At 65.9% G+C, this 115,343-nt stretch carries 101 protein-coding genes, 1 tRNA gene and 1 other RNA gene (2 of these 103 only partly in view); 72 read left to right on the forward strand and 31 right to left on the reverse strand.

What is annotated here, in order from left to right; genetic code table 11:
• The 6 genes from BSQ44_RS13005 to gyrA all read left to right on the forward strand — a co-directional run.
• Positions 1–679, forward strand: partial view of a PIG-L deacetylase family protein gene (locus BSQ44_RS13005; protein WP_072604794.1) — the 3' portion only. Its footprint begins 59 nt before the window's first position; only the last 679 of its 738 coding nucleotides appear in the window; its start codon lies off the left edge, out of view; its stop codon occupies positions 677–679.
• Positions 676–1,347, forward strand: coding sequence for a 4-carboxy-4-hydroxy-2-oxoadipate aldolase/oxaloacetate decarboxylase (locus tag BSQ44_RS13010; protein ID WP_072604796.1), 672 nt, complete (start codon positions 676–678; stop codon positions 1,345–1,347). Before BSQ44_RS13005 ends, BSQ44_RS13010 begins: the two co-directional genes overlap by 4 nt.
• Complete coding sequence (locus BSQ44_RS13015; RefSeq protein WP_072604798.1) at positions 1,340–2,398, forward strand: 4-oxalomesaconate tautomerase; 1,059 nt, start codon at positions 1,340–1,342, stop codon at positions 2,396–2,398. Before BSQ44_RS13010 ends, BSQ44_RS13015 begins: the two co-directional genes overlap by 8 nt.
• 13 nt (positions 2,399–2,411) lie before the next feature.
• On the forward strand, positions 2,412–3,302 hold the full coding sequence (locus BSQ44_RS13020) for an NAD(P)-dependent oxidoreductase (RefSeq protein WP_072604800.1): 891 nt from the start codon (positions 2,412–2,414) through the stop codon (positions 3,300–3,302).
• Positions 3,299–4,264 (forward strand): fumarylacetoacetate hydrolase family protein, encoded by a 966-nt coding sequence (locus BSQ44_RS13025; protein ID WP_072604802.1) that lies wholly within the window; start codon positions 3,299–3,301, stop codon positions 4,262–4,264. The genes BSQ44_RS13020 and BSQ44_RS13025 overlap by 4 nt, the downstream gene beginning before the upstream one ends.
• Before the next feature lie 160 nt (positions 4,265–4,424).
• The gene (gene gyrA / locus BSQ44_RS13030) at positions 4,425–7,211 is read left to right on the forward strand and encodes a DNA gyrase subunit A (protein ID WP_072604804.1); all 2,787 of its coding nucleotides are present in this window, start codon (positions 4,425–4,427) and stop codon (positions 7,209–7,211) included.
• An 80-nt stretch (positions 7,212–7,291) separates the two neighbouring features.
• Here the strand turns inward: gyrA and BSQ44_RS27210 are convergent, their stop codons facing one another.
• Positions 7,292–7,432, reverse strand: a complete 141-nt coding sequence (locus BSQ44_RS27210; RefSeq protein ID WP_169858327.1) for a hypothetical protein — start codon at positions 7,430–7,432, stop codon at positions 7,292–7,294.
• A gap of 181 nt (positions 7,433–7,613) precedes the next feature.
• Between BSQ44_RS27210 and coaD the strand changes: the two genes are divergently transcribed.
• Genes coaD through queA form a run of 5 tightly spaced genes read left to right on the forward strand, consistent with a single transcriptional unit; the run spans position 7,614 to position 10,759 of the window.
• On the forward strand, positions 7,614–8,114 hold the full coding sequence (coaD, locus tag BSQ44_RS13035) for a pantetheine-phosphate adenylyltransferase (RefSeq protein ID WP_072604806.1): 501 nt from the start codon (positions 7,614–7,616) through the stop codon (positions 8,112–8,114).
• 22 nt (positions 8,115–8,136) lie between these two features.
• Complete coding sequence (locus BSQ44_RS13040) at positions 8,137–8,712, forward strand: peptidylprolyl isomerase (RefSeq protein ID WP_072604808.1); 576 nt, start codon at positions 8,137–8,139, stop codon at positions 8,710–8,712.
• A gap of 48 nt (positions 8,713–8,760) precedes the next feature.
• The gene (locus BSQ44_RS13045; RefSeq protein ID WP_072604810.1) at positions 8,761–9,273 is read left to right on the forward strand and encodes a peptidylprolyl isomerase; all 513 of its coding nucleotides are present in this window, start codon (positions 8,761–8,763) and stop codon (positions 9,271–9,273) included.
• On the forward strand, positions 9,273–9,671 hold the full coding sequence (locus tag BSQ44_RS13050) for a hypothetical protein (RefSeq protein WP_072604812.1): 399 nt from the start codon (positions 9,273–9,275) through the stop codon (positions 9,669–9,671). Before BSQ44_RS13045 ends, BSQ44_RS13050 begins: the two co-directional genes overlap by 1 nt.
• A complete protein-coding gene (queA, locus tag BSQ44_RS13055) occupies positions 9,668–10,759 on the forward strand; it encodes a tRNA preQ1(34) S-adenosylmethionine ribosyltransferase-isomerase QueA (protein WP_072604814.1) in 1,092 nt (363 codons plus the stop codon). The genes BSQ44_RS13050 and queA overlap by 4 nt, the downstream gene beginning before the upstream one ends.
• Here queA and BSQ44_RS13060 read toward each other — a convergent pair.
• Positions 10,747–11,142, reverse strand: a complete 396-nt coding sequence (locus BSQ44_RS13060; RefSeq protein ID WP_072604816.1) for a GFA family protein — start codon at positions 11,140–11,142, stop codon at positions 10,747–10,749. The two genes, queA and BSQ44_RS13060, sit on opposite strands and share 13 nt — an antisense overlap.
• 121 nt (positions 11,143–11,263) lie before the next feature.
• Between BSQ44_RS13060 and tgt the strand changes: the two genes are divergently transcribed.
• The gene (gene tgt, locus BSQ44_RS13065) at positions 11,264–12,394 is read left to right on the forward strand and encodes a tRNA guanosine(34) transglycosylase Tgt (protein WP_072604818.1); all 1,131 of its coding nucleotides are present in this window, start codon (positions 11,264–11,266) and stop codon (positions 12,392–12,394) included.
• 23 nt (positions 12,395–12,417) lie between these two features.
• Here tgt and BSQ44_RS13070 read toward each other — a convergent pair whose 3' ends face one another.
• Entirely contained in the window at positions 12,418–12,837 is a 420-nt protein-coding gene (locus BSQ44_RS13070; protein WP_072604820.1) for a DUF4864 domain-containing protein, read from the reverse strand.
• A 238-nt stretch (positions 12,838–13,075) separates the two neighbouring features.
• On the opposite strand from BSQ44_RS13070, the gene BSQ44_RS13075 reads away from it, so the two are divergent.
• The 5 genes from BSQ44_RS13075 to BSQ44_RS13095 all read left to right on the forward strand — a co-directional run bounded on the left by BSQ44_RS13075 (position 13,076) and on the right by BSQ44_RS13095 (position 17,504).
• Positions 13,076–14,491, forward strand: coding sequence for a circularly permuted type 2 ATP-grasp protein (locus BSQ44_RS13075; RefSeq protein WP_072604823.1), 1,416 nt, complete (start codon positions 13,076–13,078; stop codon positions 14,489–14,491).
• 41 nt (positions 14,492–14,532) lie between these two features.
• Positions 14,533–14,916 (forward strand): four helix bundle protein, encoded by a 384-nt coding sequence (locus BSQ44_RS13080; protein ID WP_072604825.1) that lies wholly within the window; start codon positions 14,533–14,535, stop codon positions 14,914–14,916.
• 64 nt (positions 14,917–14,980) lie between these two features.
• On the forward strand, positions 14,981–15,922 hold the full coding sequence (locus tag BSQ44_RS13085; protein ID WP_072604827.1) for an alpha-E domain-containing protein: 942 nt from the start codon (positions 14,981–14,983) through the stop codon (positions 15,920–15,922).
• A 22-nt stretch (positions 15,923–15,944) separates the two neighbouring features.
• Positions 15,945–16,739, forward strand: coding sequence for a transglutaminase family protein (locus tag BSQ44_RS13090; RefSeq protein WP_072604829.1), 795 nt, complete (start codon positions 15,945–15,947; stop codon positions 16,737–16,739).
• A 33-nt stretch (positions 16,740–16,772) separates the two neighbouring features.
• Entirely contained in the window at positions 16,773–17,504 is a 732-nt protein-coding gene (locus tag BSQ44_RS13095; RefSeq protein WP_072604830.1) for a proteasome-type protease, read from the forward strand.
• On the opposite strand, the gene hpaR is transcribed toward BSQ44_RS13095, so the two are convergent.
• Positions 17,499–17,975, reverse strand: a complete 477-nt coding sequence (gene hpaR, locus BSQ44_RS13100; RefSeq protein ID WP_072604833.1) for a homoprotocatechuate degradation operon regulator HpaR — start codon at positions 17,973–17,975, stop codon at positions 17,499–17,501. The two genes, BSQ44_RS13095 and hpaR, sit on opposite strands and share 6 nt — an antisense overlap.
• Before the next feature lie 144 nt (positions 17,976–18,119).
• Here hpaR and BSQ44_RS13105 point away from each other — a divergent pair, with 144 nt between their 5' ends.
• The 15 genes from BSQ44_RS13105 to BSQ44_RS13175 all read left to right on the forward strand — a co-directional run bounded on the left by BSQ44_RS13105 (position 18,120) and on the right by BSQ44_RS13175 (position 34,439).
• Positions 18,120–19,532: a pyridoxal phosphate-dependent decarboxylase family protein gene (locus tag BSQ44_RS13105; protein ID WP_072604835.1), complete on the forward strand. Its 1,413-nt coding sequence runs from the start codon at positions 18,120–18,122 to the stop codon at positions 19,530–19,532.
• Between the two features lie 82 nt (positions 19,533–19,614).
• Positions 19,615–20,385, forward strand: coding sequence for a DeoR/GlpR family DNA-binding transcription regulator (locus tag BSQ44_RS13110; RefSeq protein WP_072604838.1), 771 nt, complete (start codon positions 19,615–19,617; stop codon positions 20,383–20,385).
• Positions 20,386–20,467: 82 nt separating this feature from the next.
• Positions 20,468–22,027 (forward strand): glycerol-3-phosphate dehydrogenase, encoded by a 1,560-nt coding sequence (glpD, locus tag BSQ44_RS13115; RefSeq protein ID WP_378216481.1) that lies wholly within the window; start codon positions 20,468–20,470, stop codon positions 22,025–22,027.
• A gap of 25 nt (positions 22,028–22,052) precedes the next feature.
• Positions 22,053–23,135, forward strand: coding sequence for an ABC transporter ATP-binding protein (locus tag BSQ44_RS13120; protein ID WP_072604842.1), 1,083 nt, complete (start codon positions 22,053–22,055; stop codon positions 23,133–23,135).
• 12 nt (positions 23,136–23,147) lie between these two features.
• Positions 23,148–24,239, forward strand: a complete 1,092-nt coding sequence (locus BSQ44_RS13125) for an ABC transporter ATP-binding protein (RefSeq protein ID WP_072604844.1) — start codon at positions 23,148–23,150, stop codon at positions 24,237–24,239.
• Positions 24,236–25,102 (forward strand): carbohydrate ABC transporter permease, encoded by an 867-nt coding sequence (locus tag BSQ44_RS13130; protein ID WP_072604847.1) that lies wholly within the window; start codon positions 24,236–24,238, stop codon positions 25,100–25,102. The genes BSQ44_RS13125 and BSQ44_RS13130 overlap by 4 nt, the downstream gene beginning before the upstream one ends.
• A 115-nt stretch (positions 25,103–25,217) precedes the next feature.
• The gene (locus tag BSQ44_RS13135) at positions 25,218–26,036 is read left to right on the forward strand and encodes a carbohydrate ABC transporter permease (RefSeq protein WP_072608041.1); all 819 of its coding nucleotides are present in this window, start codon (positions 25,218–25,220) and stop codon (positions 26,034–26,036) included.
• A complete protein-coding gene (locus BSQ44_RS13140) occupies positions 26,036–26,317 on the forward strand; it encodes a DUF2160 domain-containing protein (protein WP_072604850.1) in 282 nt (93 codons plus the stop codon). The genes BSQ44_RS13135 and BSQ44_RS13140 overlap by 1 nt, the downstream gene beginning before the upstream one ends.
• Positions 26,318–26,393: 76 nt before the next feature.
• On the forward strand, positions 26,394–28,115 hold the full coding sequence (locus tag BSQ44_RS13145) for an ABC transporter substrate-binding protein (protein ID WP_072604852.1): 1,722 nt from the start codon (positions 26,394–26,396) through the stop codon (positions 28,113–28,115).
• A gap of 76 nt (positions 28,116–28,191) precedes the next feature.
• Positions 28,192–29,685 carry a glycerol kinase GlpK gene (gene glpK / locus BSQ44_RS13150; RefSeq protein WP_072604855.1) on the forward strand — a complete coding sequence of 498 codons (1,494 nt, stop codon included), beginning with the start codon at positions 28,192–28,194 and terminating at the stop codon, positions 29,683–29,685.
• A gap of 92 nt (positions 29,686–29,777) precedes the next feature.
• The gene (locus BSQ44_RS13155; protein WP_072604857.1) at positions 29,778–30,740 is read left to right on the forward strand and encodes an aspartate carbamoyltransferase catalytic subunit; all 963 of its coding nucleotides are present in this window, start codon (positions 29,778–29,780) and stop codon (positions 30,738–30,740) included.
• A complete protein-coding gene (locus BSQ44_RS13160) occupies positions 30,737–32,041 on the forward strand; it encodes a dihydroorotase (RefSeq protein ID WP_072604860.1) in 1,305 nt (434 codons plus the stop codon). Before BSQ44_RS13155 ends, BSQ44_RS13160 begins: the two co-directional genes overlap by 4 nt.
• 26 nt (positions 32,042–32,067) lie before the next feature.
• Positions 32,068–32,682, forward strand: coding sequence for a glycerol-3-phosphate 1-O-acyltransferase PlsY (plsY, locus tag BSQ44_RS13165; RefSeq protein ID WP_072604862.1), 615 nt, complete (start codon positions 32,068–32,070; stop codon positions 32,680–32,682).
• Positions 32,679–33,818 carry a DNA-processing protein DprA gene (dprA, locus tag BSQ44_RS13170; RefSeq protein WP_072604864.1) on the forward strand — a complete coding sequence of 380 codons (1,140 nt, stop codon included), beginning with the start codon at positions 32,679–32,681 and terminating at the stop codon, positions 33,816–33,818. Before plsY ends, dprA begins: the two co-directional genes overlap by 4 nt.
• 147 nt (positions 33,819–33,965) lie before the next feature.
• Complete coding sequence (locus BSQ44_RS13175) at positions 33,966–34,439, forward strand: BA14K family protein (RefSeq protein ID WP_072604866.1); 474 nt, start codon at positions 33,966–33,968, stop codon at positions 34,437–34,439.
• Positions 34,440–34,512: 73 nt separating this feature from the next.
• On the opposite strand, the gene BSQ44_RS13180 is transcribed toward BSQ44_RS13175, so the two are convergent.
• On the reverse strand, positions 34,513–35,559 hold the full coding sequence (locus BSQ44_RS13180; RefSeq protein WP_072604868.1) for a glutamine synthetase beta-grasp domain-containing protein: 1,047 nt from the start codon (positions 35,557–35,559) through the stop codon (positions 34,513–34,515).
• A 475-nt stretch (positions 35,560–36,034) separates the two neighbouring features.
• Here BSQ44_RS13180 and BSQ44_RS13185 point away from each other — a divergent pair, with 475 nt between their 5' ends.
• Positions 36,035–36,226 carry a DUF2735 domain-containing protein gene (locus tag BSQ44_RS13185; protein WP_072604871.1) on the forward strand — a complete coding sequence of 64 codons (192 nt, stop codon included), beginning with the start codon at positions 36,035–36,037 and terminating at the stop codon, positions 36,224–36,226.
• 133 nt (positions 36,227–36,359) lie between these two features.
• On the opposite strand, the gene BSQ44_RS13190 is transcribed toward BSQ44_RS13185, so the two are convergent.
• The gene (locus tag BSQ44_RS13190) at positions 36,360–37,136 is read right to left on the reverse strand and encodes a GGDEF domain-containing protein (protein ID WP_072604873.1); all 777 of its coding nucleotides are present in this window, start codon (positions 37,134–37,136) and stop codon (positions 36,360–36,362) included.
• Positions 37,137–37,340: 204 nt separating this feature from the next.
• Positions 37,341–37,787, reverse strand: a complete 447-nt coding sequence (locus BSQ44_RS13195; protein ID WP_072604876.1) for a MarR family winged helix-turn-helix transcriptional regulator — start codon at positions 37,785–37,787, stop codon at positions 37,341–37,343.
• 145 nt (positions 37,788–37,932) lie between these two features.
• Here BSQ44_RS13195 and BSQ44_RS13200 point away from each other — a divergent pair, with 145 nt between their 5' ends.
• The 8 genes from BSQ44_RS13200 to BSQ44_RS13240 all read left to right on the forward strand — a co-directional run bounded on the left by BSQ44_RS13200 (position 37,933) and on the right by BSQ44_RS13240 (position 49,238).
• The gene (locus BSQ44_RS13200; RefSeq protein ID WP_210187877.1) at positions 37,933–39,057 is read left to right on the forward strand and encodes a substrate-binding domain-containing protein; all 1,125 of its coding nucleotides are present in this window, start codon (positions 37,933–37,935) and stop codon (positions 39,055–39,057) included.
• Positions 39,058–39,224: 167 nt separating this feature from the next.
• A complete protein-coding gene (locus BSQ44_RS13205; protein WP_072604878.1) occupies positions 39,225–40,829 on the forward strand; it encodes a flotillin family protein in 1,605 nt (534 codons plus the stop codon).
• A 61-nt stretch (positions 40,830–40,890) separates the two neighbouring features.
• Entirely contained in the window at positions 40,891–42,129 is a 1,239-nt protein-coding gene (locus BSQ44_RS13210; RefSeq protein WP_072604880.1) for an urea ABC transporter substrate-binding protein, read from the forward strand.
• 98 nt (positions 42,130–42,227) lie between these two features.
• Positions 42,228–43,094: an ABC transporter permease subunit gene (locus BSQ44_RS13215; RefSeq protein ID WP_072608043.1), complete on the forward strand. Its 867-nt coding sequence runs from the start codon at positions 42,228–42,230 to the stop codon at positions 43,092–43,094.
• Positions 43,095–44,126, forward strand: coding sequence for a branched-chain amino acid ABC transporter permease (locus tag BSQ44_RS13220; RefSeq protein ID WP_072604882.1), 1,032 nt, complete (start codon positions 43,095–43,097; stop codon positions 44,124–44,126).
• Positions 44,119–44,835: an ABC transporter ATP-binding protein gene (locus BSQ44_RS13225; protein ID WP_072604884.1), complete on the forward strand. Its 717-nt coding sequence runs from the start codon at positions 44,119–44,121 to the stop codon at positions 44,833–44,835. The genes BSQ44_RS13220 and BSQ44_RS13225 overlap by 8 nt, the downstream gene beginning before the upstream one ends.
• Entirely contained in the window at positions 44,835–47,372 is a 2,538-nt protein-coding gene (locus BSQ44_RS27515; RefSeq protein WP_235633235.1) for an amidase, read from the forward strand. The genes BSQ44_RS13225 and BSQ44_RS27515 overlap by 1 nt, the downstream gene beginning before the upstream one ends.
• Before the next feature lie 81 nt (positions 47,373–47,453).
• Positions 47,454–49,238, forward strand: a complete 1,785-nt coding sequence (locus BSQ44_RS13240) for an AMP-binding protein (RefSeq protein ID WP_083534994.1) — start codon at positions 47,454–47,456, stop codon at positions 49,236–49,238.
• 52 nt (positions 49,239–49,290) lie between these two features.
• Here BSQ44_RS13240 and BSQ44_RS13245 read toward each other — a convergent pair.
• Positions 49,291–49,366 (reverse strand) — tRNA-Lys (locus BSQ44_RS13245).
• A 102-nt stretch (positions 49,367–49,468) separates the two neighbouring features.
• On the reverse strand, positions 49,469–50,389 hold the full coding sequence (locus BSQ44_RS13250) for a PhzF family phenazine biosynthesis protein (RefSeq protein WP_072604886.1): 921 nt from the start codon (positions 50,387–50,389) through the stop codon (positions 49,469–49,471).
• Between the two features lie 169 nt (positions 50,390–50,558).
• Here BSQ44_RS13250 and BSQ44_RS13255 point away from each other — a divergent pair, with 169 nt between their 5' ends.
• From BSQ44_RS13255 to BSQ44_RS13265, 3 genes are read left to right on the forward strand one after another with little or no spacing between them, the layout of a single operon-like run.
• Entirely contained in the window at positions 50,559–51,869 is a 1,311-nt protein-coding gene (locus tag BSQ44_RS13255; protein ID WP_072604889.1) for an efflux RND transporter periplasmic adaptor subunit, read from the forward strand.
• Positions 51,869–52,570: an ABC transporter ATP-binding protein gene (locus BSQ44_RS13260; protein ID WP_072604892.1), complete on the forward strand. Its 702-nt coding sequence runs from the start codon at positions 51,869–51,871 to the stop codon at positions 52,568–52,570. The genes BSQ44_RS13255 and BSQ44_RS13260 overlap by 1 nt, the downstream gene beginning before the upstream one ends.
• Positions 52,570–53,778 carry an ABC transporter permease gene (locus tag BSQ44_RS13265; RefSeq protein ID WP_072604894.1) on the forward strand — a complete coding sequence of 403 codons (1,209 nt, stop codon included), beginning with the start codon at positions 52,570–52,572 and terminating at the stop codon, positions 53,776–53,778. The genes BSQ44_RS13260 and BSQ44_RS13265 overlap by 1 nt, the downstream gene beginning before the upstream one ends.
• A gap of 2 nt (positions 53,779–53,780) precedes the next feature.
• On the opposite strand, the gene aztB is transcribed toward BSQ44_RS13265, so the two are convergent.
• The 3 genes from aztB to BSQ44_RS13280 form a co-directional block, all read right to left on the reverse strand.
• On the reverse strand, positions 53,781–54,644 hold the full coding sequence (aztB, locus tag BSQ44_RS13270; protein ID WP_072604897.1) for a zinc ABC transporter permease AztB: 864 nt from the start codon (positions 54,642–54,644) through the stop codon (positions 53,781–53,783).
• An 8-nt stretch (positions 54,645–54,652) separates the two neighbouring features.
• Positions 54,653–55,477 carry a zinc ABC transporter ATP-binding protein AztA gene (gene aztA / locus BSQ44_RS13275; RefSeq protein WP_072604900.1) on the reverse strand — a complete coding sequence of 275 codons (825 nt, stop codon included), beginning with the start codon at positions 55,475–55,477 and terminating at the stop codon, positions 54,653–54,655.
• A 110-nt stretch (positions 55,478–55,587) separates the two neighbouring features.
• The gene (locus tag BSQ44_RS13280; protein ID WP_072604902.1) at positions 55,588–56,919 is read right to left on the reverse strand and encodes a DNA polymerase IV; all 1,332 of its coding nucleotides are present in this window, start codon (positions 56,917–56,919) and stop codon (positions 55,588–55,590) included.
• 66 nt (positions 56,920–56,985) lie between these two features.
• Here BSQ44_RS13280 and BSQ44_RS13285 point away from each other — a divergent pair, with 66 nt between their 5' ends.
• Entirely contained in the window at positions 56,986–57,579 is a 594-nt protein-coding gene (locus BSQ44_RS13285; RefSeq protein WP_072604905.1) for a GNAT family N-acetyltransferase, read from the forward strand.
• A 15-nt stretch (positions 57,580–57,594) separates the two neighbouring features.
• On the opposite strand, the gene BSQ44_RS13290 is transcribed toward BSQ44_RS13285, so the two are convergent.
• From BSQ44_RS13290 to BSQ44_RS13300, 3 genes are read right to left on the reverse strand one after another with little or no spacing between them, the layout of a single operon-like run.
• Positions 57,595–58,248: a hypothetical protein gene (locus tag BSQ44_RS13290; RefSeq protein ID WP_072604907.1), complete on the reverse strand. Its 654-nt coding sequence runs from the start codon at positions 58,246–58,248 to the stop codon at positions 57,595–57,597.
• Between the two features lie 55 nt (positions 58,249–58,303).
• Positions 58,304–58,984 (reverse strand): DsbA family oxidoreductase, encoded by a 681-nt coding sequence (locus BSQ44_RS13295; RefSeq protein WP_072604909.1) that lies wholly within the window; start codon positions 58,982–58,984, stop codon positions 58,304–58,306.
• A 25-nt stretch (positions 58,985–59,009) separates the two neighbouring features.
• A complete protein-coding gene (locus BSQ44_RS13300; RefSeq protein WP_072604911.1) occupies positions 59,010–60,815 on the reverse strand; it encodes an extracellular solute-binding protein in 1,806 nt (601 codons plus the stop codon).
• 248 nt (positions 60,816–61,063) lie between these two features.
• On the opposite strand from BSQ44_RS13300, the gene BSQ44_RS13305 reads away from it, so the two are divergent.
• Complete coding sequence (locus tag BSQ44_RS13305) at positions 61,064–61,702, forward strand: invasion associated locus B family protein (protein ID WP_072604914.1); 639 nt, start codon at positions 61,064–61,066, stop codon at positions 61,700–61,702.
• Positions 61,703–61,729: 27 nt separating this feature from the next.
• Here the strand turns inward: BSQ44_RS13305 and BSQ44_RS13310 are convergent, their stop codons facing one another.
• The 5 genes from BSQ44_RS13310 to erpA all read right to left on the reverse strand — a co-directional run bounded on the left by BSQ44_RS13310 (position 61,730) and on the right by erpA (position 75,928).
• Positions 61,730–63,448, reverse strand: coding sequence for an adenylate/guanylate cyclase domain-containing protein (locus BSQ44_RS13310; RefSeq protein ID WP_072604916.1), 1,719 nt, complete (start codon positions 63,446–63,448; stop codon positions 61,730–61,732).
• A 121-nt stretch (positions 63,449–63,569) separates the two neighbouring features.
• On the reverse strand, positions 63,570–69,962 hold the full coding sequence (locus BSQ44_RS27805; protein ID WP_072604918.1) for a PKD domain-containing protein: 6,393 nt from the start codon (positions 69,960–69,962) through the stop codon (positions 63,570–63,572).
• Positions 69,959–72,838 (reverse strand): PKD domain-containing protein, encoded by a 2,880-nt coding sequence (locus BSQ44_RS13320; protein WP_072604921.1) that lies wholly within the window; start codon positions 72,836–72,838, stop codon positions 69,959–69,961. Before BSQ44_RS13320 ends, BSQ44_RS27805 begins: the two co-directional genes overlap by 4 nt.
• A complete protein-coding gene (locus BSQ44_RS13325) occupies positions 72,835–75,240 on the reverse strand; it encodes a FecR domain-containing protein (RefSeq protein WP_072604923.1) in 2,406 nt (801 codons plus the stop codon). Before BSQ44_RS13325 ends, BSQ44_RS13320 begins: the two co-directional genes overlap by 4 nt.
• Positions 75,241–75,577: 337 nt before the next feature.
• Entirely contained in the window at positions 75,578–75,928 is a 351-nt protein-coding gene (erpA, locus tag BSQ44_RS13330) for an iron-sulfur cluster insertion protein ErpA (RefSeq protein WP_072604926.1), read from the reverse strand.
• A gap of 69 nt (positions 75,929–75,997) precedes the next feature.
• Between erpA and BSQ44_RS13335 the strand changes: the two genes are divergently transcribed.
• The 10 genes from BSQ44_RS13335 (at position 75,998) to tatC (ending at position 88,081) form a co-directional block, all read left to right on the forward strand.
• On the forward strand, positions 75,998–77,218 hold the full coding sequence (locus BSQ44_RS13335) for a deoxyguanosinetriphosphate triphosphohydrolase (protein ID WP_072604928.1): 1,221 nt from the start codon (positions 75,998–76,000) through the stop codon (positions 77,216–77,218).
• Between the two features lie 55 nt (positions 77,219–77,273).
• Positions 77,274–79,031, forward strand: coding sequence for an arginine--tRNA ligase (gene argS / locus BSQ44_RS13340; protein WP_072604930.1), 1,758 nt, complete (start codon positions 77,274–77,276; stop codon positions 79,029–79,031).
• Between the two features lie 102 nt (positions 79,032–79,133).
• The gene (locus BSQ44_RS13345; protein ID WP_072604932.1) at positions 79,134–82,310 is read left to right on the forward strand and encodes an SPOR domain-containing protein; all 3,177 of its coding nucleotides are present in this window, start codon (positions 79,134–79,136) and stop codon (positions 82,308–82,310) included.
• 142 nt (positions 82,311–82,452) lie between these two features.
• On the forward strand, positions 82,453–83,472 hold the full coding sequence (gene nagZ, locus BSQ44_RS13350; RefSeq protein ID WP_072604934.1) for a beta-N-acetylhexosaminidase: 1,020 nt from the start codon (positions 82,453–82,455) through the stop codon (positions 83,470–83,472).
• Between the two features lie 54 nt (positions 83,473–83,526).
• On the forward strand, positions 83,527–84,324 hold the full coding sequence (locus BSQ44_RS13355; protein WP_072608046.1) for a segregation and condensation protein A: 798 nt from the start codon (positions 83,527–83,529) through the stop codon (positions 84,322–84,324).
• On the forward strand, positions 84,317–85,069 hold the full coding sequence (gene scpB / locus BSQ44_RS13360) for an SMC-Scp complex subunit ScpB (RefSeq protein WP_072604936.1): 753 nt from the start codon (positions 84,317–84,319) through the stop codon (positions 85,067–85,069). The genes BSQ44_RS13355 and scpB overlap by 8 nt, the downstream gene beginning before the upstream one ends.
• A gap of 57 nt (positions 85,070–85,126) precedes the next feature.
• Positions 85,127–86,254: an ABC transporter ATP-binding protein gene (locus BSQ44_RS13365; RefSeq protein WP_072608047.1), complete on the forward strand. Its 1,128-nt coding sequence runs from the start codon at positions 85,127–85,129 to the stop codon at positions 86,252–86,254.
• Between the two features lie 35 nt (positions 86,255–86,289).
• Positions 86,290–86,511, forward strand: a complete 222-nt coding sequence (locus BSQ44_RS13370; RefSeq protein ID WP_072604939.1) for a twin-arginine translocase TatA/TatE family subunit — start codon at positions 86,290–86,292, stop codon at positions 86,509–86,511.
• A gap of 95 nt (positions 86,512–86,606) precedes the next feature.
• Positions 86,607–87,251, forward strand: coding sequence for a Sec-independent protein translocase protein TatB (gene tatB / locus BSQ44_RS13375; protein WP_335622596.1), 645 nt, complete (start codon positions 86,607–86,609; stop codon positions 87,249–87,251).
• Positions 87,248–88,081, forward strand: coding sequence for a twin-arginine translocase subunit TatC (gene tatC, locus BSQ44_RS13380; RefSeq protein WP_072604943.1), 834 nt, complete (start codon positions 87,248–87,250; stop codon positions 88,079–88,081). Before tatB ends, tatC begins: the two co-directional genes overlap by 4 nt.
• Positions 88,082–88,357: 276 nt before the next feature.
• Here tatC and BSQ44_RS13385 read toward each other — a convergent pair whose 3' ends face one another.
• Positions 88,358–89,605, reverse strand: a complete 1,248-nt coding sequence (locus BSQ44_RS13385; protein WP_072604946.1) for an MFS transporter — start codon at positions 89,603–89,605, stop codon at positions 88,358–88,360.
• A gap of 109 nt (positions 89,606–89,714) precedes the next feature.
• Here BSQ44_RS13385 and BSQ44_RS13390 point away from each other — a divergent pair, with 109 nt between their 5' ends.
• The 5 genes from BSQ44_RS13390 (at position 89,715) to BSQ44_RS13410 (ending at position 94,724) form a co-directional block, all read left to right on the forward strand.
• The gene (locus BSQ44_RS13390; RefSeq protein WP_072604948.1) at positions 89,715–90,557 is read left to right on the forward strand and encodes an AraC family transcriptional regulator; all 843 of its coding nucleotides are present in this window, start codon (positions 89,715–89,717) and stop codon (positions 90,555–90,557) included.
• A gap of 54 nt (positions 90,558–90,611) precedes the next feature.
• Positions 90,612–93,110 carry a heavy metal translocating P-type ATPase gene (locus BSQ44_RS13395; RefSeq protein WP_072604951.1) on the forward strand — a complete coding sequence of 833 codons (2,499 nt, stop codon included), beginning with the start codon at positions 90,612–90,614 and terminating at the stop codon, positions 93,108–93,110.
• A gap of 19 nt (positions 93,111–93,129) precedes the next feature.
• The gene (gene cueR, locus BSQ44_RS13400) at positions 93,130–93,552 is read left to right on the forward strand and encodes a Cu(I)-responsive transcriptional regulator (protein ID WP_072604954.1); all 423 of its coding nucleotides are present in this window, start codon (positions 93,130–93,132) and stop codon (positions 93,550–93,552) included.
• A 120-nt stretch (positions 93,553–93,672) separates the two neighbouring features.
• The gene (locus BSQ44_RS13405; RefSeq protein ID WP_072604956.1) at positions 93,673–94,431 is read left to right on the forward strand and encodes an AzlC family ABC transporter permease; all 759 of its coding nucleotides are present in this window, start codon (positions 93,673–93,675) and stop codon (positions 94,429–94,431) included.
• A complete protein-coding gene (locus BSQ44_RS13410; protein WP_072604958.1) occupies positions 94,428–94,724 on the forward strand; it encodes an AzlD family protein in 297 nt (98 codons plus the stop codon). The genes BSQ44_RS13405 and BSQ44_RS13410 overlap by 4 nt, the downstream gene beginning before the upstream one ends.
• Positions 94,725–94,734: 10 nt before the next feature.
• On the opposite strand, the gene BSQ44_RS13415 is transcribed toward BSQ44_RS13410, so the two are convergent.
• Together BSQ44_RS13415 and BSQ44_RS13420 are read right to left on the reverse strand one after the other, a co-directional pair.
• A complete protein-coding gene (locus BSQ44_RS13415; protein ID WP_072604960.1) occupies positions 94,735–95,601 on the reverse strand; it encodes an HpcH/HpaI aldolase/citrate lyase family protein in 867 nt (288 codons plus the stop codon).
• Between the two features lie 4 nt (positions 95,602–95,605).
• Positions 95,606–96,058: a MaoC family dehydratase gene (locus tag BSQ44_RS13420; protein ID WP_072604962.1), complete on the reverse strand. Its 453-nt coding sequence runs from the start codon at positions 96,056–96,058 to the stop codon at positions 95,606–95,608.
• A gap of 148 nt (positions 96,059–96,206) precedes the next feature.
• Here BSQ44_RS13420 and BSQ44_RS13425 point away from each other — a divergent pair, with 148 nt between their 5' ends.
• The gene (locus BSQ44_RS13425) at positions 96,207–97,349 is read left to right on the forward strand and encodes a DUF2336 domain-containing protein (RefSeq protein ID WP_072604964.1); all 1,143 of its coding nucleotides are present in this window, start codon (positions 96,207–96,209) and stop codon (positions 97,347–97,349) included.
• Positions 97,350–97,416: 67 nt separating this feature from the next.
• On the opposite strand, the gene BSQ44_RS13430 is transcribed toward BSQ44_RS13425, so the two are convergent.
• Entirely contained in the window at positions 97,417–97,683 is a 267-nt protein-coding gene (locus BSQ44_RS13430) for a GlsB/YeaQ/YmgE family stress response membrane protein (RefSeq protein WP_072604966.1), read from the reverse strand.
• 212 nt (positions 97,684–97,895) lie between these two features.
• Here BSQ44_RS13430 and BSQ44_RS13435 point away from each other — a divergent pair, with 212 nt between their 5' ends.
• Complete coding sequence (locus BSQ44_RS13435; RefSeq protein WP_072604968.1) at positions 97,896–98,771, forward strand: dienelactone hydrolase family protein; 876 nt, start codon at positions 97,896–97,898, stop codon at positions 98,769–98,771.
• A 14-nt stretch (positions 98,772–98,785) separates the two neighbouring features.
• Here BSQ44_RS13435 and BSQ44_RS13440 read toward each other — a convergent pair whose 3' ends face one another.
• The 3 genes from BSQ44_RS13440 to BSQ44_RS13450 form a co-directional block, all read right to left on the reverse strand.
• Positions 98,786–98,986 carry a hypothetical protein gene (locus BSQ44_RS13440; protein ID WP_072604970.1) on the reverse strand — a complete coding sequence of 67 codons (201 nt, stop codon included), beginning with the start codon at positions 98,984–98,986 and terminating at the stop codon, positions 98,786–98,788.
• A 131-nt stretch (positions 98,987–99,117) separates the two neighbouring features.
• Positions 99,118–100,749: a chloride channel protein gene (locus BSQ44_RS13445; RefSeq protein WP_072604972.1), complete on the reverse strand. Its 1,632-nt coding sequence runs from the start codon at positions 100,747–100,749 to the stop codon at positions 99,118–99,120.
• A gap of 24 nt (positions 100,750–100,773) precedes the next feature.
• Positions 100,774–101,259, reverse strand: a complete 486-nt coding sequence (locus BSQ44_RS13450) for a thioesterase family protein (RefSeq protein WP_072604974.1) — start codon at positions 101,257–101,259, stop codon at positions 100,774–100,776.
• 123 nt (positions 101,260–101,382) lie between these two features.
• On the opposite strand from BSQ44_RS13450, the gene BSQ44_RS13455 reads away from it, so the two are divergent.
• The 6 genes from BSQ44_RS13455 (at position 101,383) to BSQ44_RS13475 (ending at position 111,874) form a co-directional block, all read left to right on the forward strand.
• On the forward strand, positions 101,383–102,792 hold the full coding sequence (locus tag BSQ44_RS13455) for an FAD-binding oxidoreductase (protein WP_072604976.1): 1,410 nt from the start codon (positions 101,383–101,385) through the stop codon (positions 102,790–102,792).
• A 246-nt stretch (positions 102,793–103,038) separates the two neighbouring features.
• Positions 103,039–104,880 (forward strand): methyl-accepting chemotaxis protein, encoded by a 1,842-nt coding sequence (locus tag BSQ44_RS27810; protein WP_072604979.1) that lies wholly within the window; start codon positions 103,039–103,041, stop codon positions 104,878–104,880.
• Between the two features lie 218 nt (positions 104,881–105,098).
• Positions 105,099–106,556 (forward strand): cytochrome ubiquinol oxidase subunit I, encoded by a 1,458-nt coding sequence (locus BSQ44_RS13465; protein ID WP_072604981.1) that lies wholly within the window; start codon positions 105,099–105,101, stop codon positions 106,554–106,556.
• A 5-nt stretch (positions 106,557–106,561) separates the two neighbouring features.
• On the forward strand, positions 106,562–107,587 hold the full coding sequence (cydB, locus tag BSQ44_RS13470) for a cytochrome d ubiquinol oxidase subunit II (protein ID WP_072608048.1): 1,026 nt from the start codon (positions 106,562–106,564) through the stop codon (positions 107,585–107,587).
• Positions 107,584–107,730 carry a DUF2474 domain-containing protein gene (locus BSQ44_RS26585; RefSeq protein ID WP_114579966.1) on the forward strand — a complete coding sequence of 49 codons (147 nt, stop codon included), beginning with the start codon at positions 107,584–107,586 and terminating at the stop codon, positions 107,728–107,730. The genes cydB and BSQ44_RS26585 overlap by 4 nt, the downstream gene beginning before the upstream one ends.
• Before the next feature lie 199 nt (positions 107,731–107,929).
• Positions 107,930–111,874, forward strand: coding sequence for an AsmA family protein (locus BSQ44_RS13475; RefSeq protein ID WP_114579967.1), 3,945 nt, complete (start codon positions 107,930–107,932; stop codon positions 111,872–111,874).
• Positions 111,875–111,899: 25 nt separating this feature from the next.
• Here the strand turns inward: BSQ44_RS13475 and BSQ44_RS13480 are convergent, their stop codons facing one another.
• From BSQ44_RS13480 to ssrA, 4 genes are all read right to left on the reverse strand, one after another.
• Positions 111,900–112,130: a ribbon-helix-helix domain-containing protein gene (locus tag BSQ44_RS13480; RefSeq protein WP_072604986.1), complete on the reverse strand. Its 231-nt coding sequence runs from the start codon at positions 112,128–112,130 to the stop codon at positions 111,900–111,902.
• Entirely contained in the window at positions 112,127–112,315 is a 189-nt protein-coding gene (locus BSQ44_RS13485; protein WP_072604988.1) for a DUF4169 family protein, read from the reverse strand. Before BSQ44_RS13485 ends, BSQ44_RS13480 begins: the two co-directional genes overlap by 4 nt.
• 3 nt (positions 112,316–112,318) lie before the next feature.
• The gene (locus BSQ44_RS13490; protein ID WP_072604990.1) at positions 112,319–112,873 is read right to left on the reverse strand and encodes an SspB family protein; all 555 of its coding nucleotides are present in this window, start codon (positions 112,871–112,873) and stop codon (positions 112,319–112,321) included.
• Between the two features lie 135 nt (positions 112,874–113,008).
• Positions 113,009–113,372, reverse strand: a transfer-messenger RNA (tmRNA) gene (gene ssrA / locus BSQ44_RS13495).
• Between the two features lie 124 nt (positions 113,373–113,496).
• On the opposite strand from ssrA, the gene BSQ44_RS13500 reads away from it, so the two are divergent.
• The 3 genes in view from BSQ44_RS13500 to BSQ44_RS13510 are tightly spaced (at most 14 nt apart) and all read left to right on the forward strand, a layout consistent with a single transcriptional unit that may run on beyond the window.
• Entirely contained in the window at positions 113,497–114,291 is a 795-nt protein-coding gene (locus tag BSQ44_RS13500) for a thymidylate synthase (protein ID WP_072604992.1), read from the forward strand.
• A gap of 14 nt (positions 114,292–114,305) precedes the next feature.
• The gene (locus tag BSQ44_RS13505; RefSeq protein ID WP_378216510.1) at positions 114,306–115,316 is read left to right on the forward strand and encodes a DUF4424 domain-containing protein; all 1,011 of its coding nucleotides are present in this window, start codon (positions 114,306–114,308) and stop codon (positions 115,314–115,316) included.
• A gap of 7 nt (positions 115,317–115,323) precedes the next feature.
• Positions 115,324–115,343 carry the beginning of a dihydrofolate reductase gene (locus BSQ44_RS13510; RefSeq protein WP_072608050.1) on the forward strand. It continues 499 nt past the right edge of the window, so only the first 20 of its 519 coding nucleotides appear in the window; the start codon lies at positions 115,324–115,326; the stop codon falls past the right edge of the window.

Here is a 115,343-nt window from a genome sequence, read left to right on the forward strand (position 1 = left end):
GGGCGGCGCCATCGCGCTCCACGCCGGAGAGGGGATGGACGTGACGGTGGTCTGCCTCTCCTACGGCGAGCGCGGCGAGAGCGCCAAGCTCTGGCGCCAAGACGGCATGACGCTCGACCGGGTCAAGAGCGAGCGCCGGAAGGAGGCGGAAAACGCTGCGAAGGCGCTCGGCGTGGCCGACGTCCAGTTCTGGGACCTGGGCGACTATCCGATCGAACTTTCGCAGGCGTCTTTGTTCCGGCTGTCGGACCTGTTCCGAAAAATCCGCCCGAGCTTCATGCTGACGCACTCCCGAGAGGACCCCTACAATCGCGACCATCCGCTGGTCAGCCAGTTCGCGCAGGAGGCGCGCATCGTGGCGCAGGCGCACGGGCACGAGCCGGACGTGAAGGTGATCGGCGCCCCGCCGGTCATGCTGTTCGAGCCGCACCAGCCCGAACAATGCCGCTGGATGCCGAACACGCTGCTCGACATCACGCCGGTGTGGGACAAGAAGCTCGCGGCGATCAAGTGCATGGCCGGCCAGGAGCATCTTTGGGAATATTATACCCGCGTCGCCCTGCAGCGCGGCGCGCAGGCGGCCCGCAACTCCGACAAGAAGATAACCTACGGCGAGGCCTACGAGGCGGTGTTCCCGCACGTGCTAGAGACGCTGGTGCCGACGGAGGGGAGGGGATGAGCGTCGTTGTTCAGAACATCGAAAGAGCCGCCGGCGAGACCATCGACGGTCTCGGCGAATGCGGCGTCGCCACGGTGCACGAGGCCATGGGCCGCAAGGGCCTGATGCGCGCCTTCATGCGGCCGATCTATTCCGGTGCCCGTATTGCCGGTTCTGCGGTGACGGTGTCGATCGCGCCGGGCGACAACTGGATGATCCACGTCGCAGTGGAGCAGTGCCGGGACGGCGACATCCTCGTGGTCGCGCCGACCAGTCTGTGCGAGGACGGCTATTTCGGCGAACTGCTGGCGCGCTCGCTGATGTACCGCAAGGTGAGGGGCCTTATCATCGAGGCAGGCGTGCGCGACGTGCGCGACCTGACCGAAATCGGCTTCCCGGTCTGGTCGAAAGCGGTCTTCGCACAAGGCACGGTCAAGGAGACGCTGGGGTCGGTCAACGTTCCGGTCGTCTGTGCCGGTGCGGCGGTCAATCCCGGCGACATCATCGTGGCCGACGACGACGGCGTCTGCGTCGTTCCGCAGGCGGAAGCCGAGACGGCGCTGACGGCGAGCCGGGCCCGCGAAGCCAAGGAGGCCGAGACGCGCAAGCGGCTGATGGCGGGCGAACTCGGGCTCGACATCTACGGCATGCGCGACAAGCTCGCGGCAAAGGGGCTGAAATATGTCTGATGGCGTGCGCTGCATGTGGATGCGCGGCGGCACCTCGAAGGGCGGCTATTTCCTTGCAGACGACCTGCCGTCCGACACCGCGGCACGCGACGCCTTTCTGCTCGGCGTCATGGGCTCGCCCGACCCGCGCCAGATCGACGGCATGGGCGGGGCCGACCCGCTGACTTCCAAGGTCGCGGTGGTACGGAAGTCTGCTCGCGACGGCGTGGATGTCGACTACCTCTTCCTGCAGGTCTTCGTCGACAAGCCGATCGTCACCGACGCGCAGAACTGTGGCAACATCCTCGCGGGCGTCGGCCCCTTCGCGATCGAGCGCGGGCTGGTCAAAGCGCGCGATGGCGAGACGCCCGTGCGCATCTTCATGGAAAACACCGGCCAGATCGCCGTCGCGACCGTTTCGACGCCAGGCGGAATGGTGAGCTATAAGGGCGATGCGCGCATCGACGGCGTGCCGGGTACGAGCGCGGCGGTACCAATCGAGTTCGAGGACACGGCCGGCTCCTCCTGCGGCGCGCTGCTGCCCACCGGCAACGCTGTCGACGTGATCGACGGCGTCGAAGTGACGATGATCGACAACGGCATGCCCTGCGTGGTCATGCGTGCTGCCGACATGGGCATTTCGGGAGACGAGACCCCAAAGGAACTCGAAGGCAACGCGGAGCTTCGGGCGAAGCTCGAGGCGATCCGGCTCAAGGCCGGGCCGCTAATGAACCTGGGCGACGTCGAGAAGAAATCCGTGCCTAAGATGACCATGGTCGCGCCCGCGAAGAACGGCGGCGCGATCTCGACGCGCACCTTCATCCCGCATTCCTGCCACTCCTCGATAGGCGTGCTCGGCGCCGTCAGTGTCGCAACGGCCTGCCTCCTGCCGGGATCGCCCGCGGCGGAAATCGCGTCCGTGGGCGAAGGCGATCGCCGCTCCCTCTCCATCGAGCATCCGACCGGCGAGATGACAGTCGTGGCGACACTTGGCGCCGACGGGGCGGTGAAGAGCGCCGCGATCCTGCGCACCGCGCGCAAACTCTTCGACGGAACCGTGTTCGCGGACTGAACGGGGCCAGCCAATGCACATCGGGTTCATCGGTTTCGGGGAAGCGGCGCGCGCCTTCCAGGAAAGTCTGGCCGCCACCAGGGAGGATCACTCCTTCTCGGCCTATGACGTTCTTCTCGACCGTGAAGGCCCGGACGGCGCTTGCGCCCGTGCCATGCGGGAGCGCGACGTCGCGGCGGCGACCGCCTCTGGCGGCATGCCCGGCGCCGACTGGATCGTCAGCGCCGTCACCGCCGACCAGAGCCTGGAGGCGGCGAAGACGGCCTGCAAATGGCTGCGCGCCGGCCAGACGTTCTTCGACATCAACTCCGTCTCGCCAGACCGCAAGCGCGAGACCTCCGCGAAGGTGAATGCCACGGGCGCCGCCTATGTCGACATGGCGGTGATGGCGCCGGTGCATCCGAAGGGCCATCGCACGAAGGTGCTCCTTGCCGGCCCCGTGGCAGCCGAAACTGCCGAGCGGCTGAGCGCCCTGGGCTTCTCCTTTGAGAGCGTCGGGCCGGAGCCGGGATCGGCCACCGCTATCAAGATGGTGCGCAGCCTGTTCGTGAAGGGGCTGGAGGCGATCACCGTCGAGGCGCTGCTCGCCGCGCAGGCCTCCGGGTGCCTGGATTACATCATGGGCTCACTGTCGGGGTCTTATCCCGGCCTCGGCTGGCCGGACTTCGCGCGCTACGAGTTCGAGCGCACGCTGAAGCACGGCAAACGACGCGCCGCCGAGATGCGCGAAAGCGCCGCCACCTTGCGCGCGCTCGGGCTGCATGGCGACCTTGCCGATGCCATCGCCGAAGTGCAGGAAAAGATGGGAGGGCTCGCGGCTGAGCCAAACTTCTCGGGCGGGCTTGCGGATCTGTCGTCTCTCGTCCAGGCGAGACAGGGACGTTGCGAAAGAGGACGCGGATGAAACTTACCACTCTTCCGAACGGTACGCCCGACGGTCGCCTGCACATCGTCAGTCGCGACCACCGGCGCTGCCAGCCCGCGCGGTCCGTCACGACGCTGCAGGCCGCGCTGGAGGACTGGGACGCGCTCGAGCCTCTGCTCTCGGCGGAATACGAGGCCGTGAACGCCGGCGCCGGCGAACCCTTCGATCCCGCAGGAACACTGGCCCCGCTGCCGCGCGCCTGGCAGTGGCTCGACGGCTCGGCCTTCAAGAGCCACGGTCGCCTGATGCAGAAGGTGTTCAAGCTGCCGCCGGTCGATACCGGCGGGCGGCCGCTGATGTACCAAGGTGTAAGCGACCGCTTCTATGGTCCTGCAGACGATATCCGCCTCCCTTCGGAGGAGGACGGCATCGACTTCGAAGGCGAGTTCGGGATCATCACGGATGCCGTACCGATGGGCGCATCCGCCGCCGATGCACGCACGCACATCAAGCTCCTCGTCCAGATCAACGACTGGAGCCTGCGCAAAGTGGCGCCGATCGAGATGAAGACCGGCTTCGGCTGGATCCAGGCGAAACCGGCGAGTTCGATGGCGCCGGTGGCGGTGACGCCGGACGAACTTGGTCGATACTGGCGCGATGCGCGGGCCGACCTGACGCTCGATGTGCATTGGAACGGAGACCGCTTCGGCGCCGCCAACGGCTATGCGATGGGTGTGGGGTTCGACGAACTCGTGGCGCACGCCGCCTACTCGCGCGATCTCGTCGCCGGGACCGTGGTCGGTTCCGGTACCGTTTCCAACGAGAACTTCCGCGAGGTCGGTTCTTCATGCATTGCGGAGCGCCGCGGCATCGAAACGATCGACCTCGGCGAGCCGAAGACAGGCTTCATGCGCTTTGGCGATCGGGTCCGGATGGAGTCGAGACATCCGGACGGGACCCCGCTCTTCGGAGCGATCGACCAGAAAGTGGTGAGGGCCTGACCGCAGCGGGATCCGCTACCGGTTAGGGCATTATCCTAACCTCGGCATCACCATGTATTTCTGCACAGCATAGGCGCAGGCGACATCCCTGCGCGTTTGGAAAAACCGGGCCGCCGTCCTATATAACGCCCAGTGATTCCATTGACGATCGTGATCCAGTTTGGCTGAGCTTACACCCCCACGCGGGTCCGATGGCGGACCCAATGGCATAGAGCCGATTTCCATCATCGAGGAGATGCAGCGCTCCTATCTCGACTACGCCATGAGCGTGATCGTGAGCCGGGCGCTGCCGGACGTGCGCGACGGGCTGAAGCCAGTGCACCGGCGTATTCTCTACGCCGCGCACGAGAGCGGCTATCACTGGAACCGCAAGCACGTGAAGTCGGCGCGCCCGGTCTCAGACGTGATGGGTAAATACCATCCGCACGGCGACGCCTCGATCTACGACGCCCTCGTACGCATGGCGCAGGACTGGTCCATGCGCCTGCCGCTCATCGACGGGCAGGGCAATTTCGGCTCCATCGACGGCGATCCACCCGCGGCCATGCGCTACACCGAGGCGCGGCTGACCAAGGCGGCGCACGAGATCCTGGAGGACATCGACAAGGACACCGTCGATTTCCAGGACAACTACGACGGTTCCTCCTCCGAACCGAAGGTGCTGCCGGCGCGCTTCCCCAACCTGCTCGTCAACGGCTCGGGCGGCATCGCGGTCGGCATGGCGACCAACATCCCGCCGCACAATCTCGGCGAGGTCTGCGACGCGGCGATCGCCGTGGTCGACAATCCCGCCATCGACCTGCCGGCGCTGATGGAGATCATACCGGGACCGGATTTCCCGACCGGCGGCATCATCCTCGGCCGCGCGGGCATCTACAGCGCCTACCAGACCGGTCGCGGTTCCATCCTGATGCGCGGCAAGGTCGACATCGAACAGATCCGCGGCGGCGACCGCGAGGCGATCATCATCACCGAGGTGCCCTACCAGGTGAACAAGGCCACGATGATCGAGAAGATGGCAGAACTCGTGCGCGACAAGCGCATAGAGGGCATCTCCGACATCCGCGACGAGAGCGACCGCCAGGGTTACCGCGTCGTCATCGAACTGAAGCGGGACGCCAATGCCGAGGTCGTGCTGAACCAACTCTACCGCTACACGCCGCTGCAGACCTCGTTCGGCGCCAACATGGTCGCGCTGAACGGCGGCAAGCCGGAGCTGATGAACCTCGTCGATATCCTGAAGGCCTTCGTGTACTTCCGGGAAGACGTGGTCAGCCGGCGCACGAAGTACCTCCTGCGGAAGGCCCGCGAACGCGCCCACGTACTCGTCGGCCTTGCGATCGCGGTTGCCAACATCGACGAGGTGATCAAGCTCATTCGCGCGGCCCCCGATCCGCAGACGGCGCGCGAGCAATTGATGGAGCGGCGCTGGCCGGCTCACGACGTCGAGGCGCTGATCCGCCTGATCGACGATCCGCGCCACCGCATCAACGAGGACGGGACCTACAATCTGTCTGAGGAGCAGGCCCGTGCCATCCTCGAATTGCGTCTGCAGCGCCTGACCGCGCTTGGCCGCGACGAGATTGCCGACGAGCTGAACAAGATCGGCGAGGAGATCCGCGACTACCTCGACATCCTCGGCTCGCGCGCCCGCATCCAGCAGATCGTCAAGGACGAACTTACGGCCGTGCGCGACGAGTTCGGCACGCCTCGCCGCACCGAAATCGCTGATGGCGGCGCCGACATGGAGGACGAGGACCTCATCCAGCGCGAGGACATGGTCGTCACCGTCAGCCATTCCGGCTACATCAAGCGCGTCCCGCTGTCGCTCTACCGGGCCCAGCGGCGCGGCGGCAAAGGCCGCTCGGGCATGTCGACCAAAGACGAGGATTTCGTCACGCGGCTGTTCGTCGCCAACACGCACACACCGGTTCTCTTCTTCTCCTCGCGCGGCATCGTCTACAAGGAGAAGGTCTGGCGCCTGCCCATCGGGAATCCGCAGTCGCGCGGTAAGGCCCTGATCAACATGCTGCCGCTGGAAAAGGGCGAGCGCATCACCACCATCATGCCGCTGCCTGAGGATGAGGAGAGCTGGGGCGAGCTGGACGTCATGTTCGCCACCACGCGCGGCACCGTCCGACGCAACAAGCTGTCCGACTTCATCCAGGTGAACCGCAACGGCAAGATCGCCATGAAGCTGGAAGAGGGCGACGAGATCCTCGGCGTGGAGACCTGCACCGAGAACGACGACGTCCTGCTGACGGCCGATTCCGGTCAGTGCATTCGTTTTGCCGTCGACGACGTGCGCGTCTTCGCCGGGCGCAGTTCGGTCGGCGTGCGCGGCATCGCTATGGGCGAGAACGACCGGGCGATATCGATGACCATTCTCGAACACGTCGAGGCCACCGCTCCTCAACGTGCAGCTTACCTGAAGCGGGCGGCCCAAGAGCGTCGCGCGGCCACGGGCGAGGATGAGGAGATCGTCCTGACCAATGAGGATGTCGTCGAGGAAGCGGATCTCTCGGACGAGCTGTACGAAAAACTCAAGGCGCACGAGCAGTTCGTGCTGACCGTCACCGAATACGGCTACGGCAAGCGCTCGTCGTCCTACGACTTCCGCGTCATCGGCCGCGGCGGCAAGGGCATCCGTGCGACGGACGTATCCAAGGTGGGCGAGATCGGCCGGCTGGTGGCGGCGTTCCCTGTCTCCGACGGCGACCAGCTCATGATGGTCTCGAACGGAGGCCAAGTTATCCGGGTGCCGGTCACCGGCATCCGCTTCGCCAGCCGCGCGACCAAGGGCGTGACCATCTTCAGCACGGCCGAGGGCGAACGCGTCGTGTCGGTGGAACGCATTTCCGAGCCGCAATCGGAAGAGGAGGCGGAGGTCGTGGCGTCCGAGACGCCGGCACCTACCGAGCCTCCTTCCTCGACCGACCAACAGTAGTCACCGGTCCTGGACGACAAAACGGCCGCCCGTCTTCCGGGCGGCCGTTTGACTAATTGAACTCTGACTGGAACCTGAACTTACCGGCGCAGCCCGTCGAAAGGGTTCTTGCGCGTGACGCGAACTTCCTGTTTCTGCCGCTGTGCTTCCTCGTAGAAGCCGAAAGCCGTTGCTATCAGCATGGCGACCATCATGGCGGTTGCAAGCATCGTTATCAACATGGCGTCAATCTCCTTGCAGTTCGTAACGGACAGAAGCCGGATCGGTTTCAGGCGTCTGTGAATTTCCTGGCACAGGCCCCTTGAACCGAAGCTGAGATGCCCATTCATCTGGCATTCATGTGAGCCCCTGCGACGGCCGCGCGAGATTGCGTTCCGCCCGCTGGCGGACTAGAAGCCCGCCATGACAAAGCGCGTCGCAATCTATGCCGGTTCCTTCGATCCGCTCACCAACGGCCACCTCGACGTCCTGAAAGGCGCGCTCGCCGTCGCGGACGAGATCATCGTCGCCATCGGCATCCAGCCGGGCAAGACGCCGGTCTTTTCCTTCGAGGAACGGGTCGCGCTGATCGAGGCCGTGGCGAAGAGCGAAATGCCGGAAGCCGAGAACCGGCTGCGTGTGCAGGCCTTCAAAGGCCTGCTGGTAGACGCGGCGCGCGAACACGGCGCCTCCATCATGATCCGCGGCCTGCGTGACGGCACCGATCTCGACTACGAAATGCAGATGGCGGGCATGAACGAGACGATGGCGCCGGACCTGCAGACCGTCTTTATCCCGGCCAGTCCCTCGGTTCGCACGATTACCGCCACACTCGTGCGCCAGATCGCAGCCATGGGCGGCGAGATCGGTTCCTTCGTGCCGAAGGTGGTCGCGCCCGCACTCGCCGCTAAGTTCAAGTCCTGATCAACGAATAGGGAGTTACTCCATGCTGCTTTCCAGGCTGGCTTCGGCCGCTGTCCTTTCGGCAGGTCTCGTCTTCGGCGCCGTCGCGGCGGAACCGGAAAACACGATGATCCTCGAACTCGAGGACGGCAACGTCGTCATCGCACTTCGCCCTGACCTCGCGCCGGAGCACGTCGAGCGCATCAAGCAGCTCGTGCGGGACGGCGAGTACGACAACGTCGCATTCCACCGGGTGATCGAAGGCTTCATGGCGCAGACCGGCGACGTGCAGTTCGGCGACATGGAGAACGGCTTCAACGCGCGGCGCGCCGGCACCGGCGGTTCCAGCCTGCCGGACCTGCCGGCGGAGTTCTCCTCGGAGCATTTCGTGCGCGGCACGGTCGGCATGGCGCGCGCGCAGGATCCGGATTCGGCGAACTCGCAGTTCTTCATCATGTTCGCGCCCGCGCCCAACCTCGACAATGCCTACACGATCGTCGGCGAGGTCGAGGAAGGCATGGAAAATGTGGACAAGATCAAGAAGGGGGATCCCGCGCTGAACGGCGTGGTATCCGCGCCCGACCGCATCATCGACGCCCGCATCGCGGCTGACCAGTAGGGCGGCCGGCAACGGTCGCGTAGAAGCATCATCGAAAGGAACATTGGAATGGCGGACATCAAAGATCCGGAAAACACGATCCTGATGGAGACGACCAAGGGGAACGTCACCATCGAACTCTTCCCGGACCTCGCCCCCGGCCATGTCGGCCGGATCAAGGAACTCGCGCGCGAAGGCGCCTATGACGGCGTGGTCTTCCACCGCGTCATCGACGGCTTCATGGCGCAGACCGGCGACGTCAAGTTCGGCAAGTCGGGCGGATCGTCGTTCAATCCCGGCCGCGCCGGCATGGGCGGCTCGGACAAGCCGGACCTGAAGGCCGAGTTTTCCAACATGAACCATGCGCGCGGTACCTGCTCGATGGCTCGTTCGCAGAACCCGAACTCAGCCAACTCGCAGTTCTTCATCTGCTTCGAGGACGCCGGCTTCCTGAACCGGCAGTACACGGTCTGGGGCCAGGTGATCGAGGGCATGGAGAACGTCGACAAGATCAAGCGCGGCGAGCCCGTGCAGGATCCCGACAAGATCGTTTCCATGAAGGTCGCCGCGGACGTGAAGTGATGCGCGGGACGGCGATCGCAATTCTGGCGGGACTGCTTGCGGGGGCGACCTCGCCGGCACTCGCGACCGGAGAGATCGTCTGTTCCGCCGAAGACGTGTCGGTCGACCTGCTGGTCGGCCGCCTCGACGTTCTTTCGGTCCTGCGCGCCGTCGTCACGATCGGCGACGACATCTGGACGACGGAGCCGGATGTGTTTCCCGGCACGCCAATCACCGTGGGACAGGCCTTCGAGGCCGACGGCATGCTGCTCGTCGACCTCACGGACGACGCCGTCAACGAGGTTCTGGGCCGCCTTCGTGCCTTCTCCGCCACGGAAGGAGACAGTTCTGCCACCGGTGGCGTCTTCACCTTCAAGGGCGAGGGCGCCTTCGTCGTCGACTGCTCCGAACGGGGATGAAGGTAAATCTCTTCGATTTCGAGTTGCCCGACGAGCGCATCGCGCTGCGTCCGGCCGAGCCGCGCGACGCGGCGCGGCTGCTTTTGGTGCGACCGGGCGAAGGCCTGAGCGACGGGGTCGTCAGGGACCTGCCGGCGCTGCTGCGGCCGGAGGACGCGCTGGTCTTCAACGACACGAAAGTCATTCCCGCGCAGCTGCGGGGATTGAGACGCCGTGGCCAAGCGGTGGCGCAGGTCGATGCGACCCTGCACATGCGCGTGGCGCCGGACCGCTGGAAGGCGTTCCTCAGGCCGGGCAAGCGCGTGGCGGCGGGCGACCGCATTAGTTTCGGCCACGGCGGCAATGCCTGCCTGGCCGGCTCGCTCGACGCGACCGTGATCGAGAAAGGCGAGGCGGGCGAAGCGCTGCTCGCCTTCGACATTACCGGCCCCGTGCTCGATGAGGCGCTCCATACCGTGGGGCACATCCCGCTGCCGCCCTACATCGCCTCGAAACGCCCGGACGACGAGCGCGACCGGACGGACTATCAGACGATCTATGCGCGCGAGGAGGGAGCGGTCGCCGCACCCACTGCGGGCCTGCACTTCACGCCGGCGCTCTTCGGCGAGCTCGATGCACGCGGCGTGGAACGGCATTTTGTGACGCTGCACGTCGGCGCCGGTACCTTCCTCCCGGTGAAGGCGGAGGATACGGCCGATCACCGCATGCATGCCGAGATCGGTCATGTCAGCGCGGAGACGGCCGACGCGCTGAATGCCGTGCGCGCGCGCGGCGGTCGGGTCGTCTGCGTCGGCACCACATCGCTCAGGCTCCTGGAAAGTGCCGCCGGCGAGGACGGTCGGTTGTCGGCCTGGTCAGGCGCGACCGACATCTTCATCACGCCGGGCTACCGCTTCCGCGCGGTCGACGGACTGATGACCAACTTCCACCTTCCGCGCTCGACCCTCTTCATGCTCGTCTCGGCCCTTTCCGGCCTGGAGACGATGCGCGAGGCCTACCGCCACGCGATCAACACCGGCTACCGGTTCTATTCGTACGGCGATGCGAGCCTGTTGTGGCGCGCCGAAGGCGGCCTTCAGGACCAGTAGTCTCCCACGCAGCGACCGTCGCGAGGCAGGTCTTCGAAGCTGACGAGCCCGTCGAAATGATCGATCGGAATGGCGGCAACGGTATCGGGCTCGGCCAGGCGTACGTTGACGGCCATGCGCCGCCTGCCATCTTTCTCCAACCTGTTTCCGCGCCACCAGGCGACGCAGCCGCAGTCCGGGCAGAAATGGAAGCTCAGGCCCCTGTCTTTGCCGCGCGAATAGGCACGCGAGTCGCCGGATGTGGTGATTTCCTCGCCTTCGTAACCGTAGATCCACAGCGTGCCATATCGCCGGCAGATCGTGCAGTTGCAGGCAGTAGCTCCGTCGGGCTGGCCGCCGAAGCTCCAGCGGAGACGGCCGCAATGGCACGAACCTTCAAGCATTGCATCCGCCTCACCGTTTCGAAGATCACTCGACGGTAGAGACGCGATGGCGCCGGTACAAGATAAGCCCGCGTCACTCCTGCCAGTTGCCTTGCCTCTGCTCGGGGGATAGGGGCGTGCCATGAGCGATCAATTCACCTTCCGCCTGCTCGCCACAGACGGCGACGCCCGCCGCGGCGAGATTTCCATGCCGCGCGGCACGATCCGCACGCCGGCCTTCATGCCGGTCGGCACCGGCGGCACCGTCAAGGCCATGTACATGGACCAGGTGCGGGAACTGGGCGCGGACATCATCCTGGGCAACACCTACCACCTGATGCTGCGGCCCGGCGCCGAGCGCATGGCGCGGCTCGGAGGGCTGCACGAATTCGCCCGCTGGCCCTGGCCGATTCTCACCGATTCCGGCGGCTTCCAGGTCATGTCGCTGGCGCAGCTGCGAAAGCTCACCGAGAAAGGCGTCACCTTCAAATCCCACATCGACGGCGTCGCCTACGAGATGACTCCGGAGCGCTCCATCGAGATCCAGGGCCTGCTCGACTCCGACATCCAGATGCAGCTCGACGAATGCGTGGCGTTGCCCGCCGAGCCGGCCGAGATCGAGCGTGCCATGGAGCTTTCGCTGCGCTGGGCCGAACGCTGCAAGACGGCCTTCGGCGACCAGCCGGGAAAGGCCATGTTCGGCATCGTTCAGGGCGGCGATATTGCAGCGCTTCGAGTTCGCTCGGCCGAGGCGCTGAAGGCGATGGACCTGAAGGGCTACGCGGTAGGGGGCCTGGCGGTCGGCGAGCCGCAATCCGTGATGCTGGAGATGCTCGAGGCGACGTGCCCGGTACTTCCGGCTGAAAAGCCGCGCTACCTGATGGGCGTCGGGACGCCGGACGACATCGTCAAATCGGTCATGCGCGGCATCGACATGTTCGACTGCGTGATGCCCACGCGCGCCGGCCGCCACGGCCTCGCCTACACCCGCCACGGCAAGATCAACCTGAAGAATGCCCGCCATGCCGAGGACCCGCGTCCGCTGGACGAGGAGAGCGCCTGCCCCGCCGCGCGCGATTACTCGCGCGCCTATCTGCACCACCTGGTGAAGTCTGGCGAGAACCTCGCCGGCATGCTGCTCACCTGGAACAACCTGTCCTACTACCAGGACCTGATGCAGGGCATCCGCGACGCGATCGAGGCGGGGCGCATGGCCGATTTCGCGACGGAGACCGCCGAGCAGTGGGCGAGGGGCGATTTGCCGCCGGTCTGATCGACCGGCCATCGTCCCCGCAGCTACGTGCTGAGCGCGTTCGACGCCCGCAGGCTGCAGCCTGTGATGCGCCACAGGCCGTCGGGCTGGAGCTCAAGCGTATAAACTGCCTCGTAGTTCTTGCCGTCGGGACCGACCAGCAGCACCTGCTGGATCACCGAGGTCGGGCTCATCTGTTCCGATTTGCCGAAGGCGTAGCTCTGCGGCCGCCGCACGGGCATGTAGGCGCCTTCGACCATGGACATGAAGCTCTGCACGGTGGGAAACATTCGCGTGATGTTGGGCGCCGCGAAGGCATAGGCGCCGCTCTCGTCGTCCGCCAGGAAGGCCTTGAGCTGGCCGTCGATGGCACCCCGCGCTCCGGCGATCTCGGCTTCGCCGGCTGCTGCGGGAACGCCGGCCATGGACACCAGAAATACGAGGGCTGTTAGGACTCTCCACATGTCGCATTCTCCTTCGTGGTCGATCTCGCGGATGCGCTGGCGGATGCAGGCACGATACCAGATACGGAAAAAATCGCTTCGCGGTTTCGCCTGCCTGCCACTTCCTCAACCCTACGGGCAGGCTGCCGCAAATTTCGGCACTGGTCGCAAAATCGGCTAAGTGGAACCTCTTGCGGGGGATTGCGCTTGATTTCCTTGGACAAAGCCTTTGAAATGGCTGTCACAGGGGAGTTGCCGCGTGGTTGCGTTCGACGAGATGCGGCCGGACGGAGCGGATGTCCGCGAACCGTACCGGCGTTATGAGGGTTGGCTGAGCGCACAGGATGCCGCTCGCCTTACGGAAAAGATGACCGACGCGGAACGGGTCTTCCGCAGGACGGGCATCACGTTCAACGTGTATGGCGACAACGAAGCGGCCGAGCGGCTCATCCCGTTCGACATCGTGCCGCGCATCATCGCCGGCCGTGAGTGGCGGCGCCTCACGCAAGGCATCGAGCAGCGCGTGATGGCGCTGAACGCCTTCCTGGACGACATCTATCACCGGCAGGAGATCCTTCGCGCCGGCCGTATCCCGCGCGAACTGATCGCCGGCAACGAGGCCTTCCTGCCGGAGATGATCGGCATGAAGCCTCCGGGCGGGGTCTATACGCACATCATCGGCGTCGACATCGTGCGTACCGGAGAGGACGAGTTCTTCGTTCTCGAGGACAACGCGCGCACCCCCTCCGGCGTGTCCTACATGCTGGAGAACCGCGAGACGATGATGCAGCTCTTCCCGGAGCTTTTCCAGTCGGTCAAGGTCCGCCCGGTCGAGAACTACCCGCAACTTCTGCGCCAGTCGCTGGGGCGCGTGCGGCCGAACGGCTGCACCAAGGAGACGCCGCGCGTCGCCGTGCTGACGCCTGGAATCTACAACTCGGCCTATTTCGAGCACGCCTTCCTCGCCGATCAGATGGGCGTGGAACTGGTGGAGGGTTCCGACCTGCGCGTCATCGACGGCTGCGTCGCCATGCGCACCACCGAGGGCTACAAGGAGATCGACGTTCTCTACCGGCGGGTCGACGACGATTTCCTCGACCCGCTGACCTTCCGCTCCGATTCGGCTCTCGGCATCGCCGGCATCATGGACGTCTACCGGGCCGGCAACATCACGATCGCCAACGCGCCGGGCACCGGCATCGCCGACGACAAGGCGATCTACTCCTACATGCCCGAGATCATCGAGTTCTACACCGGCCGGCGCGCCATCCTCGGCAACATCCCGACCTGGCGCTGCTCGGAGGACGACAGCCTGAAATACGTGCTGGAACACCTGCACGAACTCGTGGTCAAGGAAGTCCACGGCTCGGGCGGGTACGGCATGCTCGTCGGTCCCGCCGCCTCCAAGAAGGAGCGGGAGACTTTCGCCGCCAAGCTCAAGGCGCGCCCCGGAAACTACATCGCCCAGCCGACTCTGTCGCTCTCCACCTGCCCGATCCTCACCGAAGCCGGCCTCTCGCCGCGCCACGTCGACCTCAGGCCCTTCGTGCTCGTCTCCGATAAGGTCCAGATCGTCCCCGGCGGCCTGACGCGGGTGGCGCTGAAACAGGGATCCCTCGTGGTGAACTCATCGCAGGGCGGGGGAACGAAGGATACCTGGGTGCTGGATGACTGAGAAAGCGAGTAGGGAGTAGCGAATAGCGAATAGCGGAAAAGATGCAGGAAGAACGCCGATCGATAAGTTCCTACCGAGATCTGGTTGTTTGGAATGCGGCTGTCGATCTGGCGGTAAACTGCTACGACATAACCACGCGCTTTCCTGCTCACGAGCTATACGGAATGACCTCACAAATAAGGCGATCGTCTACTTCGATAGCAGCAAATATTGCGGAAGGGCACGGACGAGAAAGCACTGGAGCATTCATACAGTTTCTGCGCATTGCTCAGGGCTCTCTGAAAGAACTGGAAACTCACATGGTGATTTCGGGCCGGGTCGGTCTGATCGGCCAACAAGAAATGGACGACATCCTGATGAAGGCATCCCACATCGGCAAGATGCTGAGATCGATGACCAGAAGCTTGCAGCGCAGGACATCATGAACACCCCCTCAATTCGCTATTTGCCACTCGCTATTCGCTTTCCTTCCAGCGCCGGAGCCCGCTGATGCTCCTCGGACGCACCGCCAATGGTCTCTACTGGATGAACCGCTACATCGAGCGCTCGGAGAACATGGCGCGGCTGGTGGATGCTGGGTTGCGGCTGGCGTTGACGCGCACGGCCGATGCTTCTGACGAATGGGCCTCGATCGTCGCAAGCGCCGGGGCAGCCGATACGTTTCGCCAGCGGCATTCGGAATTCACTGCCGAGACGGTGTCGGACTTTCTCCTGCGCGACACGACCAACCCCGGCAGCGTCGTGTCCTCGATGGAAACGGCGCGCAGCAACGGGCGGATGGTGCGCACCGCACTCACGCGCGAGACATGGGAGAGCATCAACGACGGCTGGATGTCGATCAAGCGAATGCTCGCCAATCCGATAGACGGCCGCGACCTGCCGGCGATCCTCGACGGCATCAAGCGCGAGACGGCCATCATCCGCGGCTCCTTCCACGGCACCATGCTGCGCAACGAGATCTTCGATTTCTCCCAGATCGGCACCTTCGTGGAGCGGGCCGACAACACGGCCCGCATCCTCGACGTAAAATACTACGTGCTGCTCCCGTCGGTCTCCTGGGTCGGGTCGACCCTGGACAACTATCAGTGGGAGTCGATCCTGCGCTCCGTCTCGGCCCACCGCTCCTACCGCTGGGTCTACGACGCGGAGTACAAGCCGAGCCTGATTGCCGACTATCTGATCCTCAACGGTCGCATGCCCCGGTCGCTCGCCTTCTGCTATCGCAACATCGCCGAGAGCCTGAACTTCCTGGCCTCCGAATACGGGGTTCGCCATTCCTGCCACGATCTCGCCGAATCGGTGCTCTCCAGGCTGAAGGTCAGTTCCATCAAGGAAGTCTTCGACCAGGGCCTGCACGAGTTCATCACCGATTTCATCGGCGACAATAGCCGTCTCGGCAGCGAGATCGCCCAGAACTACCGCTTCTATTGAGCCGACAAACGGAAGGCTGGGCATGCGTCTGAAGATCACGCACCGCACCGAGTACAGTTATGACGTGCCGCTTGGGTACGCTCTCGAACGGTTGCGGCTGACGCCCTACAGCGGCGGCGCGCAGACGGTCCATTCATGGTCTCTCGCCATCGAGGGTGCGCGCGAGGAGGTGCGGTTCGTTGACCAGTTCGCCAACGAGACGATCCTGATCAGCGCCGAAGGCGGACCGCGCGCAATCGCGGTCGAGGCGAGGGGAGAGGTCGAGACGCGGGAGACTGCCGGCGTCACCGGCCCGCACCGCGGCTTCGCGCCGCTCTGGCTCTTCGAGCATCAGACGAAGCTGACTGCGTCGGGAGAAGGCATCGCGCGTCTGGCCGAGACGATCGGCGAGGGCAGCGAACTGGACCGTCTGCACCGGCTGATGGCGACGGTCGCCGAGAGTGTCGCATACCTCAAGGGGACCACCGACGTCGCTACCCCCGCCGAAGAGGCACTGGCACGCAAGTCCGGCGTCTGCCAGGACCATGCCCATGTCTTCATCTCGGCGGCGCGGCGGCTGGGTTTCCCCGCCCGCTACATCAGCGGCTATCTCTGGACCGAAGAGAGCAGCGGCCACGCCGCGAGCCACGCCTGGGCGGAAGCGCATGTCGAGGCGCTCGGCTGGGTGGGCTTCGATCCCGCCAACGGCATGTCGCCGGACGAACGCTACGTGCGCCTGGCGACGGGCCGCGACTATCGCGACGCCACGCCGGTGTCGGGGATAAGGTTAGGCCAGGCCAGCGAACTGCTTGCGGTGAGCGTCACGGTCGAGCAGTAATCGCCGGGGCTCTTCCTCTGGCCGATTCGTTTCATGACATATTGCGTTGGCATCAAGTTGGATCGCGGGCTGGCGTTCATGTCCGATACCCGCACCAACGCGGGCATCGACAGCATCTCCACGTTCCGCAAGATGTTCACCTGGTCGAACCCGGGCGAACGCGTGATCGTGCTGCTTACCGCTGGCAATCTGGCCACAACGCAGGCGGTGGTGAGCCTTCTCGACGAGCGCTCCAAGGCGCCATCCGAACGCATGCCGTCTCTGCTCGAGACACCCTCCATGTTCCAGACCGCCCGCGTGGTCGGTAACCTGGTCAAAGAGGTGATCAGCGGATCGACGCCTAACGGCCAGAGCCAGGATGCCTTCGGCGCCTCCTTCATCCTCGGAGGGCAGATCAAGGGGTCCGAGCCGCGCCTCTTCATGATCTATCCGGAAGGCAACTTCATCGAGGCGGGGGGCGACACACCGTTCTTCCAGGTCGGCGAGACCAAGTACGGCAAGCCCATCCTCATCCGCGCCTACGATCCGAGGATGAGTTTCGAGGAGACGGCCAAGCTGCTGATGGTGTCGTTCGATTCGACGGTGAAGTCGAACCTTTCGGTCGGGATGCCGCTGGACATGCTCTTCTACGAGCGCGACTCGTATCGTATCGGGTACCAGAAGCGCATCACCGGCGACGATCCCTATTTCAGGACGATATCGGACGGCTGGTCCAACGCGCTTCGCAACGCGTTCGGCAGCCTGCCGGATTTCGAAATGTCATGAACGGTTTGCCGCCCCGAGCTCGTTGAGCTCGTGAAGCATGTCGAGCAGCGCCTCGATGCGTTCGCGTCCGAACCTCGCTTCCATTTCCTCATAGATCGCCCGGCTGTCGGGCGTCACCTGCCGGATGAATTCGACGCCGGCCGGCGTGATCTCGATGAACGTGCGGCGGGCGTCGGCCTCGTCGCGCTCTCGCGTAACGAAGCCTCGCTCCTCCAGTGTCCTGACGATGCGCGTGAGGCTTGGTGGCAGGAGGCAGGCGCGGTCAGCGAGTTCCGTGGCGTCCAGCGGCCGGCCTTCCGCCAATACCCGAACCACCCGCCACTGCTGTTCGGTGATGTCGTAGGCGGCGAGCAGCGGCCGGAAATGAGACATGACGGCCTCGCGCGCCCGAAGCAGCGCGATCGGCAGGGAGCGGCTGGTGTCGCGGGGAATGAGTGGGTCCCCGTGGTCGTCTCTCGGCGCGTCGGGCATCGGTCTCGATTCGCAACAGCCTGTCCGGATATCATCCATAGTCGAACATGCCCGGGAACGGAAATCCCATCTCTCGGCGGTTGATGGGTGACAGCGGCGGGAAGCGCGCGATAGATGATCCGGCAAACGGGGAGAACGTGGCCGATGGACAAGGAGCAGTTCCGGCAGTGGTCGCACAGGGCGGCTGACTGGGGAGCGGATTACCGCGAAAACCTCCGCGACCGCCCGGTGCGCGCGCAGACTGCACCCGGCGAGATCGCGGCGGCGATCGCCTCGGCGCCGCCTGAGGCGGCCGAGCCGATGGAGGCGATCTTCGCGGACTTCGAAAAGACGATCGTGCCCGGCATGACGCACTGGCAGCATCCGCGCTTCTTCGCCTATTTCCCCGCCAACGCCGCGCCCGTCTCGGTCGTGGCGGAGTATCTGGTCACGGCCATGGCCGCGCAATGCATGCTGTGGCAGACCTCGCCGGCCGCGACCGAACTCGAAACGAAGGTGCTCGACTGGTTGCGCCAGGCGCTCGGGCTTCCGGCGGGCTTTGCCGGCGTCATCCAGGATTCGGCCTCGTCCGCCACGCTCGCCGCCATGCTCGTCATGCGCGAGCGGGCGCTCGAATGGCAGGGCAACGCGCAGGGGCTGGCGGGTCAGAGGCCGGTCCGGGTCTATTCCTCCGACCAGGTGCACACCTCGATCGACCGGGCCATCTGGATCGCCGGCATCGGACAGGACAATCTGGTACGGATCCCGACCGCAGGTGCGTTGCGGAGCATGGATGCCGAAGCGCTTGATCAGGCGATAGCCCGCGACCGCGAGGCCGGGTTCCTGCCGGCGGGCGTCGTCGCCTCCGTCGGTGGGACCAGCGTCGGCGGCAGCGACGACGTCGCCGCCGTCTGCGCCGTCGCCCGGAAGTATGGGCTCTATGTCCATGTCGACGCGGCCTGGGCCGGCTCGGCGATGATCTGTCCGGAATTCCGCCATCTGTGGGCCGGCGTGGAGGAGGCCGACTCCGTGGTGTTCAACCCCCACAAATGGCTCGGCGCGCAGTTCGACTGCTCGGCGCACTTCATCCGCGACCCGGAAAGCCTGGTGAAGACACTGGCGATCCAGCCGGAGTTCCTCAAGACGCACGGCAAGGAAGGGCTGATCAACTATTCTGAGTGGAGCGTGCCGCTCGGCCGGCGCTTCCGGGCTCTGAAACTCTGGTTCCTCATCCGTGCGCACGGGCTCGAAGGTCTGCGCACGATGATCCGCAGCCACGTCGCTTGGGCAAAGAAGCTCGCGAGCAGGATTGCCGCCGAACCGGACTTCGAGATCGTCACCGAGCCCATGCTTTCGCTGTTTAGCTTCCGCCATCGCGTGACTGAGGGAGCCGACGAGGACGCGCACAACCTCGCGCTGGTGAGCCGTATCAACGACGAGGGGCGCATCTATCTCACCCAGACGCGCGTCGACGGCCGGGTGGCGATCCGCTTCCAGGCCGGTCAGTTCGAGGCGACCGAAGCCGATGTCGATGCCGCGTTCGACGCCATCGTCGATGCCGCGCGCGCAATGACCTGAGGGGCAAGCAGAAACCGCTTGCCAATCCGACGCTTTCGTTTTCTTCTTCGGGAACCGAAAACGAAAGCGGGAAGGCCAGATCATGTTCCTGTCGCCACGGCACGCCGCCATCATCGAGATGGCCAAGGAGCACGGGCGCGTGCTCGTCGACGACCTCGCCACGCATTTCAACGTGACGCCGCAGACGATCCGCAAGGATTTGAATGACATGTGCGATCAGCGCCTGCTGACGCGCATCCACGGAGGCGCGCTCTTCCCCTCCGGCATCGAAAACATGGAGTATGAAGCGCGGCGCAAGATCGCCTCCGACGAGAAAGACGCGATAGGCAAGGCGGCCGCAAAGCTCATCCCCGACAACGCCTCCCTCTTCATCAACATAGGCACGACCACCGAGGCGGTTTCCAAGGCCCTGCTCGACCACAACGGGCTGATGGTCATCACAAACAACATCAACGTTGCCAATAGGATGCGCGTCTATCCTTCGATGGAGGTGGTGATCGCCGGCGGCGTGGTGCGCGGGTCAGACGGCGGCATCGTCGGCGAAGCGGCGGTGGATTTCATCCGCCAGTTCAAGGTCGACTACGCGGTGATCGGATCGTCGGCGATCGACCACGACGGCGCGCTGCTCGATTTCGATTTTCGCGAGGTCAAGGTCGCGCAAGCGATCATCGCCAATGCCCGGCACGTGATCCTGGTGGCGGATGCGACCAAGTTCGAGCGAACGGCCCCCGTCCGGATCGGCCACCTTTCGCAGGTCAATACCTTCATCACCGACCGGTGCGACATAGAATCCATTCGCGGCATCTGCGCCGAATCGGAGGTCCGCCTCATGGAAACCACTCGCATGGCATGACCATCACGGGATAGTTTCCTTTTTCGTTTGACATTCGGGTTAATTTCGATTTTCCTCCTTCTTGCGCTTCATACAAAAGAAAATGCTGCATTGCGAAAGCGCTGGAGGGAACGTGGACGCCGCGGGGATATACGACATCCTTGTCATCGGAGGCGGTATCAACGGTTGCGGCATCGCCCGCGATGCCGCGGGCCGCGGCTACTCCGTCTTCCTCGCCGAGATGAACGATCTGGCGAGCGGCACGTCCTCTTGGTCCACCAAGCTGATCCATGGCGGCCTGCGCTATCTTGAGCACTACGAGTTTCGGCTGGTGCGTGAGGCGCTCATGGAGCGCGAGGTGCTGTGGAGCAACGCCCCGCACATCATCTGGCCGATGCGCTTCGTGCTGCCCCATCACAAGGGGCTGCGCCCGGCCTGGCTGCTGCGGCTCGGACTGTTCCTCTATGACCACATCGGAGGGCGCAAGCTGCTGCCGGCCACGAAGACGCTGGACATGCGGCGCGATCCCGCGGGCAAGCCGCTGAAGCCCCTTTTCTCGCGCGCTTTCGAATATTCCGACTGCTGGGTCAACGATGCTCGCCTCGTTGTGCTGAACGCCCGCGATGCGGCCAATCGTGGCGCCGTCATCCGCACGCGCTCCCGCGTCGCGTCGGCGCAGCGCACCGGCGAGCACTGGCAGGCGGTGGTCGAGAACCGCTCCACTGGCGAGAAGGAAACCGTTCGGGCGAGGCTCATTGTCAACGCCGCCGGCCCATGGGTCGACGAGGTGCTGGCCTCCTCGCTCGGCCGCAACGACGTCCACAACGTCCGGCTCGTGCAGGGCAGCCACATCGTCGTTCCCCGCAAATTCGACGATCCGCGCGCCTATTTCTTCCAGAACCGCGACGGACGCATCATCTTCGCGATCCCCTACGAGGAGGATTACACTCTCATCGGCACGACGGACCGCGACTACGAGGGCGAGCCAGGCGACGTTGCGATCAGCGATGCCGAGATCGACTACCTCTGCGAGGCCGCCAGCGAATACTTCGCAGACCCGGTGAGTCGCGAAGACATCGTGTGGACCTATTCGGGCGTGCGGCCGCTGTTCGACGACGGCGCTTCCAAGGCGCAGGAGGCGACGCGCGATTACGTGCTTCGTTCCGAAGGCGGTGAGGACAAGGCGCCGCTGCTCAACATCTTCGGCGGCAAGATCACGACCTATAGGCGCCTCGCCGAGGCGATGCTGGAGAAGATCGAGGGGTTCCTCGGCTCCAAGGGCAAGCCGTGGACTATGGGCGCGCCGCTTCCCGGCGGTGATTTTCCGGCGACAGGCTTCGAGGAGCAGGTGTCGCGCTTCCGCGCCGATCATCCCTTCCTGGAGGCTGCGCATGCGCGCAGGCTCGTGCGTCTCTATGGCACCAGGGCGGATCAGGTCGTCGGTCTCGCCTCGTCGACCACCGAGCTCGGCCGGCACTTCGGCGCCGATCTCTACGAGGCGGAGGTCCGATACTTGATGGCGAACGAATGGGCAGTCACTGCAGACGACGTATTGTGGCGGCGCACAAAGAGGGGACTGAGGCTCGGCGGGGAGGAGACCGCTGCGCTCGAGGAATTCATGCGCGGCGCCGCCAGCCGCGAGGACAAGGCGGCCGCAGAATAGCAGACCCCTCTGGGAGGAGGCGACAGTGCTGGAACTTAGGAACGTGTCGAAGACGGTGGGAGGCGAGGAGCACATCCGCGATGTGTCGCTGACCCTTCGTCACGGCACCCTGAACGTCCTGCTCGGCCCCACGCTCTCGGGCAAGACCAGCCTGATGCGCCTGATGGCGGGCCTCGACGCGCCGACCTCGGGCTCGATCGTCTTCGACGGCGAGGACGTGACCGTCCGGCCGGTCCAGAAGCGCAATGTCGCCATGGTCTACCAGCAGTTCATCAACTATCCGGCGATGACGGTCTACGAGAACATCGCTTCGCCGCTGCGCATCGCCGGCAAGGATCGCGAGACCATTGACCGGGAGGTCCGCCACGCGGCGGAACTCCTGCGCCTGGTGCCGTATCTCGACCGCACCCCGCTCAACCTTTCCGGCGGACAGCAGCAGCGTACTGCCCTGGCGCGCGCGATCGTCAAGAAGGCCGGGCTCGTCCTGCTCGACGAACCGCTCGCCAACCTCGACTACAAGCTGCGCGAGGAACTTCGCGCCGAACTGCCGAAGATATTCGCCGAATCCGGGGCGATCTTCGTCTATGCCACGACGGAGCCGCACGAGGCGCTTCTGCTCGGCGGCAACACGGCGACGCTTTCGCAAGGACGCGTGACGCAGTTCGGCCCGACGATCGAGGTCTTCCGGAAGCCGGCTGACCTGATCACCGCGAAGACGTTCTCCGATCCGCCGCTCAATACGATCGTCCTGATGAAAACCGGGCCGGTCTTCCAGCTTGATGGTGGGGCTGACCTCCCTGTGCCCGCGGATCTCGCGGGTGTAGCCGACGGGAACTACACGATCGGCTTTCAGCCCCACCATCTCTTTCTTCACGCGCCGACGCCGAAAGCGGTGCCGGTCAAGGCCAAGGTGACCGTCATCGACATAACCGGCTCCGAGACCTTTATCCATCTCGCCTACGCGGATGCCCGCTGGGTGATGCTGGCGCATGGCATCCACCACTTCCAGCCGGACGAGGTGATCGAGGTCTTCATCGACACGCGCCACTTGATGGTCTTCGACGAGACCGGCCGCGCGGTCACCGCGCTCGAAAAACTGGCTGCCTGAGGAGGAGCGGACATGGCGCGCATCGATCTCGACCACATCCGCCACGCCTATGGCGCCAAGCCGCAGTCGGAGGCCGACTGGGCGCTGAAGGAGGTGCACCATACTTTCCGGGACGGCGGCGCCTACGCGCTTCTAGGACCTTCGGGATGCGGAAAGACCACGCTGCTCAACATCATTTCCGGCCTGCTGCACCCGACCGAAGGCCGGCTGCTCTTCGACGGCAACGACGTCTCGACGCTTTCCACGCAGGAGCGCAACATCGCGCAGGTGTTCCAGTTTCCCGTGATCTACGACACCATGACCGTCTACGACAATCTGGCCTTCCCCTTGCGCAACCGGGGCGTGGCCGAGCGCGACGTTGACCGCCGGGTGCGCGAGATCCTCGAGATGATCGACCTGTCGGAGTGGGCGAAGCGCCGGGCGAGGGGGCTGACGGCGGACCAGAAGCAGAAGATTTCGCTTGGCCGCGGCCTCGTTCGTTCGGACGTCAACGCCATTCTGTTCGACGAGCCGCTGACCGTCATCGACCCGCACATGAAGTGGGTGCTGCGCTCGCAGCTGAAGCTGCTGCACGGCCGCTTCGGCCACACGATGATCTATGTCACCCACGACCAGACGGAGGCGTTGAGCTTCGCCGACCACGTCGTGGTGATGTACGAAGGCGAGGTGGTGCAGATCGGAACCCCCGACGAGCTCTTCGAACGCCCGAAGCACACCTTCGTCGGCTACTTCATCGGCTCGCCCGGCATGAACGTGCTGCCCGTCTCCGTGGAGGGCGCTCAGGCACGCTTCGGCGGTACTGCCATCAAACTGCCGGACCGGCCGCGCACCCCCATGGGCGGCGCCATCGAACTCGGCATTCGGCCGGAATTCGTGCGCCTCGGCCGCGAGGGCATGCCGGTCGAGATCACCAAGGTGGAGGATATCGGGCGGCACAAGATCGTGCGCGCAAAGCTCCAGGATCACGAGATCGCGGCGATCGTGCGCGAGGACGAGGAGGTGCCGGCCGAGCCGCACGTCGCGTTCGTGCCCGAGAAGATCAACATCTATGCCGGTTCGTGGCGCGTCGCCTTCGAGGGCGAGACCGAAAGGGCGGCGGCATGACCAAGGCCTGGAACAACCGCGCCTGGTTCATGGTGCTTCCGGTGCTGGTGCTGGTGGCCTTCTCGGCGGTGATCCCGCTGATGACCGTCGTGAACTATTCGGTCCAGGACACATTCGGCAACAACCAGTTCTTTTGGGCCGGAACCGAGTGGTACCAGGACGTGCTCTCGTCGGACCGGTTCTGGAATGCGATGGCCCGCAACCTTGTGTTCTCGGCCATCATCCTGGCGATCGAGATACCCCTCGGCATTTTCATCGCGCTGAACATGCCCCGCAAGGGGTGGGGCGTGCCGGTCTGCCTCGTTCTCATGGCCTTGCCGCTGCTCATTCCGTGGAACGTCGTCGGCACGATATGGCAGGTATTCGGCCGCATCGACATTGGCCTCCTCGGCCGTACGCTCTCGGCGATCGGAATCGACTATAACTACGTCAACGATCCCTTCGACGCCTGGGTGACAGTGATCGTCATGGACGTCTGGCACTGGACGAGCCTTGTCGTGCTCCTCTCCTATGCCGGCCTGGTTTCGATCCCGGATGCCTACTACCAGGCGGCGCGCATCGATGGCGCCTCGCGCTGGGCGATCTTCCGCTACATCCAGTTGCCGAAGATGAACCGCGTGCTGTTGATCGCGGTCCTGCTGCGCTTCATGGATAGCTTCATGATCTACACGGAGCCCTTCGTCGTCACCGGCGGCGGACCCGGCAACACGACCACCTTCCTCTCCATCGATCTCGTGAAGCTGGCGATCGGCGAGTTCAACCTCGGCGAGGCGGCCGCCATGTCGATCATCTACTTCCTGATCATCCTTCTCCTGTCCTGGGTTTTCTACACCGTCATGACCAATGCGGGGTCGGAGAAGTGAGATGGCGACGGGGCAGGGAACGGCGAACGAAAGGGACCGGGCGCTGATGCGAAGCGAGACGGACGCCACCACGAGCGGAACGGCGAGCGCGAAGGACGCCGAGGTCGCCCGCGTAATGCGGCGGCGCGGCGAGCCGTCGCGCTTCTGGTGGCTCGTGCCGACGCTCTACATCGTCTTCCTCCTCTTGCCGATCTACTGGCTGGTCAACATGAGCTTCAAGACCAACCAGGAGATCCTCGGCACGTTCTCGCTATGGCCGCAGGAACCGACGCTGCGCAACTACGCCGTCATCTTCACCGATCCGTCCTGGTACAAAGGCTACATCAACTCCATCATCTATGTCGTGATGAACACGGCGATTTCCGTCGCCGTCGCGCTCCCCGCGGCCTATGCCTTCTCGCGGTACCGCTTCCTGGGGGACAAGCACCTGTTCTTCTGGCTGCTGACCAACCGCATGGCGCCGCCCGCCGTCTTCGCGCTGCCATTCTTCCAGCTCTACTCGGCCTTCGGTCTGATCGACACCCACATCGCCGTGGCACTGGCGCATTGCCTGTTCAACGTGCCGCTGGCGGTCTGGATCCTGGAGGGGTTCATGTCCGGCGTGCCGAAGGAGATCGACGAGACGGCCTACATCGACGGCTATTCCTTCCCGCGCTTCTTCGTCAAGATCTTCATGCCGCTGATCGCATCCGGCATCGGCGTCGCCGCCTTCTTCTGCTTCATGTTTTCCTGGGTGGAACTCCTGATCGCGCGCACGCTGACCACCACCGACGCCAAGCCGATCGCCGCCATCATGACGCGGACCGTCTCCGCCTCGGGCCTCGACTGGGGGGTGCTCGCCGCCGCAGGCGTGCTCACCATCATCCCCGGCGCGCTGGTAATCTACTTCGTGCGCAACTACATCGCCAAGGGCTTCGCCCTGGGGAGGGTGTGATGGATCTCTCCTGGATGGCCTGGACCTGGCCGACCGCGATCTTCTTCATCGTCATTTTCAGCCTGCTCGTCGGCATGGCCGTCTGGGAATACGCCCGGCCGGGCGGCCACCCGCGCGTCGGCATCCTGCGCTTCGAGACGACGCGCGGCGACAGGCTTTTCGTTTCGCTGCTCGGCAGCGCCTTCATCACTCTCGCCTGGTTGGGACTGATCGGTCCCAGCCTCTGGTGGGCTCTCGCTCTCTCCGTGGTCTACGCCGTCGGCGTGTTTCGCTACGTATAGAGGGAGAAACTGTCGGAGCCGCGGCGTGCCGGCCGCGGCTCCGGATCGCAATCGCAACCTTATGGGAGGACTACTCATGCGACGGCATTTTCTAACATCCACCACCGCCCTTGTCCTGTGTTTCGGCGCAGGAACCGCGTTCGCCGGAATGGACGAGGCCAAACAGTTCCTCGATGCCGAGATCGGCGACATGTCGACGCTCGACCGCGCGGCGCAGGAAGCCGAGATGCAATGGTTCATCGACGCAGCCCAGCCCTTCCAGGGCATGGACATCAAGGTGGTTTCCGAGACGATCACCACGCACGAATACGAATCGAAGGTGCTGGCGCCGGCCTTCACGGCCATCACGGGCATCAAGATCACGCACGACCTCATCGGCGAAGGCGACGTGGTGGAGAAGCTGCAGACCCAGATGCAGTCGGGCGAGAACATCTACGACGGCTACATCAACGATTCGGACCTGATCGGCACCCACTGGCGCTATCAGCAGGCGCGCAACCTGACCGACTGGATGGCGAACGCCGGCAAGGACGTGACCAACCCGAACATCGACATCGACGATTTCATCGGCAAGTCGTTCACCACCGCTCCGGACGGCAATCTGTACCAGCTACCCGACCAGCAGTTCGCGAACCTCTATTTCTTCCGCTACGACTGGTTCAACGACGAGAAGAACAAGGCCGACTTCAAGGCGAAGTATGGCTACGATCTCGGCGTCCCGGTCAACTGGTCGGCCTATGAGGACATCGCCGAGTTCTTCACCGGTCGCGAGATCGACGGCAAGAAGGTCTACGGCCACATGGACTACGGCAAGAAGGACCCGTCCCTCGGCTGGCGCTTCACAGATGCCTGGCTGTCGATGGCAGGCAATGGCGACAAGGGCATCCCGAACGGAAAGCCGGTCGACGAGTGGGGCATCAAGGTCGACGAGAACGACCGGCCCGTCGGTTCCTGTGTCGCGCGCGGCGGCGACACCAATGGACCTGCGGCGGTCTACTCGATCGAGAAGTACCTCGAGTGGATGAAGAAGTATGCTCCGGCCGCGGCCCAGGGCATGACCTTCGGCGAATCGGGACCCGTCCCCTCGCAGGGCGAGATCGCCCAGCAGATGTTCACCTACACGGCCTTCACCGCCGACTTCGTCAAGGAAGGCCTGCCGGTGGTGAACGATGACGGCACGCCCAAGTGGCGCTTCGCCCCGTCGCCGCATGGGGTGTACTGGAAGGACGGCATGAAGCTCGGCTACCAGGACGCCGGCTCGTGGACGCTGATGAAGTCGACGCCGGACGATCGCGCCAAGGCGGCCTGGCTCTACGCGCAGTTCGTCACATCCAAGACGGTCGACGTGAAGAAGAGCCATGTCGGCCTCACCTTCATCCGGCAGTCGACGCTCGATCACGAGTCCTTCACCGAACGCGCGCCGAAGCTCGGCGGCCTCGTCGAGTTCTACCGCTCGCCGGCCCGCCTGCAGTGGTCGCCGACCGGCACCAACGTTCCGGACTATCCGAAGCTCGCGCAGCTCTGGTGGCAGGCGATCGGCGATGCCTCGTCGGGCGCCAAGACCGCCCAGGAAGCGATGGACTCCCTGTGCGCGGAGCAGGAGAAGGTTCTGGAGCGTCTCGAGCGCGCCGGCGTCCAGGGCGACATCGGTCCGAAGATGGCCGAGGAGCACGATCTCGAGTACTGGAACAAGGATGCCGTCTCGAAGGGCAATCTCGCGCCGCAGCTCAAGATCGAGAACGAGAAGGAACAGGGCCAGACTGTCAGCTACGACGAACTGGTGAAGAGCTGGCAGTAGTGGCCACAACGCCCTTCGCGGGCTAGACATTGCGGGGGAGGCGGCATGCCGGCTCCCTCGCTCAATTGGAGGAAAGATGACCGACTTCATCCTCGCCATCGACCAGGGCACGACCTCCTCCCGCGCCATCGTCTTCGACGGCGACATGAAGGTGGTGGCGGTCGGGCAGAAGGAATTCACGCAGCACTATCCAGCTTCCGGCTGGGTCGAGCACGATCCGGAGGAGATCTGGTCGTCGGTGGTGACGACGGTCCGGCAGGCGCTGAGGAAGGCGAAACTGAAGGCGGCCGACATCGCCGCGATCGGCATCACCAACCAGCGCGAGACCGTTGTGGTCTGGGAGAAGGAGACCGGCAAGCCGATCCATAATGCCATCGTCTGGCAGGATCGACGTACGGCCGCCATGTGCCAGAAGCTGAAGAAGAAGGGGCTCGAGCCGAAGTTCGCCAAGCGCACGGGCCTCATCCTCGACCCGTATTTTTCGGGTACCAAGCTCGCCTGGTTGCTCGACAACGTGAAGGACGCGCGCAGGCGCGCCGCGGACGGCGAACTGCTCGCCGGCACGATCGACAGCTTCCTGATCTGGCGACTGACGGGGGGAAAGAACCACGTCACGGACGCCACCAACGCCTCGCGCACCCTGGTCTACAACATCGCCAGGAACGAGTGGGACAAGGACCTGCTGAAGATCCTCGACATCCCCGCCACGATGTTGCCGGAGGTGAAGGACTGCGCCGACGACTTCGGCACCACCGAGGAAAAGCTGTTCGGCGCTGCGATCCCGATCCTCGGCGTTGCCGGCGACCAGCAGGCGGCGACCATCGGCCAGGCCTGCTTCGAGCGGGGCATGATCAAGTCGACTTATGGAACCGCCTGCTTTGCCGTGCTCAACACGGGCGAGGAACTCATCCGCTCGAAGAACCGGCTGCTCTCGACCATCGCCTACAGGCTCGACGGCAAGACAACCTACGCCCTCGAAGGCTCGATCTTCGTCGCAGGCGCGGCCGTGCAGTGGCTGCGCGACGGCATCAAGGTCATCGGCAAGGCGAGCGACAGCGGCGATCTGGCTGCCAAGGCAGACGAGACGCAGGACGTCTATCTCGTGCCGGCCTTCGTCGGCCTCGGCGCGCCACATTGGGACCCGGACGCACGCGGGGCGATGTTCGGCCTGACGCGCAATACCGGCCCGGCGGAGTTCGCCCGCGCGGCGCTGGAATCCGTCGCCTTCCAGACGCGCGACCTGCTCGATGCCATGTGGAAGGACTGCAAGGGTATGCAGGGCAACACCGTGCTACGTGTCGACGGCGGCATGGTCGCCTCCGACTGGGCCATGCAGCGTCTGGCCGATATTCTCGACGCTCCGGTCGATCGGCCGCAGATCCTGGAGACCACGGCGCTGGGTGCGGCCTGGCTAGCGGGATCGAAGGCTGGCGTGTGGCCCGACGCGAGGGCCTTCGCGAAGAAATGGGCGCTGGACTGCCGTTTCGAACCCGCCATGGACGGCAAACAGCGCACGCGCCGCATCAAGGGCTGGAAGGACGCTGTGCGGCGGACGCTCAGCAGCACCTGACCCGATTTTCCGGATTAGCTTGGGGAGAACGGCGCGTGCGGGCACGGCCTGCTTGCGGGGCGGGGCGCTTGTGCCTATGAGACCGCTTTGAGATGAGCTCCCAGCCGGACTTCCCGATCTATCCGCACCGACACCTGCTCGGTATCCGGGAGCTTTCTCCCGCCGACATCGAGTTGTTGCTCGACCGCGCCGAGAAGGCGGTGGCGATATCCAGGCAATCCGAAAAGAAGATGTCGACCCTGCGCGGCCGCACGCAGATAAACCTCTTCTACGAGGCGTCCACCCGCACGCAGTCTTCCTTCGAACTCGCGGGCAAGCGGCTCGGCGCCGACGTCATGAACATGTCGGTGGCGTCCTCTTCCGTTAAGAAGGGCGAGACGCTGATCGATACGGCGATGACGCTGAACGCCATGCGGCCCGACATCCTGATCATCCGCCACTCTTCGGCCGGCGCTGCGGCACTTCTGGCCCAGAAGGTGGGATGCTCGGTGGTCAATGCCGGCGACGGCGCGCACGAGCATCCGACCCAGGCGCTGCTCGACGCGCTGACGATCCGCCGGGCGCGCGGCACCATCGCCGGGCTGACGGTGGCGATCTGCGGCGATGTCCTGCATTCGCGCGTGGCGCGTTCCAACATCATCCTTCTCAACGCACTCGGTGCGCGGGTCCGGGTCGTCGCTCCGTCGACGCTGTTTCCGGCCGGCATCCGTCACATGGGGGTGGAGGTCTTCAACTCCATGTCCGAGGGGCTGAAGGGCGTCGACGTCGTCATGATGCTGAGGCTGCAGCGCGAGCGCATGGAAGGCGCCATGGTGCCTTCGGTGCGCGAATACTTCCGGTACTTCGGCCTCGACGCGGAGAAGCTGAAACTCGCGCGGGAGGGTGCGCTGGTCATGCATCCCGGCCCGATGAACCGGGGCGTCGAGATCGCATCCGAGATCGCGGACGGGCCGCAGAGCGTCATCCAGGAACAGGTGGAGATGGGCGTGGCGGTGCGCATGGCCGTCATGGAGGCGCTGCTGGACCCGCGCCGCAACGAGGATCGCGCCGCATGAGGACGCCCGCGACCGGCACCACCGTCTTCGCAAATGCCCGCATCCTCGATCCTTCGCGGGGGATCGACGAGCGTGGAACCGTGATCGTGACCGACGGCCGCATCGCCGCTGCCGGTGCCGGCGCCGCGAACCAGGGCGTGCCGGAGGGCGCCGAGCAGATCGACTGCGGGGGCAGGGCGGTGATGCCCGGCCTGGTCGACGGCCGTGTCTTCATCGGCGAACCGGGTGCGGAGCACCGCGAGACGATAGCTTCGGCGAGTGCGGCCGCCGCCGCCGGAGGGGTCACGTCGCTCGTCATGATGCCGGACACCAGCCCGGTGATCGACGAGGTGTCGCTGGTCGAGTTCGTGCTGCGCACCGCGCGCGATACGGCCGACGTCAACATTCACCCGGCCGCGGCGATCACCCGCCGCCTGGAAGGGCACGAACTGACGGAATTCGGACTGTTGCGCGAGGCGGGCGCCGTCGCCTTCACCGAAGGGCGGCGCAGCCTGCGTAGCGCGCTGGTCATGCGCCGCGCGCTCACATACGCGCGCGATTTCGGCGCGGTCGTTGCCCACGAGACGCAGGATCCCGATCTTGCCTCCTCCGGCGTCATGAACGAGGGGCTGTTCGCCAGCTGGCTCGGACTGCCCGGCATCCCCCGAGAAGCGGAAGCCATCCCGCTGGAACGCGACCTGCTTCTCGCCCGGCTCACGGGCAGCGCCTATCATGCCGCCAAGATCTCCACCGCAATCTCCGCCTCGGCTATCGCCCGCGCCAAGAACGACGGGGCGAAGGTCACCGCGGGCGTGTCCATCAATCACCTCTCGCTCAACGAGAACGACGTCGGCGAATACCGCACCTTCTTCCGCCTGTCGCCGCCGCTGCGCTCGGAGGAGGACCGCCTGGCGATGGTGGAGGCGGTGCGCGACGGCACGATCGACATCGTCGTTTCCTCGCACGATCCGCAAGACGTCGACACCAAGCGGCTTCCCTTCGCAGACGCCGCCGACGGCGCGATCGGCCTGGAGACGCTGCTGGGCGCGGCACTGCGCCTCCACCACAATGGCGACCTGCCGCTGTTGCGCATCGTCGAACTCCTCTCGACCGCGCCGGCGCGCCTTTTCGGCCTGCCCGGCGGGACGCTCGCGCCCGGGAGCGCGGCCGATCTGATCCTCGTCGATCTCGACGATCCCTGGGTCGTGCAGGAGACCGGAATCCGCTCGCGATCCAAGAACACCTGTTTCGAAGGCGCCCGCCTGCAGGGCCGGGTCTTGCAAACCATGGTAGCGGGCCGCACAATATTTTCGACCCGCTAGCCGGTCGCGCCTGCACAGGACCATCGATGCCCGATCCGATCAGCTGGCAGCTCGCCCTGCCGTATCTCCTCGCAGCCCTGGTTTTCGGATACCTTCTGGGCTCCATCCCCTTCGGCTTGCTGATCACCCGGGCAGCCGGCCTCGGCGACGTGCGCAAGATCGGATCCGGCAACATCGGCGCGACCAACGTGCTGCGGACGGGAAACAAGAAACTTGCCGCGCTGACACTGCTCCTCGATGCGCTCAAGGGTACGGCGGCAGTACTGATCGCGGGTCTCTACGGTCCCGACCAGGCTTTCGTCGCAGGCTTGGGAGCGTTCCTCGGACATCTCTTCCCGGTCTGGCTCGGCTTCAGGGGCGGGAAGGGCGTGGCGACCTATCTGGGCGTCCTCATCGCAGTTGCCTGGGAGGGCGCCCTGGTCTTCGCGGTCGCCTGGCTGGCAGTCGCTTTCCTCACGCGATACTCCTCGCTTGCCGCATTGGTCTCCGCTGTCGCCGTTCCCGTCGCGCTTTATCTTATCGGCCACGTGCAGGCGGCCGAGCTGTTCGTGCTGATGAGCGTTATTGTCTTCTTCAAGCACAGGGCAAACATCGCGCGCCTCGCCGCGGGAACGGAATCCCGTATCGGGGCCAAGGGATGAACCCCCGGCCGGGCGCTGGTCCGCGGTCGCTGAACGACCGTCAGCGCCTGAACTGGTTGCGCCTGATCCGCACCGACAACGTTGGACCGGCGACCTTTCGCGATCTGGTCAACCGGTTCGGCTCGGCCGAGGCCGCGCTGGCGCGTCTTCCCGATCTCGTCCGCGCCGGCGGTTCCGCGCGTCCCGCCAAGATCTGTTCGGAAGACGAAGCGCAGGCGGAACTCGAAGGCATCGCCCGCGTCGGCGCGCGGTTGATCGCACTCGGCGAGGCCGATTATCCGCCGCTCCTGAGAATGATGGACCAGCCGCCGCCGCTGGTCACCGTACTCGGCGAGCCCGCCGTTTTCGCCCTGCCGCCAATGGCGGTCGTGGGGGCGCGGAATGCCTCGCTCTCGGGCATCAAGCTCGCCCGCTCCATTGCCAGCGAGATCGGGCGCGAAGGCTACGCGGTGGTCTCGGGCCTGGCGCGGGGCATCGATGCCGCCGCCCATCAGGGCAGCTTGGCCACCGGTACCGTGGCAGTGCTGGCCGGCGGTATCGACCGGCCCTATCCGCCCGAAAATGTCGAACTCTGTCGCGAAATCGCCGGCAGCGCCGGAGCCGTAGTCACGGAAATGCCGCTGGGCTGGGAACCGCGCGCCCGCGACTTCCCGCGCCGGAACCGCATCATCGCCGGCCTGTCGCACGGCCTTCTGGTCGTGGAGGCAGCCATGCGCTCGGGATCGCTGATCTCCGCCCGGCTCGCGGGGGAGATGGGACGGCTGGTGTTCGCCGTGCCCGGCTCGCCGCTCGACCCGCGTTCGGCCGGAACCAATGGGCTCCTGAAGGACGGCGCAATCCTCGTGACCGAAGCCCGCGACATTCTCGAGCAACTGTCGCCGCTGATCGGCGCGCCGCTTCCGTCGGCAAGAACGCTGGAAGAGCCTCCGGATTTCTCCGTCACGCCGCAGCCCGATGACAGCGACCGCTCGCGCGTCGTCGAGGCGTTGGGCGCGACGCCGACCGCGGTCGACGAGATCATCCGGCACACCGGTCTGCATCCGGCGCAGGTGTTCATGGTGCTCCTGGAACTCGACCTGGCGGGGCGGCTCGAACGGCATCCGGGCGGAATGGTTTCCCTTCTGTTCCCGGGATGATACACTGAGGTTCGGGCCTCGACTGGCGGGAGCCCGCTTCGCCCTAATCACGGAAATGTTCCGGGCGCTTCTGGATATATTGGAACCGCTCGTCACAAGCGTCGTTCCATCGCCAGAGGGACTGAAGTGCCCAGTCAGGAGGCAACTATGAAAAAGTTTATCACAACGCTCTGTGCCGCGGCGATCAGCGTTTCCTTCGCAGGGACGGGATTGGCGCAGACGGCAGCCGGCGGCGTGCAGACCGTGGCCCCGCCGACGTCTAGTGATGCGCGCGTTATCCAGGTGCAGGGCATGGACTACCACGGCGTCGGTCCTCGCTGGAATCGCGGCGGGCGTCATTTCCGCGATGGCCGTCACTACAGGGGTCGCATCCCGCACTATCGGGGTTACCGCGGCCACCACCGCTATCGGCCTGGTTACCGTCGCCACGGAAACTTCTGGTATCCCGGCGCGGCATTCATCGCGGGCGCGATCATTTCCGGCGCTATCAACAACGCCAATCGCTCGGGCAGCCCGCACATCCAGTGGTGTTACGACAAGTATAGGTCCTACCGTGCGTCGGATAACACCTACCAGCCCTACCACGGGCCGCGTCAGCAGTGCTATTCGCCCTACAGCTGATCCTTACAGGAAACCGAAATGAAAGAACCCCGCCGTCGCCGGCGGGGTTCTTTTTTTGACTAGGAGGAAAACTTCAGGCTGCGGCCGAGACGGATCCTTCGGCGCCGGTCGGCACGGAGGCGATCGTCTTCAGAACCTGGCTGGCGATCTGGTAGGGGTCGCCCTGCGAGTTCGGACGGCGATCCTCGAGATAGCCCTTGTAATCGTTGCGGATGAACGAGTGCGGCACCCGGATCGAGGCACCACGGTCGGCGACGCCGTAGGAGAACTTGTTCCAGGGAGCCGTCTCGTGCTTGCCGGTCAGGCGCTTGTCGTTGTCCGGGCCGTAGACCGCGATGTGGTCCATCAGGTTCTTCTCGAAGGCCGCCATCAGCGCCTCGAAATACTCCTTGCCGCCCACCTCGCGCAGGTAGGTGGTCGAGAAATTGCAGTGCATGCCCGAGCCGTTCCAGTCGGTGTCACCCAGCGGCTTGCAGTGATACTCGATGTCGATGCCGTACTTCTCGGTCAGCCGCTCCAGCAGGTAGCGCGCCATCCAGATCTGATCCGCGGCCTTCTTGGAACCCTTTCCGAAGATCTGGAATTCCCACTGGCCCTTGGCGACTTCGGCATTGATGCCTTCGTGGTTGATGCCGGCCGCAATGCACAGGTCGAGATGCTCCTCGACGATCTGGCGTGCAACGTCGCCGACGTTCTTGTAGCCGACGCCGGTGTAATAGGGACCCTGCGGCGCGGGATAACCGGAGGTCGGGAAGCCGAGCGGACGGCCGTCCTTGAAGAAGAAGTACTCCTGCTCGAAGCCAAACCAGGCGCCGTCGTCATCCAGGATCGTGGCGCGCATGTTGCTCGGATGCGGCGTCTCGCCATCGGGCATCATGACCTCGCACATGACGAGAATGCCGTTTGCGCGGGCCGGATCGGGGTAGAGCGCCACCGGCTTGAGGACGCAATCCGAGTTGCGGCCTTCCGCCTGCATGGTCGACGAGCCGTCGAAGCCCCACAGCGGAAGCTCTTCGAGGGTAGGGAAGTCACTGAATTCTCTGACCTGCGTCTTGCCGCGGAGGTTGGGAACCGGGGTGTAGCCGTCGAGCCAGATGTACTCCAGTTTGTACTTGGTCATTGCGTTCTCTCTAGATTGTTGCGCCGGGCGAGGGCCGGTCGCTGCCGTCCTCGAATCTCCGCATTAACCGAAGCAATTCACATGCCAGACCGGCGAACGCATCGCCAAGGCAACGAAAAACATTTGAAATCATTAATTAACTACCGTTTCCGGAACATCCTGTCTCGGTCGGGCAAGCAGGGGGTGCTCCCAGTTCGGTTAAGGAAGTGGCGGCCTGCCGAAAAAATGGGCGCTGATTGCCGATGCATTCGCAGACCGCAACGCATCGCGCGCAAACGACTTTCGCCGGCAGTGACCCACACCGAAAAACAGAACAAATCGGCGCTTTGCCAGTTAGGGGAGCAAGGAACACGTCCGCTTAATAGTTGTGCAATTAGCGATATTTTTTTAGGCACATTGCAAAAAATGCGTGCAGGTATTAGATTCTCTTTCCCAGTCGCACGGTGAGAGCATCATCGAAGGAGAACACAAAGTCATGGTCACGGAATTCGCTCGGCCTTCGGCCCAGATCTATCACTTTCCGGTGAGCGCCGAAGCGCGCCGCAAAGCCAGGGAACGCCGCTTCGATCTCAGACAGCCGCTTGCTGAAGCGTCCGCCGCGGCGGTTGTCGATGGAAGCTGGTACCACGAGGAAGCCATGCGCGAGGAAAGCGGGACCAAGCGCTGAGCCACGCAGTACTCGGATACGCTCTCGGCGACGCTGCCTGATGACCTTTTCCGCGTTCGACGACGGAGACCCCGCTGTCGAATTGCAGGGACGTTTATCGGACGATGCCGACTGAGCACGCTTGCAATTGCGGTCACGACGCGATCGCGGCCGATGGCCTCTCGTGAAGGGACAGGTCGAACTCGACCTGGTTCCGGCCATTCCGCTTTGCCTTGTAGAGACGCTTGTCTGCCTTCCCGTAGAGGTCGGCGAAGGTTGTCCTAAAGCGGAAAGCAGCGCCGCCGACGCTGACGCTCAGGCCATATTGCTTGCCGTCGGGCGCGAATTTCAGTTCCATCACCGCGAGCCGGATGCGTTCGGCCACCAGTTTCATCAGTCCCGGCGGCGTCGATGGCAAGAAGACAGAAAACTCCTCTCCGCCGATGCGGCCGACGATGTCGGTCTGGCGCACTGCGCTACTGATGCCCTGCGCGATCAGCTTCAGCGCCTCGTCGCCGCGATCATGCCCGAACGTATCGTTGACGGACTTGAAGTGGTCGACATCGATCACGAGCAACGCACCCTCCCGTTCCCTTCCTTCAAGCTTTTCGAGATAGCCTTCCACGAGTGCCGTGAACGCCCGGCGGTTGAAGCATGAGGTCAGGCTGTCGGTCGCCGAAACTTCGAGAAGTTCCTGATGCGCGATCGCCATCTCTCGCAACTTGCTCAGGAGGAGGAAGAACAGGGGCGGCGCAAGCAGGAGCGGGATGAGCAGATTGTTGAGGGGGTTGTCGCCCCAGCGCCAGCCTTCTTCGAATGAGTAGCTGTCGAAGGCGAACGACACCGCAATGCAGATCAGCGTGCCGATCGCGGTGGAAAGCAAAACCCGCGCCCGTCCCCGCCGCGAAAAATCCAGCCTGCCTTTGAACATATGAGACCGCTCCTCCTGCTGTCAGCGTAGGAGAGCATCGTTAAGGCGGGCTTTCGCAAACGTGCCCGATCCGATCACGAGATCGTGTAGGTGGTGCACCAACCGCCGAGCGGGCTATGGAGCAACGCGGTGGACGGCCGTTCGCTCGCCGCTTTCGGCTTGGACTGTTGCGGGCTCCTGGAAGGTCCGCCGGGATGGTCCGTCCTAGCGGATGGGGCGATCTTCCCCACCGGCTTCGATTACGCTTTCGAGCAGTTTGCGGAGTGCAGCCGAGCCCTTGTGGCCGAGATGCTCTTCCAGCGCCGAATTCTGCTCTTCCACATGGCCACGCACCCGGTCGAACAGGGCTTTCCCACGATCGGTCGTGTAGACGAGCACGCGGCGCTGGTCCTGCGGATCGGGCGCCCTATGCACAAGGCCGCGCGCCACCATCTTGTCGGTCATCTTCGTCAGCGCCGGGTGGTTCATCAGCACGAGGTCGGCGATCTCTCCCATGGAGCGGCCGTTGCGGTCGCTCAGCACCTCCAGCATGCGCCACTGTTCCACGCTGACGCCCTCCGACTGAAGTTCGCGCTCCAGGTCGCCATGCAGCTTTCGATGGGTCTGCGCCACGAGATAGGCGAGGTAATCGCTCAGCGATCGTTCGGTCACATTCCTCTCCCGGAGGGATGATCGGCTCTGATCCGCCGCGAATCGACGCGGCAATGGCCGATTGCCATCATTGCCCGCTTCAGATACTTAATTCGGAAAACAAAAACAACAATACGGGAACCGAATAGCGGGAGATCCTGGCGAAATGATCCAGCGATCGATGTTGCGCCACGGGGCGGGCGGCCGCGGCTACACGCCGCTGTCCGGCTTCGACGTTCCCGATTGGTCGTATTTTCGAGGCGCCGGGCGAAACCGCATCGCGGTCATGGTCCCGATGAGCGGGTCCGCCGGCATCTGGGGGCCTTCCTGCATCTCCTGCGCCCAACTGGCGGCCGACGAGATCAACCGGCACCGGGGAATCGGCGATCGGGAGGTGGAACTGGTCTTCCTCGATGCCGACGATTCGGTGGTGGACAGTGCGGTCGAAACGATCGCCGGCCTGGTGGATGATGGCGGCGTGAGCGCCGTCGTCGGCATGCATGTCAGTTCCGTCCGGCAGCGGTTGAACGAGGTCCTGCGCGGACGCATTCCCTATGTCTACACGCCGCTCTACGAAGGCAACGAGCGCGCGCCGGGCTGCTTCGCCATCGGCGAGACGCCCGCCGAACAGCTCGCGCCGGCCATCCGTCGTCTTGCGGAGACGCTGAAGGTTCGCCGATGGGCGCTGGTCGGAAACGACTATGTTTGGCCGCGCGCCTCCCACCGGTTCGCCAAGGACCGCATCGCCGAAGCGGGAGGGCAGGTGGTGTTCGAGACCTATGTGCCCTTCGGTATCGAGGAACCCGTGGAACTCGTGGAACGTGTCGCGGCCGCGAAGCCCGATATCGTTCTGCTCTCGCTGATTGGCCAGGAGGCGGTCGAGTTCAACCGGGTCTTCGGCGCGATGCGGCTCGACCGGTCGATCGTGCGGTTCTCCACCGCGATCGAAGAGAACGTGCTGCTGGCGACCGGGGCCGACGGCACGCGCAGGCTCTATGCCGCGTCTGCTTACTTCGCCAGCCTGCGCAGCGATGCGAACCTCTCTTTCGTGGAGCGATACCGCACCCTGCATGGCGAACGGGCGCCGGTTCTCAACGCACTCGGCCAATCCATCTACGAAGGCATGCATTTCTACTCCGCCCTCAGGGACGGCAAGCGCGCGCGCCGAGCGCCGATCGTTTATCGCAGCGCCCGCGGCGGCACCTATTTCGACAACGAGCGGAAGGCAAATCCAATCTATCTGGCCCGCGCCGACGAACATTTGTTCTCGGTCATCGAACGCCTGGTCTGAGGGACCGCTCGTCTTTCCGGAAGGTCGAACGACGCTTCGGAAAATGCTTGAATAGGAAAATAAAAAGCTTGAAAAAGAAAATGTCGTCGCGCTAGGTTCCTTTCCAATTCAAGGAACCGCGGCATCGGGAATACGCGATTCCGTCCATCGGAAACGGAGATTGGCGCGTGGCCTGGTTTCTAGCCCTCGTCGTACTGGTCGTAGTCGTCGTACTCGGCGTTCTCTTCCTCAACCGCTTCTATGCCAAGTCGACGCGCGAGACCGCGCTGGTGCGCACCGGCCTAGGGGGACGCCGCATCTTGATGGACGGCGGCGCGGTGGCGCTTCCGATCCTTCACCGCATCGAGCGCATCAACATGCGCACGATGAGGCTCAAGATCGAGCGCCAGGGTCCCCAGGCACTGATTTCCGAGGACCGGCTGCGAGTCGACGTCTCGATGGAGTTCCACGTTCGGGTCGAGCCAACCGACGCCGGCATTGCCACCGCCGCGCAGGCTTTCGGCTCGAAGTCCTTCCGCGAGGAGGAGATGCAGGGGCTGATCGAGGGCAAGCTTGTCGATGCGATCCAGTCCGCCGTCGCCAGCCGCTCGATGGACGAACTGCACGAGCGGCGCGACGCCTTCGTGGAGGCGGTCGCCGAGCGCCTTTCAGCCAATCTCGCCCGTTCCGGCCTGATGCTCGATTCGGTTTCGCTGGTGCGCCTCGACCAGACACCGTTCAACGCGCTCGACGAGAACAACGCCTTCAATGCCGTCGGCATGAGGAAACTCGCCGAACTGGTCAGCCACAACAAGAAGGCCCGCGTGCAGGTCGAGACCGAGACCGACGTCGAGGTGCGGCGCCGGCAGCTCGAGCAGACCAAGCAGCGGCTGATGATCGAGCGCGAGCAGGAGGAGGCCGAACTCGCCAAGCGGCTCGACCTCGAGCGGCGCCGGATCGATCTAGACACCGAAATTCACAATGCCCGCACCGAAGCGGACCGCATCGCCGAGGAAGCCCGCATCGCCAAGGCCGGCGAGGTCAAGCGCGCCGAGATCGAGCGCGATCTCGTGCTGCGCAAGCACGAGATCGAGGCGATGCTCGCGGTGGAGACCGCCAAGATCGACAACGCCATCCGCATCGCGGCCAAGCGCGGCGAGGAGCAGGCGGCGGAAGCCGGCTTCGAGACCGCCCGCACGAAGCTGGTCAAAGCCCAAGAGGCGGTCCAGACCGAGCGCGACATGGCCGCAGCCGAGCGCATGCGTCAGCTTGCGCTCCTGAAGGCGCGCGAGAATGCCGAGGTCGAGGACCAGAAGGTGAAGGCGCAGGTCGACACCATCCTCGAACTTGCCAAGGCAGAGGGCAATGCCGTCCAGGTCAGAGCCGAGGCAGAGCGTCACCGCCTGATCTCGGAATCCGAAGGCAAGGCCGCCATGATCGAGGCGGAGAACGCGCAGAGCGAACAGATCCTGCGGCTGAGGCTGGAACTGCACAAGCTCGACATGCTGCCGGAGATCGCCGCCCAGATGGTGAAGCCGGCCGAAAAGATCGACTCTATCCGCATCAACCACATTTCGGGCCTGGGTTCGTTGGGCGGAGGAAGTGGAGCCGGAGAGGGAGGCAGCGGCAGTGGCGGAGGTTTCCAGTCGGCGCTCGATTCCATCATGGGCATGGCCATCGGCTTCCCCGCGCTGAAGAAGCTCGGCGAGGAGATCGGCGTGGAGATGGACGCCAATCTCGGTGCCCGCGCGCTGGACGCTATCAACCGCACGCCCGTGCGCAAGAAAGACTGATCACGCAACCGATTTCTGACGCGCCGGGAGACGCGTCCCAACGACGAAAAGGGGAAGAACGATGACCATTACCAGACGCACCATTCTCAAGGGCGCGGCGGCCGCCGGCTCAGCGGCACTCGCAAGCCCGGTCTTCATCCGCAACGCCTTCGCCGAGGATCCGATCAAGCTCGGCACCGTCTTCGACATATCCGGCATCTTCGACGCCTACGGCAAGCCAATCGACATGGCCGTGCAGCTCGCGGTGAAGCAGCTCAATGACGGCGGCGGTCTGCTCGGCCGGCCGATCGAGCACATCGGCTACGACACGCAGTCGAACATGGCGCTCTACACGCAATACGCCCAGCAGCTGACCCGCCAGGTCAAAGTCGACGTCGTGCACGGCGGCATTCTGTCGGCTTCGCGCGAAGCGATACGCCAGACGCTGCGCCGCGCCAACACGCTCTATTTCTACAACATCCAGTACGAGGGCGGCGTCTGCGACAGGAACTGTTTCATTACCGGTGTGACGCCGGCGCAGACCACCGAGGTGCAGATTCCCTACACGATGGAGAAGTGGGGCAAGAAGGTCTACATCCTCGCCGCCGACTACAACTACGGCCAGCTCATGGCCCGCTGGATCCAGAAATACTTCAAGGACAACGGCGGCGAGACCGTTGCGGTGGACTTCTTCCCGCTGGACGTGGCCGATTTCGGATCGACCATCACCAAGATCCAGACGGCCGCGCCCGACATGGTCTATTCGGCGCTCGTCGGCGGCGCGCACCTGTCCTTCTACCGCCAGTGGGCGGCAGCGGGCATGAAGTCGCGCATCCCGCTCGCCTCGACAACGCTCGGCGTCGGTTCCGAACACCTCGTGCTGACGCCCGAGGAAGGGGACGGCATCGTGGTCTGCTACAACTACTCGCCCGAGCTCGATACGCCTGCCAACAAGGCGTTCACAACTGCCTGGGGCGAGATGCACGGGGCCGAGACCATTCCCAACATCCACGAACTGGCCGTGTCCAACTATCAGGGCATCATGTTGTGGGCGGAGGCCGTCAAGGCGGCGAATTCGGTCGAGCATGACAGCCTGATCACGGCGCTGGACAGCGGGCTCTCCTACGAGGGACCGGCCGGCATGGTGACCATCGATCCGAAAACGCACCACGCCACGCTCGACGTCCATCTGATGGAGATGCGGGACCAGAAGCTCAACGTCATCAAGAGCTTCGGCGCGCGCGAACCGATTGACACCCAGTTGGTCTGCGATCTCGTCGCCAACCCCGACGACAACCAGCAGTACGAAATCGACATCTGATCGGGCAGACCTCGTTCGCTTCCTCTCCGGCTAGCCGGAGGGGGAGCGTCCGGATGGCCGGACACGATACCAATTCCGACAGGAAAGAGCGGGCCCTGATGGACCTCGCAGCCGTCTTCATCCTCGAAATCCTCTATTCGATCGCGGTTCTGGTTCTGATCAGCGCCGGGCTGGCGGTCGTGTTCGGGATGATGCGCGTCATCAACCTCGCCCATGGCGAGTTCATGATGATGGGCGGCTACGCGACAATCGTCGCCGTCAAGGCGGGGGTGAACGTTTATGTCGCGATGTTGATCGTGGCGCCGCTCGCCGTCGGCCTGATCGGGCTCGTCGTGGAACGGCTCGTGATCCGCTTCCTCTACGGGCGGCTCGTCGACACGATGCTTGCCACCTGGGGGCTCAGCCTCGCCTTCACGGGCGCGGCGGTCATGATCTTCGGCAACACGACGACCGGCGTCTCGACGCCGATCGAGGGCTTCACCCTCGGCGCCTACCAGATCAACGGCTACAACTTCTTCATCATCATCGTATCGATCCTGCTGCTGGTCGCTTCCTATATCGTCCTGCGCGGCACCCGGCTCGGCCTCGTCGCCCGCGGCACCATGCAGAGCGCCGACATGGCCTCGGCCCTCGGCTACAGCCCCGACCGGGTCTACATGACGACCTTCTTCGTCGGTTCGGCGCTTGCCGGGCTTGCCGGGGGCGTGCTCGCGCCGCTCGTCGGCCTCGTGCCGACGTGGGGCACGCTCTATATCGCCAAGGCCTTCATCACCGTCATCTCCGGTGGCGCCTCTATCGTCCTCGGCCTGCTCTCCAGCGCGACCGTCTTCGGCCTCGTGTCGCAGACCTTCACCTTCCTCTCCGGGCCGGTCATCGGCGAAGTGGCGCTTCTGGTTGCCGCCATCGTGCTGTTGCGCCTACTGCCTCAGGGCATCACCGGCCGCTTCTTCAAGGGACGCCTCTGAATGGACCGCAGCGCCCTTCGAGACGCGCCCTGGGTCGTGGCGGCGGGCATCGTCGTGATGTTCGCGGCGCCGCTGATCCTGAATTTCTACACGCTCACGCTGCTGGTGATCTACGGCATGCTTGCGCTGAGCCTCGGCCTTATCTGGGGCTTCGGCGGCATCCTGTGTTTCGGCCAGGCCGCGTTTTACGGGTTAGGCGCTTATGCCTACGCCATCTCGGCCGCCAACATCGGCGAGAGCACGGTACCGATGCTCCTGGCGATCGCCATCCCCTTCGTCTTCGCATTCCTGCTCGGCGCGATGATGTTCTACGGCAGGCTCACGGACGTCTACATGGGCGTCATCACGCTGGTCGTGACGCTGATCTTCTTCCGCTTCATGAACACGACGGCGGGACCGGAATACCAGATCGGGCAGGCCCGCCTCGGCGGCTACAACGGCATCCCTGGCTACCAGACACTCAACGTGCCGGGTGACGCCTCCGCCTACATCTGGGACGAGAGCCTCTACTACACCTGCTTCGTCATCCTGCTCGTCGTCTACGTGCTGGTGCGGCTCTTGCTGGCGAGTCCGTTCGGCCGCATCGCCGTAGCCATCCGGGAAAACGAGAACCGCGTCGAGCTGATGGGCTACGACGCACGACTTCGCAAGAGCGTCCTCTTCGCGATCGGCGGCGGCATCGCGGGGCTCGCGGGCGCGCTCTATGCCTCCTGGGCCGAGATCGTGACGCCCGGTCTCTTCTCGCTCGGCCAGTCGGCCGAGATCATCATCTGGTGCATCGTCGGAGGTCTCGGCACGCTGGTCGGACCCGTCCTGGGCGCGGCGGTTCTCGGCTACCTGAAATTCGCGCTCGGCCAGCAGACGGCGGTCGACAACGTGCTCGTCATGGGCCTGATCCTCGTCGTCGTCGTGCTCGTCCTGCCGCGCGGCGTGGTGCCGTCGCTGATCACTGCCTTCAGCCGCTCGTCGCGCCGCAGAGGCCCCGGGAGCAGGCGACGCCGCGGACCCAGGGGAGCGCGCGCCGATGGCTGACGTCGTCCTCGAGACCCGCAACCTCACCATGCGGTTCGGCGGCGTCACCGCCGTCGACAACGTCAATTTCAAGCTCCGCCGCGGCGAGCTTCGCTGCCTGATCGGGCCGAACGGCGCGGGCAAGACCACCTTCTTCCGCTGCCTTACCGGCATCCTCAAGCCGACCGCCGGCGAGGTCTTCATCGACGACATCGAAACCACCGGTTGGGACCCGCAGTACGTCGCGCGCATGGGCATCGGCATCAAGACGCAGGTGCCGAGCGTCATGGACGGTCTGTCGGTGCGCGAGAACGTCTGGCTGTCGGCCTACCGCCTGAGCGGTGCCCGGGAGGCGGATCGCATCGCGGCCGAGGTCATCGAGCGGCTCGGCCTCGGCGACATCGCACGTTCCACCGTCGGACGGCTCGCACACGGCGAACGCCAGCGCGTCGAACTCGGCATCGTGGTCGCAGCGCGCCCCTGGCTGGTGCTCCTGGACGAGCCGGCGGCGGGCATGACCGGCGAGGAGGTCGAGCGCATGGTCGGCATCATCCACGAGATCAACCGCGACGCGGCTTTGATCATCGTCGAGCACGACATGCAGTTCATCCGCTCGATCGCGGCACAGATTACCGTCTTCTCGCAGGGAGCCGTGCTGATGGAAGACACGGTCGAGGCCGTCATGAGCGACAGCCGCGTGCGCGACGTCTACCTGGGCAAGAGGGGCTGATGACCGACACGCGCTCCGCTCTCGACATCCGCGGCCTGACGGCCGGCTACGGGCGCATCCCCGTCCTGCACGGCATCGACCTGACCGTCGCCGCTGACGAATTCGTCGGCATTCTCGGCCACAACGGCATGGGGAAGTCGACGCTCCTGAAGACCGTGATGGGGTTTATCCCCGCGACGGGCGGCACGGTGAGGCTCGACGGCGAGGACGTCACCGGGCTTCCCCCGCACGAGCGTTCGCGGCGCGGCATCGGCTACGTGCCGCAGGGCAGGGGCATCTTCCCGAAACTGTCCGTGCGCGACAACCTGCGCATGGCCTGGCATGCCGACACGGGGCTGGACGAGGGCGAAGCCGTCGACCGCGTGCTCGCCGATTTCCCGCGCGTCGAGCGCCTTCTCGATCGCGACGGCGGTGCGCTATCCGGCGGCGAGCAACAGTTGCTGGCGCTTGCCCGCTGCCTCATGGCCAATCCCTGGCTCCTCCTTCTCGACGAACCGACCGAGGGCATACAGCCCTCCATCATCGAGGAGATCGAGGACACGCTGACAAGATTGCGCAGGAGCCGCGGCCTGACCGTCGTGCTGGTCGAGCAGAATTTCGAGTTCATCGCCACGCTGTCCGACCGGGTCGTCGTCCTGGAGCGCGGCCGCGTCACCGGCGAGATCCATGCCGAGGCGCTGAAGGACCCGCGCCAGGTGGAGGAATTCCTCGGCTTCGGATCGGTGCGCCGCACCCGTGCCGGCGGCGGCCATGGCGCGACATCACCCTCGCCCGCGCGGCCCGCCGGCTCCCGCCCCTCCGGCGCACCGGCGCAGGCCCTGCCCGGCGTGCCGACCTTCAGCCCCGCCGGCAATCCCGCCATGGCCGCGCATGCGATGCTCTCGCCCTCATCGGCGCGCCCCGCGCCGGCCGCGATGGCTGCGTCCTATCCATCGTCCACCCATTCCGCGCCTCCTGCCGCAGCGCCTGCGATCCCGCGCGGCCCGGAGCGTGCGCCAACCGATCTTCCGAGGGAGTTTTCAATGAGCATCAGGCGACCCACGCTGGAGCAGATGCGCAGTCTGGTCGGCGGCCTCCACATGTCGATGGGCGACCGGGAGATCATGGATTACATGACGCTGATGGAAGCGACCTTCGAGGCCTACGACGTCGTTGCCGGCATGCCCGACAACCTGCCGCAGGTGAAGTATCCGCGCACGCCGGGCTATCGGCCTCCGGCGTCCGAAAACCCGATGAACGCCTGGTACGTCAAGTCCGAGGTGCGCGGTGCGCATTCGGGACCGCTCGCTGGGCGAAAGATCGTGCTCAAGGACAATGTCTGCCTGGCAGGCGTGCCGATGATGAACGGTGCCTCGACGCTGGAAGGCTATACGCCCGACGTCGACGCCACCGTCGTCACCCGCATCCTCGACGCGGGCGGCACCATCGTGGGCAAGGCGCATTGCGAATTTTTCTGCCTTTCGGGCGGCAGCCACACCAACGCGACCGGGCCTGTTCATAACCCCTGGAAGAGGGGCTACATCGCCGGCGGCTCGTCCTCCGGCTCCGGGGCGCTGGTCGGGGCGGGAGAGGTCGACATGGCGATCGGCGGCGACCAGGGCGGCTCGATCCGCATGCCGGCCTCCTTCTCCGGCGCCTACGGCATGAAGGCCACCCACGGGCTGGTGCCCTATACCGGAATCATGCCGATCGAGCCGACGATCGACCATGCCGGACCGATCACCCAGAACGTGCGCGACAACGCGCTGCTGCTGGAAGTCATCGCCGGAGAGGACGGCCTCGACCCACGCCAGTACGCGCCGCGCATCGACCGTTACACCGACGCGCTCGGGCAGGGGGTGTCGGGCATGCGCATCGGCATCGTGCGCGAGGGGTTCGGCCGCCCTGAATCGGAAGCGGACGTCGACGAGAAGGTCCGCGTCGCCGCCCGGCGCTTCCGCGATCTCGGCGCGACGGTGGAGGACATTTCCGTTCCCATGCACATGCAGGGCCAGGCGATCTGGACGCCGATCGCGCTTGAAGGCCTGACCGACATCATGATGCATGGCAACGGCTTTGCCACCGGCTGGCGCGGACTCTACGTCACCAGCCTGCTCGACTATCATTCCAATTGGCGCGCACGCGCCGACGAACTGTCGAAGAGCCTGAAGATCTCGATGTTCGTGGGCGAGTACATGCTCAAGCACCATCGCGGGCACTACTACGCCAAGGCGCAGAACCTGTCGCGTCGGCTGCGCGCGGCCTACGACGCCGCGCTCGGCCAGTACGATCTGCTGCTGATGCCCACCATGCCCATGAAGGCTCAGCCGCTGCCGCCGTCCGACGCGCCTCTCGCCCTCTACATCCAGCGCGCCTTCGAGATGATCGGCAACACCTGTCCGTTCGACACGACAGGGCACCCGGCGATGACCATTCCCTGCGGCCTGTCGGAAGGGCTCCCGATCGGCATGATGCTGATCGGGCGGCACTACCAGGAGAGCACGATCTACCGGGCTGCCGCCGCCTTCGAGCGGATCGGAGACTGGCGGACGATGTGAGGCGAGCGGCAGGCTTGGCCGTCCGCGCCATTCCTGCCATCTTCACGCCGCGAGCAACGCATGCTCATCGGGAGGAGCATCATGAACGGATTGTCGGAACCTCTGGGAGGGGTCCTGTCGAAAAGCCTGCTGACGCGGGAGGCGGAGCCGGTAACCGATCCCGCGGAGCTGAAGCCGCGCGAAGACAAGTCCTGGGTCGTGGGCGACCGATCGGTTCCGCTCCTGCGCCAGACGATCCCGCAAGCGCTTGCGCAGACCGTGGCGCGGCTCGGGTACCGCCCCGCGGCGATCTTCTGCGAGGCGGGGCGGCGCTACACCTGGAGCGAGTTCGCACGCGAGGTCGATGCCGTGGCGGCGGGGCTCCTCGCGCTCGGGCTGGAGAAGGGCGACCGGATCGGCATCTGGTCGCCGAACCGTCCCGAATGGCTGGTCACCCAGTTCGCCACCGCGCGGGTCGGGCTGGTGCTGGTGACGATCAATCCCGCCTACCGCCTCTCCGAACTCGAATACGTGCTGAACAAGGTCGGCTGCAAGGCGCTGGTTGCCGCGGCGCGCTTCAAGTCGAGCGACTATCTCGAAATGATCCGCTCACTTGCGCCGGAACTGGAGACGGCCGAGCCGGGACGGCTACAGGCCAGGCGTGTGCCTTCGCTTCGGGCAGTCATCCGCATGGGCGCGGAAAAATCCCCTGGCATGCTCTCCTTCGATGATCTCGCGAACCTCGCCGGCCCCGCACAGATGCGCACGGTCGATGCCGTCTCGGCCACGCTCGATCCCGACGAGGCGATCAACATCCAGTTCACAAGCGGCACCACCGGCGCGCCGAAGGGCGCGACGCTGACGCATGCCAACATCCTGAACAATGCCGACATGGTCACCCGTACGATCCGGCTCACCGAGGCCGACCGGCTGTGCATCCCCGTGCCGCTCTACCATTGCTTCGGCATGGTGATGGGCACGCTCGGCTGCGTCACCAAGGGTGCGACCATGGTGTTTCCCGGCGAGGGCTTCGATGCGACCTCCGCCCTGCAGGCCGTGGCAGGCGAGCGCTGCACCGGCTTCTACGGCGTGCCGACCATGTTCGTCGCCATGCTCGACCATCCGGATTTCAAGCGCTTCGACGTGACGTCGCTGCGTACCGGCATCATGGCCGGCGCTCCCTGTCCGATCGAGGTGATGAAGCGGGTCGTTTCTGATCTGCACATGCCCGAGGTGACGATTGCCTACGGGATGACGGAGACCAGCCCCGTCTCCTTCCAGAGCCATGTCAACGATCCCTTGGAAAAGCGCGTCTCGACGGTCGGGCGCATTCATCCGCATGTCGAGGTCAAGGTCATCGACGAGACCGGGCAGACCGTGCCGGTCGGCGTCTCGGGCGAACTCTGCACGCGCGGCTATTCCGTCATGAAGGGCTATTGGGACGACGCGGACAAGACGGCCGAGGCGATCGACGCGGACGGCTGGATGCACACCGGCGATCTGGCGACGATCGACGGCGACGGCTACTGCAACATCGTAGGACGCGTAAAGGACATGGTGATCCGCGGCGGCGAGAACGTCTATCCGCGCGAGGTCGAGGAGTTCCTCTATCGCCATCCCAAGGTCGCGCAGGTGCAGGTGTTCGGCGTGCCGGACGAGCGCTATGGCGAGGAACTGGCGGCCTGGATCGTGCTTCACCCGCACGAGGAAGCGACCGAGGAAGAGATCCGAGCCTTCTGCCGCGGCCAGATCGCGCACTACAAAGTGCCGCGCTATGTAAGCTTCAAGGACGCCTTGCCGATGACGGTCACCGGCAAGCCGCAAAAATTCATCATGCGCGACGAGATGGTGGCCGAACTCGGACTCAGCGAATCGAAGACCGCGTGAAGTCTCGCGTGTTTGCCCATCGGGCTGCGCAACGGGGATTGCTTGGGAAAAATGGTGGGTGATGTAGGGATCGAACCTACGACCCGCTGATTAAGAGTCAGCTGCTCTACCAACTGAGCTAATCACCCCCGGGCGCCAGTGTCGCGTTCGACGCCGACGTGGAGGCTACATAGCGGGTCGACCGCACCGTTGCAACCCTTTCCCGACCGACTATTTTGCCGGCGCGGCGATCAGACCGACAGCGTACCCTCGGCCATTCGGATCGCGTGTCCTCCGATCCGGGCAGCGCCGATCTGGCCTTGCGCGACGTCGATCTCGAGCCGGATCGCTGAGGGCCGGCCTATCTCCACGCCTTGCTCGATCCAGACCCGGTAGTCGCCGTCCAGAGGCTCGTCGTGCTGCATGATCTGGCCGGCGAAGGCTGCCGCCGCCGCTCCCGTCGCCGGATCCTCGGGGATGCCGTCATGAGTGGCGAACATGCGGGCATGGAAACCGCATGCGTGGTCGACCGTCTCCCGACAGTAGACATAGGCGTAGGCGATCGTCGACCCGATGCGGGGCGCGATGTCGAGCCAGGCGTGGGCGTCCATACTGGCGCGAGCTGCGGCATCGAGCCCGCTGACGGGTACCGCCACGAAGGGTACGCCCGCAGACCATGCCGCGGGCCGGTGATTCTCGAAGCCGATGTCGTCGGGATCAAGGCCGAGCGCTGCGGCGATGAGCTCGGGCTCGGCAGAGAGCGCCACAGGCTCCGGCAAGCGCGGCAGGTCGAACTCAGCGAAGGCCGTTGCCCCGTCCGTCCGAGTGACGGCACAGCGCACCGGGCCGACCTTTTCCTCCAGCACCAGGATCGCCGTCCCGCCGGTCCTCTCCTGCATTCCGTCCCGTTCGAACAGCGCGATCGCGGTGCCCACCGTCGGGTGCCCGGCGAAGGGCAATTCCGAGCGTGGCGTGAAGATGCGGATGGCGGCGGTATGGACCGGATGGGACGGAGGCGCGACGAAGACGGTCTCGGAGAGATTGAATTCGGCGGCGATCGCCTGCATGGCCTCGGCGGAAAGGCCTTCGGCATCGTGGACGATCGCCAGCGGATTGCCGGCGAGCGCGCGATCCGTGAAGACGTCGTAGATCTGGTACCGGCGCGGCGTCATCAGCAGATCTCCTTTTGCTTGGGCCTGCGTGACATAGCGCAAAGATGAGCAAAAATTAATTTGTAATATCCGCGCACTGGCCCAATCTGTGGCCTGAAGGTGACATGCCAGACTGTCCGTTCGCGAACGCCACGCCGCGATCGGCACTGGAAACCGGAGAGGGTTCGGCATGGACCAGATCGTCGAGCGGCCGAAGCCGGCCGAGACCCCGACACAATCGATCGAGGACGCGCTCGGCATGGCCGGCGGCACGCGCCGTCGCGGCCGGCGCTGGGTATGGCTCGTCCTCCTCCTTTTCGTGGCGGCGGCCGGGGCCTACGCGTGGTGGTCCGCGTCGAGCGGTTCTGGAGACGTCGTGGCCTATCAGACGGTGCCCGCCGCGCGCGGCGATCTGACCGTCGAGATCACCGCCACCGGTACCCTTCAGCCGCTTACACAGGTCGACGTTTCCAGCGAGCTTTCCGGCGTCGTACGCGCCGTGCCGGTCCGGGAGAACCAGACGGTCGCAAAGGGCGACGTCCTGGCCGAACTCGACACGACGCGTCTCTCCGCCCAGGTCGAGCGCGCCGAGGCCTCCCTGCAGGCCGCCGAGGCGAAGCTCAACGAGGCGCGGACGACGCTGAAGGAGACGGAACAGACGCTGGCGCGCACCCAGAGCCTGTCCGGACGCGGCATGGTCACCGAACAGGCGCTGGAAGGCGCGGTCGCCTCCCGCGATCGTGCCAACAGCGCCGTCGCGACCGCTCAGGCCAACGTCGCCATCGCCGCGGCGGATCTGAAGCTTCAGCGCGCCGACCTCGCCAAGAGCACCATCTACGCGCCCATCGACGGCATCGTCCTGACCCGGGACGTCGATCCCGGACAGACCGTGGCCTCGTCGCTATCGGCGCCCGTGCTTTTCGTCATCGCTGAAAACCTCGAGACCATGATCGTGGAGGCGGCGATCGACGAGGCCGACATCGGCGCCGTCGCCAAGGGCCAGGACGCCCGCTTCACCGTCGATGCATTTCCGAACCGCCGCTTCGACGCGACGATCTCCGACATCTCCTTCGCCTCGGTCACCACCGAGGGCGTCGTGACCTATGACGCCAGGCTGGCGGTCGACAATTCCGACCTAGCGTTGCGGCCGGGCATGACGGCGACCGTGTCGGTCGTGACGCGCGAGGCCAACGACGTCGTTCTCGTGCCGAGCGCCGCCTTCCGGTTCCGGCCGCCTGCGATCGAGCGCGATTCGGGAGGCTTCGGCCTGCAGGACCTCTTCGGCGGACGCCGCATGAGCCGCATCTTCGAACGGCGCCAGTCTACCGTCGCGGCCGATGGTTCGCGCACGCTCTACGTGCTGCGCGACGGGCAGCCGACGGCGACCAGCGTGCGCACCGGCTCGACCGACGGCGAGAACACTGAGATCCTCTCCGGCCTCGAGGAAGGCGACCTCGTGGTCACCGGCACCGGTCAGCCCGGCGCGCGGGCGCGACGCTGATGTCGAGGCCGCTTCTGACCTTCACGGACGTCTGGAAGACCTATGGCCACGGCGAGGCGCAGGTGCATGCGCTGGCCGGCGTGGACCTCGCCATCGAGCGCGGTGATTTCGTCGCCATCATGGGGCCGTCCGGATCGGGCAAGTCGACGGCGATGAACATCATCGGCTGCCTCGACACGCCGACGCGCGGCATCTACGCCTTCGACGGGGTGGACGCGGGGCGGCTCGATCGGGGCCGCCGCGCCATACTGCGCAACCTCTACATCGGCTTCGTCTTCCAGGGCTACAACCTGCTTGCACGCACCACCGCGGTCGAAAACGTCGAACTGCCGCTCGTCTATCGCGGCGTGCCCGCGCGCGAGCGGCGGGGCAGAGCGCTCGCCGCCCTCGGCCGGGTCGGGCTCGAAGGACGCGAGAACCACACGCCCGCGGAACTCTCCGGCGGCCAGCAGCAGCGCGTGGCGATCGCGCGGGCGATCGTGTCCGAACCGACGCTGCTCGTGGCCGACGAGCCGACCGGAAACCTCGACACCGCCCGCAGCCACGAGATCATGGAGCTTCTGACCGAGCTGAACCACGAGAAGAACCTGACCATCGTCATGGTCACGCACGAATCCGACATCGCCACCTACGCCGAGCGAGTAGTGAAGTTCGTCGACGGCCGGATAGCCGCCGACAGCCGCGTCGAGGAGATGGCGTGATGGTCTGGGAAACGGTTCGCCTCGCCCTGATCTCGGTGCGCCGCAACGCGCTGCGCTCCTTCCTGACGCTGCTCGGTATCGTCATCGGCGTGGCGGCGGTCATTGCCATGATCACCATCGGCTCTGGCACGACCGAGAAGGTCAAGGCCGACATCTCCAAGCTCGGCTCGAACCTTCTGGTGGTGCGTTCCGGCGGGGGCGGCGGCCCAGGCGGCCCGCGCGTCACGGCGCGTCCTCTCTCGGAGAAGGACTACACCATCCTCGCCACCAAGCTGGAGGGCAGCCAGGCGGTCTCCGCGGCCTCGCAGTCGATGAGCCGCGCCGTCTTCGGCACGGAGAGCATCATGACTGCGGTCACCGGCACCGACACGCACTATTTCGACGCGCGCGACTGGTCGCTGCTCTACGGGCGCCCCTTCAACGAATCGGAGGTACGCTCGGGCGCCAGCGTGTGCGTGATCGGCAAAACGGTCAGCGACCAGTTCTTCGGCCCCGGAGACCCGACCGGCACGACCATCCGCGTCAAGCAGATGAGCTGCAAGGTCATCGGCCTCCTGGAATCGAAGGGCTTTTCCGGCTTCGGGCAGGACCAGGACAACCTCGTCATGATGCCGCTGGCTGCCTTCCAGCGGCGGATCGCCGGCGACCGCGACATCGAGACCATCTACGTCGCCGGACGCGACGGCATCCCCACCTCGACCATCCAGGCGAACGTGGAAGACCTGCTGCGCGAGAGCCGGCGCATCGCGCCCGACGCGGACGACGATTTTTCCGTGCGCGACATGACCCAGATCGCCGACGCCATGGCCAGCACGACGACGACCATGACCGGCATGCTGGGTGCCGTCGCGGGCGTCAGCCTGCTCGTCGGCGGCATCGGTATCATGAACATCATGCTGGTTTCGGTTACGGAGCGAACCCGCGAGATCGGTATCCGGCTGGCGATTGGTGCGCACGAGAAGCACATCTTGCTGCAGTTCCTGGTCGAGGCGACGGTGCTGTCGGCGATCGGCGGGCTATCGGGTATCGCGCTCGGGCTGGGCATCGCCGGCGCCGTCTCGCAGCTTCTCGGCCTGCCGTTCAGCCCCTCGATGCTGATCGTGCTCCTCGCCTTCGGCTTCTCGGCGCTGATCGGAATGGTGTTCGGCTTCTTCCCCGCGCTGCGCGGCGCCCGGCTCGATCCGATCGACGCGCTCCGGCACGAGTAAGTTCAGGCGGTACGGTGGCGGTGCCGCACGCGCACGGCCAGTACGCCGCGGCTGCCGAACAGGATCGACGCCAGATAGATCGCGCCCGCCGACAGGATGATCGCCGGACCCGACGGCAGCGCGAAGTGATAGGAAAGCAGCAGCCCCGCGACGCTGGAGATCATGCCGATCCCGACCGCCAGCAGGCACATCGGTCCGACCCGGATCGACCAGAACCGTGCCGCCGCCGCGGGCAGCATCATCAGCCCGACCGAAAGCAGCGTTCCCAGCGCCTGGAACCCGCCGACGAGGTTGAGCACAACGAGCCCCAGGAAGGCGAAGTGGACCGGCGTGCCGATGCGGCTCACCGAGCGCAGGAAGAGGGGGTCCAGGCACTCGGCGATGAGGCCGCGCCAGACGATGAAGAGGGTGATCAGCGTGACTGCGCAGATCGATCCGATTAGAGTCAGCGCCTCGTCGTTCAGCGCCAGCACGGTGCCGAACAGCACCTGCATCAGGTCGACGCTGGAGCCGCGCATGGAGACGATCAGCACGCCGAGTGCCAGCGATATCAGGTAGAAGGCGGCCATCGAGGCATCCTCCTTCTGCAGCGTGAAGCGCGAGACCGCACCCGCACCGAGTGCCACGACGACGCCGGCGATCAGTCCGCCGACGGTCATCGGCACGATCTCCAGCCCGAACAGCAGGAAGCCGATCGCCGCACCCGGCAGGATCGCATGCGCCATGGCGTCGCCGGCCAGGCTCATGCGGCGCAGCATCAGGAACACGCCGACCGGGCAGGACGAGACGGACAAGAGCAGCGACCCGAGCAAGGCGCGCTGCATGAACGAGAACTCGACGAACGGTGAGATGAGCGCCTGGTACATGCCGCCGCTCACAGGACGCCACGGCGCCTGGCGGCGTCGCCGGCGTGGTCGTGATGTGCATGATGGCCGTTCGGGATGCCGTCGGCGTGGACATGCTCCTCCTCCGCCTCGCACCACGGGGCGTCCTCGCTCCAGGCTTCGTCAAAGCTGCGGGCGCGCGAAAGGTTTTCGGGCAGGAGAACATCCTGCGTCCGGCCCCAGGCGACGAGCCCGCGCGCGAGGATCAGTGTCTGAGGGAAATGCCGGCGCACGAGATCGAGGTCGTGGACGACCACGAGAACCGTGCGCCCTTCGCCGTGCCAGCGGCCGATCAAGGCGAGAAGGTCGCCGACCGTCTGGGAATCGATCGCGTTGAACGGCTCATCCAGCAGGATGACGTCGGCGTCCTGCACCAGAACGCGGGCGAAGAGGGCGCGCTGCAACTGCCCGCCGGACAGCGTGTCGATCGGCCGCTCCTCGAACCCCGTCAGCCCGACGGCCGTAAGAGCGGCAGCGCACCTTTGATGGTCTTCGGCCGTGTAACGCCCGAGCAGCCCGCGCCGCCGCCACAGCCCCAGCCGCACCAGATCGATGACGCGAGCCGGAAAAGAGCGGTCGATCTCGCTCTGCTGCGGCAGATAGGCAAGCCGGGTGCCTTCCGGCAGGCGTACCGCTCCGTCCATCGGCGGCAGCACGCCGACGATGCCCTTCATCAGCGTGGACTTGCCCGAGCCGTTCGGCCCGACGATCGCCGTTAGGGATCCGCGCGCCACCGCACCATCGAGATGATGCACGGCCGGATGCCGGTTGTAGCCGAGCGTCAGGTCGGCGAAGGCGAGGGCGGGTTCGGTCATGGACGGTCCATAGCGCCGGAACGGGCGGCGACCGCGTCTCGATATGTGATGTTATTACATCCGTCAACGCGAACCGGTGGTCGTGCTATGGCGGGCGAACGCTTCGCCCGTCAGGAATCGCCGTCGCGCTGCGGTCGCGCGTTGCGGCCCTTGCCGAAGGTGTAGCCGGTTTCGACCGCGCTCCGGCCGAACTTGTCGCGCAGATTGTCGATCGCGCCTTCGGCCAGTGCGCGCTTGCGCGATTGCAGGTCGACGAGGTCCGGCGGATCGGCCCTGGCTGCGTCCGACAGGTCGCCGACGCCAATGCCGATGAGCCGGTAACGGGTGCCGTCGGTCTCCTTGCGCAGGAGTTCGAGGCCGGTGGAGAAGATCCGGTCGGCGAGGCGCGTAGGATCGGCGAGCTGCCGGTTGCGCGTGCGTATCTTGAAGTCGCTCGTCTTCAGCTTCAGCACCACCGTGCGCCCCGCGATCCCGGCCTTCTTCAGCCGCGAGGAAACTTTCTCGGACAGCGCCCGCAGCACCGGCACCAGATCCTCCGGCGAGGCGAGGTCGGTGTCGAAGGTCGTCTCGGCCGAGACGCTCTTGGCCTCGTGGTCGGCATGCACGCGCCGCTCGTCCATGCCGCGCGACAGGTGGTAGAGCCGCTCGCCCATGGTGCCGTAGCGCTTCATCAGGTCGCCGCGCTCCATCTTCTGGAGCTGCCCGACCGTGCGGATGCCGTCGCGTTCCAGCACCTCGTCGAAGGCCTTGCCGACGCCCCAGATCAGCGTCACCGGCTTGTCGGCGAGGAAGGAGACGGCCTCCTCTTCGCCGATGACGGCAAAGCCGCGCGGCTTCTGCATGTCCGAGGCGATCTTGGCGAGGAACTTACAGTAGGAGAGACCTACCGAGGCCGAGATCCCGACTTCCTTCTCTAGATTGCGCGCGAAGCGGGCGAGCACCAGCGCGGGCGGCATGCCGTGCAGCTTTTCGGTGCCGGCGAGGTCGAGAAAGGCCTCGTCGATCGAGATCGGCTCCACCAGTGGCGTCAGCGCCTGCATCATCTCGCGCACCTGCCGTCCGACCCTTGCGTACTTCTCCATGTCCGGCTTGATCACCACCGCCTCGGGACAGGCGGCGAGCGCCTTGAACATCGGCATTGCCGACCGCACCCCGTTGATCCGCGCGATGTAGCAGGCGGTCGAGACCACGCCGCGCTTGCCGCCGCCGATGATGACGGGCTTGTCGCGCAGCTCCGGCCGGTCCCGCTTTTCCACCGCGGCATAGAAGGCGTCGCAGTCGATATGAGCGAGCGAAAGCCGGTAGAGCTCTGCGTGGCGCGCCAGTCGAGGGCTGCCGCAAGCCTCGCATCGGCGCGCGGAAATCCCCGGCTGGCGCGCCAGGCAATCGCGGCAGAAACCGGCAAGAGGATTGTTGACAGCGGGCGCCATGGCTGCGAACATAAAGGGAACAAACCGCATGATAGTCGAGGCACCCCGCCGGGGCAAGGCAACCGGGAAGGAGATGTCATGTCCGTTGTTGAAAGCCGCTCGCCGGTCGTGCGGCCGCTGACGCCCGAGCTGTGGCCGGCGCTCGAAGAGCTGTTCGGGCCGCAGGGTGCCTGCTACGGCTGCTGGTGCACCCACTTCCGCCTGCCGCCCGCGAAGCGGCGCGAGAACAATCGCGAATCCAACAAGGCGCATCTGATGAACCGGGTCGAGGCCGGACCGCCACCGGGCCTCCTCGCCTTCGATGGCGACCGCGCGCTCGGCTGGATGCAGATCGGCCCGCGCGCCGACGTGCCCGAGTGGAACAATGCCGGCCGCGTATCGGCGCCGCTCGACCCCTCAGAGATATCCGACCCCGGCGCGTGGGCGATCTCGTGCTTCTTCGTCCGGTCGAAAGCGCGCGGGCAGGGGCTGAGCCACCGACTGGTTTCCGAAGGCATCCGCTATGCCCGCGACAACGGCGCGCGGGTCCTCGACGCCTGCCCAATGGACCAGTCGAAGAGCTCACGCTCCATCGGCCTTTTCGTCGGTTCCACGCGCGTGTTCGAGAAGGCCGGGTTCGAGAAGGTCGCCGGCCGCAAGCCCGGCCGTCCGCTGATGCGACTGGTCCTGTAGGAACCGGCTGGCCGGTCAGACCCCGAGCGCCGTCGCGATCCGGGGACCGGCCTCCTGCCAGTTCTCCACGATGGTCACCCCTTCCGGCGGCGCCGGCAGCAGTTCGCGCAGCGAATTGTCCGCCATCAGGTGAAAAGCGTGCGTGTCCGGCACCGTCTCGATCGCCGACTGGAGGTTGCGCGGCTGGTCGTCGACGAAGGCGACGGGACGGCCGCCGGTGCCGCGCAGGCTGCGGATCGCCGGTCCCTTTGCCATTTCGGTGGTCACCAGCGGGTAGTGGAGGCCGAGCCTGTCCAGATAGGTCCGCCGCGTCTCGCGGTGACGGTGCGGCATGGCCGTCAACATGACGATCTCGATCCGGTCCGCGAATCCTCCGATCGCATCGGCCGCCCCCTCCAGCAGAGTCTGCCACTCGGCCTGCGCCACGAAGAAGGCGTCGATCAGTTCGGCGATCTGCTCCTTTTCGGCCGCGAGCCCGGTCTCGACATGATGGATGTTGCCGAGCAGGCGGAAGGTGCGCAGCCGCAACTCGTATCCGTGGCGCGCCAGAAAACGCGGAAACGGTCCGATGAAATCGAGCACGACGTCGTCGACGTCGAGCACCAGCAGCGGCCGCTCGTCCAGCGAAAGTTCAGCGATCTGCCGCGCCGTTTCGGGATCGTCACTCATGAACGTTCGCGTGTGCTGGTGGGTCGTCGGCGCCGCGAATATGCGCGACAGGAGGTCAGGACGCCGCCTCCAATTCGCCTCTGGCTTTCAGCTCCGCCACCTGGCGGATCGCGTCGGCGAGCACGCCCGGGTCCTGCGCGCCCATCACGGCATACTTGCCCTCGATGAGGAAGCAGGGCACCCCGCGCACGCCCATGCGGGCCGCGGTCGCGATCTCCTCCTGCACGGCTTCGCGGTCGGCATCGGTCGGCAGCAGCGTCTCTACCACCGCCGTATCCATGCCGGCCTCGCGCGCCGCATCGATGAGCACCGATGCGTCGCCGATGTTTTGGCCTTCCTGGAAGTAGAGCTCGAACAGGCGCCGGGCCAGGCGGTCCTGCACGCCGGGACCCGCCGATCCTGCCCAGCGCAGCACGCGGTGGGCGTCGAGCGTGTTCGGCGAGACCTCGATAGCGTCCAGCGCGAAGGCGATGCCCTCCTGCGCCCCGGTCTCCTTGAGGCTCGTATGCATCTGCCGCAGTCGATCCTCGCTGCCGAACTTCGCCAGCATATAACTCTTGCGTTCGAGCCCTCCGGGCGGGATCGACGGATCGAGCTGGTAGGGCCGCCAGCGGACGTCCACCTCCACGCCATCGACCATCTCCAGTGCGCGGTCGAGACGCTTCTGTCCCACGAAACACCAGGGGCACACGACGTCGGAGATGACGTCCACGCTCACTCCGGTCCGGTTGTCCATGATCGCCTCCTTGCGGTCTTCGGCGTCAGTCCGGCTGGCGCCACCATGTCTGCAATTGATAGCCGTAGAGCGGCACCTTGTCAGGATGCGCGATGCCTTTCCAGCGCGCCAGCCACTGCTCGTCCCGATGGTAGAGCGGAACCACGTAGGCGCCGGACAGGAGCGTGCGGTCGAGCGCGCGCACCGCATCGATGAAATCGCCCCGCTCGCGGGCATTGAGCATGGCGTCGATCGTGGCGTCCACGGCGGGATCGGCGACGCCGGCGAAGTTCCAGGTGCCGGGCGCGTCCTTGGCGATGCTCCCCCAGCGGCCGACCTGCTCGACGCCCGGCGACAGCGAAGACGGATAGCTCGTCAGGATCATGTCGTAGTCGTAGGTGATCAGCCGCTGCTGGTACTGCGCATCGTCGACCGAGCGCAACGTAACCGCGACGCCGAGGCTTGCGAGCGTGCGCTGCCAGGCGAGCGCCAGTTCCTCGCCGCCCCTCGACTTCAGCATGATCTCGAACGCAAGCTGCTTGCCGTCAGGACCGATCATCCTGCGGTCCTTCATCTCGTACCCGGCCTTCTTCAGCGCCTCGAAGCCCTGCTTCAGGAACGAGCGGTCGCGGCCGGTGCCGTCCGAGACCGGCGGCTTCCACTCGCCGGCCATGATTTTGGGTGCCACGGCATCGGGGAGGGGGGCCAGCAGCGCGTTCTCGGCCTCGCTCGCCGGGTGACCGTAGGAGGCGAGTTCCGAGCCGTCGTAGTAGCTCTTGGTGCGGGTGTAGACGCCCGAAAACAGGTTCTGGTTCGCCCATTCGAAGTCGAAGAGCTGGGTGAGCGCCTTGCGCGTATCCTTGTTCTGGAACACCGGGCGCCGCGTGTTCATGACGAAGCCGTACATGCCCGACGGCAGCCCGCTGTCGAAAGTCTCCTTCACCACGTCGCCCGACGTGACGGCCGGAAAATCGTATTCGGAGGCCCAGCGCCCGCTGTTGTTCTCGATGTGGACGTCGATCAGGCCCTTCTTGAACGCCTCGAACAAGGCGTTCTCGTCGCGGAAATAGTTGATCCGCACCTCGTCGTAATTGTCAAAGCCGCGCTTGGAGGGGATGTCCTTCGCCCAGTAGTCGGGATTGCGCTTCAGCACCACGCGCTCGCCGGGGCGGACGTCGCTGATGGTGTAGGGTCCGCTGCCGATCATCGGCGACAGCGTGGACTTGTCGAAGTTTTCCGCGTCCGTCGCGTGCTTCGGCAGGATCGGCATCAGCGCCAGGATCAGCGGCAGTTCGCGGTCGCCCTGCGCGAAGGTGAGGCGCACGCCATGTGAGCCGACCTTCTCCATCTTCGCGATCTTCTTGACTGTCGTGCCGTAGCGCACGTGCCCCTTGTCGCGCAGAAGTTCCAGGGTGAAGAGCACGTCCTCCGGCGTCACAGGCTCGCCGTCGGAAAACCGTGCCCGCTCGTCGAGCGTGAACTCCACGAAGGTCCGCTCGTCGTCGGTCTCGACCGACTTGGCGAGCAACGGATACATGGTGAACGGCTCGTCGTAGGATCGCAGCATGAGGCTGTCGAAGACGTTGTAGCCGAACCGCAGGTCCAGGATGCCCTGCGCCGCCGAGCCCTGGATGATGAACGGGTTGATGCTGTCGAAGGTGCCCTGAACGGCGTAGTCGATCGTCCCGCCTTTCGGCGCTTCGGGATCGGCATAGGTGAAATGCTCGAAATCCGCAGGCAGCGCCGGCTCGCCATGCATGGCGATGGCGTGCTGTGGCTCGGCCTCGGCCGCCGGCGGCGAGAGGATGATCGCCGCGAGCGCGACCTGGAGGGCAAAAAGCAGCTTCTTCATTGCAAGAAAGACGTCGTTCCCGGATGATTCGGGGCAAGCCTATCATGGCGCGCCCGCGGATCGTCCCTTTGGCTCCCGAAAGCGGCACAAATCCGGTCTGCGCACTGGATTCGTCGCGGATGCCGGTGTAACACGCCGTCAGGCGAGAACATCGACCGTTGATCGGAGCCAGTCATCCTGTTGCCTCATTTGGCCAACAAGGAGCGGTCAACCATTAAGGGCTCGGATTTCGAGAGGAAACGTAACCGATGCAAGTTAAAGCCAACAACATCGCGCGCAGTCTGATCCTGGCCGCCGCCGGAACCGGCTTCGTGGCCGCCAGCATTGTTCCCGTGAGCGCCCAGCAGCAACAGGCCCCGCAGCCGCCGCGCGGCTGGTTCAAGGCATGCTCCAAGCAGGAAGACATCGACATCTGCAACGTGCAGAACGTCGTCCTGGCCGATTCCGGTCAGCTCATCACCGGCGTCAGCCTCATCGAGATCAAGGGCAAGGTGAACCGCAAGGTCTTCCAGGTCACCGTCCCGACCGGACGCATGATGCAGCCCGGCATCGGCATGCAGGTCGACGGCGGAAAGGCGCAGAAGGTCGACTATGCGGTCTGCTTCCCGGATCGCTGCGTTGCAGAGGTGCCGCTGACGGACGGGCTCGTCGGCAGCTTCAAGAAGGGCACAGAACTCACGCTCACCTCGGTGAACTTCCAGAACCAGCCGAACCCGATCAAGGTTTCCCTTCAGGGCTTCACGGATGCCTTCGACGGCGCCCCGCTCCAGCAGGCGGACATCGAGGATCGGCAGAAGAAGCTTCAGGAGTTCGTCAGCAAGAACAACGAAGACTTCGCCAAGAAGCTGAAGGAAGAGCAGGAAAAGGCCAAGGCGGCCGCCAACTGAGGCTTCCGCTTCCCGGCATGATCGCAGTCATGCCGGCTGCGGCACAGGCGCGTTGAAGGCGAAGATCTCGATCGGCGCCTTCTTGCCTTTCACGGAAATGGGCGGCAGGTCTCTTGCCGCCTTTTTCAGTTTTTCGGGCAGGTCGTCCTGCACATTTCGCGAGACCAGCGTCTGCGCCGGGTGCGCCGCCGAACAGAGCCGCGCCGCCAGGTTCACGTGGTCGCCCAGCACTGTGAAGTCCTTGCGGTGGCTGCTGCCCATCGCCCCCACCACCACCTCTCCGGCATTGATGCCGATGCCGATCTTCAGGTCGGCGGCCGTGTCCTCGGCCATCGCTTCCATGGCCTTCATCATGTCGATGGCGCATTCCACGGCGTGCTTGGACATCTTGGTTCCCGCGAACACGGCCATGATCTGGTCGCCAACGAACTTGTCGATGTCGCCGCCATGCGCCGTCACGATGTCGGCCAGCCGCTGGAAATACTGGTTGAGCACGGTGACGACCTCCTCCGGTTCCCGGCTCTCGGAAAACGCCGTGTAGCCGCGAATGTCGGCGAAGAGGATGGCGACGCTTCTCCGCTCGCCGCCGAGCGAGACGGTGCGTGCGTCGCTGCCCTGGATCGCCTTCATCGTGCCGAGCGAGACAAATTTCTGCAACTCGAAGCGCTCGTTGAGCTGCACGATCATGTCGTTGAAGCGGTTTGCTAGGTCGCCGATCTCGTCGCGCGTCCGCACGTTGCGAACGCGGATGTCGAGATTGCCCCTGGCGATCTCGGACGCCGCCTCTCCGATCCGCAGGATCGGCCGCGAAATGCCCAGCGCGAACAAGGTGGCGCCGGCGAGCGCCGCGGCGAGCCCGATCGCCAGCCACTGCGCCAGGCTGCGGATCATGTCCGTCACCGGCCGGTAGGCATCCGCTTCCGCCTTTTCGGCCATGATCGCCCATGGAAACGCGCGCGCCACCGCGATCGCGCCGAGCGAGATGGAGCCGTCGCCCAGTTCGAAAGGTTCCACTGCGATCGTCGCGGTCTCAGCCGCCAGCATCTCCTGCGCCTTGGCCAGCACGCTCGCATGATCGTAGACGCCGTCCTCGCTGGAAAAGACGATCCGCCCCTCCCGGTCGACGACCCGAATCGATCCGGTCTTGGCGAAGGGATCGTTGGCGACGACGTTCTTCAACCGCGCAAGGCTGATGCGCGCATAGAGTGTCGCGCTGCGATCCTGGATGCCGCCGGGGATGGGCAGGCTGAGTGTGGCGAGCCAATCGCCGGTCCCTGCGAGATAGGCCACCTGGGTGGCCGTGCGTGAATCCGAGCCGGCCGGCAGCGCGTCCGCATCGACGCGCAGGACGTCGAGCGGCGAGGCGAAGTGCTGCTGCAGCTTCTTGAAGAAGCTCTCCTGGACCACCACGATCGGCCGGGGCAGCCCCTCCACGTTGACCTGCAGCGACACGACGTCGGGAAGATCGGCGATGCCCTGCTTCAGGACCACGATCTTTTCCTCGAAACCCAGCTTGTCGCCGCCGAGCGCGTTGCGGATCAGGTCGAGCGGCGTGAAGAGCGTGAACTCGAGGAAATCGTTGAACTCGTCCGTGACCTTGTTGACCGTCACGGCCAGCTGCTCGTTGGCGGCGCTCTTCAACTCGTCGCGGGCGACCCTGATCACCGACTGGCCGGCGACGATCAGCGGCAGCGCGGCGATGACCGCCGTGAAGATGAGCATCTTGGCCCTGAGATTTAGGCGCATGCGCTTCTGCCCGTCGGGGCTCCCTCCCTGCCACGGGCAAGATCGCGCGATCCCGGCTCGCTGACGGACCGGTCGCGGCGCAACGGAGATCGGAATCAGCTCCCCGCCCGAGAAGCATCGGTCACTCTAGAGCATCTTGCCCCGGTTCGGGAAGCAGGGACGACTGCTGACGCAGGCGCGCCCGGATGGTGACCGTGTCGGTAGAGACGCTGCAGGCGAGCCCGTGCTCGTCGCTCGTCGTCAGTTCGGCGGTGACGGTCCCGGGCTCGGCGATTTCGACGCGCACCTTCTCGCCGTCGCGCTCGTCGCCGTTGGAGAGCGACCAGTAGTGGTCGAGCGCGTCGCCGTCGGGATCATGCGATCCGCTCGCGTCGAGGACGTAGCTGTCGACCGCGCCGCCGATGTAGATGTCGGCGTCGGGGCCTGCGTCGGCAACAGGCGGCGCGTTGACGAAGACGTCGACCGTCTCGATCACCGACGCGCAGGAGGAGCCCGACCGGTCCGTCACCATCAGCCGCACCGGGTAGGTGCCGGGTGCGGTGAACGCGTGCGACACCTTCTCTCCGACCGCCAGTTGGCCGTCGCCGAAGTTCCAGTCGTAGGAAACGATCTCGCCGTCGGCGTCGAAGGAGCGGCTGGCGTCGAAGGAGACGATGGTTCCGGGGCAGGTCTTGCGCTCGGTTTCCACGATCGCCACCGGCGGCCGGTTGACTTTCACGAGCCTGGCGATCGGGGTCAGCAGCAATTCACCGGCCCGGTCGAGCGGACCGGTCACGGCGACCGAGTAGGTGCCGGGCTGGGCGAAGCTGTGCTCGGCCGTCGGCCCCATCGCCCGGGAGCCGTCCCCGAAGCTCCAGCGAAGCGCATTCGGATCGTCGACCGCCGGCAGGTTCGAAAGCGAAAAGGGCAGGCGTTCACCCGCGCAGGCGGATTCGGCCGTCACGATCTGCGTGCGCGGCGCATCTTCCACCTCGACGAAGAACTCTGCCGTGTGTTCGCCGTTGCTCAGTCCGGTGCCGTCGCTGACGGTCAGCGCAGCGCGGTAGCGTCCGGGTCGGCGCCAGATATGACGAACCTCGACGCCGGTCGCCGTGCCGCCGTCGCCGAAATCCCACCTGTACTCGGCGATGCCGCCGTCGGGATCGTGCGACCCAGCGGCCGAGAGTTCGAGCGGCTGGTCCACTTCGACCGAGCGGTCGCCGGCGACCACGGCGGTTGGCGCGGCGTTTATCGTCACGAGATGGATCGTATCGGCGCTTGCGCAGCCGCTTGCATCCTGCCCCGACAACGCCCGAAGCTGGACGCGGTAGACGCCGGGCTCGGCGAAGGAGTGGCGCGCGACGGCTCCCGAGCTCGTCGATCCGTCGCCGAAATCCCATTCGTGGCCGGTCACCTGGCCGCCGTCGATGAAGGACGGCCGTCCGTCGAAGGTGATCTCCTCGCCGACGGCCGCTGCCTTCGGCGCCGCGATCACAGCGCGAGGCGCGCTGAGCACCGTCACCTGCAGGTCGTCGCTGGAAACCGGAGAACAGAGGCCCAGATTGTCGCCTTCGATCTGGAGTGTGACGCGATAGGTGCCGGGATCTGTGTAGGCGTGCTCGGGCTGGTCGCCGCCGCCGGTCTGGCCATCGCCGAAATCCCAGCTGAAGCGGTTCACGACGCCGTCGATGTCGGTCGACTTGCGGCCGTCGAAGCGAACCGTGGTGTTGGCGCAGACCTTGATGTCCTCGCCGGCATTCGCGACCGGCGCCGGCAGGATTGTCATCAGCGTCTCGTCGGCATGCGAGCCGTTGGTGAGCCCCGATTCATCCGTCACTTTCAGGCGCACGCTGTAGGTGCCGGGCTCCTCGAACGTCTTGGTCGGGTTGACGATTTCGGACGTGCCGCCGTCGTCGAAATCCCAGGAATAGCGCAGCAGGCCGTTGTCCGGGTCGGTAGAGGAACTGCCGTCGAACACCACGACGTCGCCGACGCAGGCCTGCCGGTTTTCGCCGGCCACCGCCTGCGGCGCGCGGTTGATGCGCACGGTCATGGCGTCGCTGTGCCGGGCGTTCGACAGACCGCTTCCGTCGTCGACCGTAAGCAGCACCGGATAGACCCCGCCGGTCGCATAGGTGTGCTCCACCATCGGGCCTTCAGCGACGTTCCCGTCGCCGAGATCCCACCGGTATGCCAACCCGTCATTGTCCGCGTCGGCCGAGGCGCTGGCGTCCAGCACGACCCGCAGCGTCTCGCTGAAGATGTCGCGGCCGGCCTCGGCGACCGGGGCGTGGTTCACGCGGATGGTGACGTCGTCCTGCGCGGTGCGGTTGCCGGCGCTGGAATCGTCCGTCACCGTCAGGGTTATCGTGTAGACGCCGGGCTCGTCGAACCGGTGCTCGACACGGTCGCCCTCGAGCACGGTATCGCTGCCGTTGACGTCCCACCGCCACGCCGTGATCTCGCCGTCGGAATCGCTGGAACGCTCACCCGAGAGCGCGAACGTCTCGCCGGGCGCGACGCGGATGTCGGGTCCGGCCCGCGCCACCGGCGGTTGGTTCACAGTGACACGGATCTGCGAGAAGTCTGTCGCGTTCGCGTGCCCGCTGTCGTCCGTGACGATCAGTTCCACCGTGTAGATGCCGGGTTTCGCGAAGGCATGCGTGACGATGTCGCCCTCGGCCTTCGATCCGTCGCGGAAGTCCCACTGGTAGCGCGTGATCGTTCCGTCCGGATCGGCCGAGCGGCGGCCGTCGAATGTCAGAGTATCGCCCGGCGCCGCCACCATGTCGAAACCCGCGTCGGCGACCGGCATGGCATTGACCACGACCGTCATCTCGTCCGCTGCCTCGTTGCGGATCGTGCCGGAATCGTCGGCAATTGACAGCCGCACCTTGTAGGTGCCGGGTGCCCGGTAGGTGTGGCTCACCTTTTCGCCGGTGCCAGTGTCCCCGTCGCCGAAATCCCAGCGGTAGGAGGCGATCGTGCCGTCGTCGTCGCGCGAGGCGGACGCGTCGAACTCCACCACCGACGCCGTGACGCTCTGGTCGGGACCCGCTTCCGCGATCGGCGGTTCATTGACGCGGATGACGCGCTCGGCGCTCGCAGTGTCGTTCGAAAGCCCGGAATCGTCGCGGATGGTCAGCCGCGCCACATAGGTCCCCGACCGCGCATAGGCATGGACGGTCTCGCGGCCGTCGGCGCTCGATCCATCGCCGAACTCCCAGCTGTAGGACAGGATGTTGCCGTCCGGATCTGCGGATCGTGCTCCGCTGAACGCCACGGGCTCGTCGATGGCCGCGGGCCTGTTTTCGTCGACCCGCGCGACCGGCGTCTCGTTGGGCGCATCCAGCACGGTCACCGTCGTCGTGTCGCTGGCGGCGGCATTGTCCTGCCCGGACCCGTCCGTGACGGTCAGCGTCACCGTGTAGGTGCCCGGCGCGAAATAGGCGATCGACCGCCGCTCGCCCTGCGCCGTCTTGCCGTTACCGAAATCCCAGTGATAGCCGACCAGGTTGTTGTCGGGATCGGCGGACTGGCCGGCGTCGAAATCAACACGCTGTCCGACGATGGCGCGCCGCGCGGGCCCGGCCTCGGCGACCGGCTGCGCGTTGCGCCGCTCCTCCACGAAAGCAACGAACTTCTTCTCGGTGATGCCGTTGTCGAGGCCCGAATCGTCGACCAGCGTCAGCTTGCCGAAATAGGTCCCTGGCGCGGCATAGGCGTGTTCGATAGCCGCCTCGTCGGAGCCGGACCCGTCGCCGAAATCCCACCGGATCCGCGTCACGAGCCCGTCCGGATCGGCCGCCGGCCGGGCGTCGAAGAGATACTCGACGCCGGTCTCCAGCGCCAGTTCGTTGTCGATTGCGATCTCCGGCGCCTGGTTGTAGGGATGCGTCACCCTCACCGTGAAGCGCGCGTCGCTCTCGGAACCGCGGCGGCCCGAATCGTCGCGCACCAGCACATGCACCTCGTAGTCTCCTGGCGCCGCGTAGGCATGCCGTGCCTGGTATCCGGACGCGCGCGCGCCGTCACCGAAGTCCCATTCGACCGCCACCACGTTGCCGTCGGGGTCGGTCGTTCCCGTCGCGTCGAACTCCACGATCTCGTTGACGAAGGCCGCGCGGTCGCCACCGACTCGCACCTCGGGCGACACGTTCGCCCGGTTGGCGACGATCACCTCGAACTCCGTCTCGGCCCGGTCGTTCGGCTTGCCCGAATCGTCGGTGACGGTCAGCGACGCCCGGTAGGTGCCGGGGGTGTGGTAGACGTGGTCGACGCTCATGCCGCCGCGGGTGACGCCGTCGCCGAAATCCCAGTCGTAGGAAAGGATGGAACCGTCCGGATCACGCGAGATCGATCCGTCGAAACGCACGGTTTCGCCAACGACCGTCTCCCGGTCGCCTCCGCCGTCAGCGACCGGCGGCTCGTTGCCGGATTCCACGACAGTCACGGTATACTCCGCGCTCGTCGTCCCGTTCGCCAGTCCAGAATCGTCGGTGGCCGTTACCACGATCCTGTAGGTGCCGGGCGCGGCGAAGGAGTGCCGCACCACCGGTCGCGCGCCCGTCGAACCGTCGCCAAAATCCCATTCCACGGCGGTGATCGCGCCGTCGCCGTCGTGGGCGCCCGTTGCATCGAAGAGGCCAGGCATGCCGACGACCAGCCGGTCGGGCAGCGCGACCGCGTCGAGTTCAGGCGCAGCGTTGACGAAGACCTGCGCCTCGTCACGTGCGACGCTGTTTTCCGCGCCGCGCCCGTCGTCGACAGTCAGCCGCACGGTGTACGTGCCGGGCGCGTTGTAGGTGTAGGAGATCTTCGCACCGTCCGCCGCGCCGCCGTCCCCGAGATCCCAGGCGAAGCCGTGCCGGTCGCCATCCGCGCCGCTGTCATCTCCGGCGTCGAAGGAGATCGCCTCGCCGAGCGCGATGCGCCTGTCGCCGCCGGCATTGGCGACGGGCGGGGCGTTGACGGCGATGGTGGCGCTGGCGGAAGCCTCGTTGCAGGGATTGTCGGAGCTGTCGGTGACGGTGAGGCCGACCGTGTAAGTGCCGAACCGTTCGTAGCGGTGCGCCGGCCGGCCGAAATCGGCGTCGCCGGCCTCCTGCACCAGTTCGGTCCCGTCGCCGAAATTCCAGTGGTAGCGCGCGATCCGCGTGCCTTCGGGCAGCGACGGGCTGGTCGAGGCGGTGCCGTCGAAGATCACCTCGGCGCCCTGGGCCACCAGTTCCGGCGCGGTGAAGGCAGCGACCGGCGGCGGCTTGATGAAGAAGGAGAAGTCGCGCGCCGCACCTGCAGCCACCATGCCCGAAGCGTCGAGCACCTCCAGCCGGGCAGGGTGAACGCCATCCTCCTCGAAGGCCTGTTCGATCGTCGCCCCGTCCTTCCATTCGCCAGTCTCGCCGAAGCGCCAGCGCCAGGTCAGCGGCTCGCCGTCGGGATCGAGCGAAGCGGCGGCGTCGAATCGCATGGAGCGGCAGGAGAGGGGAGTCACGTTGAGGGCGATCTCGGGTCGCCGGTTGGGGGAAAAGACGCGTACGGGAAGCTCGACCGCCACCGGCCGCAGCGCCGGATCCGCGCCGTCTTCTACGATCGCGCCGACGAAGACGGTGAGGTCGTTGGGCATCTCGCCGCCGCCGGCCGCCGTCACCGAGCCCTGTTCGCCGGGCTCATCGCCGCGCAGCGTCACCTCGGCGCCACGCCACTCGCTCTTGCCGGAGGCGGGCAGTCCCAGGGAGCGGAAGCGGCCCTCATAGGCGATGCGCCCGCCGGCCGCGTCGAAGTTCTCGACACTGAGCGCGATGGCATCGGCGGGTACCATGAAGCGTAGTTCGGCGAGCTGCCGCCCCGCCGGCACCTGGATCGTCGGCACGTAGGCGTAGAGCCGCGCTCTGTCGGGACTGCGGTTCTCGCTCACCGACGAACTCAGCGCCACGTCGAAGACGTTGCCGTCGTTGCCCGACACGCCCTCGACCAGGAGCACGAACTCGCGGCGGTTCTCTCCGGCATCGGCGCCGTCGTCCGCATCGACCGAGAACAGCGTCACCCATCGCCCGTCGGCCTCGTCGTCGCGGCCGAACGCGACGGTGCCGAGCGGCTCGCCCGTCACGCTTTCCTGCACCACGCCTGCCGCGTCGCGCCAAAGCCGCGCCTCGCTGCCGGCGCCGAACAGGGCAAACCGGATCGAGGAGTTGAAGCCGCCCTTCGGCTCGTCGATCGTGCCGCCCGTGTCGGGATCGAACACCCGCACATGCACCCGCCCCGCATCCGCCGGCACAGACAGTCGGATCAGCTGCCGGAAATCATGATCCCCTTCGTTGATGCGAGCATCCGGCCCGAACGTCACCAGGCGGGGGTTGGCGGGTTCCTCGCGGATGCCTGCGAAGGCCGCAAGCCGCGGCAGGTTCTCCCGGATCGCGTCGGCATTCACCCACGCCAACACCGGCGCCACCACCGAAACCATGCCGGCCAGCATCAGCGCCAGCTTGCGTCCGAGTGTGGTGGCGAGCAGGGCGGAAAGCAGCCGGCCGGTCATTGGGCGCCTCCCGCTGAATCCTGGGCGACGGTGACCTTTACGACGGTCTCCGCGCTGAGCGCCGGCGCACCGTCATCCGTCACCGCGAGGCGCACCTGGAAGATGCCCGGGTCGTGGAAGGCATGGCGCGGCGCAGCCTGCGCTGAGGTCCCGCCATCGCCAAAATCCCAAGCATAGGCCATCACGTTGCCGTCGGGGTCGTGCGAACCCCTGCCGTCGAACGAAACGATCTGCCCCGTCTTGACAGTTATCGCGGAGCCTGCGTCGGCAACCGGCGGCTGATTTTGCGCCGCCGCGACCGCGACTGTCAGCGTATCGGTCGCTGTCAGCGTCTCGTGCGGCCCGTCGTCGGTGACCGTCAGGGCAACCGTATAGGTGCCGGGAAACTGGTAGACGTGCCGGACCCCGATGCCGGAGGCGCGGTTGCCGTCACCAAAGTCCCATTCGTGAGTCAGGATCGACCCGTCCGGATCGCGCGAGGCACGGGCATCGAGCGCGATTTCCTCACCCGCGACCGCGGCGATATCGGACCCGGTCTCCGCCAGCGGAGCGAGGTTGGCCTGGTTGGCGACGATCACATCGAAGTCGAAGCCGACCCGCGCCGGCTCGGGCAACCCGTTGTCCAGCAATTCCAGCCGGCCCTCATAAGTGCCTGGCGCGCGGTAGAGATGCTCGACCACCGGACCGGTGCCCCGCGTCCCGTCGCCGAAATCCCATTCGTAGGCGATGATGGAGCCATCCCGGTCGTCCGCAGCCGAGGCATCGAAGCGGATCGGGCGCCAGGTGGTGGCGGCGAACTCGGCGGGGAACTGCGCCACCGGCGGGCGGTTTTCCGCCGGCAGGACCGTGATCGTCGCCGAATCGATTGCCCTTTCGCCTTCGCCGGGTCCGTCGTCGCCCACTGTCAGCGTCGCCACGTAGCGGCCCGGTTCCCAGTAGGTGTGCTCGATCGCCGGAATGTCGCCGCCCGTGCCGTCGCCGAAGTCCCAGCCATGGAAGAGGATCTCGCCGTCGGGATCGGTGGACGCCCCCGCGTCGAAGCGCACGGCCTCGCCGGCATGGACCGTCCTGTCGCCGCCGGCGTCGGCCGTCGGACGCCGGTTGGCGGCTTCCTCCACGACGACCTCGATCGTGTCGATCCCCTTGGCCGTGTCGAACGCCGTGTCGTCGAGGACTGTCAGGCGGACCTGGTAAACGCCGGGGCGATGGAAGGAGTGGGGAACCGAGGGGCCTACAGCGCGAGAGCCGTCGCCGAAATCCCAGATATAGGACACGATCGAGCCGTCAGGATCTCGCGATAAACCTGCGTCGAACACATGGATTTCGCCCGCCGTCAGCCGCCTGTCACCCCCCGCATTTGCGACCGGCGGAGCATTGATTGCGATTGTGGCGGTGGCGGAAGCCTCGTTGCAGGGGTTGTCTGAACTGTCGGTGACGGTGAGGCCCACCGTGTAGGTGCCGAACTTTGCATAGCGGTGCATCGGCCGGCCGAAATCGGCGTCGCCGGCCTCCTGCACGATCTCGGTGCCGTCGCCGAAATCCCAGCGGTAGCGGGCGATCCGCGTGCCTTCGGGCAGCGACGGGCTGGTCGAGGCGGTGCCGTCGAAGATCACCTCGGCGCCCTGGGCCACTAGTGCGGGCGCGGTGAAGGCAGCGACCGGCGGCGGCTTGACGAAGAAGGAGAAGTCGCGCGCCGCACCCGCAGCCACCATGCCCGAGGCGTCGAACACCTCCAGCCGGGCAGGGTGGACGCCATCCTCCTCGAAGGTCTGCTCGAGCGTGGCCCCGTTCTTCCATTCGTCGTTGTCGCCGAAGCGCCAGCGCCAGGTCAGCGGCTCGCCGTCGGGATCGAGCGAAGCGGCGGCGTCGAAGCGCATGGAGCGGCAGGAGAGGGGAGTCACGTTGAGGGCGATCTCGGGTCGCCGGTTGGGGGAAAAGACGCGTACGGGAAGCTCGACCGCCACCGGCCGCAGCGCCGGATCCGCGCCGTCTTCTACGATCGCGCCGACGAAGACGGTGAGGTCGTTGGGCATCTCGCCGCCGCCGGCCGCCGTCACCGAGCCTTGTTCGCCGGGCTCATCGCCGCGCAGCGTCACCTCGGCCCCGCGCCACTCGCTCTTGCCTGAGGCGGGCAGTCCCAGGGAGCGGAAGCGGCCTTCGTAGGCGATGTGCCCGCCGGCTGCGTCAAAATTCTCGACGCCGAGCGCGATGGCATCGGCGGGTACCATGAAGCGTAGTTCGGCGAGCTGCCGCCCCGCCGGCACCTGGATCGTCGGCACGTAGGCGTAGAGCCGCGCGCCGTCCGGCTTGCGGTTCTCGCTCACCGACGAACTCAGCGCCACGTCGAAGACGTTGCCGTCGTTGCCCGACACGCCCTCGACTAGGAGCACGAACTCGCGGCGGTTCTCTCCGGCATCGGCGCCGTCCTGTCGCGGCCGTCGACCAGCGGCCGCGTCGACCGAGAACAGCGTCACCCATCGCCCGTCAGCTGCGTCGTCGCGGCCGAACTCGACCGCACCGAGCGGATCGCCCGTCACGCTTTCCTGCACCACGCCTGCCGCGTCGCGCCACAGCCGCGCCTCGCTGCCGGCGCCGAAAAGGGCAAAGCGGATCGAAGAGTTGAAGCCGCCCTTGGGCTCGTCGAGCGTACCCCCGGTGTCGGGATCGAACACCCGCACATGTACCCGCCCCGCATCCGCCGGCATCGACAGCCGGATCAGCTGCCGGAAATCATGATCCCCCTCGTTGATGCGCGCATCCGGCCCGAACGTCACCAGGCGAGGGCTCGGTTCGCGCTCGGCCGGCATCGCCAGCCCGGAGCCGCCGAGCAGCACGAGAGCGGCCAGCGCCGCTTGCCGGATCATATTGACCGTCACCGGACCAGTTCCACGCGGCTGACGTTGCCGGCGACGTCGGAGAGTTCGACCACAACCGTGACCGGCTCGGCGTCGGCGCGGCGCGGCAGTTCCACCGTCCCCTGATAGGCCTTGCGAGCGCGGTTATAGCGCAGAACCCCGTCCTTGCGACCGCCGCTCGACGTCGCGGTGAAGCGCGACGTCATGGCGAGCCCCGATGCGTCCCGCGCGCCGACCTTGATGGAAAGCAGATCCGTCGCGCCCCGGCCCTCGACCGTGAGGTCCTGCGCCGTCACCTCCGGCCGCTCGGTGTCGAAGATGACCGTGCGCTTCTCGATGGTGACCAGTCCGACCTTGTTGGTGGCAACGATCTCGACCGTGTTCGGCCCCTGCGTCAAAGCAAGGGTCGCGGTGGCCATCCCGTCCCGCACATCCACCGGGTTGCCGTTCACCGCAAGTGCGACGCCCGAATCGGTCCCGATCCGGACCGCCAAAGTCGCGTCGGCCGTCACCTGCGGCAACGGTTCGGTAAGCCGCACGCGGGGCGGCTCGTCGACGATCAGGGTCTCGATTGCTTCCTCGTAGGAGTATCCGGAGACCGTCGCGATCCTGAGTTCGAAATTCTCTCGCGACGCCGAAAGCGGAACGTTAAGCGCGAAGCGCCCCTCGGCATCGGCATAGGTTTCCGAGAGGGCGCATCCGGAGGGGTCCACCACCGTCACCTTCGCGCCGCCGATCACGGTTCCCGAAAGCGACAGTACATCGTTGGCGCTGAGAAAGCGGCCGGCCTCGTCGCGCGGGATGGCCGGGTCGTAGGCGACGTCCTTGCGCTGGTCGGCGATGAAATCGAACTCGATCGTGCGCAAAGTCTCGTTTCCGGCAGTGTCGCGCGCCACGACCTCCACCGTGTTGCGGCCGTCGGCGGCGTCTACCGTGTGGAAAAAGCGGCCGTTCTGGTCGATGTCGGCCACTGTACCGTCGATCAGCACCGCAGCGCCCGCTTCCGTCTCGCCCGAAATCGTCACCTGGGGATCGCGCAGGATCGCGCCTGGCTCAGGTGTCCTGATCTGCAGGAAGGGCGGCGTGTCGTCGGATCTGAGTTCGAACTTTCGGACCGAACTCATCTGCCCGGGAAGCCCGAACGCGTCGAGCGCCGCCACCCGCCAGTAGTATGTCCCGGGCGCGAGAGGGTGATCCTCCATACGGTTTTCTTCAAGGCCAAAGAGGCTGTCGGCCATGCGGTCGAAGCGGCCGTCGAAGGCGATCTCCAGCCAGTAACCCCCGCCGTTCGGCATATCCTCCCAGCCGAGGTCGACGGTCTCCCCGTAGAGAACCGCGTCGTCCTCGGGGGCCTTGAGCGCGATGCGGCCGAAGACGTCGACCTTCTCCTCCGGCGCGTCGCCGTTGCGCACCACGGCGCCTTCGTTGCGGCCGAGCACCAGCGTCTTGTCGCCGGCCTGGATCGACACCGGTTTGACGTCGTAATTGGAAAACTTCGCCCCGCCCGCGTCCTGGCTCACCCAGAAACTGCCAGAATCGATCTTGGCATCGACGTTGGGCAGGCTCACCTCGAGCTGGTTTCGGTCGCTCTCAGTTGCGAGCAGGGCGTAAAAATCGCCCTCGACCAGGCTGATCTTCGCCTCCTCGCGGCGCTTCAGCGGATCGACCCGCATGCGCTGGATGACGGCCTGGGAATTGGCGTTGAGGCGCAGGCGGCTTGCGTCTCGGAACACCACCTGCGCCGTGGAGCGCGACAGCGTGCGCAGCTTTTCCTGCTCGTTGAGGATGGCGTTGAGGTCGCGCTCGGTCCAGCCGTTTTCGACGGTCTTCTGGCCCTCGACCCAGCCTTGCCGATCACTGAGCCGCGCCTCGGCTTCCACGTCGCGCTGCTGTTCGCTGTGAGTGCGCGCCGATTCGGCCTGGCCGATCGACCGGGAAGACAGCTCGATGCTCTCGGCATAGACGCCGTTGAGGTTCTCGACCACCGCCTCGTCACGGAACTGGATGGCGTTGCGGATCAGGATCGGCGCGAAGAGCTGCGCCCCGGCCTCGTTGGCCCGCTGGATCTCACCCAGCGACGCATCGAGCGCCGTCGCCGCCAGGCGCACCTGGTTGCCGGGCAGGAGCAGTTCTTGTCCCTCGGAAAGTTGGGTGATGTCATCGAAGCCGTTGGCGCGCAGGATGATCGGCCAAAGGTCGGGATTGTCCAGGTACTTTTCGGCCAGCGACCGGATGCCGACGCCGGGTTCCAGCCGCACCCGGATGTACTCGTCGCTCGCCGCGACGGACTTGATGGCTTCCGCCGTACCCTGCGCAGTCGCGTGCAGGGGGGCGAACAGCGAAAGGAATGGCGCCGCTACCGTCAGGCAGCGCAGCAGGCCACGCCATCTCGATGGGTTTCTTGTCGCAATGCCGATCGCCAATTTCCCACACCCCAAACAGTAGCGATCTCGCCGGGACTGCCCGCCTTTTCAAGGTTTACCTCACGTTAACCATACGGAATTCCGGCGCACTAATCCAGCGGCAAATTCGATCGATTGTGCTCAAACTTGTCCCAATATGAAACGGATTTCAGTGACTTGCGGCGAAAACCGGGTGCGCGGTGGTAAGAGCGCTAGACACCGTGGAGACGCGAATCCGCGCTGCGCCGGCCTCTAATGGTGCCAGCCTGATGCATCCCCTAAGATCCTGATCGCAGGAAATATCTGCGCGCGAGTACCTTGAGTTTTTGTTCGCGGGAAGAAACCGGATCGGCGCCGCTCAGATTGAGAAACTGGTCCCGCAGCCGCAGGACGCGACAGCGTTGGGATTCCGGATCTGGAAGGACTGGCCCATGAGATCGTCGACGAAGTCGATCACCGAGCCTCCCATGTAGACGAGGGAGATGTCGTCGACGAGCACGGTCGCGCCGTCGCGCTCAATAGCATTGTCGTCCTCGTTACGGTCGCCGACGAGGTCGAACTTGTAGGAGAAGCCGGAGCAGCCGCCGCCTTCGACCGAAACGCGCAACGCGGTCTTGCCGGGTTCGCCGGCGACGATCGCGGCGATGCGCTTTGCCGCCGCCTCGGTCAGTTCCACGCCTTTCATGGTCGTCTTGGCGTCCGTACCCATGTCGTCACCTTGCAATTGCAATTCACCGATAGGTATGAAGCGGTCACGGGCAAGTCAACCGGTGGGAGCATGGGACCGCAAGGAGAACTCGGGGAGATCGGTTTCGGCTACAGGCCGCGCGCTTCCTATGCCTGCGATCCTGCTATGACCCGCGGTCGCTTCTATCCCGAGCCTGAAAGCGCAACGCGCACGCCGTTTCAGCGCGACCGCGACCGGATCATCCACTCCACCGCCTTCCGCCGCCTCAAGCACAAGACGCAGGTCTTCATCGCGCACGAGGCGGATCACTACCGCACGCGTCTCACGCATTCGATCGAGGTGGCGCAGATCGCGCGCGCTCTCGCCAGGGCGCTCTGCCTCGACGAGGACCTCGCCGAGGCCGTCGCACTGGTACACGACTTCGGCCACACGCCGTTCGGCCACACGGGCGAGGACGCGCTGGACCGCAAGATGGCCGAGTGGGGCGGCTTCGACCACAACGAACAGTCGCTGCGCGTCGTCACCAAGCTCGAGCGCCGCTATGCCGAATTCGACGGCCTGAATCTTGTCTGGGAGACGCTGGAAGGCCTCGTCAAGCACAATGGGCCGTTGACCGATGCGAACGGAAACGGGCTGGACGGCCCGCTGCGAAAGTCGATCCGCGACTTCGACGCGCTGTTCCCCCTCGAACTCGCGAGCTACGCCTCGATGGAGGCGCAGTCCGCCGCGATCGCCGACGACATCGCCTACGACGCCCACGACATCGACGATGGCCTTCGCTCGGGCCTCCTGACCCTGTCGATGCTGGAGGACGCGCCGCTCGCCGGCGCCATCCTTGCCTCCGTGCGCGACCGCTATCCGGATCTCGATCCCGTGCGGACCGGCCACGAACTGATGCGCCGCCAGATCACGGTCATGGTCGAGGACGTCATCGCCGAAGCTCAGCGCCGCGTCGCCGAGGAAAGGCCGGGATCCCCCGAGGCAGTCCGGGCCGCGAACCGCGCCATGGTCGGCTTCTCGGCGCCGATGCAGGAGAAGGAGAGGGACCTCAAGGCCTTCCTCTATTCCAATCTCTACCGCCACCCCGACGTGATGGCGGTCCGCGCCGAGGCGGACAAGGTGGTCGAGGACCTGTTCGACGCCTACTTCGCCGATCCCGAGCTGATGCCCGAGGGGTGGCGCGGCGTGCTGGAGCGGGCAGGACCTCAGGTGAGGGCGCGCCACGTCGCCGATTTCCTCGCCGGAATGACCGATACCTATGCACTGAAGGAACACCGGCGCCTGTTTGACCGCTCGCCCGATATCGGATAGGCGGAGCGCGCGGCGCCCAGGGGGCTGCCCAAATCTCCAAGCCGGAACGCGAACGATGAACATTTTCGCCGATTTCCACGATCGGATCAGCACGGCCATCCAGTCGATCGGCCTGAAGACGGTCGACGGATCGGACCTTAATCTGTCGCGCATCACCGTCGAGCCGCCGCGCGACGCCGCGCATGGCGATCTCGCCACCAATGCAGCGATGGTGCTGTCGAAGGCTGTGGGCGAGAACCCGCGCGCGCTGGCGCAGAAGATCGCCGAGCGCCTCGAGCAGGAACCCGAGGTCGCGCGCGTCGAGATCGCGGGTCCTGGTTTCATCAACCTGTCGCTGGACGACGCCTTCTGGCAGGCGCGCCTGCGCGAAATCCTCGCGGCCGGCGATGCCTACGGGCGCTCCACCGTCGGTGCGGGCCGCAAGGTCAACGTGGAATACGTGTCGGCCAATCCGACCGGCCCCATGCATGTCGGCCATTGCCGCGGCGCGGTGGTCGGCGACACGCTCGCCAACCTGCTCGCCTTCGCTGGCTACGAGGTGACCAAGGAATACTACATCAACGACGCCGGTTCGCAGATCGACGTGCTCGGCCGCTCTGTGATGCTGCGCTATCGCGAGGCCCTCGGCGAGAACATCGGCGAGATCCCCCCGGGGCTCTATCCCGGTGACTATCTCAAGCCGGTCGCAAAGGCGCTTCTCGACGAATACGGCTCCGGGCTGCTCGGCATGGCCGAGGAGAAGGCGCTCGCGATCGTCAAGGACACGACTATCGACGCGATGATGGAGATGATCCGCGCCGATCTCGCCGCGCTCAACGTGCGGCACGACGTCTTCTTCTCCGAGCGCAGCCTCCACGCCGGCAATGGCGGCCCGATCCGCTCCGCCATCACCGACCTCACGCTGAGCGGCCACGTCTACAAGGGCAAGCTTCCACCGCCCAAGGGCCAGAAGCCGGAAGACTGGGAGGACCGCGAGCAGACGCTGTTCCGGTCCACCGAAGTCGGCGACGACATCGACCGCCCACTCGTCAAGTCGGACGGCACCTTCACCTATTTCGCCGCCGACGTCGCCTACATGAAGGACAAGTACGAGCGCGGCTTCGAGGAACTGATCTTCGTGCTGGGCGCCGACCACGGCGGCTACGTCAAGCGCCTTGAGGCGCTGGCCAAGGCGCTCTCCGGCGGCGATCTCAAGGTCGAGGTGCTGCTCTGCCAGCTCGTGAAGCTCTACCGCAACGGCGAGCCCGTGCGCATGTCGAAGCGCTCGGGCGAATTCGTCACGCTGCGCGACGTTGTCGACGAGGTCGGGCGGGACCCGATCCGCTTCATGATGCTCTATCGCAAGAACGACGCGCCGCTCGACTTCGATTTCGCCAAGGTCACCGAGCAGTCCAAGGACAATCCCGTCTTTTACGTCCAGTACGCCTCTGCCCGTTGCCATTCGGTCTTCCGGCAGGCAGCCGAGCAGCTGAGCGGCGAGAGCTTCGACCGCGAGACCCTGTCCGCGGCGACGTCGAATCTCACCGACGAGGCCGAGATCGCGATGATCAAGAAACTCGCCGAATATCCTCGCCTGATCGAGGGGGCGGCGCTCGCCCACGAGCCGCACCGCATCGCGTTTTATCTCTACGACGTCGCGAGCGCGCTGCACGCGTTGTGGAATCGCGGTACCGATAATCCGGACTTACGCTTTCTTAAGGTTAACGATCCAGTATTGACGAAAGCCAGACTTGGGCTGGTGCAGGCGGTTCTGTATGTTCTTAGGTCGGGCCTGACTTTGTTGGGCGCGGATGCGCCGCAAGAGATGCGCTGAAGGCCGGAACTTCCCGACACCATTTGCCCACATTGCGCTGGTACCGGCGAAAAAGTTCGCAACGCCTCGGCGTTCCGATAGAGTGTGAGTGCGGGAAAAGGCATGGCAGACCTGAAGCAACTCAAGGCTAAACCCCTGGACGACTTTCGGGAGAGCGATCCTCTCGCCGAATTGACCCGGATCATGGGGCTCAACGCGCAGTCTTCGACGAGCGACGGCGCCATGGACGATTTCGGTATCGATCTGGAGCGCGAACTGCTCGGCGATTTCGGTGACCCCGAACCCGCCGCCAACAAGGATGCGCCGGCTTTTCAGCCGGACGAGGACATGTTCGTCGGCGATGATCACGTCCCGGTCGAAGCGGCTTCTCGGCCAGCGTTCATTGCGAAGACGGACTATTCGAGCATCGAGATCCGGCCGCGCGGAGAGCCGATCCTGACCTTGCAGCCCGCCAGGCCGGCTCTGCGTGTCGTCGAGCAGCCGGCGGAGAGCCGGGAAGCGGGGCCGTCTTCCGACGACCAGTCGCTGGAGGACGAACTGGAATCGCTTCTGTCGATGGATGCCTCGCAGGACGAAACGCCCGAGCATTCGAATGACCATTCCGCCAGTCCCGTGGAGCCCCAAGATGCGTCCGAGGGTACCTCGGATACAGTGGAGCGCGACGATCCGCTCGACCGCCTGGAAGCCTTTTCGAAGGACTGGTTCGCGCGCCGTCAGGCGCAGCAGGAAGGCGCGCAGCTGCAGCCCCAAGCCTCCGATGCCGGGGACGATCTCATTTCCCTCGACGATCTCGAGGACTTTGCTTTGGTCGAAGAGAGCGTAGCCGAGCACCCGCAGGATCACCCGACTTCGTACATCGATGAGGTTCCGGCCGAAGCCGAGATTCTCGCCCGCCACGAGGACCAAGGTCATCAGGAGCCGGGAGCCGACCTGACGCCGGAGCCGGAACTGGAGCCCGAATCGCGGTTCGATCCCGAGCCCCAGGTCGCTTCCGCGCCCGTGGTGGCAGCGCCGCGGCCCGCTTTCGATCCCTCTGCCGATCCGTTCGCGGACCTGATGGCGATGAGCCGCCCTGCGTCCGCAACCGAGCCGCAGACTCCCGCCGAGGTGGCGGAATCCGAGCCGGAAACGGTTCCGGACGTTCGCGGCACCTGGGCGACGTCCGAGGAGGGTCCCCGCTACGTTCCGGCGGGTTCCGCTACGGAAGCCGACGTCGCTAGAGCCGAGGCGGAGGTAACGCCCGCGCCGCAACAGCCGGTTGCGGAGGACGTGGCTCCGGCTCCCCTACAGCGCGCCACCCCCAGCCGCTTCAGCATCGGCCGTGCCACCGCATCGCTCATGCCTGCCGCGGCACCGGTCGAGACCGCCAGCGTCGCGCCGGCTCCCGAGCCTTTCGCCGAGAAGGAGCCCGCGCCGCAGGTCGAGACCGAGAGCGAGGATTTCGCCTTTGACGACCTCACGCTCGATGACGGCGATTTCGATCTAGGCAATATGCTGGAAGCCGAACTGGCGGCGGAAGCCGAGCAGATCGCGTTCCGGGCAAATCCTGCACCGCAGCAGGCGCTTGCCGAAGCGGCAGCCGATGGCCCTGCGGCGCGTCAGCCCATGTGGGGCGATTTCGGCGAACCCGATATCGACACGATCGAGGTACCGGTGACGCAGGTGGATGTCGCCGACGAATTCGACATCCCCGACCTTGTCTTCGAGGAAGACACCGCGCGAGCGAGCGAGGAGGATGAACTCGATCTGGAGTTCGCCAGCGCGTTCGAAGACCTCGCGGGTGGCCGTCGCATCGATCCGGCAACCTACGAGCCGCGCACGGCTGCTGCATTCGCCGCTCCCGCCGCGGAGTTTCAGGCTGCGCCGGCGGTATCGCTTGCAGACGGGATGCAGGGTCGCGCCGCCGCTGAGGCCGAGTATCCGATCGACGACCTCACCGGTTTCTGGGAGGAAGAGCAGGGAGCGGACGGCTATGCAGTTGCCGAACCCGAAACCGCGCGGGCGTGGGCGGACGACGCTTACGGTCAGGCCCCCCACGACGCTGGCGACTTCCCGTCGGCCTTCTATGCCGATGGGCCGGCCGAAGCTTCAGAACCCGCGCCCAGGCGGCGCCGGGGCCTGGCCATAGCCGCCGTGGTGGCTGGCGTCGCGGTAGCCGGCGGTATCGGCGCCTTCATGCTGTCGTTCGGCGGCGGCGACAATGCAGCGCCGGTCCTGGTGGAGGCCGATCCCACACCCGTCAAGATCAAGCCGGAAAAGCCCGGCGGCACGATCATCCCCAACGAGGACAAGGCGGTCTACGACCGCGTCGCTTCAGGCGGCGAGAATGCCGCCCCGGCTCAGGAGAAGCTGCTGTCGGCAAGCGAGGAGCCGATCGACATCGTCGCGAAGGCGACGCCAGTCGACGGCGACACGTCGCTGCCGGGCGTCGAATCGCCGATCGTCGAACAGGGCGAACCGGCCGTCCGCGCCAAGGGCGAGGACCGGGTCGAACAGGAAATCGAAGATCCCGCGTCGCCCGTCGACGAGATTGCGACCGTGACCCCGCGCAAGGTACGCACATTGATCGTGCGCCCCGACGGAACGCTGGTTCCGCGCGAAGAGCCGGCAGCCGCGGAGCCGCAGGAACCAATCCAGCAGGCGAGCCTCGTCGAACCCGCGGTCGTCCCGGAAGCCACCTTCGAAAGCACAGAGGAAAGCCAGGCCCCCGCACAGGAGGCTACCCAGCCGCCGCCGGCTGGCGTGATCGAGAAGCCCGCGGAGCAGGAGGCCGCCCAGCCGGCTGCTTCCGAAGCCGCGCCGATCAAAGCGGCTCCCGCCGCTGACACGTCGGACACCGCACCCGTGCGGGTCGTGGAATCGACGACCATCAAGCCGGATGGAAGCTCGACGCCGGCTCGCGGCCCCCTGGCGCCCACGCGGCCTTCCGACCAGCCGGTCGAGATCGTCGGCAGCGCCGGCGGAAACCAGCGCGGCACCCAGGTGGCAGCCGCACCTGCGGCGGCGCAAGTGCCCGCGATCCCGGCCGGGCCGACGAGCGAATGGTCCATGCAGATCGCGTCGCAGCCTTCGCCCGAAGGCGCCCAGAAGAGCTACGTCAATCTCGCGCAGCGCTACGGCTCGATCCTCGGCGGACGCGGCGTCAACATCGTCAAGGCCGACATCGCCGGTAAGGGCACGTTCTGGCGGGTCCGTATCCCGGCGCAGTCCAAGGCGGACGCGGTGGAGCTTTGTGAACGCCTCAAGGCTGCCGGCGGAAGCTGCTTCGTCGCCAGATAAGGGACACCGTCTCACGCGTATTGCGAATGGGCTGCCGTCGGGCGGCCCATTTTCGTTTCCAGTAGCCAACGAAGCCTGTGGCTCCCTGCGAGGGCAGCGCCAGGCAGGTGCGGCGAACGGGCGATTCGTCTAGACTCCCGGCATGAGCGAATCAAAGGCGATCATTTTCGGCTGTGCCGGCAAGAGCTTGACGGACGAGGAGCGCGGCTTCTTCCGCGGCGAGAAGCCGTGGGGCTTCATCCTCTTCGCGCGCAACATAGGCGAGGCCGGCGAGATCCGGGATCTCGTGGCCGAACTGCGCGAAACCGTGGGACGCGAGGATGCGCCCGTCTTCATCGATCAGGAGGGCGGCCGCGTCCAGCGCATCCGCGCGCCGCTGGCGCCGAGCTATCCGACCGCCGCCGCGCTCGGCGAACTCCATCGGCGCGACACCCAGGCGGGACTGCGCGCGGCCTGGCTGATGTCGCGCCTGCACGCGTTCGATCTCATGCGCTTCGGCATCAATGCCGACTGTCTTCCGGTCTTGGACGTGCCGGTGGAGGGCGCCCACGACGTCATCGGCAACCGCGCCTATGCGAAAGTTCCGGGGGTGGTGGCCGAGATGGGACGGGCGGCGGCGGACGGACTGGTCGCCGGCGGAGTTTTACCGGTGATGAAGCACATGCCCGGCCATGGCCGCGCTTTCGCCGACAGCCATCTTTCGCTGCCGGTCGTCGATGCCGGTCTGGACGAACTGCGCGCCCACGACTTCGCACCCTTCAAGACGCTCTCGGACCTACCGATGGGGATGACCGCGCATGTCGTCTACACGGCGCTCGATGCGCAGAACCCGGCGACCACTTCGGCAAAGGTGATCGGCGAGATCATCCGCGGCGAGATTGGCTTCGACGGCCTGCTCATGAGCGACGACGTCTCGATGAAGGCGCTTTCTGGGGATTTCCGCCAAAAGACGCGCGCGATCCTTGCCGCGGGCTGCGATGTCGTCCTTCACTGCAACGGCGTCATGGACGAGATGCGCGCGGTGGCCGGCGAGGCGTCGGTGCTCGCCGGTCCGTCACTGGAACGTGCCGAACGCGCGCTATCTTTGCTGGGACGACAGGACGGCGCCGACGAGACTGCGGCACGCGAGGAGTTCGCCGCCCTGTTCGAGGCGGTCGCATGAGGAAGAAGCGGATTGGCTGAGGCCGGCAAGGGATCGAAGGGCACGCCCACGCCTCTGGAGCGCCTGTGGGCTCCGGAGGAGGACGTGCGCGAACCCTCCGAGGCGCTCGTCATCGACGTCGCCGGCTTCGAAGGCCCGCTCGACCTGTTGCTGCATCTGGCGCGTAACCAGAAGGTCGACCTCGCGCGCATCTCGATCCTGGCGCTGGCCGAGCAGTACCTTGTTTTCGTCGACACGGCGCGCAAGCTGCGGCTTGAGATCGCGGCGGATTATCTGGTCATGGCGGCATGGCTCGCCTACCTGAAATCGAAGCTCCTGATCCCCAAACAGCCTGGAGAGGAAGGCGAGACCGGCGAGGAACTCGCGGCGCTTTTGCAATTCCGGCTGAAGCGTCTCGAAGCGATGCGCGATGCGGCCGCCCGGCTCGTCAACCGCAACCGGCTCGGCCGCGACGTCATGGCGCGCGGCATGCCGGAGGTCGTGGTGCTGGAGAAACAGACGCGCTACTCGGCCTCGCTCTACGACCTCCTGACGGCCTATGCGATCCAGCGCCAGCGGCAGGCGGTGACGAACGTCCGCATCGCCAGACGAACCGTCTGGTCGCTGCAGGACGCGCGCGAACTCCTGACGCGGCTTGTCGGCCGCATGAAGGACTGGACCGCGCTCGACCGCTTTCTGGTCGAATATCTCGCCCGGCCCGAGGAGCGGGCGACCGCGATCGCCAGTTCCTTCGCGGCGTCGCTCGAACTCGTCCGCGAGGGGGCGCTGGAAATCCGTCAGCATGAGGCTTTTGCGCCGATCTACTTGCGGTCGCGCGCCAAGTCGCCTGGCAGCGAGGTGAGCCATGCCTGAGATCAAGCGTGCCGATGCGACGTTCCCCGACGAACTCGACGATGACGACGATTTCGATCCGGTGGCCGAGAACGACAATCCTGCCGAGCGCCTGCACCTCGCCGAGGCGATACGCATGGCTGAAGCGATCGTCTTCGCTTCCGCCGAGCCGGTGACCGAAAAGGCGCTCGCGGCGCGTCTGCCCGAAGGCATCGACGTTCCCGCCGTGATGGCCGAGATGCAGCGCCAGTACGAAAAGCGCGGCGTCAACCTGGTCCGCGTCGCCGACGCCTGGGCCTTCCGCACCGCCGGCGACCTCGGCTTCCTGATGAGCCGCGACGCGCCGCAGCAGAAGAAGCTCTCGCGCGCCGCGCTCGAGGTCTTGGCGATCATCGCCTACCACCAGCCGGTCACCCGGGCAGAGATCGAGGAGATTCGTGGCGTCGAGACGTCGAAGGGCACGCTCGACACGCTGATGGAAAGCACGTGGGTCCGCATGCGCGGGCGTCGCCGCACGCCGGGCCGCCCGGTGACCTACGGTACGACCACCGCCTTCCTCGACCATTTCGGATTGGCGGAGCTACGCGACCTGCCGGGCGTCGACGAACTGAAGGGCGCGGGGCTGCTGTCTGCGCGCATGCCGTCTAATTTCTTGGTTCCCCTGCCGCCGGCCGATCCGGACGAACTCACCGAGGACGAGGATCCGCTAACCGACATCGATCTGGAGGAACTCGGCCTGTTGACACCCCGCGGCGGGGATGATTGACGAAATCCTTCGTTGCGCGGGCAAGATTCCGCCGCGTTTCGCTCCGACGAAGGCATCATGACGCAATCCACGACAACCCGGTCCGAAAGCGGGCGCGGCAGCCGCTCCCCGACCGGGGTCAGCTTCGCCGCCCGGCTTGCGTTCGACGACATCTGGCATTCCTTCGGTCCAGGTGCCGAAACCCTACGCGGGGTCAGCGTGACGGCGGAACCGGGTGAGGTGCTATGCCTTCTCGGTCCGTCCGGTTCGGGCAAGACCACGCTTCTCAGGATCGCCGCCGGCATCGAGACGCAGACCAGCGGCAGGGTGCTCCTTAACGACCGCGAAATCGCCGGTCCCGCCGTCTTCGTACCGCCGGAAAAGCGCTCCATCGGCCTCGTCTTCCAGGATTTCGCGCTGTTCCCGCACTACACGATCCTCGACAACGTCCGCTTCGGGCTGACGGCGCTGTCCGCGTCCGAGGGGAAACGCGAGGCCATGACCGCCCTCTCGCGCGTCGGGCTCGAGCATCACGCCCGGTCGTTTCCCCACATCCTGTCGGGCGGCGAGCAGCAGCGCGTGGCGCTGGCACGCGCGCTGGCGCCGCGTCCGGCGGTGCTTCTCCTGGACGAGCCGTTCTCGGGCCTCGATTCGCGGCTGAAGGACAGCGTGCGCGCTGAGACGCTCGCGATCCTGCGCCAAAGCCGCGCCACCGCCATCATCGTCACGCATGACGCCGAGGAGGCCATGCGCATGGGAGACCGCATCGCGCTCCTGCGCGACGGGGAACTCGTCCAGGTGGGCCGTGCGGAGGAGCTCTACCAGCGGCCGGCCAATCTCTTCGTCGCCGGCTTCTTCTCAGAACTCAACGTCTTCGACGGACGCGCCGACCACGGCAGCGTCGATACGCCGCTCGGCCGTTTCGCGGCGCCGGGCTTTTCTTCGCCCGAGGACGTGACGGTCGCGGTGCGCCCCACCGCCATCGAGGCGCACGAGTACGAAAAGGATGGCGCGACCGAGGCCAGGGTGATATCCCGGCGCTTCCTTGGCGATGCGGAAATCCTCGAGGCGGCGGTCGCAGGCGCCGAAATGCCGGTGCGGGGGCGGATCAGGTGTGGCGCATTGTCCCCAGGCGCACGCGATATCTGGCTCTCGGTCAGAAAGTCTGATGTGCTTGTGTTTGAAAGACGGGCCGAGAACGCTTAAGTCAGGGTACGAGTTTCTTTCGAAAGAGGATTGTCATGGGTTCCTTCTCGATCTGGCACTGGCTCATAGTGCTCGTGGTCGTGCTGCTGCTCTTCGGGCGCGGCAAGATTCCCGAGCTGATGGGCGACATGGCCAAGGGCATCAAGAGCTTCAAGAAGGGTATGTCGGACGAGGACGAGGCGGAGAAGGCTCGCACCGTCGAGCACCGCAACGACGAAACCGTCGCCACGCCGAAGGAAAAGGCCAGCAAGTCCTGATCCGGGCCTTGGTCCCGCAGAACTGCCTCGCCGGAATTTGAGCCATGTTCGATATCGGTTGGCCGGAGATGCTCGTGATCGCGGTCGTCCTGATCGTGGTCGTCGGGCCGAAGGATTTGCCGCGCATGCTGCGTCAATTCGGCAAGACGACGTCGCAGATGCGCAAGATGGCTGGCGATTTCCGCAAGCAGTTCGATGAGGCATTGAAGGAGGCCGAGCTCGACGACGTGAAGTCGACGATCGACAGCGCCCGCAAGCTGAACCCCGCGGCCGATATCCGCAAGGCGTTGAACCCGATGGAGAAGGCCGCCTCCGATGTGCGCGCCGGCCTCGACGGCCTGATGAAGCCTAAACCGGCCGATATTCCCGCGCCGGACGCGCCCGCCAAGGCGGAGGAACCTGCCAAGTCCGGTGCAACCGCCGGACCGGGCAACGAGGCGATCGCCAGTTCCGCGTCGCAGAAGCCCGCCGCCAAGTCCGAGGCGGCCAAGACCGCCTCGGCAGGCACCGCCAAGTCGGCCAGCAAGCCCGCGACCGCGAAGCAGGCAGCCGCGAGTGCTTCGGCCGCCAAGTCTGAAACGACCAAGTCTCCGGCGGCCAAATCTCCGGCCGCCAAGTCTCCGGCCATCAAGTCTCCTGCCGCAAAGGCGCCCGCCAAGCCCGCCGCTGCCTCCAACTCCGGCAGTCCCGCGCCGCGCAGGAAGCCCGCAGCGAAGAAAACCACCGGGGCCTCTTCGTGAACGTCCATGACGACGACATCGACAAGTCCTCGGCGCCGCTGATCGAGCATCTGATCGAGCTGCGCTCGCGGCTCATGTGGGCGATCGGCGGCTTCTTCGTGGCCTTCCTGGTCTGCTTCTTCTTCGCCAAGCAGCTCTTCAACCTCCTGGTCATCCCCTTCCAGTGGGCGACCGGCTGGGCGGGACTCGATCCGACGAATGTCGACCTGATCTACACCGCGCCGCAGGAATTCTTCTTCACCCAGATCAAGCTCGGCATGTTCGGTGGCCTCGTGCTCGCCTTCCCGCTGATCGCGGCGCAAGTCTACAAGTTCGTCGCGCCGGGCCTTTACAAGAACGAGCGCGGCGCCTTCCTGCCATTCCTCATTGCCTCGCCGATCCTGTTCCTGATCGGCGGCGCGCTTGTCTATTTCTTCTTCACCCCAATGGTGATGTGGTTCTTCCTGTCGATGCAGCAGGTCGGGCCCGACAACGAGATCCAGATCTCACTGCTGCCGCGCGTGTCCGAGTATCTCGGTCTCATCATGACCCTGATCTTCTCTTTCGGCCTCGTGTTCCAGCTCCCGGTCGTCACCACGCTCATGGCGCGCGTCGGCCTGCTCACGGCGGCGGGCCTGGTCGACAAGCGCAAATACGCCATCGTCATCGCCTTCATCGTCGCTGCCGTGCTGACCCCGCCCGATCCGGTGAGCCAGCTCGGGCTCGCCATCCCGACCATCCTCCTCTACGAGGTGTCCATCTGGCTTGCCCGCCGCGTGGAAAGAAACCGCAGCAGGGAAGCGGCGGCGAAGGAAAAGCGCGAAGCCGACGAGGCCGCTGAGTCTTCCTGATCCATATCGAAGGTGCTTGCTCGCGGTGCTGCGTTCGACAAAAGCGCAGTGCAGGGCAGGCGCCTGAATTCCGAACGAGAGAGGCGGGCCCGGCTGAACGACCTCCGTCGTAGGCATCGGCAGGCCAGTCCACCAACCCGCGTTGCCAAGCTATTGCAGCGGGCGCGAACCTCAAGGGGCGCCAGCCGTGGCGCCGCTAGCGCCAGCGTTCCGTACGCCTGCGCTCAGCCGATCCGCGTTTCGCCCTACGGCATCTGCCTCACCGGCGCGCGGTCGTCATCGCACTGCCCCGACAGCGCTTTGCGCGGCGTACACTTCCCGTTCCTTCCTCATGTTCGGCAGGAACACGGCGAGCAGGCCGATCATCGGCAGGAACGAACACACGCCGTAGACGAACTCGATGCCCTTCGCGTCGGCGACGACGCCGAGCACCGCCGCGCCCAGGCCGCCGAGGCCGAAGGCGAAGCCGAAGAAGATGCCGGCAATCATGCCGACCCGTCCGGGCACCAGCTCCTGCGCGAAGACGACGATCTGCGGGAAGGCGGAAGCCAGGATCAGGCCGATGATGGCGGTCAGGATCGGCGTCCAGAAGAAGTTCGCATAGGGCAGGATCAGCGTGAAGGGCAGCACGCCCAGGATCGAGAACCAGATCACCGTCTTTGAGCCGAAGCGGTCCCCGATCGGGCCGCCCATCACGGTTCCGACCGCGGCGGCGCCGAGGAAGATGAAGAGCAGGATCTGTGCGTCCTGCACCGAGACGCCGAACTTCTCGATGACGAAGAAGGTGTAGTAGCTCGAGATCGAGGCCATGTAGACGTGCTTGGAGAAGACCAGCGCGATCAGCACGGCGAGCGCGGTCACGACCTTCTTGCGCGGCAGGGTTACGGCTGGTTTCGGCGCCGGGCGCTTGGCACTGGCGGCGCGGTAGCGCGCGTACCAGCCGCTGACGCGCCACAGCACGATCATGCCGACCAGCGCGATGACGGAGAACCAGGCGACCGAGCCCTGGCCCCGCGGAACGACGATGAAGGCTGCGAGTAGCGGCCCGATTGCCGTGCCGAAATTGCCGCCGACCTGGAACACCGCCTGCGCGAGACCGTAGCGCCCGCCGGACGCCAGCCGCGCCACCCGCGAGGATTCGGGGTGGAAGATCGCCGAGCCGAAGCCGATGAAGGCCGCGCCGAGAAGCAGCAGCGGATAGGTCGCGGCGCTGGAAAGCAGCAGCAGGCCCACCAGCGTCGAACCCATGCCGAAGGGCAGCGAATAGGGCATCGGCCGCTTGTCCGTCGTCATGCCGATCAGTGGCTGGAGCAGGGACGCCGTGACCTGGAAGGTCATGGTGAGCAGGCCGATCTGCCAGAAGGCCAGACCGTAACCGTCCTTGAGCATCGGATAGATCGCGGCGAGCAGCGACTGCATGACGTCGTTGAGGAGATGGCAGAAGCTTACCGCCAGAAGCACGGCATAAGCCGTGCGCTCGGGTGTCATGACGGGGGCGCTGGTCGTGGCGGTGGTGTCGGTCACGTCGAAGGTCCTGCAATGGGTACGGCTTTGCAGCTCGCCTTATAGGCACGTTGATTGCGACCTTCTTTCGTGCTTTGGTCCGTTTGTTTCGCGAGTGGGCCAATTCCGGATGACGACACCGACGTTCTCGATAAGCGCTTCGACGATCGAATCGGACGCTCGGCACGGGCGGCGCGTGGAATGGCTGGAGAGGACGGCGGGTGATGTGCTCGCCCTTTCGGATCTCTATTCGGACGGCCATCGGGTGCCCGAACATCGGCACAACCGCTGCCAGCTTCTCTATGCGCGCAGCGGCGTCGTGCTGGTGAAGACGGGGCAAGGCCGCTGGATGGTCCCGCCCGACCACGCCATGTGGATCCCGTCGGGCGTCGACCATTCCGTCGACATGCTGGGCAGCGTGCGCATGCAATCGGTCTACGTGAACCCGGCGGCAACGAGCGGAACGCCCAACGGCCTGCGCGTCGTGGCGCTCACGGACCTGATGCGCAGCTTGATCGCCGAAGCCGCCGAACGCGCGCAAGATGCCGCGCCAGACCCGCGCGACGAACTAGTGATGGCGTTGATCGTGAAGGAAATCCCGCGGCTGCGCGAACTGCCGCTCGGCCTGCCGCTGCCGGCCGATCCCAAGCTCGCACGGCTCTGCCGCGCCTTCGTGGAGCGACCCTCGCCGCAGGCGACCATCGACGCCTGGGCCGACGCGGCCGGCATGAGTCGGCGCAGCTTCACCCGCGCCTTCCAGCGCGAGACGGGCTTGAGCCTTTCCGTCTGGCGCCAGCAGGCCTGCCTGTTCGCCGCCCTGCCGCGACTGGCGGAAGGCGTGCCCGTGACGGGCGTGGCGCTCGACCTCGGCTACGAGAGTGTGCCGGCCTTCACCACGATGTTCCGCCGCATGCTAGGGGCGGCGCCGCGCGACTATTTCCGCAATGCCGGGGCCGCACGGGAAAGCGCTTGACCTTCCAGTCACTGGAAGGACTACGCATGGTCCCCATATGACAGGGACAAGACCATGAACCATTCCGATCACAGCCATCATACGGACGCAGCATGCTGCTCGGGGCAGGGCGCCTCGGCTCCGGCGCTGCTGCGCGACCCGGTCTGCGGCATGACGGTCGATCCGGCGAAGAACAAGCCGACCGCGTCGCTCGACGGGCACGACTATCACTTCTGTTCCGAAGGTTGCCGCACCAAGTTCCTGGCCGCGCCGCAGGATTTCATGACCGCAACCGATCCGGTCTGCGGCATGAGCGTCACCCGTGCCGACGCCAGGCACTTCGCTCGCCACGAGGGGCGGGGGTTCTACTTCTGCTCCGCCCGCTGCAAGGAGAAGTTCGAGGCGGAGCCCGAAAAATACCTGGCCGGCGTGCCCGCGCCCGAACCCATGCCGGAGGGCACGAAGTACACCTGCCCGATGCATCCCGAGGTGATCAGCGACAAGCCGGCCGCATGCCCGAAATGCGGAATGGCGCTGGAGCCGATGGGCATCCCGACCGGCGACGAGGGGCCGAACCCGGAACTGGTGGATTTCACCCGACGCTTCTGGATCAGTGCCGCGCTTTCCATCCCGCTTCTTCTCATCAGCATGGGGCCGATGGTCGGGCTGCCCTTCCGCGGCTGGATTGGGGAGCCCGCGGCGACCTGGATCGAGCTGCTGCTCGCGGCACCCGTGGTGCTGTGGGCGGCGATCCCCTTCTTCCACCGCGGCTGGCAGTCGATCGTCAACCGTAGCCCCAACATGTGGACACTGATCGCCATCGGCGTCGGTACTGCCTTCGTCTACAGCGTCGTCGCAACGCTGGCGCCCGGCATCTTCCCCCACCAGTTCCGCGGCCATGGCGGGGCGGTGCCGGTCTATTTCGAGGCCTCGGCGGTGATCGTGGCGCTGGTGTTCCTCGGACAGGTGCTCGAACTGCGCGCCCGCGAGCGCACCGGCTCCGCGATTCGCGCCCTGCTCGATCTCGCGCCGAAGACGGCGCGGCGGCTTTCGAAGGACGGGTCGGAGGACGACGTGCCGCTCGATCAGGTGCGGATCGGCGATCGGCTGCGCGTGCGACCGGGCGACGGCGTGCCGGTCGACGGGACCGTGCTCGAGGGCCGCTCCTCGGTGGACGAATCCATGATAACCGGCGAGCCGGTCCCGGTCGAGAAGACGCAAGGCGAGGCCGTGACAGGCGGCACGCTGAACAAGACTGGTTCCTTCATCATGCGGGCCGATCGGGTCGGCTCCGACACCGTCCTGTCGCAGATCGTGGGCATGGTCGCCAAGGCGCAACGCTCGCGCGCCCCGATCCAAGGCATGGCCGATCGGGTCGCGGCCTTCTTCGTGCCGGCCGTGGTGCTCGTGGCTGTAATCGCCTTCGTCGCATGGTCGCTGCTCGGGCCTCAACCGGCCATGGCCTACGCCATCGTGTCAGCGGTCTCGGTGCTCATCATCGCCTGTCCCTGCGCGCTGGGGCTCGCCACTCCGATGTCGATCATGACCGCGACCGGGCGCGGCGCGCAGGCCGGCGTTTTGATCAAGGACGCCGAAGCGCTGGAGCGGTTCGCCAGGGTCGACACGCTCATCGTCGACAAGACCGGTACGCTGACCGAGGGCCGGCCAAGCCTGACGGACGTCGTCGCGGTGGACGGGTTCTCGGAAGGAGAAATCTTGTCGCTCGCCGCAAGCCTGGAGCGCGGATCGGAACATCCGCTGGCCGAGGCGATCGTGGAGGGCGCACGCGAACGCGGCGCGGACCTTTCCGATGCAAGCGCCTTCGATGCGGTCACCGGCAAGGGCGTCTCGGGAACGGTCTCCGGCCGTCAGGTCGCCTTGGGCAATCGGGCGATGATGGACGACATCGGCGCCGAAGCCTCCGCGCTCGACGACCGGGCGGACGCCCTGCGAGCCGAGGGCAAGACGGCGATGTTCGTCGCGGTCGACGGCCGTATGGCGGGCATCGTGGCGGTGGCCGACCCGATCAAGGAGACGACAGCGGACGCCATCCGCGCGCTGCACGAAAGCGGCCTCAAGATCATCATGGCGACCGGCGACAACGAGCGCACCGCGCGCGCGGTTGCCGAAAAGCTCGGCATCGACGAGGTTCGCGCCGGCATGCTGCCGGAAGGCAAACAGAAGCTGATCGAGGATCTTCGCGCCAAGGGCGCAAGCGTCGCCATGGCCGGCGACGGGGTCAACGACGCCCCCGCGCTCGCCGCGGCCGACGTCGGCATCGCGATGGGCACGGGTGCAGACGTGGCCATGGAGAGCGCCGGCATCACCCTGGTGAAGGGCGACCTGAACGGCATCGTGCGGGCGCGCACACTGGCGCAGGCGACGATCCGCAACATCAAGGAGAACCTGTTTTTCGCCTTCGTCTACAACGCCGTCGGGGTCCCGGTCGCGGCGGGTATCTTGTATCCGGTGTTCGGCCTGCTGCTCTCGCCGATGATCGCGGCGGCGGCGATGAGCCTGTCGTCGGTGTCGGTGATCGGCAACGCGCTTCGTCTGCGCACGCTCAGGCTCTGAGGCGGGGAGGGATGGCACGATGAATATCGGAACCGCGGCGGAACGCTCGGGACTGCCGGCCAAGACGATCCGCTATTACGAGGAGATCGGGCTCATCAAGCCCGAACGCCACGAGAACGGCTACCGCGACTATTCGGCGGCGGACCTGCACCGGTTGCGCTTCCTGCAGCGCTCGCGCGGGCTCGGCTTTTCGGTGGGCGAGTGCCGCCAGCTCCTTTCGCTTTACAACGACCAGGAGCGTGAGAGTGCGGACGTGAAGGCGATCGCCACCGCCAAGCTCGGCGAGATCGACCGCAAGATCGCGGAACTGGAAGGCCTGCGCGAGATGCTGCGCCACCTCGTCGCCAACTGCCACGGCGACGAGCGCCCGGACTGCCCGATCATCGATGGGCTGGCCGGCGAGGAGACGCCGAGAGCCCATGGGGAAGGCTGTCACGGCTGAAGCGAAGGCTGGGCCGCACCGCGCGGCTCATCAACGGGACTGTCCCGGTGGCTCAACGGAATTGATGTGACAGGTCAATGCGGCTGACCTATGTAGCCGGTCTTTCGCCGGAGCAGCCTCTTGTCCGCCTTGACCTCGAACCGCACCTTCGCCTCCGAATTCTGGAGCGGAGTGCGCCTCGGCGTCCCGGTTTTTGTGGCGTCGGCCCCGTTCGCGGTGCTGTTCGGCGCCATCGCGGTGAAGAACGGTTTCACCATCGCTGAGACGGTGCTGATGAGCGCCACGATCTACGGCGGTGCGAGCCAGATGGTCGGTATCGAACTCTTCGGCCAGCACACCGCGCCGTGGCTCATCGTTTTCGCGATCTTCGCCGTGAATTTCCGTCACACCCTCTACTCGGCAGCCGTCGGACGTCGCATCCGCCATTGGTCGGCGGCACAGAAGATTTTGGGATTTTTCTTTCTGGTCGATCCGCAATATGCCGAGACCGAGCGCAGGGCCGAGAGCGGACGGGAGATCACCTTCGTCTGGTACATGGGAATGGTGGCCGCGATCTATCCGTTCTGGATCGTCGGTACCTGGCTTGGCGCGGCTTTCGGTTCACTCATTCCCGACACCCACGAGCTCGGGCTCGATTTTCTCCTTCCGATTTACTTCCTGGGGCTGGTGATCGGCTTCCGCAAGCGACCATTCTGGCTGCCGATCGTCATAACCGCGGCCGTGGTGTCGGTGATCGCCCACAAGCTGGTCGGGTCGCCATGGCACATTTCGATCGGCGCGCTGGCCGGCGTCGCGCTGGCCGCGAGCATGCCCGTCAATCCCGAGGCACGCGCCGCCTATGACGAACCGCCTGCCGACGACGCGGGAGAGAGCGTATGAGCGAGATCGCCTGGATCGTGCTCGCCAGCGCGGCGATGACCTACCTGACGCGCTGCGGCGGGCATCTGGTGCTGTCGCGCTTTGCGCGCATCCATCCGCGCGTCGAGGCCGCCCTGAACGCCGTGCCGGCAGCGGTCTTGACCACACTGGTCGCACCGGCGGCCATGAACGCAGGGCTACCGGAGGCGGCAGCCCTCGTCGCGGCGGGTCTGATCGGATTGCGCGGCGGAATATTGTCGGTATTCCTCGGCGGCGCGGCCGTGCTGATCGCCGGGCGTCATTTCTTCGGATAGCGGGCGACGCTTACGCCTGCGCCCGCGCCAGCAGGCGCTCGGCGCGCCTGAGATGCGGGCGGTCGTACATCTTGCCGCCGATCCCCACCACGCCGACGTCGCCGGCACCCGCGAAGGCGGCGACGATCGCCTCGGCTTCCCCGATCGCTTCGGCCGATGGCGTGAATGCCTCATTGATCACCGGAACCTGCGCGGGATGGATCGCGAGCTTGCCGGAAAACCCGTCGCGCTCGGCCTCCAGGCACTCGGTGCGCAGCCCCTCCATGTCGCGGAAGTCGGTGAAAACGGTGTCGATGGCGAGCGTCTGCGCCTTCGCTGCGGCGAGGATCGTCATGGCGCGGGCAAGCCGGAACACCTCGGTGAAGCGTCCGTTCGCGTCGCGAGCGGTGCGGGCGCCGACATCTGCGGAAAGGTCTTCCGCGCCCCACGTCACGCCGACAAGGCGCGGCAGGGAGGCGTCGTAGGTGCCTGCGGCGAGCAGGCCGGCGGCCGTCTCGGTGATCAGCGGAATGATGCGAATCACGCCGTCGTCCAGTCCTGCCTCTGCCTCGTGCACGCGCAGTTTCACCGACAGGCGGGTCACGTCGTGCCCGCTCGCGGATTTGGGCAGCATGATGCCGTCGGGCCGAGCGGCGATGACCGCCGCGAGGTCGTCGTCGGTCAGGCCAGTGGTGAAATCGTTGACGCGCACGTAGAGGGCAGGGCCGGTATCGCGGGTGCGGGCGGAGAGGAAACCTGCCGCCACCTTGCGGGCAGCTTCCTTGCTGGCGGGCGCGACGGAGTCCTCGAGGTCCACGATGAGCGCGTCGGCGCCCGACTGGAGAGACTTTTCGAGCTTCCTTTCGGAATCGCCGGGGACGAAGAGCATGGAGCGCATCGGATCAGGCCTTCCGCTTGAGCATCATGGCTTGCCGCACGCAGCGTGCGACGAGCACGTCGTTCTGGTTGTAGGCGCGGTGCTCGAACTCGACGATGCCGCGATCCGGCTTCGATTTCGATTCACGCACCGACAGCACCTCGGTCTCCACGCGCACCGTGTCGCCGTGGAAGAGCGGATGCGGGAAGACGGTCTCCGTCATGCCGAGATTGCCGATCGTCGTGCCGAGGGTCGTATCGTGCACGGAAATGCCGATCATCAGGCCGAGCGTGAACAGCGAATTGACCAGCGGCTTGCCCCATTCGCTCCTGGCGGCGAAATCGAAATCGATGTGCAGCGGCTGCGGATTGAGGGTCATGACGGAGAAGAACATGTTGTCGCTCTCCGTCACGGACTTGGTGAGGGAATGCCTGATGACGGCACCCGGCTCGAACTCTTCGAAATAAAGCCCCGGCATGTCACCCCCGCCTCGTTGCAGGGGGCTTGATAGTCGCGGCGGCGGCGTCCTGCAACATCGCGGGTGCGGATGCCGGTTAACGGACATGGTGAACCGTTCGTAAACCTATTGCCGCTAACGTCCCCCTCACACGGGGTGCATGCGTAACATGATCATCGAACATTTCATCAAATGGATCGAGACGGCGCGCGTCGCGGAGCGTGCCGCCGCTGCCAACGCGCTGGCGCGGGCCTACATCGTTTCCGACCTCGACTTCGAGGACCGCTGCGCGGCCGAGGCCGCCCTGACGCTGCTTCTCGACGATCCCTCTCCCAAGGTTCGGCTGGCGATGGCGGAGCCGCTCTCGCTCAGCCTGCGTGCGCCCCAGCAGATCATTACCGCGCTCGCCGGCGACCAGCCGGAGGTGGCCGCGCCCGTGCTCGCCCTCTCGCCCGTGCTGACCGACAACGACCTGATCGATTTCGCCGCGGGCGGAAGCGAGGCGGCGCAGACATTGATCGCGTCGCGGGCGCAGGTCTCCATGTCTCTCTCCGCCGCGATCGCCGAGGTGGCGGCCGCGCCGGCCTGCGTCGCGCTCATGAAGAACTCCGGCGCCGAGATCGCCTCCATCAGCTTTCGCCGCATGGCCGAACGGCTCGGCCACGACGCGGGACTGCGCGAGGCGCTGATCTCCGACCGGCGCCTGCCGTCGGACATCCGCCACATGCTCCTGTTCAAGCTCGGTGAGGCGCTGCGGGAATCGCCGCTGGTCAGGGCGCTGATGACGTCGGCCCGGGCGGAACGCATGATGCGCGAAGCCTGCGTGCGCGCCTCTCTGACGCTGATCGAGCGCACCGCGCAGGACGAGCACGCCGCGCTGGTCGAGCATCTGCGCATGCGCGGCGAACTGACCACCGCCTTCCTGGTGCGCGTCGTCGCTTATGGCCGGATAGATTTCTTCGGCGCCGCGCTCGTATCGCTCGCCGGGCAGCAGCAGGGGCGCGTGCGCGCGCTGCTCTCGGGCGGGCGCGACGTCGCGCTGTCCTCGCTGTTTCGTGCCGCGCGGCTGCCGCTCGTCTCGCACGGCGTGATCCTGCGCGCGCTCAAGGTCTGGCGCGAGGTGGCCAACGGCAAACGGATCGCCGGACCGCAGGAGGTGAGTTTCCTGATGCTGCGGGTGCTGGAAGAAGCGGTCTCGTCCGGTGCCGTCACCGACGAGAAGGGCGCGCTTGCGGGGCTGCTCAAGTCCATTCACCTGGAAGCCCTGCGCGAGAACGCACGCGGACATGCCCTCGCCATCGCCGCGGCCTGAGGCGTGCGGAGCGTAAATCGCGTCCTGGCGGAAAGGTAACCCGGCCCCGTGAGAGGCCGGGCAGATGTTATGCTCGTTTGACGAGCGACACGATAAGTAGAACGATGATGGCGCCGATCGCCGCGTTGATGATCGCCGCGATGATGCCGCCGCCGATGACGATGCCGATGGCCGGCAGGATCCAGCCGGCGACGATGGCGCCGATGATGCCGAGCACGACGTTGCCCATCAGGCCCATGCCGCCCCCGCGGACGATCATCCCGGCTAACCAGCCTGCGATGCCGCCGACGATGATCCAGATGATGATCGAGACGATGATGTTTTCAGCTTCCATGATTTCCCTCCCAACCGCCTGACTGGCGGGTCCCGTGATCATAACATGTCCGGCATCGCCGGGGCAGGGGTGGGATCGCGCAGGCGGCAACACCGGATAGGGCCTCCAATCAAGGAGACCGTGCGGCGGCAGCGCGGTATCACGCACGCTTGATTCGAAACGTCGGGAACCGCCGCTAACTGTTGGATACGCATGCAAACCTGGAGGGACCGATGCCGGAGCCTAAGATCACGCAGCAGATGATCGACGCCTATGACGAGTACACCCACCTGACGCTCGACCGGCGCGGCTTCATGGAAAAGCTGACGCGGCTTGCCGGGTCGGGTGCCGCGGCAGCGGCGATCGCCCCGATGCTCGCCGCCAACCCGGCGCGCGCTGCGGTGGTGCCGGAGACGGACGAGCGCATCACGACGGAAATGATCACCTATCCGGGCGCGGACGGAGAGATGACTGGATACCTCGCCCAGCCGGCGGGCCAGAGCGGACAGTTGCCCACGGTCATCGTCATCCACGAGAACCGCGGTCTGAACGCACATATTCAGGACATCGCGCGGCGTCTCGCGGTCGAAGGCTTTATCGCACTCGCACCGGACTATCTGTCACCGCTTGGCGGCACGCCGGACGACGAGGACGAAGCACGCGGGATGATCGGCCAGCTCGACGCGGCCGGCGTCGCCGACAACGGGATCGCCACGATCGCCTACCTGCAAGCGCACGAGCGCTCGAACGGCAATGTCGGTGCGGTCGGCTTCTGCTGGGGCGGCGGCGCCGTCAACAATCTCGCCGTCAAGGCCTCGTCGCTCGACGCAGCGGTTGCCTATTACGGCCGGCAGCCCGATCCGTCCGAGGTGTCGCGGATATCGGCGCCGCTTCTCCTCCACTACGCCGGCGAGGACACCCGCATCAACGCCGGGATCGAGGCTTATCGGCAGGCGCTGGAAGCGGCGGACAAGGATTTCACCATCCACGTCTACGAGGGCGTCCAGCATGCCTTCAACAACGACACCTCCGCGGCGCGCTACGACGAGCAGGCCGCCGAATTGGCGTGGGACCGGACGGTTGCGTTTCTGAAGGAAGAACTCGGGTAGGCCGGCGCGCCGGCTTACCTTTCGCTATCCTGCCGCTTTGACTGTGCCTTACGCAGGATCTTGCGCCACTGCAGCAGGTCGATGGGGATTGGGGAGCCGCTGGTGTCGGCCGAGTGGATCTCGTATTCAACGTCCTTGATGGCGCGCCAGAAGTCATAGTCGGTGACGAGCGGATCGTTTGCCAGCCTGTCCGAAATCCGGTTCACGTCGGTCATCGCCTAGCACCTCCGGACTGATGGGTGCCCTCCGCCAGCCGCCCAGGATTGTCCCGAAGTCCATCGCCGGCCACAACAACACCACGCAAACGATCCACCGTCCTCGCCGGTCAGGGTTAACGCCGCCGGTGTCAGCGATGCTCCTCGACGGAGGTCCCGACCAGCGCCCGATTGAAGTGACGCAGCGCGGCCACGTGGCTCGCCCAAGCGATCACCGTGGTCGCGTCGGCGGGATCGACCACCGGAAGGCGGTCGTGCCCGCCGGTGTCGAATGCCCGCAGCGCCGCCGCGATGGTGTCGGTGGGTTTTAGGGCGGTGGTTCCGCGCTCGGGATCGAAGCGCTGCGGCTCGGTCTCCGGCGGCAGGGGATCCATGAAGTCCATGACGCGGGCATTCGAACCGAGCGGCTTGTGCGGACCTTCGCGCAGGTCGAGCCCGCGCATGCGCAGTTGCCACTGGAACCAGGAATAGCCGTGCGCGGCGTGGACGATGCCCTGCGAGATGGCGACGGTCAGCAGCAGCGCCACCGAGAGGCCGTAGCCGCCGGTGAGTTCGAAGACGATCATGGCGGTGGATATGGGCGCGCCGAAGACCGCCCCGGCGACCGCGCCCATGCCCAGCATGGCGTAGAGGCCGCCGCTGGAGGCGAGGCCGGGAAAGACGGCGGCGGCGAGCATGCCGAAGACGCTGCCGGCAAGGGCGCCCAGGACGATCGCGGGTGAAAAGATGCCTCCGCCGAAACGTGAACCGAGCGTGACGGCGGTGGCGAGCGTCTTCATCACGATGAGGATCAAAGCGAGCGACAGCGTGAGTTCGCCCGACAGGGCGAGATCGGTCAGTTCGTAACCGACCCCGAGAACCTGGGGGAAAGCCAGCCCGATCGACCCGACGATGACGCCTCCGAGCACCGGCCGCAGCCAGAGCGGCATCGTGACCTGCCGGGCGAGGCCGTCGGCCAGCAGCAGGGCGAGCTGGAACAGCAGCGCCACCGCCGCGCAGACGACGCCGAGCAGCGCGAAAGCCGGAAACTCCCAGTTCGACACGATCGCGTAGTCGGGCACCGCGAAGGCTGCGTCAGGCCCGAACCACTGCCGCGACAGGAGGCTGCCTGCCGTGGACGCGAGCATGATGGGCACGAAGGAGCGGATGGCGTAGTGGCCGAGCACGACCTCGTGGGCGAACAGCATGCCGGCGAACGGGGCGTTGAAGGAGGCGGCGACGGCGCTGGCGACGCCCGCCGACAGCAGGGTGCGCCGGCACCATTCCGGCAGCGCCGCCCGGCGCGACACGGCTTCGCCGAGCGTGGCGCCGAGATGCACGATCGGCCCCTCGCGCCCGGCGCTTCCGCCGGCTCCCACGGTGATCGCGGAAACGACCGCGGACCAGATGCCATCCGACAGGCCGAGATTGCGGCCGGAATAGGCGCGCGCCTCGATGACGTCCGCCACCCCTCCGGCGCGGCGCGTGGAGATGCGGTAGACCAGGATGCCGACCGCGATGCCGCCGAGCACCGGCCCGAGCGGGATGATCCACCAGGCGACGTTGGCTGCGGCCGTCAGCGTGTTCTCGGACGCCGAGCCGAGCCACAGCCACTGGACGAGGCCGATGGTCTCGCGGAACAGGATCGCGACGGCGCCCGCCGCGAGACCTATGAGCAGGGCCAGCGCCCAGACCAGCGGCTGGCGCTCCTGCTGGAAGGTTCGCAGGTTCGGCTCGACCCAGCCGCGCAGCGCGGCCACCGCTCGCCTGGCGAGAGCCTGCATGGTCGTCGCGCTCCGGAGCCGGGTTCAGCCTCCCTTGCGCCGGATCCCGATCGTGCGGCCGGCGCGTTCGGGTCTCGGCAGCCCGGCATGCGCGGCGCGCATGGCCTCCACCTTCTCCCGGATGTCGGGCGGGAAGGGCGCGACCTTCGGACCGGCCATGTCGACATGCAGCATCAGCACCTCGCAGGTGGCAGACAGCCAGCCGTCGACGTGGCGCAGTTCCTGGAAGGAATGGAGACGCTTTTCGTCGCAATCGAGAAGCTGGAAGGTGCACTCCACCCGGTCGCCCAGATGGATCTCTCGCACGTAGCAGACATGCGCCTCGGCGGTGTAGCTGGTCAGCCGGCGCTCGGCGGCATAGGTCGGCCCCATGCCCAGGAGTTCGTAAGCCTGGTCGGCGCCCCGATCGAACAGCACGTTGTAGTAGGCCATGTTGAGATGGCCGTTGTAGTCGATCCAGTTCTGTTCCAGCTCCATGATGGAGGAGAGGAAGGGTGCCGCTGCAGTCATCGTAATCCCCGCTTGATCGTGGCGAACGTCCAGCCGATAAGCGGAACGAACCGGCCCGCACATTACCCATGGAGCGGGCCGCGGCAAGGGCCGGCCAGCGGCCGCGCGAGGGAGAGGAATGTCATGGCACTGGCTGATCTGAAGCGCCTGGAGCGCAACGAGGACGGCATCGCAACGGTACTCGGCATCCTGAAGCAGCGCTTCGGCGAGCGGTTCCTGACCGGCCAGTCGATCCGCGAACAGCATGCCCACACCATGACCTACATCCCCGCGCAACTGCCCGACGGTGTAGCGTATCCCAAGCGCACCGAAGAGGTGCAGGAGATCGTGCGCGTCTGCGCGGAACATCGCGTGCCCGTCATCGCCTTCGGCACCGGTTCCTCTCTCGAAGGCCAGGTGAACGCGCCCGGCGGAGGCATCTCGGTCGACGTCTCGGGCATGGATCGCGTCCTCTCGGTCAACGCCGAGGACCTCGACTGCACCATCGAGCCCGGCGTGACACGCGAGGCGCTCAACACGCACCTGCGCGACACCGGCCTGTTCTTCCCGATCGATCCCGGCGCCAATGCCAGCCTCGGCGGCATGGCCGCCACGCGCGCGTCCGGCACCAACGCCGTGCGCTACGGAACCATGCGCGAGAACGTGCTGTCGCTGACGGCGGTGATGGCCGACGGCCGCGCCGTCACCACGGCCAAGCGGGCAAAGAAGACCTCGGCCGGCTACGACCTGACGCGGCTCATGATCGGCTCTGAAGGGACTCTCGGCATCATCACCTCGTTGACGCTGAAGCTCCAGGGCATCCCGCAGGCGATCGCCGGCGGCGTGTGTCCGTTCCCGAGCGTCGAGGCAGCCTGCAACGCGGTGATCACCACGATCCAGATGGGCATTCCGGTGGCTCGCATCGAGCTGGTGAACCAGCTGCAGATGAAGGCGATGATCGCCTATTCCGGGCTCGACTACCCGGAGAGCCCGTGCCTGTTCCTGGAGTTCCACGGCACCGACGCAGGCGTCGCCGAGCAGTCGGAGCTGTTTTCGGAGATCGCCTCCGAGCACGGCGGCGGACCCTTCCTGTGGACCCGGGAGACGGAGGAGCGGGCCAAGCTCTGGAAGGCCCGTCACGACGCCTATCATTCGGCGAAGGCGCTCAGGCCGGGCACCCAGGCGGTAGCGACGGACGTGTGCGTGCCGATCTCGCGGCTGGCCGAGTGCATCGTCGAGACCGAGCGCGACATCGCCGAGATCGGCCTCATAGCCCCCATCGTCGGCCATGTCGGTGACGGCAACTTCCACGTCTCGCCGCTGATCGATGCTTCCAACCCGAAGGAGATCGAGGTGTTGGAAGCGTTCATCGCACGGCTCAACGAGCGCGCCATCGCCATGGACGGCACCTGCACGGGCGAGCACGGCATCGGCCAGGGCAAGATGAAGTTCCTGGAGCTGGAAATCGGCACGGGCGTCGACGTCATGCGGGCGATCAAGCGCGCGCTGGATCCAGACAACATCATGAACCCGGGTAAGATCTTCGGGTTTTAAGTCGGCCGGTCACTCGAAGGCGGGCCGTCTTTCGCAAGCTGACGCGATAGCAAGGGACCGCCGGTGCGAGGCATCACGGATCAGCCCGTAGACTGTCGTTGCTCTTCTGCTGGTGATGACGTCGAAACGTCGCGTCGAGGTGAATGAGCCACTGCGACAAACGTCTTGCCGAGATTGCTGGAGCAACGTTTCGTAAAGCAATATTCAACAAACTCGCGCCCGCGACTCAATTCCGGGACGACGTTGATGACCCTACGCATCTGGCAGCTCGTGGTGGCCGTAGCCTTGTTCGTGGGAGCCGGCATCGCAACCAGTCTCGGCATCCAGACCTACGCGCTCAATACATTGAAGGTGAACGGTCCACTCTACGAACAGGTGGTGGCGGGCAAGGACCTGATCGCCGACATCCTTCCACCGCCCATGTTCCTGGTGGAATCCTACCTCCTGGCCAACGAGGCGGAGATTCATCCAGAGCTTGCCGACGAAAACCTCGCCCGCATTTCCGAGCTCCGGAAGGAGTATGACGGTAGGCGTGAGTACTGGAAGGCATTTCCTCTGCGAGACGATCTCCGGCTGCAACTCGAAGGCGAAGTCCTGCCGAAGGCGGATGCACTGTGGGCAACGCTCGAGGGGCCGTTCCGTGCCGGTCTGGGTGGGGGAGCCGAAATGGCACCGGTGATGGACAACCTACGCGAGCAGTTCCATGCCCATCGCGCCGCCGTGGTGAAGCTGGTGGAGATGTCCAGTGAGTTTCTGACGGACAAGGAGACCACCGCAGCGCAGAGCGAAAGCACCCTCGGAGCCGCCTCTCTTGCTGCCGGCGCGTTCACGCTCGTGAGCTGTCTCGTCGGCGCGTGGGTCGTCTGGGGCCGGGCTCTGGTACCCATTCGGCGGATGTCTGCCTTCATGATGAAACTGGCGGCCGGCGACTACTCGAGCGAACCGCCATATCCGGGCCGGAGAGACGAGATCGGAGAAATGGCCCGTTCGATCGCGGTGTTCCGCCAGTCCGGGCTCGACAACCTTCGCCTCCAGGACGAAAACCGCCTGGCGCAGGAGTGGACCGAGCAGGAACGGGCCGCCTCTCTTGCCGAGCGGGAAGCGGAGGCTGCAAAGCTCGCCGTGGTCGTGCAGGATCTCGGTGCTGGCCTGGAACGGCTGGCTGACTGCAACATCCGCGTGACGATCGACGTACCATTCGCCGAGCAGTTCGAGCCGCTGCGCCGCGATTTCAACAATTCGATCGGACTGTTCCAGGCAACGCTCGAGGAGGTGATGGAAAAGACGAAGGCTCTCGACTCCGGTGCGACGGAGATGCACTCCTCGGCCGACGCCCTGGCACGGCGGACCGAACAGGAGGCCGCGGCGCTGGAGCAGGCGTCGGCGGCCCTGGAGCAGATCACCGCGACGATCCGGTCGACGGCCGAAAAAATCCGCCAGACCCGCGACTATGTCGGCGACGCGCGCAACTCTGCGCGCGCATCGCAGGAAGTCGTACACAACGCCGTCGAGGCCATGCGCAGGATCGAGGCAGGGTCGCAGCGAATCTCCACTGTCGTCTCCGTGATCGACGAGATCGCATTTCAGACCAACCTGCTGGCACTCAACGCCGGCGTGGAGGCTGCGCGGGCAGGCGAGGCCGGCAGGGGGTTTGCCGTCGTAGCGCAGGAGGTGCGCGAACTGGCGCAGCGCTCGGCGGTCGCAGCCAAGGAGATTGCCGACATCATCCGGGTCTCCACCGCCGAGGTGGAGACCGGTGTCCGCTATGTCGGTGAAGCTGGCGAGGCGCTGTCGAGCATCACCGGGTTCGTCACCACCATCGATGCGAACGTGGAAGACATCGCACGCGCGGCGGAGGAACAGACCACCGGGATCGAGCAGATCAACATCTCGGTCAGCGAACTCGACCGGATGACCCAGCAGAACGCCGGGATGGTGGAGGAGACAACCACTATCTCCCGGATGCTCTCCGACAATGCGCGCGTTCTCGCCTCGCTCGTCGGTCGCTTCAAGCTCAACCGACGCGCTCGAATCCGCGAGCCAGGCTCGGCGGCGGCCATGGCGCGCCCGGCACGAAGGGCAGCCTGATAGGCACCATCGCGGCGGCTACGAAGCCGCCGCATGAGTCCGCCGATGCCGCCGCCTCCCAGGGAAGCGCGGGACGGAAAATCGCATCGCCCCACAGCAAGCACGCCCAATTTGCCGCACCGCCGCGCGGTTGTCCCTCATTCTCGCGCGCTTACATTCAATCGAGATCGACATCAGGGCAATGAAGGCCCCGCGATCGGCGGGGCGGCGGGAATAAAATGTTCGAACACGCCGATGCAGTCCTCCTGGCGCGCATCCAGTTCGCGTTCACGGTCTCGTTCCATTTCCTGTTCCCCGCCTTCACCATCGGGCTCGCCAGCTATCTCGCGGTGCTGAACGGGCTGTGGCTCGCCGGCTACGGTTCGGTCTACCGGGTGCTCTTCGACTACTGGAAGAAAATCTTCGCCATCGCCTTTGCCATGGGCGTCGTCTCCGGCATCGTCATGAGCTACCAGTTCGGCACCAACTGGAGCGTGTTTTCCGACAAGGCGGGGCCTGTGATCGGCGCGCCGATGGCCTACGAGGTGCTGTCGGCCTTTTTCCTGGAAGCGGGCTTCCTCGGCATCATGCTGTTCGGTCGCGAGCGCGTGGGCAACGGGCTCCACATGCTGGCGACGGCGACCGTGGCGGTCGGAACCCTTCTATCGGCCTTCTGGATCATCTCGGTGAACTCCTGGATGCACACCCCGGCCGGCTATACGATCGACGCGGTGACCGGCCAGTTCCTGCCGGAGAGCTTCTGGGAATCGATCTTCAATCCTTCCTTCCCCTATCGTCTGGTGCACACGGTCATCGCGGCTTACCTCACCACCGCCTTCATCGTCGGCGGCGTCGGCGCCTGGCACCTGCTGCGCGACAGGTCGGCGCCCAACGAGGCGGCGCGGCGCATGTTCTCGATGGCCATGTGGATGGCTGCGATCGTGGCGCCGATCCAGATCTTCGTCGGCGACTTGCACGGCCTCAACACGCTGGAGCACCAGCCGGCGAAGGTCATGGCCATGGAGGGCCACTACGAGAGCCATCCCGACGGCGCGCCGCTTTACCTGTTCGGCATTCCCAATGACGCTGAGCAGCGGCTGGATTACGCCGTTGGCATTCCGAAACTCTCCTCGCTGATCCTTCGCCACGGGTGGAACGAACCGCTCGCAGGGCTCGACACCGTTCCGGACGACGAGCAGCCGCCGGTCTTCATCGTCTTCTGGTCGTTCCGGGTCATGGTCGGCATCGGCATGTTGATGCTGACGGTCGGCATCTGGTCGCTCTACGCGCGCTGGCGCGGCACGCTCTATGAGAACCGGGCCCTGCATCGCTTCGCCGTGGCCATGACGCCGTCAGGGCTCGTCGCCGTGCTCGCCGGCTGGATAACCACGGAAGTCGGGCGCCAGCCCTACACGATCTACGGCCTGCTGCGAACTGCCGATTCCGCCGCGCCGCTTGATGCCGCGGCCGTCGGCACCTCGCTGGTCGCCTTCGTGATCGTCTATTTCGCGGTGTTCGGCGCCGGCACCTTCTACCTGCTGCGGCTGATGTCGCACGCGCCGCGGCCGATGGAGGAACTCGAAGGCTGGGACGAGGTGCGCGGCCCGATCCGCACGGCCGGCATCGCGCCCGGGCCGGCTCAGCCGGAGGCCGGCGGCCACCGCCGGCCATTGCCGTCGGGAAGGGAGCGCGAGTGATGGACATGGGTCTCGCAGTCAACCTCGACCTCACCGTGGTCTGGGCATTCCTGATTGCCTTCGCGGTCTTCGCCTACGTCGTTCTCGATGGCTTCGATCTTGGGCTCGGCATGCTCTTCGCCATCGCGCCGGAAGAGCGGGACCGCGACGTCATGATGAATTCGGTCGCGCCGGTGTGGGACGGCAACGAGACCTGGCTGGTGCTCGGCGGAGGAGGGCTCTTCGCCGCCTTTCCGCTCGCCTATGCCCTGGTCATGCCGGCGCTCTATGCGCCGATCATCGCCATGCTGCTCGCGCTGATCTTCCGCGGTGTGGCCTTCGAGTTCCGCTGGCGCACCGTGCGCTGGCGCGGGGTGTGGGACCTCGCCTTCATCGCCGGCTCCTCGATGGCATCCTTCGCGCAAGGGGTGGCGCTCGGTGCGCTGCTCCAGGGTATCGAGGTCGACATGGCGACGCGCAGCTATGCCGGCGGATGGTTCGATTGGCTGACGCCGTTCTCGGTCGTCACCGGCGTCGCGGTCATGGCCGGCTACTGCCTGCTCGGTGCGACATGGCTGGTGATGAAGACCGAAGGCGATTTGCAGGACCGCATGCGCCGCATCGCCTGGCTCGCCGGACTGGCGACGCTCGCCTTCATCGGGCTGGTCAGCGCCTGGACCCCGTTCCTCCAAGATGGCTACTACAATCGCTGGTTCACCGGCTGGGGCATCGGGCTCGCGGTCCTCGTCGCCGGCGCGGTGCTCCTGGTCGCGTGGCGCATGTTCCACAGCCTGAACGTCCACCGCCACGAATACCGGCCGTTCCTCCAGGCGATCGCGCTCTTCGCGCTCTGTTTCGTCGGGCTCGGCATCTGCATGTGGCCCTATGTCGTTCCGGTCGAGGTCACCATCTGGGACGCCGCGGCGCCGGAGAAGAGCCAGATGTTCATGCTGGTAGGGGCGCTGGTGCTGGTGCCGCTCATCCTCGCCTATACGGCCTATGCCTACTGGACCTTCCGCGGCAAGATCGACCCGGAAGCGGGGTACCATTGACCGGGAGGCCTGCCGGCGAGCCGCCGCGCGGCCCGCAGTGGTCGCTCGCACGGAAGCTCGCATGGTTCGCCGGCCTTTGGCTGGCCGGTGTCGGCGCGGTCGGCCTCGTGGCTCTCGTCATACGGACGTGGCTCTCGCACTGAGCGACCTTTTCCGACCCGAATGATCCCCGGCAGGCATCGTCCGATACCCACCGCACGGTGGCGTGCGAACAAACTCCGCCGCCCTGCCTCTTTATGGACACGCGGATGGGGATAAACTGGTCTAAACAACCGTTATCATATGCGTGATTCCGGAGCCTGAACGCTGGCTAGGCTGTTTGTATTTTTCGGTGGACTGTTCGTGCTGGCGCTGCTTGCGGCGCTGGTGGGACCCTATTTCGTCGACTGGACGGGATACCGCTCGGATTTCGAGCGCGAGGTGAGCCGCATCCTCGGCCGCGACGTAACCGTGGAAGGCGACGTCACCGCGCGGCTCCTGCCGTTCCCGTCCGTATCGTTCACCGACGTCCACGTCGCCGGCGAGACGGAGACGTCTCCGGCCATGACCGTCGAGGAATTCTCGATGGACGCCGAACTCGCCCCCTTCATGCGCGGCGAGATCCTGATCTTCGACATGCGGCTGGTCCGACCCAAGGCGACCATCCGGATCGGCGCCGACGGTCAGGTCGACTGGGCCGTCCGGCCTTCCAGCCGCTTCGATCCCAACCAGATCCGGCTCGAAAAGGTGCGTGTCGTCGAGGGCAAGGTCACGCTTCTCCACGAGGCGAGCGGCCGGCAGCACACCCTCACCGAGATCAACGCCGATCTCTCGGCGGACTCGCTCGCCGGTCCCTGGCGCGTCGACGGCTCGCTCAGGCTCGACGGTATGCTGACGGACGTCTCCGTCTCCACCGGCACGGCCAATCCCGACGGAACCATGCGGGTCCGCCTGAGGGCCGACCCTGAGCGCTATCCGGTCGCGTTCGAAGCGGACGGCTCGGCTCAGTTCAAGCCCGATTCCCCGCTTTATTCGGGCACCTTCCACCTCGACGCCGACAACCGCGACAAGACGGTGCTGCGCGGCAGTGACGGCGAGACCTTCGTGGCCTCCGGGCAGGCCGGGCAGGACGCGGGTGCCGACTACCGCTTCGCCGGCCGTTTTCAGCTCGACCACAAGCGCCTCGACATCCCCGAATTCCGGTTGGAGACGGGACCGCGCGAGGACCCTTATACCGCCGATGGCACGGCCCTGTTCGACTTCGGCGCCACGCCGCGTTTCCTGATCCAGGCGACCGGCGCGCAGGTGCGCTTCGACGAGGCGATCGGCAAGGGCAACGAATACTCCGGCGCGACGCTGGAAGACAGGTTCGAGGGCCTGAAGACGGCGCTCGAGAACCTTCCGCGCCCCGCCATAAAGGGCACGCTCGACATCGACCTTCCCGCCGTGGTCGCGGGCGACACCACGATCCGGAACGTCAGGCTCTCGGCCGAGCCGAGCGAGGGAGGCTGGGCGGTCAACACACTCTCGGCGCTTCTGCCGGGCCGCACCACGCTGGAGGCGAGCGGCTACCTGCGCAGCGGCGAGGAGGATTTCGGCTTCAAGGGCAAGCTGCTCCTGGCGGTGGCGCAACCCTCCGGCTTCGCTGCCTGGGCGGCGCGTGACGTCGACGACGCGATCCGCCGGCTGCCGGCCGCCGGCTTCTCCGCCGACGTCGAACTCGACGAGAAGCGGCAGCTCTTCCGCAACGTCGAACTGATCCTCGGCGATGCCAGGTTCCATGGGCTGCTCGAACGGCTGACGCGCGAAGGCGTGCGACCCGCCATCATCGCGCGCCTGAACGGCGACGCGCTCGACGTGCAGGGCATGACGGCCTTCGCCTCGCTCTTCGTCAGCGATGCCGGCGTCACGCATTTCGGCAATCATGACGTCGATTTCGACCTCGAGGCGGGGCCGGTGAGCCTGGCGGGCTTGAGCGCGGACAAGGTCAGCACTGCCATGCGGCTGCGCGAGGATCATCTCGAGATCGACCGGCTGGCGATTGCCGGGCTGGCCGGCGCGAACATCAGCGCAACCGGGACCATCCAGGACATCGACGCCGAGCCCTCCGGCAGTCTCGACGCGTCGGTGCTGGCCGCCGATCTCGGGCCGTTCCTGACACTGCTCGCCGACCGTTTCCCCGCCAACCCTTTCGCAGCCGCTGCCGCGGAGCGCGCCGCCGCGTTCCCGGCAATGATGGCCGACGCCCAGATCGACCTGGTGGCCAATCTCGATCGCGCGGACGGCGCGCCGGAGATTTCGCTGCACGCCCAGGGGCACACGGGTGCGAACGACTTCGCCTTCTCGGGGGCTGCCACCGGTTTCGAGGACGGACTGGAGCAGGGGGAGCTCGCGGTGGAACTCTCAGCCGATTCGACCGACACGGCCCAACTGCTCGCTCTCTACGGGTTGCCCGCCAACGATCTCGGCATGACGAGCGAGGGAACGACCGCTTTCTCGTTGAACGGAAAGGTCGCCGACGGCGCCAGGCTGACATTCGAGATCGCCTCGCCGGAAGCGCAGGCCAGCTTCGATGGCAGCCTGCGTGCCGCCGAAGGCGAGGGCGGTCTCGCGGCCGATGGAAACCTCCTGCTTTCCGGCAGTGATTTCGAGCCGTGGATGATCACCGCCGGCTTCGCCTTGCCGGGCATGGGCCTCGGAATGCCGGCCGACCTCAAGGCGGACGCGACGCTGGTCCCCGGGCAGCTGCGGCTGACGAAGATTGGCGGCACCATTGCCGATGTCGCGGTGGCTGGTAACCTCGACGGCTCCTGGGACCAAGACGTGCCCGTGGTCGACGGCAAGCTCACGCTCGGAGGCTTCGACCTCGACCACGCCGTCGCTCTCGTCCTGGGGGAAACGGCGCTCCAGAGCGACGGGGAGGGCTGGCCGGATACTCCCTTCGTCGAGACGCTGTCGCTGGCAGTGCGCGGCCAGATCGAGCTGGAATTCGATACTCTCGACATAGGCAACTTCGCGGCCGCCGAGAACGTCCACATGACGGCGCGCCTGGACGCGGAAGGTCTCGCGCTCTCCGGAATCTCGGCCGACGCGCTCGGCGGCAAGGCGGAAGGGCTGGTGGAACTGCGCAACAATGGCGGCACCGGGCTTCTTTCGGCCCAGATGAGCCTGAAGGATGCAAACGCCGCCCGGGTTCTCGGCGCATCCGGCATCGACGGGCGCATGGACGCTAGCGCGGCTGTCACAGCCAGCGGCAAGTCGGTCAGCGGCATGGTCGCCTCGCTCGCCGGTTCCGGAACCGCCCATGTCGAGAACCTGGTCGTCCCCGGCGTGGACCCCGGCGCCTTCGCCGCCATCATCAAGGGCGCGGACGAGATCGGGCGCGAAATCGATGCCGCCAAGGTCGCCGGCTACGCGCCGGACGTTCTCGGGCGCGGCTCCTTCGCCGCGCAAGAAGTCGACGTGCCCTTTACGGTCGCGGCAGGCGTCCTGCGCACCCCGCCGATCTATCTCGAGACCGAGGGCGCGCGGCTGGAAGTTGAGGTGAAGGCCGATCTTGCGGCGAACGACATCGCGGTCGACGGCTCGATCGGCTACGCGGAAGGCGACGAGGCTCTGGCGGGCTCCGAGCCGGTCGTGAACATCGCCGTCACCGGATCCTACGGCGACACCACGCGCCGTTTCGACACCGAACCGCTCGCGCAGTTCCTGACGCAGCGTGCGCTGGAGCGCGAGCAGGCGCGCGTCGAGGCGATGCAGGCGGGATTGCTGGAGAAGCAGAGGCTGCGCCGCGAGACGCGCTACTTCGTCCAGCAGGCGGAACTCCGCGAGGTCGAGAAGGAGAGGACGGAGCGGGAGCGCATCGCCGAGGAAGCCCGCCTCAAATCCGAGGCCGAGGCGACGTCCCTGCAGGCAGCGGAGGAAGCCAGGCGCGAGGCCGAGGCGCAAGCCGCACGCGAGGCGGAGGCCAAGGCGCGCGCCGAAGAGCAAAAGCGCATCGAGGCGGAAGAGGCGAAGAAGGCGGCCGCCGAAGAAGCCGCGAAGCGCAAGGCGGAAGAAGAGGCGAAGGCAAAGGCGGCCGAAGAAAAGCGGCGGCAGGCGGAAGAAGCCAAGAAGGCGGCTGACGAGGCCGCTCGCATCGAGGCGCAGAAGGCTGCCCGCATGGAAGCCGCCGCCGAGGAAACGACGGTAGGCGACGTGATCCGCCGGACACCGCTGCCGGGCACCGCCCCTCAGGGTTCCAGCCCCGCTATGTTCGATCCGGACGCGATCCGGAACCTACTGAGGAAGACGCCCGAGCAGCCTTGACCCTTGGCTTTCGCCCGTCCCGCGCCTAAGGCTGCTGATCGTCCGCCGATTTCAGCCATTCGAGCACGTGCAGTCGCAGGGCCGACGAGAGGTTCGTGGTGCGCTCGCGCTCGTCGTCGATCTCCGCCACCAGGCCCGCGAGGCTCAGATTCCGCGCGCGGGCGATCTGCTCCAGTTCGTCGAGAAACGGCTTTTCGAGTGAAAAACTCGTGCGATGGCCGCGGATGGAGACGGAGTGCTTGCGCACGACTCTCATTCGTCATCCTTGCGGTCGCGTCGGTGGCCTTCCAGATGCACGTCCAGCCTGCGCTTTTCAGCGCGCCGGGCGAGTTTTTCGGCCTTTGGCTGTCCGTGGCGGATGCGGTTTTCGTCGGCCGCCCTGTCGTGCTCGGCCCGCGCGGCGCGCTTGCGTGCCATTCGCAGGTTGACGATCTCGGCCATGGACTACTTCTTGCGGAAAGCGTCTAGCGAGACGACCTCGGCACCCTTGGCCCCTTCCTCGGTTGCCGCCGGAGCTTTTTCCTTGGCGGCCGGCGCGGGCTTCTTTGCACTTTCGGGCTTTCTGGGGGTTCCAGGCAGCTTGGCGGGTGCCGGCTGCGGCTGCGGCGCGGCAGCATCAGGCGCGGCCTGCACGGGAGCCTCGGCCTTCACGTCGAACTCGAGCTCGAAGTTCACCGACGGATCATAGAAGCCGCGCACCGCCGCGAACGGCACCTCCAGCTTTTCCGGCACGTCCGAGAAGGACAGCCCCACCTCGAACCCGGTGTCGGTGACCTTCAGGTCCCAGTACTGGTACTGGAGCACGATGGTCATCTGCTCGGGATAACGCTCGCGCAGGCGGCTGGAGACGCGCACGCCCGGCGCGCCGGTCAGAAAGGTGATGAAGAAGTGGTGGTTGCCCGGCAGGCCGGTACGCGCGACCTCTCCGAGCACCTTGCGCATGACGCCTCGCAGCGCCTCCTGGGCAAGAATGTCGTAGCGTATGTGGTCGTCTGCCATCTGCTTCCGCGGTTCGAGTGACTCGGAGTGTGCCTAGATGTAATGAAGGCGGGGCTCGGCGTAAACCGGATATAGCGCGCTCGTGGCGCGTGACGAAGCCTGTTTTGCCGATCGTGATCGGCGGCTTTGAATGGAAGTGGAGGCTTCTGTTGCCAGGTGCCTCCGAACCCCGCCTAGAAGTGCGAACCCCTAGGGCTTGAATTGAAGCTGTCGCGCTGCTTACGCGGCGAGACGTGCTTCCGCATAGTTGTCGTTGGCAACTATAAGTTTAGCCCGATAACGGTGGTACCATGCCGAGCGAAAGTCCGATCTTTACACCCTCGTCGATCCTGTTTCGCCCCCATCAAAAGCCGCAAGTCACTGACATGCCGCGGTTTTTGGTGGAGGCGCCGGGTACCGCCCCCGGGTCCGAATGGTTTATTTCATCGGCCGTTTATCGCCATAGTCGACCGAAGCCGACAGGCCCAATATAGGGAGCGGGCGCGTGGATGGAAAGCCCCGTCCGGCGGATCGTCCGCAACGCGGGCGGTGGCGAAAGGTCGTGGGGAAAAAGGCTGGGTACGTCGTGCACCGGAGCAAGCGATCCTATAGGATGGCTGCACCGGAATCGATGCGGAAGACCGATGCGCCAGTACCTGGATCTGCTTGCCCATGTGATGGACCACGGCGCCGACCGCGGCGACCGAACCGGAACCGGCACCCGATCGGTCTTCGGCCACCAGATGCGCTTCGACCTTTCGGAAGGCTTCCCCGTCACCACGACCAAGAAGCTGCACCTGAAGTCGATCGTCCACGAACTTCTGTGGTTCCTGAAGGGCGACACCAACGTCGCTTATCTGCGCGAGAACGGCGTCACGATCTGGGACGAATGGGCCGACGAGAACGGCGATCTCGGTCCCGTCTACGGCGCGCAATGGCGCTCCTGGCCGGACGGCAGCGGCGGCACGATCGATCAGATCGCAAACGTCGTTGAGCAGATCCGCACCAACCCGAACTCGCGCCGGCTGATCGTGTCGGCCTGGAACCCGGCAGAGGTCGACCGCATGGCGCTGCCGCCATGCCACTGCCTGTTCCAGTTCAACGTGGCGGAGGGGCGGCTTTCCTGCCAGCTCTACCAGCGTTCGGCCGACATCTTCCTCGGCGTGCCCTTCAACATCGCCTCCTACGCGCTCCTGACGATGATGGTGGCGCAGGTGACCGGCCTCAAGCCCGGCGAGTTCATCCACACGCTTGGCGACGCGCATATCTACAACAACCATTTCATGCAGGCGCGGCTGCAACTCGCGCGTACGCCGAAACCCTTGCCGACCATGTGGATCAATCCGCAGGTGACGGACCTTTTCGCTTTCCGCTATGAAGACTTCCGGCTCGAGGGATACGAGGCGGACGCCAACATCAAAGCGCCCATCGCGGTTTGAGGAAGGATTTGTTCGTGATTCGCAGCTTCGCCATAGCCATGGTATTCCTTGCGTCTGCAAGTGCGTCGGCATTCGCCAACGATACCACCGCCGAACTGGGCGCGGGCGGTCTCATCCTGTCGCGCAGCGACGCTATCGTCATGGCGAAGGAAGACCTTTTCATTTCCGAGCAGCAGGTGCGAGTCGACTATGTCTTCCGCAACAGCACCGAGGAGGACGTCGAGACGCTGGTCGCTTTTCCGATGCCCGACATAGAGGCGAACCCCTATCTGAACGTCTCCATCCCCGACGGTACCGGCGACAATTTCCTCGGCTTCAAGGTCTCGGTGGAGGGGCAGCCGGTCCAGCCGCGGCTGGAGCAGCGCGCGATCGCGGTGGGGATCGACGTCACCGACGAACTACGGTCGAACGGCGTGCCACTCTTTCCCTATGGCGAGGCGGCGCCGCAGGCCCTTTCCGGCCTGCCGGACGACATCGTCGCCGACTGGCGCGATCGCGGCATCATCATCTTTGACGAATATGACGACGGCTCGGGCTGGAAACGCGTCCCCTCTCCGTTCTGGACGCTCCGCTCGACCTACTGGTGGCCGATGGTCTTTCCGGCCGGCGCCGAGATCCGGGTCTCTCACAGCTACACCCCGAGCGTCGGCGCCACGGTGGGATTATCCTTCTTCTACGGCGGAAAGTTCCAGGGCGACGCTTATCGGGACCACAAGTCGCGCTACTGCATGGACGAGGGCTTCGAGGCGGCGATCCTGAAAGCGTCACGCGGTGCACCCGACGGATTCCCGCCGCTTTTCGAGACGTGGATCTCCTACATCCTGAAGACCGGCGGCAACTGGGGCGGCGGCACGATCGGCGACTTCACCCTGACCATCGACAAGGGCGATCCGAAGAATCTCATCAGCTTCTGCGGCTCCGGCGTGAAGAAGATCGGTCCGACCACCTTCCAGATGCAGGCGACGGATTTCTATCCCGAGAAAAACCTGGACGTCCTGATCCTCAAGCGGGTGAACCAGAACTGAGCCGATGCTGCCTGTCGCAATCCATGT

The sequence above is a fragment of the Aquibium oceanicum genome (assembly GCF_001889605.1).
Lineage (GTDB): Bacteria > Pseudomonadota > Alphaproteobacteria > Rhizobiales > Rhizobiaceae > Aquibium > Aquibium oceanicum.

Coding starts and splice junctions, on each gene's coding strand:
- BSQ44_RS13010 (WP_072604796.1), top strand. CDS start 676: ATGAGCGTCGTTGTTCAGAACATCGAAAGAGCCGCCGGCGAGACCATC.
- BSQ44_RS13015 (WP_072604798.1), top strand. CDS start 1,340: ATGTCTGATGGCGTGCGCTGCATGTGGATGCGCGGCGGCACCTCGAAG.
- BSQ44_RS13020 (WP_072604800.1), top strand. CDS start 2,412: ATGCACATCGGGTTCATCGGTTTCGGGGAAGCGGCGCGCGCCTTCCAG.
- BSQ44_RS13025 (WP_072604802.1), top strand. CDS start 3,299: ATGAAACTTACCACTCTTCCGAACGGTACGCCCGACGGTCGCCTGCAC.
- BSQ44_RS27210 (WP_169858327.1), bottom strand. CDS start 7,432: ATGTTGATAACGATGCTTGCAACCGCCATGATGGTCGCCATGCTGATA.
- coaD (WP_072604806.1), top strand. CDS start 7,614: ATGACAAAGCGCGTCGCAATCTATGCCGGTTCCTTCGATCCGCTCACC.
- BSQ44_RS13040 (WP_072604808.1), top strand. CDS start 8,137: ATGCTGCTTTCCAGGCTGGCTTCGGCCGCTGTCCTTTCGGCAGGTCTC.
- BSQ44_RS13045 (WP_072604810.1), top strand. CDS start 8,761: ATGGCGGACATCAAAGATCCGGAAAACACGATCCTGATGGAGACGACC.
- BSQ44_RS13050 (WP_072604812.1), top strand. CDS start 9,273: ATGCGCGGGACGGCGATCGCAATTCTGGCGGGACTGCTTGCGGGGGCG.
- queA (WP_072604814.1), top strand. CDS start 9,668: ATGAAGGTAAATCTCTTCGATTTCGAGTTGCCCGACGAGCGCATCGCG.
- BSQ44_RS13060 (WP_072604816.1), bottom strand. CDS start 11,142: ATGCTTGAAGGTTCGTGCCATTGCGGCCGTCTCCGCTGGAGCTTCGGC.
- tgt (WP_072604818.1), top strand. CDS start 11,264: ATGAGCGATCAATTCACCTTCCGCCTGCTCGCCACAGACGGCGACGCC.
- BSQ44_RS13070 (WP_072604820.1), bottom strand. CDS start 12,837: ATGTGGAGAGTCCTAACAGCCCTCGTATTTCTGGTGTCCATGGCCGGC.
- BSQ44_RS13080 (WP_072604825.1), top strand. CDS start 14,533: ATGCAGGAAGAACGCCGATCGATAAGTTCCTACCGAGATCTGGTTGTT.
- BSQ44_RS13085 (WP_072604827.1), top strand. CDS start 14,981: ATGCTCCTCGGACGCACCGCCAATGGTCTCTACTGGATGAACCGCTAC.
- BSQ44_RS13090 (WP_072604829.1), top strand. CDS start 15,945: ATGCGTCTGAAGATCACGCACCGCACCGAGTACAGTTATGACGTGCCG.
- BSQ44_RS13095 (WP_072604830.1), top strand. CDS start 16,773: ATGACATATTGCGTTGGCATCAAGTTGGATCGCGGGCTGGCGTTCATG.
- hpaR (WP_072604833.1), bottom strand. CDS start 17,975: ATGCCCGACGCGCCGAGAGACGACCACGGGGACCCACTCATTCCCCGC.
- BSQ44_RS13105 (WP_072604835.1), top strand. CDS start 18,120: ATGGACAAGGAGCAGTTCCGGCAGTGGTCGCACAGGGCGGCTGACTGG.
- BSQ44_RS13110 (WP_072604838.1), top strand. CDS start 19,615: ATGTTCCTGTCGCCACGGCACGCCGCCATCATCGAGATGGCCAAGGAG.
- glpD (WP_378216481.1), top strand. CDS start 20,468: ATGCTGCATTGCGAAAGCGCTGGAGGGAACGTGGACGCCGCGGGGATA.
- BSQ44_RS13125 (WP_072604844.1), top strand. CDS start 23,148: ATGGCGCGCATCGATCTCGACCACATCCGCCACGCCTATGGCGCCAAG.
- BSQ44_RS13130 (WP_072604847.1), top strand. CDS start 24,236: ATGACCAAGGCCTGGAACAACCGCGCCTGGTTCATGGTGCTTCCGGTG.
- BSQ44_RS13135 (WP_072608041.1), top strand. CDS start 25,218: ATGCGGCGGCGCGGCGAGCCGTCGCGCTTCTGGTGGCTCGTGCCGACG.
- BSQ44_RS13140 (WP_072604850.1), top strand. CDS start 26,036: ATGGATCTCTCCTGGATGGCCTGGACCTGGCCGACCGCGATCTTCTTC.
- BSQ44_RS13145 (WP_072604852.1), top strand. CDS start 26,394: ATGCGACGGCATTTTCTAACATCCACCACCGCCCTTGTCCTGTGTTTC.
- glpK (WP_072604855.1), top strand. CDS start 28,192: ATGACCGACTTCATCCTCGCCATCGACCAGGGCACGACCTCCTCCCGC.
- BSQ44_RS13155 (WP_072604857.1), top strand. CDS start 29,778: ATGAGCTCCCAGCCGGACTTCCCGATCTATCCGCACCGACACCTGCTC.
- BSQ44_RS13160 (WP_072604860.1), top strand. CDS start 30,737: ATGAGGACGCCCGCGACCGGCACCACCGTCTTCGCAAATGCCCGCATC.
- plsY (WP_072604862.1), top strand. CDS start 32,068: ATGCCCGATCCGATCAGCTGGCAGCTCGCCCTGCCGTATCTCCTCGCA.
- dprA (WP_072604864.1), top strand. CDS start 32,679: ATGAACCCCCGGCCGGGCGCTGGTCCGCGGTCGCTGAACGACCGTCAG.
- BSQ44_RS13175 (WP_072604866.1), top strand. CDS start 33,966: ATGAAAAAGTTTATCACAACGCTCTGTGCCGCGGCGATCAGCGTTTCC.
- BSQ44_RS13180 (WP_072604868.1), bottom strand. CDS start 35,559: ATGACCAAGTACAAACTGGAGTACATCTGGCTCGACGGCTACACCCCG.
- BSQ44_RS13185 (WP_072604871.1), top strand. CDS start 36,035: ATGGTCACGGAATTCGCTCGGCCTTCGGCCCAGATCTATCACTTTCCG.
- BSQ44_RS13190 (WP_072604873.1), bottom strand. CDS start 37,136: ATGTTCAAAGGCAGGCTGGATTTTTCGCGGCGGGGACGGGCGCGGGTT.
- BSQ44_RS13200 (WP_210187877.1), top strand. CDS start 37,933: ATGATCCAGCGATCGATGTTGCGCCACGGGGCGGGCGGCCGCGGCTAC.
- BSQ44_RS13210 (WP_072604880.1), top strand. CDS start 40,891: ATGACCATTACCAGACGCACCATTCTCAAGGGCGCGGCGGCCGCCGGC.
- BSQ44_RS13215 (WP_072608043.1), top strand. CDS start 42,228: ATGGACCTCGCAGCCGTCTTCATCCTCGAAATCCTCTATTCGATCGCG.
- BSQ44_RS13220 (WP_072604882.1), top strand. CDS start 43,095: ATGGACCGCAGCGCCCTTCGAGACGCGCCCTGGGTCGTGGCGGCGGGC.
- BSQ44_RS13225 (WP_072604884.1), top strand. CDS start 44,119: ATGGCTGACGTCGTCCTCGAGACCCGCAACCTCACCATGCGGTTCGGC.
- BSQ44_RS27515 (WP_235633235.1), top strand. CDS start 44,835: ATGACCGACACGCGCTCCGCTCTCGACATCCGCGGCCTGACGGCCGGC.
- BSQ44_RS13240 (WP_083534994.1), top strand. CDS start 47,454: ATGAACGGATTGTCGGAACCTCTGGGAGGGGTCCTGTCGAAAAGCCTG.
- BSQ44_RS13250 (WP_072604886.1), bottom strand. CDS start 50,389: ATGACGCCGCGCCGGTACCAGATCTACGACGTCTTCACGGATCGCGCG.
- BSQ44_RS13255 (WP_072604889.1), top strand. CDS start 50,559: ATGGACCAGATCGTCGAGCGGCCGAAGCCGGCCGAGACCCCGACACAA.
- BSQ44_RS13260 (WP_072604892.1), top strand. CDS start 51,869: ATGTCGAGGCCGCTTCTGACCTTCACGGACGTCTGGAAGACCTATGGC.
- BSQ44_RS13265 (WP_072604894.1), top strand. CDS start 52,570: ATGGTCTGGGAAACGGTTCGCCTCGCCCTGATCTCGGTGCGCCGCAAC.
- aztB (WP_072604897.1), bottom strand. CDS start 54,644: ATGTACCAGGCGCTCATCTCACCGTTCGTCGAGTTCTCGTTCATGCAG.
- aztA (WP_072604900.1), bottom strand. CDS start 55,477: ATGACCGAACCCGCCCTCGCCTTCGCCGACCTGACGCTCGGCTACAAC.
- BSQ44_RS13280 (WP_072604902.1), bottom strand. CDS start 56,919: ATGTTCGCAGCCATGGCGCCCGCTGTCAACAATCCTCTTGCCGGTTTC.
- BSQ44_RS13285 (WP_072604905.1), top strand. CDS start 56,986: ATGTCCGTTGTTGAAAGCCGCTCGCCGGTCGTGCGGCCGCTGACGCCC.
- BSQ44_RS13290 (WP_072604907.1), bottom strand. CDS start 58,248: ATGAGTGACGATCCCGAAACGGCGCGGCAGATCGCTGAACTTTCGCTG.
- BSQ44_RS13295 (WP_072604909.1), bottom strand. CDS start 58,984: ATGGACAACCGGACCGGAGTGAGCGTGGACGTCATCTCCGACGTCGTG.
- BSQ44_RS13300 (WP_072604911.1), bottom strand. CDS start 60,815: ATGAAGAAGCTGCTTTTTGCCCTCCAGGTCGCGCTCGCGGCGATCATC.
- BSQ44_RS13305 (WP_072604914.1), top strand. CDS start 61,064: ATGCAAGTTAAAGCCAACAACATCGCGCGCAGTCTGATCCTGGCCGCC.
- BSQ44_RS13310 (WP_072604916.1), bottom strand. CDS start 63,448: ATGCGCCTAAATCTCAGGGCCAAGATGCTCATCTTCACGGCGGTCATC.
- BSQ44_RS27805 (WP_072604918.1), bottom strand. CDS start 69,962: ATGACCGGCCGGCTGCTTTCCGCCCTGCTCGCCACCACACTCGGACGC.
- erpA (WP_072604926.1), bottom strand. CDS start 75,928: ATGGGTACGGACGCCAAGACGACCATGAAAGGCGTGGAACTGACCGAG.
- BSQ44_RS13335 (WP_072604928.1), top strand. CDS start 75,998: ATGGGACCGCAAGGAGAACTCGGGGAGATCGGTTTCGGCTACAGGCCG.
- argS (WP_072604930.1), top strand. CDS start 77,274: ATGAACATTTTCGCCGATTTCCACGATCGGATCAGCACGGCCATCCAG.
- BSQ44_RS13345 (WP_072604932.1), top strand. CDS start 79,134: ATGGCAGACCTGAAGCAACTCAAGGCTAAACCCCTGGACGACTTTCGG.
- nagZ (WP_072604934.1), top strand. CDS start 82,453: ATGAGCGAATCAAAGGCGATCATTTTCGGCTGTGCCGGCAAGAGCTTG.
- scpB (WP_072604936.1), top strand. CDS start 84,317: ATGCCTGAGATCAAGCGTGCCGATGCGACGTTCCCCGACGAACTCGAC.
- BSQ44_RS13365 (WP_072608047.1), top strand. CDS start 85,127: ATGACGCAATCCACGACAACCCGGTCCGAAAGCGGGCGCGGCAGCCGC.
- BSQ44_RS13370 (WP_072604939.1), top strand. CDS start 86,290: ATGGGTTCCTTCTCGATCTGGCACTGGCTCATAGTGCTCGTGGTCGTG.
- BSQ44_RS13390 (WP_072604948.1), top strand. CDS start 89,715: ATGACGACACCGACGTTCTCGATAAGCGCTTCGACGATCGAATCGGAC.
- BSQ44_RS13395 (WP_072604951.1), top strand. CDS start 90,612: ATGAACCATTCCGATCACAGCCATCATACGGACGCAGCATGCTGCTCG.
- cueR (WP_072604954.1), top strand. CDS start 93,130: ATGAATATCGGAACCGCGGCGGAACGCTCGGGACTGCCGGCCAAGACG.
- BSQ44_RS13410 (WP_072604958.1), top strand. CDS start 94,428: ATGAGCGAGATCGCCTGGATCGTGCTCGCCAGCGCGGCGATGACCTAC.
- BSQ44_RS13415 (WP_072604960.1), bottom strand. CDS start 95,601: ATGCGCTCCATGCTCTTCGTCCCCGGCGATTCCGAAAGGAAGCTCGAA.
- BSQ44_RS13420 (WP_072604962.1), bottom strand. CDS start 96,058: ATGCCGGGGCTTTATTTCGAAGAGTTCGAGCCGGGTGCCGTCATCAGG.
- BSQ44_RS13425 (WP_072604964.1), top strand. CDS start 96,207: ATGATCATCGAACATTTCATCAAATGGATCGAGACGGCGCGCGTCGCG.
- BSQ44_RS13430 (WP_072604966.1), bottom strand. CDS start 97,683: ATGGAAGCTGAAAACATCATCGTCTCGATCATCATCTGGATCATCGTC.
- BSQ44_RS13435 (WP_072604968.1), top strand. CDS start 97,896: ATGCCGGAGCCTAAGATCACGCAGCAGATGATCGACGCCTATGACGAG.
- BSQ44_RS13440 (WP_072604970.1), bottom strand. CDS start 98,986: ATGACCGACGTGAACCGGATTTCGGACAGGCTGGCAAACGATCCGCTC.
- BSQ44_RS13445 (WP_072604972.1), bottom strand. CDS start 100,749: ATGCAGGCTCTCGCCAGGCGAGCGGTGGCCGCGCTGCGCGGCTGGGTC.
- BSQ44_RS13450 (WP_072604974.1), bottom strand. CDS start 101,259: ATGACTGCAGCGGCACCCTTCCTCTCCTCCATCATGGAGCTGGAACAG.
- BSQ44_RS13455 (WP_072604976.1), top strand. CDS start 101,383: ATGGCACTGGCTGATCTGAAGCGCCTGGAGCGCAACGAGGACGGCATC.
- BSQ44_RS27810 (WP_072604979.1), top strand. CDS start 103,039: ATGACCCTACGCATCTGGCAGCTCGTGGTGGCCGTAGCCTTGTTCGTG.
- BSQ44_RS13465 (WP_072604981.1), top strand. CDS start 105,099: ATGTTCGAACACGCCGATGCAGTCCTCCTGGCGCGCATCCAGTTCGCG.
- cydB (WP_072608048.1), top strand. CDS start 106,562: ATGGGTCTCGCAGTCAACCTCGACCTCACCGTGGTCTGGGCATTCCTG.
- BSQ44_RS13480 (WP_072604986.1), bottom strand. CDS start 112,130: ATGAGAGTCGTGCGCAAGCACTCCGTCTCCATCCGCGGCCATCGCACG.
- BSQ44_RS13485 (WP_072604988.1), bottom strand. CDS start 112,315: ATGGCCGAGATCGTCAACCTGCGAATGGCACGCAAGCGCGCCGCGCGG.
- BSQ44_RS13490 (WP_072604990.1), bottom strand. CDS start 112,873: ATGGCAGACGACCACATACGCTACGACATTCTTGCCCAGGAGGCGCTG.
- BSQ44_RS13500 (WP_072604992.1), top strand. CDS start 113,497: ATGCGCCAGTACCTGGATCTGCTTGCCCATGTGATGGACCACGGCGCC.